This window comes from Pseudomonas sp. HMSC065H01, assembly GCF_001815235.1.
Classification (GTDB): Bacteria; Pseudomonadota; Gammaproteobacteria; order Pseudomonadales; family Pseudomonadaceae; genus Pseudomonas; species Pseudomonas aeruginosa.
In genome coordinates, this window is the sequence record NZ_KV819932.1 from 43,316 (window position 1) to 154,772 (window position 111,457).

The window sequence follows — 111,457 nt, forward strand, 5'->3', positions numbered from 1 at the left end:
GGACGGCCACGAACAACTGTATAAGTAGACAGTATTATTCCACAGGGCAAGTCGCTCGCCTACCCCCGACGGGAAGAATGTTCCGAACGGTTGCCCGCAGGCGCGGCTAGCCCGGGTTCTCGCCGTTGCTCATGCGCAGCAGGCCGGTCAGCGCGGTCGCCACCGTCTGCCGGCGCACGGCGTCGCGGTCGCCGTTGAACTGGCAGCGCTCACTGACCAGCCGCTCGCCGTCGGCCCAGGCCAGCCAGACCGTGCCTACCGGCTTTTCCGGCGAGCCGCCGTCGGGCCCGGCGACACCGCTCACCGCCACCGCGAAACGCGCCCCGCTGTGCCGCTGGGCGCCGCGCACCATGGCCTCGACCACTTCCCGGCTGACCGCGCCGACTGCCGGGAACAGCGACTCGGGCACCTCCAGCTGGAGGGTCTTCTGGCGGTTCGAGTAGGTCACGTAGCCAGCCTCGAACCAGCCCGAACTCCCCGGGATGCGGGTGATCGCCTCGGCGATGCCGCCACCGGTGCAGGATTCCGCCGTGCTGACCTGCTCGCCCAGGTAACGAAGGCTTTCGCCGAGGCGGGCGGCCAGTGCGGTCAGGTCGGACTCCATCAGGGTCATCACTGTTCTCCAGGGTAGAAACGGAAAGGGACTACCCTACACCATCGGCTTTTCCATTCAGAAGCAGCTTTCGGACAAGCGCAACCGCGCGAAGGCAGCGAATGCGCGAACATGCGTGTTCCATCACCGTCCAAGGAAAGGCACCCCATGAACATCGCGCCACTCAAGGTCTCTCTGCTCTCCCTCGCCCTGCTCCTCTCCCCCGTTGCCAGCCTCCCCGCCCATGCGGCCTGCACCGCCAACCTGGCCCTGCAACCCGCCAGCAGCCTGCCCGCGCTCGGGGGGCGCCTGGTCTACCACAGCTATATGGAGTACGGGGACGGCTCCTCGAACCTCTACCTGCACGATTTCAAGAGCAAGAGCACCCGCCAGCTCAACCAGCCCGGCTGGAACATCGAGGACCCGATGAATGCGCATTTCTCCCCGGACGGCCGCTACCTGACCTTCATGGGCCGCCAGAATGGCGCCTGGCACGTGTTCGCCTGGGCCATCGGCGGTACCCAGGCGCCGAGCAACCTGACCGCGGCCATCGGCGGTCGCAACGAGGATCCGAAGTTCTCCTTCGACGGCCGCCAGGTTGTGCTCAAGCACGAGGGCGACATCCGCCTCGCCACCCTGGTCTTCAATGGCGATGGCAGCGTCGGCGTGAGCGCCTGGAAAGCCGTGACCGGCGACGGCTGGAGCACCGAGGAGTCGATGCCGTTCCTCACGCCCTCAGGCAAGTACGTGGTCTACGCGACAGGAGCCGGCGACAGCCTGCGGGTGGTGCGCAGGAACCTGGAGAACGGCCAGGTCAGCCCCCTCGCCACCCCGGCCGCGGGGGGCCGCGACTATTACCCGGTGGTACGCGACTACACCGCCTACTTCCTCTCGCGTACCCAGCCGGCCGGCAACGACCAGTTGGCCATGGTCGTACCCAACAGCCCGCCCGGCACCCCGGCGATCCTGCCGCTCAACCACTGCCAGGGCGACAATTCCGATGCCGCGCCGGTGAACGAGGACTACCTGATCTTCTCCAGCACTTCGTTCGACCCGACCTACAGCCTGCTCCTCGGTGACATCGCCGCGGCGCGGGTCTGGCGTCTCGACCCGGCGCAGATCAACCTGCCCGACGGTCGGCAGAAGCTCGGCGCCAGCTATACCGCGGCACGCTGAAAGCAGCCCGCACAGGCGCGGACCTGAGGGTCCGCGCCGGTTCCGAACGGACCCGACACAGGCCGGTGAATCGGGTTAACATTGCCCTCTTTTGCACCGTCCAAAGCCCGCTTCCGAAGGCCCGTATGACCGACCTCTCTCAGCACACGCCAATGATGCAGCAGTACTTCAAACTGAAGCATCAGCACCCCGACCAATTGATGTTCTATCGCATGGGCGACTTCTACGAGCTGTTCTACGAGGACGCGAAGAAGGCCGCCAAGCTGCTCGACATCACCCTGACCGCGCGCGGCCAGTCCGGCGGCAAGGCGATCCCGATGGCAGGCATTCCCTTCCATTCCGCGGAGGGCTACCTGGCCAAGCTGGTCAAGCTCGGCGAGTCGGTGGCGATCTGCGAGCAGATCGGCGACCCGGCCACCAGCAAGGGGCCGGTGGAGCGCCAGGTGGTGCGGATCATCACCCCCGGCACGGTGAGCGACGAGGCGCTGCTCGACGAACGCCGCGACAACCTGCTGGCGGCGATCCTCGGCGACGAGCGCCTGTTCGGCCTCGCCGTGCTGGACATCACCAGCGGCCGCTTCAGCGTCCAGGAGATAAAAGGCTGGGAAACCCTGCTGGCCGAACTGGAGCGCCTCAACCCGGCCGAGCTGCTGATTCCCGACGACTGGCCACAGGGCCTGCCGTCGGAGAAGCGCCGCGGCGTACGTCGCCGCGCGCCATGGGACTTCGATCGCGACTCGGCGCACAAGAGCCTCTGCCAGCAATTCGGCACCCAGGACCTGAAAGGCTTCGGCTGCCAGAACCTGACCCTGGCCATCGGCGCCGCCGGCTGCCTGCTCGCCTACGCCAAGGAAACCCAGCGTACCGCCCTGCCGCACCTGCGCAGCCTGCGCCACGACCGCCTCGATGACACGGTGATCCTCGACGGTGCCAGCCGCCGCAACCTGGAGCTGGATATCAACCTCAGCGGTGGCCGCGAGAACACCCTGCAATCGGTGGTCGACCGCTGCCAGACCGCCATGGCCAGCCGCCTGATGAGCCGCTGGCTGAACCGTCCGCTGCGTGACCGCGCGGTACTGGAAGCCCGCCAGGAGTCCATCGCCTGCCTGCTGGAACGCTACCGCTTCGAGAACCTGCAACCGCAGCTCAAGGAAATCGGCGACCTCGAACGCATCCTCGCCCGCATCGGCCTGCGCAACGCCCGCCCTCGCGACCTGGCGCGCCTGCGCGACGCGCTGGCGGCGCTGCCGGACCTGCAGAACGCCATGACCGAACTGGAAGCGCCGCACCTGCAGGCGCTGGCCACCACCATCGGCACCTATCCCGAACTCGCCGAACTGCTGGCCAAGGCGATCATCGACAACCCGCCAGCGGTGATCCGCGACGGTGGCGTGATCAAGACCGGCTATGACGCCGAGCTGGACGAGCTGCAGGCGCTGAGCGAAAACGCCGGGCAATTCCTTATGGACCTGGAAGCGCGCGAGAAGGCCCGCACCGGCCTGCCCAACCTGAAGGTCGGCTACAACCGCATCCATGGCTACTTCATCGAGCTGCCACGGGTACAGGCCGAACAGGCTCCGGCCGACTACATCCGCCGGCAGACCCTGAAAGGCGCCGAGCGCTTCATCACGCCGGAACTGAAGGCCTTCGAGGACAAGGCGCTGTCGGCCCAGAGCCGCGCCCTGGCCCGCGAGAAGGCGCTCTACGAAGAGCTGCTGGAACGCCTGATCGGCCACCTCGCTCCGCTCCAGGACAGCGCCTCGGCGCTGGCGGAACTGGACGTGCTGGCGAATCTCGCCGAACGCGCGCTGAACCTCGACCTGAATCGCCCGCGGTTCGTCGAACACACCTGCCTGCACATCGAGCAAGGCCGCCATCCGGTGGTCGAGCAGGTGCTGGAGACACCGTTCGTGGCCAACGACCTGGCGCTGGATGCCGACACCCGGATGCTGGTGATCACCGGTCCGAACATGGGCGGTAAATCCACCTACATGCGGCAAACCGCGCTGATCGTGCTGCTTGCGCACATCGGCAGCTTCGTTCCGGCTGCACGCTGCGAGCTGTCCCTGGTGGACCGCATCTTCACCCGCATCGGCTCGTCCGACGACCTTGCCGGCGGCCGCTCGACCTTCATGGTGGAGATGAGCGAAACCGCCAACATCCTGCACAACGCCACCGACAAGAGCCTGGTGCTGATGGATGAGGTCGGCCGCGGCACCAGCACCTTCGACGGCCTGTCGCTGGCCTGGGCAGCGGCCGAGGACCTGGCCCGGACTCGCGCCTTCACCCTGTTCGCCACCCACTATTTCGAACTGACCGTACTGCCGGAAAGCCAGCCCGCGGTAGCCAACGTGCACCTGAACGCGACCGAGCACAATGAACGCATCGTGTTCCTGCACCATGTACTGCCGGGACCGGCGAGCCAGAGCTACGGCCTCGCGGTGGCCCAGTTGGCCGGCGTGCCGGCCCCGGTAATCCAGCGCGCCCGCGAACACCTCAAGCGCCTGGAAACCACCAGCCTGCCGCACGAGATGCCGAGCCAGCAGAGCGGCAAGCCCGCCTCGCCGATGCAGAGCGACCTGTTCGCCAGCCTGCCGCACCCGGTGATCGATGAATTGTCGAGGATCAATCCCGACGATATCAGCCCGCGGCAAGCTCTCGATCTGTTATATGCATGGAAGATGCGGGTCTGACGGACTACCGCACAAGCTGCTAGAATCGCGCGCGCTTAGCCGCCCGCCTGAGGAGAGAACTAGAAAATGACCTTCGTCGTCACCGACAACTGCATCAAGTGCAAATACACCGACTGCGTGGAAGTCTGCCCGGTAGACTGCTTCTACGAAGGACCCAACTTCCTGGTCATCCATCCGGACGAGTGCATCGACTGCGCCCTGTGCGAGCCCGAATGTCCGGCCCAGGCGATTTTCTCCGAAGACGAAGTGCCGGAGAACATGCAGGAATTCATCGAGCTGAACAGCGAGCTGGCGGAAGTCTGGCCGAACATCACCGAGAAGAAGGATGCCCTGCCCGACGCCGAGGAATGGGACGGCGTCGCCGGCAAGCTCCAGCATCTGGAGCGCTGATACGCCAAGGCCCGCAAACAGCGGGCCTTTTCTTTGGCGACGAGTAAAACGGCAGGCAAAAAAAAGGGGCGGGGTATTACCCCGCCCACTCTTCAGTCCCTCGTCATCATCCTGATGAATCGCCTCCCTGGCGACGTCCCTTCCCCGATCCTTCGGGGTTGCGTGTTCCCTGTACGCAGGAGTGATATTAGCGATTCCCAGTGATCCCGCAACCTGCCAGAAAACCCAGCGAAGCTTCTTCGGCAGCCATTTTAGAAAAATATATTCCTTTAATTTCAATAAGTTACTTAAATTCACCGAGCGTTTTTGGCAAACCTCCCGGGCATTTATCTACTTAGGCTCACACGCCGTGTAAGTTAATGCTTACAAGAGCAGACACAAAAAACCCGGCGAACGCCGGGTCTTCAGTGGGTCTAAGGTTTTCCGTCACTGGAACAGCGCGTCACTCGACAGGCCATTCTTCTCCAGGATCTCCCGCAGGCGCTTCAGCGCCTCGACCTGGATCTGACGAACCCGCTCGCGGGTCAGGCCGATTTCCTGGCCGACCTCTTCCAGCGTGCTGCTTTCGTGCCCGCGCAAGCCGAAGCGGCGAATCACCACCTCACGCTGCTTGTCGGTGAGTTCCGTCAGCCACTGGTCGATGCTTTCGCTGAGATCGTCATCCTGCAGCAGCTCGCACGGGTCGGTGGGGCGATCGTCGGTGAGCGTATCCAGCAGGGTCTTGTCCGAGTCCGGACCAAGAGAGACGTCTACCGAAGTCACCCGTTCGTTCAGGCCGAGCATGCGCTTGACCTCGGCGACCGGCTTCTCCAGCAGGTTGGCGATTTCTTCGGGGGAAGGTTCGTGGTCGAGCTTGTGGGTCAGTTCCCGCGCCGCACGCAGGTAGACGTTGAGCTCCTTGACCACATGGATCGGCAAGCGAATGGTCCGGGTCTGGTTCATGATGGCCCGTTCGATGGTCTGGCGGATCCACCAGGTGGCGTAGGTCGAGAACCGGAATCCGCGCTCCGGATCGAACTTCTCCACGGCGCGGATCAGGCCTAGGTTGCCTTCCTCGATCAGGTCGAGCAGGGACAGTCCGCGATTGACATAGCGCCGGGCGATCTTCACCACCAACCGCAGGTTGCTCTCGATCATCCGCTTCCGACCAGCGGGATCGCCCTTCTGCGCCAGACGAGCGAAGTGGACTTCCTCTTCGGGCGTCAACAGGGGCGAGAAACCGATTTCGTTGAGATACAGCTGCGTTGCGTCCAACGCGCGCGTGTAGTCGATGTGCTTGTGTTGTTTGGAAGAGAAGGAAGTGGTGGCTTTTGGAGTTGCCCGGGGAGAAGGCTGCTCGTCGGCAGACGACTCGTCCAGCATGATGCCGGGCTCCAGGAGGAGCACTTCATCATCGTGGTCAAACTCCGGCCCTTCTTTTTTGAGTGCCATGTCGTTATCCCTTGCATGAGTTCGACTCAAGCCCGGGCGATTCCTTTCCCGCTGGACACGCCCGGACCCGCTCACCTACATGATGTGGGCGGGCGAACTCCCGGTCAGCGACGTGGCAAATATTGCAGTGGATCGACAGGCTTACCCTGGCGGCGAATCTCGAAGTGCAGCTTCACCCGATCGGTTCCTGTGGAGCCCATCTCGGCAATCGATTGCCCTACCTTGACCTGTTGCCCTTCCCGCACCAGCAGCCTGCGGTTGTGACCGTAGGCACTCACGTAGGTCTCGTTGTGTTTGATGATGACCAACTCGCCGTAGCCCCGCAAACCACTACCGGCGTATACAACGGTCCCACCAGACGCAGCCAGGACAGGCTGGCCCAATTGACCGGCTATATCAATCCCTTTATTCAAACTTCCGTTTGAGGCAAAACGGCCGATCAGAGTACCGCTCGCAGGCCATGCCCACCCCCCCACCGCAGGCCCCGCGACGACGGGAGTCGCGCCGCTGCTGGGTGGGGTCGTGGTCGAGGCCGGAGCCGGTGCGGGCTTGGCAGGTACCGACGTACTAACTGCGGGTGGAACCGGGGTAGGCTTGGTCGCCACGGGCGCAGCGACGACCGGCGTGTTTTTCGCGACGGACGGTTGCGTCGATGCCCGCCCACCAAATTGGATAGCTTGACCGACCTGGATGGTATAGGGCGGCGCGATGCCATTGCGCGCGGCCAGGGCTTTCCAGTCCCAGCCGAAGCGGAAGGCAATGGAATACAGGGTGTCGCCGCGGCGCACGATGTACTGCCCGCTGGTGACCGGCGTACGCCGCGCAGCGGCAGGCGCGGAACCGTTGCGATCGACGACCTTGACCCCGCCGGGAGGCGACGACGAACAGGCGGCGAGAAGGGAACAGACGACGGCCCCGAGCAACAGGTGGCAGCCACCGTAGAGCCGAGTCCATTGCCGCAGGGTCGCTGCTAGCCTCAATCCTTCCCCCTTATCCATCTTCTTCGCTTTCGTTCAATCGGGCCAGCGACGCCGGCCGCCGGCTCAGGCGATCGGGCCGTTGAGCAGCGGGACGAAACGTACCGAGTCGAGTACCTGGCGGCTGAACCCGTCCTCGGTGCGGACGATCAGCATCAGTTGCTGGACCTCGCCGCCACCGACCGGGATCACCAGACGGCCCCCCGGGGCCAACTGGTCCAGCAACGACTGCGGGACTTCCGTGGCCGCCGCGGTGACGATGATTCCATTGTAGGGAGCCAACGCCGACCAGCCCTCCCAGCCATCGCCCCAACGAAAGACAACATTACGCAGGTTTAGCTCCGCAAGACGCTCCTTGGCCTTGTCCTGCAACGCCTGGATCCGCTCGACGGAGAAGACCCGCTCGACCAGTTGCGCCAGCACCGCGGTCTGGTAGCCGGACCCGGTACCGATCTCCATGACCTTGTCCAGCGGGCCGGCCGCCAGCAGCAACTCGGTCATCCGCGCCACCATGAATGGCTGGGAAATGGTCTGGTTGTGGCCGATCGGCAGGGCAGTGTCTTCGTAGGCGCGATGCGAGAGCGCCTCGTCGACGAACAGATGACGCGGCGTGCGGCGGATCACCTCGAGCACGTGGGCGTTGGACAGGCCTTCTTCGTACAGGCGCTGGATCAGGCGCTCTCGGGTACGCTGGGAGGTCATGCCGATACCCCGGCGATGCAGGTCTTCGGACATCACGTCAGTCCTCCCAGCCACTCGTCGAGGCCGCCGAAGGCTTCGTGGAAGGTACGGTCCAGCTGCAACGGAGTGATCGACACGTAGCCTTGCATGACCGCGTGGAAATCCGTCCCCGGCCCGCCATCCTCGGCATCGCCGGCCGCGGCGATCCAGTAGCCTTCCTTGCCGCGCGGATTGACCACCTTCACCGGTGCGGCGGCACGGGCGCGGTGCCCGAGGCGGGTCAGTTGGATACCACGTACGCGATCCAACGGCAGGTTCGGGATATTGACGTTGAGCACGGTACGCGGCGGCACGGCCAGGCGCTCGTGGGCGGAGACCAGCAGGCGGGCGAAGTGCATGGCGGTGGGCAGGTTGTCCGTCAACCGCGAGACCAGCGAGAAGGCGAAGGCCGGCCCCTTCAGGAAGCGCCCTTCGATGGCCGCCGCCACGGTACCGGAATAGAGGACGTCATCGCCGAGGTTGGCGCCCAGGTTGATACCCGAGACCACCATGTCCGGCAATTCCTCCAGCAAGCCGTTCAGGCCCAGGTGCACGCAGTCGGTCGGCGTGCCGTTGAGGCTGATGAATCCGTTGTCCAGGCGCTGCGGGTGCAGCGGGCGGTCCAGCGTCAGGGAACTGCTGGCGCCGCTCTTGTCCTGGTCGGGGGCGATCACTACGCAATCGGCATGATCCGCCAGCGCGTCGTAAAGCGCGGCGATACCGGGTGCGGTCACCCCGTCGTCGTTGGCAATCAGTATGCGCATGGGTTTTCCGTCTGCCCTGTCGGTACCAGGTCGAGGATTTCACGCACCACTACGGTGGCGAAACAACCGGCCGGCAGGACGAATTCCAGTTGCAGAACATCAGGTTCGGGATAATGCCACGCCAGCCCCTGGATGGGGAGCCGCAGGATGCGCCGTTCGTGCGCCATGCCCGCCTTCGCCAGCCAGCGGCAGAGCGCCGGCTCGCTCCCGGCCAGGGCCAGCTCGCGTTCGAGGACGCCGGCGCCGCTCGGCGGATCGCCCTCGCCCCAGAGCGGTCCGGTGGGGTGCAGGTCGAGGGCGGCCAGACGGGCATCGCGGCATTCTTCCTCGCCAGCGAGGAAAAAGCTGCGGCTGTCGGTGAAGGCCAGCAGGTCGCCGACCGCTGCCCGGTTCCAGCTACCCTCCGCGACCCGCTCGGCGAGCAGGCGATTGAACAGGTAGCTGCGCCCGGCGGAAAGGAAGCGCGAACGCAGGTTGCGGTTCGCCGGCAGCAGGTCCTGTTCCGCGCAACTGCGCGCGTCGACCAGGTTGCCGCCGCCGTGGCCGAAGCGTTGCAGGCCGAAATAATTGGGCACGCCGTCCGCGGCGATACGTTCCAAGCGCGCGTCGAGAAGGGCACGCTCCGCCCGCAGCCCGGTCAGACGCAGGGTGAAGCCGTTGGCGGCATGCGCGCCTCGCTGCAACTTGCGCGAATGACGGGTGCAGCGAAGAATCCGCAGGTCCGCGCCCTCGGCTGCACCCAGGTCGGGATCGGCCTTGCCCGGCAGGTGCAGGCTGAACCATTGCCGGGTCAGGGCCTGGCGGTCCTTCAACCCGGCGTAGCTGACGTTCTTCTGCTGCACGCCGGCGGCGCGGCCGAGGCGACGGGCCGCCTCCTCGGTGTTCAATCCGCGCTTTTCCACCCACAACCAGAGGTGCTCGCCTTCACCGCTGAGGGGAATTTCCAGCACCTCGTCGACCTGGAAGTCCTCGGCCACGGCCTTGAGCACCGCCTCGCCGCAGGCTGCCCCATGGGCGCGCGGCCCGAGCAGGTCGAGTTCGCCGAGAACGCTCATCGGGCCATCAGCAAAGCGACCGCATGTACAGCAATGCCCTCTTCGCGTCCGGTGAAACCTAGCCGCTCGGTAGTGGTGGCCTTGACGTTGACCTGGTCGACCGCGACGCCGAGGTCCTCGGCGATCAACCCGCGCATGGTCTCGATGTGCGGCGCCATCTTCGGCGCCTGGGCGACGATCGTGGCGTCGACGTTGCCGACCTTCCAGCCCTTCTCGGCGACGATGGCGACCACGTGTCGCAGCAGCGCGCGACTGTCGGCGCCCTTGAACCGCGGGTCGGTGTCCGGGAAGTGCTTGCCGATGTCGCCCAGCGCCGCCGCGCCGAGCAGCGCATCGGACAAGGCGTGCAGCAGCACGTCGCCGTCGGAGTGGGCGACCAGCCCATGTTTGTGGGGAATGCGCACGCCGCCGAGGGTGATGAAGTCGCCCTCGCCGAAGCGATGCACGTCGTAGCCATGGCCAATTCGCATGAAAAAACGCCCTGGTTGGAATCAGGGCGTGATTCTACCCCGGATCGGGACAGGCTTCAGGTATCGCGGATCAACCGTTGAGAACCCCGGCATGATGGCGCAGGTGATCCTCGATGAAACTGGCGATGAAGTAGTAGCTGTGGTCGTAACCTGGTTGCAGACGCAGCTCCAGCGGGTGGCCGGCCTTGTCCGCCGCATTGCGTAGCGCTTCCGGCTTGAGCTGGACGGCGAGGAAGTCGTCGCGCTCGCCCTGGTCGACCAGGATCGGCAAGCGTTCGGACGCACCCTCGAGCAACGCACAGGCATCCCACTCGCGCCAGGCCGCCGGGTCCTCGCCCAGGTAGCGGGAGAACGCCTTCTGGCCCCAGGGACAATCGCTCGGATGGCAGATCGGCGCGAAGGCCGACAGCGACAGGTAGCGCCCCGGGTTGCGCAGCGCGCAAACCAGCGCGCCATGCCCACCCATCGAGTGCCCGCTGATGCCGCGCCGCCGGGACACCGGGAAATGCGCCTCGATCAGCGCCGGCAACTCGTGCACCACGTAGTCGTGCATGCGGTAGTGCGCGGCCCAGGGCTCCTGCGTGGCGTTCAGGTAGAAGCCTGCGCCCAGGCCGAAGTCCCAGGCGCCGTCGGGATCGCCGGGGACACCGCTGCCGCGCGGGCTGGTATCCGGCGCCACCAGTACCAATCCCAGTTCGGCGGCGACCCGCTGGGCGCCGGCCTTCTGCATGAAGTTCTCGTCGGTACAGGTCAGCCCGGACAGCCAGTACAGGGCCGGCAGCGCCGCCTCCGGCTCGGCCTGGGGCGGCAGGTAGATGGCGAAGACCATCTCGCAGTTCAGGGTCCGGGAAAAATGACGGTAACGCTGGTGCCAGCCGCCGAAGGTCTTCTGGCTGCCGATCAGTTCGAGGGAATCCTTCACGTGACCTCCGTGAAACGGTCGTGGCGAACCGCAGGGCCCGCCGCGACGGCTTGTCAGTAATGAATGACGGTGCGGATGCTCTTGCCTTCGTGCATCAGCTCGAAGGCCTCGTTGATGTCCTCCAGCCCCATGGTGTGGGTGATGAAAGTATCCAGCGGGATCTCGCCCTTCTGCGCCTTCTCGACATAGCTCGGCAGCTCGCTGCGCCCGCGCACCCCGCCGAACGCCGAACCGCGCCAGACGCGGCCGGTGACCAGTTGGAACGGCCGGGTGCTGATTTCCTGGCCGGCACCGGCGACACCGATGATCACCGACTCGCCCCAGCCCTTGTGGCAGCATTCCAGCGCGGCGCGCATCAACTGCACGTTGCCGACGCACTCGAAGGAGTAGTCGACGCCGCCATCGGTCAGTTCGACGATGACGTCCTGGATCGGCTTGTCGTAGTCCTTCGGATTGATGAAGTCGGTGGCGCCCAGTTCCCTGGCGATATCGAACTTGCCCGGGTTGATGTCGACTGCGATGATGCGCGCGGCCTTGGCCATCTTCGCCCCGATGATCGCTGCCAGGCCGATGCCGCCCAGGCCGAAGATGGCAACGGTAGCGCCCTCTTCCACCTTGGCGGTATTCAGCACGGCGCCGATCCCGGTGGTGACGCCGCAGCCAAGCAGGCAGACCTTCTCCAGCGGGGCATCCTTGGGAATCTTCGCCAGGGAGATTTCCGGCAGCACGGTGTATTCGGAGAAGGTCGAGCAGCCCATGTAGTGGAAGACCGGCTCGCCCTTGTAGGAGAAACGGCTGGTGCCGTCGGGCATCAGGCCCTTGCCCTGGGTGGCGCGTACGGCCTGGCAGAGGTTGGTCTTGCCGGACAGGCAGAATTTGCACTTGCCGCACTCGGCGGTGTAGAGCGGGATGACATGGTCGCCCACCTGCAGGGAGGTCACGCCCTCGCCCACCGCTTCGACGATGCCGCCACCTTCGTGGCCCAGGATGCACGGGAACACCCCCTCGGAATCCTGGCCGGACAGGGTGTACGCGTCGGTATGGCAGACGCCGGTGGCGACGATGCGCACCAGTACCTCGCCCTTCTGCGGCGGCGCCACATCCACCTCGACGATTTCCAACGGCTTGTTGGGGGCGAAGGCGACGGCGGCACGGGACTTGATCATCTGGGAACTCCTGAACGATGGAAGCCGGCGGGCCGCTAAGCGACCCACTGAAACGGAAAGTGTAGAAAACCGCGTTTCAAGGAATAATCAGGCAATAATCAAAACATTATTGCCATACAGGGACAATCCAGATGAATCGCTGGGAAGGACTCGACGAATTCGTCGCTGTCGCCGAAACCGGGCAGTTCACCGCGGCAGCCGAACGCATGGGCGTTTCCTCGTCGCACATCAGCCGCCAGGTCGCCCGCCTGGAGGAGCGCCTGCAGACCCGCCTGCTCTACCGCAGCACCCGGCGAGTATCGCTGAGCGAAGCCGGACAGACCTTCCTGCAACATTGCCAGCGCCTGCAGGACGCCCGCGACGAAGCCCTGCGCGCGGTCAGCGACCTCTCCGCGGAGCCCAAGGGCCTGCTGCGCATGACCTGTGCGGTAGCCTACGGCGAACGTTTCATCGTGCCGCTGGTGAATGCCTTCATGGCCGACTATCCGCAACTGCGGGTCGACATCGAGCTGTCCAACCGCCAGTTGGACCTGCTCCACGAGGGCTTCGACCTGGCCATCCGCCTCGGCCGCCTGAGCGATTCGCGATTGGTCGCCACACGGTTGGCACCACGCGTCATGTACCTCTGCGCCACCCCGGAATACCTGCGCCGCCACGGCACTCCGCAGTCGCCGGCGGAACTCGGCCAGTTCAACTGCCTGATCGGCAGCAGCGACCTGTGGAGCTTCCTCGAGGACGGCCGGGAAACCCAGCACCGGGTCCAGGGCAACTGGCGCTGCAACAGCGGCCAGGCGGTGCTCGACGCCGCCCTGCGCGGCTTCGGCCTGTGCCAGCTGCCCGACTACTATGTGATCGAGCATCTGCGCAGCGGCCGCCTGGTCTCCCTGCTGGAAGGCCACCAGCCGCCGAATACCGCGGTATGGGCGCTGTACCCGCAGCAGCGGCACCTGTCGCCGAAAGTCAGGCAACTGGTGGACTATCTCAAGGAAGGCCTGGCGCAATCCCATCCGGGACTCGCCGGGGAGAAAAACCTGCGCTGAAGCAGTAAGGCGATTCACCGCTGCGATAGACTTGGCGGTTTCCCGTTCCACCCGCTATCGATTCAAGGAAGTCGCATGTCTGCCTTCAATGCGTTTCGCCAACGCTACCTGGTGAGGTTCTGGTCGCCGCTGCCGGCGCTGGTCGCCCTCGGCGTCGCCTCCGCCTACTACTTCGCGCTCACCGGCACCTTCTGGGCGGTGACCGGCGAATTCACCCGCTGGGGCGGCCACGTGCTGTCCTGGTTCGGCTACCAGCCACAGGACTGGAGCTACTTCAGGCTGATCGGCCTTCAAGGCACGCCGCTGGACCGGATCGACGGAGTGATGATCATCGGCATGTTCCTCGGCGCCCTGTGCTGCGCCCTCTGGGCCGGCAACGTCAGCCTGCGCTGGCCGACCAGCAAACGTCGCCTGCTGCAGGGCCTGGTCGGCGGTATCGTCGCCGGCTTCGGCGCGCGCCTGGCGATGGGCTGCAACCTGGCGGCGTTCTTCACCGGTATCCCGATGTTTTCCCTGCATGCCTGGGCCTTCATGTTCGCCACCGTCGGCGGCGCCTGGATCGGCGTGAAGATCAGCCTGCTGCCGTTCCTGCGCACACCGCTGAAAGTCGGCGCCACGGCCAGCGCCCTGCCCAGCGCCGAAAGCCTGGCCCGACGCGCACGCCTGCAGGCCCGCCTGGGCCTGGCGGTGCTGGCGCTCGCCGCGCTGTTCGCCGCCTGGCGCTTCGAGGTATCGCTGGTGCTGGGCATGGCCTGCCTGTTCGGCCTGCTGTTCGGCGGCCTGATCGAGCGCGCGCAGATCTGCTTCACCAGCGCCGCACGGGACCTCTGGACCACCGGCCGGACCCGCGCCGCCTTCGGCATCCTGCTCGGCATGGCGGCCGCCTGCATCGGTACCTTCGCCGCGATCCGCCTGGGCGTCGCGCCGAAGATCTTCTGGATGGGCCCGAATGCGATCATCGGCGGCATTCTCTTCGGCATCGGCATCGTCCTCGCCGGCGGTTGCGAGACCGGCTGGATGTACCGCTCGATGGAGGGCCAGGTGCACTTCTGGGTGGTCGGCATCGGCAACGTCATCGGCGGAACCCTGGTGGCGATCTTTTGGGACCAGTTGGGCACCCGCCTCGCCCTGCCCTATCCCAAGCTCGACCTGCTGGAAAGCTTCGGGCCCGGCAACGGCCTGCTATTGACCTTCGCCGGCCTGGCCCTGTGCCTGCTGCTGGTGCAACTGAACGCCTCCCGATTCACCCGACCGCGGAAACCGAACCATGAGCCAGACCGACAAACCGACCCTGTCGCTTGACCTGCGCGGCGAACATTGCCCGTACAACGCCATCGCCACCCTGGAAACCCTGGCGACCATGCAGCCGGGCGAACGCCTGGAAGTGGTCACCGACTGCTCGCAATCGGTTCACGGGATTCCCGAAGATACCCAGCGCCAGGGCTACAAATGCCTGGCGGTGGAGCAGCATGGCGCGCTGTTCCGCTTCCTCATAGAGGTGCCGCTGGAAAGCTGAACGAGCGAGCCTGCAACGACAAGAAAGCCGACCCGAGGGTCGGCTTTCTTGTGCCAGGGTTCAGTGCGGAAAACTGCGCTGCAGGCGCAGCAGGTCTTCCGGGGTGGTGATCTTCAGGTTGTCGGCGCGCCCTTCCACCAGCTTCGGCGCATAGCCGGCCCACTCCATCGCCGAAGCCTCGTCGGTGATCGCCACGCCGGCCACCAACGCATCGGCCAGCGCCCGGTGCAGGGCGCCGAGGCGGAACATCTGCGGCGTATAGGCCAGCCAGACCACCGAGCGGTCGATGGTTTCGCTGACCCGGCCGTCGCGGTCGGAGCGCTTGAGAGTGTCCCTCGCCGGCACCGCCAGCAGCCCGCCGACCGGATCTTCGGCGAGTTCTTCGAGCAGGCGGTCGAGGTCGCCGCGGGTCAGGTTCGGCCGCGCGGCGTCATGCACCAGCACCCAGTCGTCGGCCTGTGCCCCCAACTCCAGCAGGCGCAGCAAGCCGTTCAACACCGAGCCGGCGCGCTCGGCGCCCCCGGCGGCGCGCTGCACATACCGGCTGGCGGCGCAGTCCAGCCCGGGCCAGTAGGGATCGTCCTCGGCCAGGCAGACCACCAGGCCCCTGAGCATCGGGTGTTCGAGGAAACAATCGAGGGTGCGCTCGATCACGGTGCGACCGGCAAGATCGAGATATTGCTTCGGGCGGTCGGCGCGCATGCGCGAACCCACGCCGGCGGCGGGGATCACCGTCCAGAAGGCGGGAAGGTCGGAAGTCGTCATCGGGAGAAGGGTCGTCAGCTCACTTGGCGAGCTGGTAGAGGGTTTCGCCGTCCTTGACCATGCCGAGCTCGTGCCGCGCACGCTCCTCGACGGTCTCGGTGCCTTTCTTCAGCTCGGCGACTTCGGCTTCGAGAATCCGGTTGCGCTCCAGCAGGCGCTCGTTCTCGCCATGCTGGTCGGCGATCTGCTTCTGCAGGTCGCGCACCTGCGCCAGGCTGCCATCGCCGACCCACAGGCGATATTGCAGGCCCGCCAGCGCCAGGATCAGCACCACGAACAGCCAGTAGGGGCTACGTAACCTCAAGCCTCGAACTCCTTGAGAAGAAAAGGGGTGGCTCTTGCCACCCCTTCACCGTACCAGACTAGGCTCAGCCGCGGAATTCCGCGCGACCACGGTACGGCGCCTTGGCGCCCAGTTGCTCTTCGATGCGCAGCAACTGGTTGTACTTGGACACGCGGTCGGAGCGGCACAGCGAACCGGTCTTGATCTGACCGGCGGCGGTACCCACGGCCAGGTCGGCGATGGTCGAGTCCTCGGTTTCGCCGGAGCGGTGCGAGATCACCGCGGTATAGCCGGCGGCCTTGGCCATCTGGATGGCCTCCAGGGTCTCGGTGAGCGAACCGATCTGGTTGAACTTGATCAGGATCGAATTGCCGATGCCCTTCTCGATGCCTTCCTTGAGGATCTTGGTGTTGGTCACGAACAGGTCGTCGCCGACCAGTTGGACCTTGGCGCCGATCTTGTCGGTCAGGCCTTTCCAGCCGGCCCAGTCGGACTCGTCCATGCCGTCCTCGATGGAGATGATCGGGTAGCGCTGGGTCAGGCCGGCCAGGTAGTCGGCGAAACCGGCGGCGTCGAATACCTTGCCTTCGCCTTCCAGGTCGTACTTGCCGTCCTTGAAGAACTCGCTGGAGGCGCAGTCCAGGGCCAGGGTCACGTCGTCGCCCAGCTTGTAGCCGGCCTTCTCGACGGCCTCGGCGATGGCGGCCAGGGCGTCTTCGTTGGACGACAGGTTCGGCGCGAAGCCGCCTTCGTCACCGACGGCGGTGTTCAGGCCACGGGCCTTCAGCACGGCCTTGAGGTGATGGAAGATCTCGGCGCCCATGCGCAGCGCCTCGGCGAAGTTCTTCGCGCCGACCGGCTGGACCATGAATTCCTGGATATCGACGTTGTTGTCCGCATGCTCGCCGCCGTTGATGATGTTCATCATCGGCACCGGCATGGAGTACTGGCCGGGAGTGCCGTTGAGGTCGGCGATGTGCGCGTACAGCGGTACGCCCTTGGCCTGTGCGGCGGCCTTGGCGGCAGCCAGGGACACCGCGAGGATCGCGTTGGCGCCCAGCTTGGCCTTGTTCTCGGTGCCGTCCAGCTCGATCATCGCGTGGTCGAGGGCTTTCTGGTCGGCCGCGTCCTTGCCCAGCAGCAGGTCGCGGATCGGGCCGTTGATGTTGGCCACGGCTTTCAGCACGCCCTTGCCCAGGTAACGGCTCTTGTCGCCATCGCGCAGCTCGAGGGCCTCGCGGGAACCGGTGGAAGCACCGGAAGGCGCGCAGGCGCTGCCGACGATGCCGTTGTCCAGGATCACGTCCGCTTCAACGGTAGGGTTGCCGCGGGAGTCCAGGACCTCACGGCCCTTGATGTCGACGATCTTTGCCATTCTTGTTAACACTCCGAAGTGAATGAACGGGGCGGTCTGAGGAGACTAGGCAGTCTCGATTGCAGGAAAGCTCTTGATCAGCTCGTCCAGTTGCTTGAGCTGGGACAGGAAGGCTTCGAGTTTTTTCAGGCGCAGCGCGCACGGACCGTCGCACTTGGCGTGCTCGGGGTCCGGATGGGCCTCGAGGAACAGCCCGGCGAGCTTCTGGCTGAGCCCGGCCTTGGCCAGGTCGGTGACCTGGGCGCGCCGGCCGCCGGCGGAGTCCGCGCGACCGCCAGGCATCTGCAGGGCGTGGGTGACGTCGAAGAATACCGGGTACTCGAACTGCTTCATGATGCCGAAGCCGAGCATGTCGACCACCAGGTTGTTGTAACCGAAGGAGGAGCCGCGCTCGCAGAGGATCAGGCGGTCGTTACCGGCTTCCTCGCACTTGGTCAGGATGTGCTTCATCTCCTGGGGCGCGAGGAACTGGGCCTTCTTGATATTGATCACCGCGTTGGTCCTGGCCATCGCCACCACCAGGTCGGTCTGTCGCGAGAGGAAGGCCGGCAGCTGGATGATGTCGCAGACCTCGGCCACCGGCTGGGCCTGGAACGGCTCGTGGACATCGGTGATGACCGGTACCTTGAAGGTCTTCTTGATCTCTTCGAAGATCTTCATTCCCTCTTCCAGGCCCGGACCACGGAACGAGTGGATCGAGGAACGGTTGGCCTTGTCGAAGCTGGCCTTGAACACATAGGGGATACCGAGTTTCTCGGTAACCCGTACGTATTCTTCGCAGACCTGCATGGCCAGGTCGCGCGACTCCAGCACGTTCATGCCGCCGAACAGCACGAACGGCAGGTCGTTGCCGATCTGGATATCGCCGACGCGAACGATCTTCTGTGCCATGCTCAGGCCTTCCCGGAATATTTCAGCGCGGCGTTGACGAAACCGCTGAACAGCGGGTGGCCATCACGCGGTGTGGAGGTGAACTCCGGGTGGAACTGGCAGGCGACGAACCACGGATGCTCCGGGGCCTCGACCACTTCCACCAGGGCGCCGTCGCCGGAGCGGCCGGAAATCTTCAGGCCGGCCTGCTCCAGTTGCGGCAGCAGGTTGTTGTTCACTTCGTAGCGATGGCGATGGCGCTCGACGATCACGTCCTTGGCATAGCAGTCGTGCACCAGGGTGCCGGTCTGCAGCTGGCACTCCTGGGCGCCCAGGCGCATGGTGCCGCCCAGGTCGGAAGCTTCGGTGCGGATCTCGGTGGCGCCGGTCGCGTCCTGCCATTCGGTGATCAGGCCGACCACCGGATGGCCGCTGGACTTGTCGAACTCGGTGGAGTTGGCGTCGCTCCAGCCGAGCACGTTGCGGGCGTATTCGATGACCGCGACCTGCATGCCCAGGCAGATGCCCAGGTAGGGGATCTTGTTCTCGCGGGCGTACTGCACGGTGCTGATCTTGCCTTCCACGCCGCGCAGGCCGAAGCCGCCCGGGACCAGGATGGCGTCGACGCCTTCCAGCAGGCTGGTGCCCTGCTGCTCGATGTCTTCGGAGTCGATGTAGCGCAGGTTGACCTTGGTGCGGCTCTGGATGCCGGCGTGGGTCATCGCCTCGATCAGCGACTTGTACGCGTCCAGCAGTTCCATGTACTTGCCGACCATGGCGATGGTGACTTCACGCTCGGGGTTGAGCTTGGCATCGACCACCCGGTCCCATTCGGACAGGTCGGCCTGCCCGCACTCCAGGCCGAAGCGCTCGACGACGATGTCGTCCAGGCCCTGGGCATGCAGCACCGACGGGATGCGGTAGATGGTGTCGACGTCTTCCAGGGCGATCACCGCGCGCTCCTCGACGTTGGTGAAGAGCGCGATCTTGCGCCGCGAGGAGACGTCGATCGGGTGGTCGGAACGGCAGACCAGCACGTCCGGTTGCAGGCCGATGGAGCGCAGCTCCTTGACCGAGTGCTGGGTCGGCTTGGTCTTGGTCTCGCCGGCGGTGGCGATGTACGGGACAAGGGTCAGGTGCATCAGCATCGCGCGCTTGGCGCCGATCTCGACGCGCAGTTGGCGGATCGCCTCGAGGAACGGCTGCGACTCGATGTCGCCGACGGTGCCACCGATCTCCACCAGGGCGACGTCGGCATCGCCGGCGCCCTTGATGATGCGCCGCTTGATCTCGTCGGTGATGTGCGGGATCACCTGCACGGTGGCGCCCAGGTAGTCGCCGCGGCGTTCCTTGCGCAACACGTCCATGTAGACGCGGCCGGTGGTGAAGTTGTTGTTCTGGGTCATGGTGGTACGAACGAAGCGCTCGTAATGGCCCAGGTCCAGGTCGGTCTCGGCGCCGTCCTGGGTCACGAAGACCTCACCGTGCTGGAACGGGCTCATGGTGCCCGGGTCCACGTTGATGTAAGGGTCCAGCTTGAGCATCGTGATCTTCAGGCCACGCGCTTCCAAGATCGCAGCCAGAGAAGCCGAAGCGATGCCTTTCCCCAATGAAGAAACAACACCACCCGTGACGAAGATGTAGCGCGTCATGAAAAACCCTAGAAGTCAGCGTTTAGGCGGGATCAACCGCCGGGGATTCGGAGAAGGGAGGCCAGCTCCCGCCACGGACAAATCCGTGGGCAAAGCAAACTCCTGCTGATTCCGGAGGGAATCGGCGGGAGCAGTACAAGACGGGAGCGTAGTCTACTGGAAACGGCTTACTAGCTCAAACCCGGGTCGTTCGTCGGCGGGCTCCAGGACAGTCGCCAGCCCCCCTCGCGGGGACTGTCCAGGCCAGGAATGTTGGCCACCGCGAGCAGTTCGTCGGCTCGGAAGAGCAGCGGCAAACGACCGCGCAGGAAGCTCGGTACGCCCGCTTCGTTGAGCAATCGCTTGAGGTCGCGGCGACCGCGCCCGGCCAGGGCCAGCACCTCCCCACCCCGCCGGTAGTCGACGCGCAACGGCCCCGCCGGAACCTCGCCGAGCAACGCCAGCCGACCATTGCCGGGAAGAAGCAATGGATGAGCGGGACGCTCCCAGACGAACGGTCCCGCCGCCGCCCGCCAGTCCGCCGGCAACCACCAGATCCGCCCCGCGCCGCGACGCAGCTCGCCGCTCTCCAGGCGCCAGATCGGGTCGGCATCGTCGCCGGCATCGCGCAACGACTCCCAGCCGGCCCAGTGGTCACTGTCCGGCAACCGCGTCAGCTGTCCCAGCCAGGCCCGCAGCAGGTTGCGCTGGCGCGCAGCGCTGAGGCGGCGCAGAGGCTCCAGGGCGATCCGGGGCAGATCCAGCCAGTCCGGCCAATCCAGTTCCGAGGGTTGGCGGCAGGCCCGGAGGTCGATGGCGGCCAGTTCAGCCAGCAGGTCTTCGGCCTCGCGCAGATGCGCCGCGCAGCGCGCCATGCCGGCGACGGCCTGCGGCCAGTGGGAGGCGAGACGCGGCATGATCTCCCGGCGCAGGTAGTTGCGCGAGAAGCGCGGATCCTGGTTGGAAGGATCCTCCACCCAGTCCAGCCGGTGCGTCTGCGCATAGGCTTCCAGTTCGGCGCGGGAAACCCCGAGCAAGGGTCGGCACAGGCGGCCGCCGCCCAGCGGCCGGCTCGCCGGCATCGCCGCCAGGCCGCGCAGGCCCGCTCCACGCAACAGGCGGAACAGCAAGGTCTCGGCCTGGTCGTCGAGGTGCTGCGCGGTGAGCAGCACCTGTCCCTCGCCCAGGTTCGCCTGGAATGCGCGATAGCGGGCGTCGCGCGCCGCCTGCTCGATGCTGCCGCCAACGGCGACCTGCACCCGCTCGACCCGCAGCGGGATACCCAGCGATCGGCAGACCACCTGGCAGTGCGCCGGCCAACCGTCCGCCGCAGCCTGCAAGCCATGGTGGACATGCAGCGCCGACAGCGCCGGCAAGGCTTCGCTCCGGGCCAGTTGGGCGAGCAGATGCAGCAACACCGTGGAATCCAGCCCGCCGGAAAACGCCACGCACCAGCCCCCCGCTTCGCGCCAGGGCGCCAGGGCCTGTAACAGACGGGATTCGAGCGGCACCGCCGGCATGCTTGCGCTCCTCATGCGACAAGCCCGGCGAATGCCGGGCTTGTCGATCGTACCATTGCGCCGGATGGCTTACGGCGCGCCGTAGCTCATCAGGCGGTCGTAACGACGCTCCAGCAACTCACCCATTTCCAGGCCCTGGAGCATCTTCAGTTGCGTCAGCAGTTCGCCACGGATCGATTCGGCCATGCTCGCCGGATCGCGATGGGCGCCGCCCAGCGGTTCGTCGATGACCTTGTCGACGATGCCCAGGCCTTTCAGGCGCTCGGCGGTGATGCCCATGGCCTCGGCGGCTTCCGGCGCCTTCTCGGCGGTCTTCCAGAGGATGGAGGCGCAGCCTTCCGGCGAGATCACCGAATAGGTGGAGTATTGCAGCATGTTCAACTGGTCGCAGACACCGATGGCCAGCGCGCCGCCGGAACCGCCCTCGCCGATCACGGTGGCGATGATCGGCGTCTTCAGTCGCGCCATCACCCGCAGGTTCCAGGCGATCGCCTCGCTCTGGCCGCGTTCCTCGGCATCGATGCCCGGGTAGGCGCCGGGCGTGTCGATGAAGGTGAGGATCGGCATCTTGAAGCGTTCGGCCATTTCCATCAGGCGGCAGGCCTTGCGATAGCCTTCCGGACGCGGCATGCCGAAGTTGCGCCGGACCTTCTCACGGACTTCGCGGCCTTTCTGGTGGCCGATGACCATCACCGGGGAACCGTCGAGGCGGGCAACGCCACCGACGATCGCCGGGTCGTCGGCGAAATGCCGGTCGCCGTGCAGTTCCTCGAAATCGCTGAACAGGTAGCCGATGTAGTCGAGGGTATAGGGACGCTTGGGATGGCGCGCGAGCTGGGCGATCTGCCAACTGGACAGATTGCCGAAGATGTTTTCGGTGAGCGCCTTGCTCTTGTCCTGCAGACGCGAGATTTCGTCGCTGATGTTCAGCGCATTGTCGTTGCCCACCAGGCGCAGCTCTTCGATCTTGGCTTGCAGGTCGGCGATCGGCTGTTCGAAATCAAGAAAGTTCGGGTTCATAGGCTTCCGTCGTGCGCAGATTCTAGTGGGCCGTTTCCGTTTGGCGCCCTACCTTACGGGATCGGGCGCCAGGGGTCGAGCCGGGAGCAAGGGCGATCCGCGTTTTCCCGCCGCAGAGCGCGGAACAACGGCGTTATCGCCCATCGCGATTAACGATAATTGAGGAAGACGTTGTCGCGCCCGAACTGGTCACGCAATGCCTGGATCAGATCGTCCGCCGGATCCACCCGCCAGCTCTCGCCGAACTGCAGCAGGGCCTTGGCGTCGGCGCTGGTGTAGTCCAGGGTGATCGGGCAGGAACCGCGATGGCGGTTGAACAGCTCGCCCAGCCAGCGCAGGCGATCGCCCTTCAACAGGTCGGCGTGCAGCTTCATCCGCAGGCTCTCCGCCAGGCCGGTACGCGCCTCCTCCAGGCTCATCACGCGCTTGGCGCGCAGGCGCAGTCCGCCGGAGAAGTCGTCCTGGCTGACCTCGCCCTCGACCACCACCAGCGCGTCGGTCTGCAGCAGCGACTGGGCCGCGGCGAAGGCTTCGGAGAACAGCGAGGCCTCGATCCGTCCGGAGCGGTCGTCGAGGGTGACGAAGCCCATCTTGTCGCCCTTCTTGTTCTTCATCACCCGCAGGTTGACGATCAGCCCGGCCACCGTCTGGGTATCGCGCGCCGGCTTCAGCTCGACGATGCGCTGGCGGGCGAAGCGCCGCACCTCGCCTTCGTACTCGTCGATCGGATGGCCGGTCAGGTACAGGCCGAGGGTGTCCTTCTCGCCCTTCAGGCGTTCCTTGAGGGTCAGCTCCTTGACCTTGCGGTGGTTGGCGTAGACATCCGCCTCCGGCTCGGCGAAGACTCCGCCGAACAGGTCCATGTGCCCGCTGTCGTGGCTGCGCGCGGTCTGCTCGGCGGCCTGGATCGCTTCCTCCATCGCCGCCAGCAGCACGGCGCGGTTGAGGTCGACAGTAGCCTGGTAGGCCTTTAGCTCGTCGTGGTAGTGCGGCCCCAGGCGATCCAGCGCACCGGCGCGGATCAGCGCTTCCAGGGTGCGCTTGTTGATGCGTTTCAGGTCGACGCGGTCGCAGAAGTCGAACAGGGTGTTGAACGGCCCGCCTTCGGCGCGGCACTCGGTGATCGCCTCCACCGGCCCCTCGCCGACGCCCTTGATCGCGCCCAGGCCATAGACGATCCGGCCATCGTCGTCGACGGTGAAGCGGAACTCGGAGTTGTTCACGTCCGGCGCCACGATGCGCAGCTTCATGTGCCGGCATTCTTCGATCAGCGTCACCACCTTGTCGGTGTTCTGCATATCCGCGGTGAGTACCGCGGCCATGAACGGCGCCGGGAAGTGGGTCTTCAGCCAGGCGGTCTGGTAGGAGACCAGGCCGTAGGCTGCCGAGTGCGACTTGTTGAAGCCGTAGCCGGCGAATTTTTCCACCAGGTCGAAGATGTTGCCCGCGAGGTCGGCATCGATGCCGTTGTTCTTGCAACCCTCGATGAAACCGCCGCGCTGCTTGGCCATTTCCTCGGGCTTCTTCTTGCCCATCGCCCGGCGCAGCATGTCCGCGCCACCGAGGGTATAGCCGGCCATGACCTGGGCGATCTGCATCACCTGTTCCTGGTACAGGATGATGCCGTAGGTGGGCTTGAGCACCGGCTCCAGGCCGGCGTACTGGTAATCGGGGTGCGGATAGGACAGCTCGGCTCGACCGTGCTTGCGGTTGATGAAGTCGTCCACCATGCCCGACTGCAGAGGACCCGGGCGGAACAGCGCCACCAGTGCGATGAGGTCTTCCAGGCAGTCCGGCTTGAGCTTCTTGATCAGCTCCTTCATGCCGCGCGATTCGAGCTGGAACACCGCAGTGGTCTCGGCCTTCTGCAGCAGCGAATAGGTCGGCTTGTCGTCCAGCGGGATGAAGTCGATGTTCACCGGCTCCAGGCCCTTCTTGGCCTGCTCGCGGTTGATGATCTCCATCGCCCACTTGATGATGGTCAGGGTCCGCAGGCCGAGGAAGTCGAACTTCACCAGGCCGGCCGCCTCCACGTCGTCCTTGTCGAACTGGGTCACCAGGCCGCCGCCTTCCTCGTCGCAGGCGATCGGCGAGAAGTCGGTCAGCTTGGTCGGCGCGATCACCACGCCACCGGCGTGCTTGCCGGTACCGCGAGTGATGCCTTCCAGCTTGAGGGCCATCTCCCAGATCTCGGCGGCTTCCTCGTCGCTCTTGAGGAAGTCGCGGAGCATTTCTTCCTGCTCGTAGGCCTTATCCAGGGTCATGCCGACTTCGAACGGGATCATCTTCGACAGCCGGTCGGCGAGACCGTAGGACTTGCCCTGGACCCGCGCCACGTCGCGTACCACCGCCTTCGCCGCCATGGTGCCGAAGGTGATGATCTGGCTCACCGCGTTGCGCCCGTAGGCGTCGGCCACGTAGTCGATCACCCGGTCGCGGCCCTCCATGCAGAAGTCGACGTCGAAGTCGGGCATGGAGATCCGTTCCGGGTTGAGGAAACGTTCGAACAGCAGGTCATAGGCCAGCGGATCGAGGTCGGTGATCTTCAGCACGTAGGCCACCAGCGAGCCGGCGCCCGAGCCCCGCCCGGGGCCTACCGGTACGCCGTTGTTCTTCGCCCACTTGATGAAGTCCATCACGATGAGGAAGTAACCGGGGAAACCCATCTGGATGATGATATCGAGTTCGAAGTTCAGGCGATCGACATAGACCTGGCGCTTGGCCTCGTAGTCCGGGGTGTCCTTCGGCAACAGCACCTCCAGGCGCTCCTCGAGACCTTCGAAGGAGGCGTGCCGCAGGTAGTCGTCGATGCCCATGCCATTGGGCGTGGGGAAGTCCGGCAGGAAGTACTTGCCCAGCTGCACCTCGATGTTGCAGCGTTTGGCGATCTCGACGGTGTTTTCCAACGCTTCCGGCAGGTCGCTGAACAGCTCGGCCATTTCCGCCGGCGACTTCAGGTATTGCTGGTCCGAATAGGTACGCGGCCGCCGCGGATCGTCGAGGGTCCGCCCCTCGCCGATGCAGACGCGGGTCTCGTGGGCCTCGAAGTCTTCCTGCTTGATGAAGCGCACGTCGTTGGTCGCCACCAGCGGCGCGTTGCAGCGTGACGCCAAAGCCACCGCCGCGTGGAGGTGCTCCTCGTCGTTGACCCGGCTGGTACGTTGCACTTCCACGTAGAAGCGCTCGGGGAACACCTCCATCCACTCGCGCAACAGCGCCTCGGCCTTGGCTTCCTCGCCGTCGAGCAGCGCGTGGCCGATCTCGCCCTCCTTGGCCGCGGACAGCGCGATCAGGCCTTCCGCCGCCTCCTTGACCCAGTCGCGCTCGATGATGATCTCGCCGTTGCGCTGGCCTTCGCTCCAACCGCGGGAAATCAGCTCGGTGAGGTTGCGATAGCCCTTCGCGTTCATCGCCAGCAGGCTCAGGCGACTGAGCGGGCCATCTTCCTCGCGGCTGGCGAGCCAGATGTCGGCCCCGCAGATCGGCTTGATGCCGGCGCCCATGGCGGTCTTGTAGAACTTCACCAGCGAGCACATGTTGCTCTGGTCGGTGACCGCCACCGCCGGCATGCCCAGCCCTGCCACTGCCTTGGCCAGGGGCTTGACCCGGACCAGGCCGTCGACCAGGGAGAATTCGGTATGCAGACGCAGGTGAACGAAGGATACGGTCATGAAGGCCCCGGAGCAGAAATAACGCAAAAACGACAAGGCCCGGATTGTACCGGGCCCGGTGGCAAAGCTACAGGTTCAAGAGCGGACGATGCGCCTCGGCTGCGCCGAGAAGCCTCGCCCGCCCCGCGCTCAGGCGCGGCGGTCGTCCCAGATGCCCGGCTCGAGCTTCTGCTGGACTTCCGGGAACTGGCTGGCGTCGAAGGTCGGCAGCTTGCCGGCCTTGCGCTGGGCGTTGTAGTCCTTGGCCAGCTTGATCGCGAGGTTGGACAGCAGCAGGATGGCGATCAGGTTGGTGATCGCCATCAGGCCCATCGACACGTCGGCAAGGTTCCAGACGAACGGCAGCGAAGCCAGCGCGCCGAACATCACCATCGCCAGCACGATCAGACGGAAGATCAACAGGCCCGCCAGGTGGTTGTGCTCGAGGAATACCAGGCAGTTCTCGGCATAGAAGTAGTTGGCGACGATCGAGGTGAAGGCGAAGAACAGGATGATCACCGCCAGGAAATAGCGGCCCCAGTCGCCGACCTGGCTGGTCAGGGCATTCTGCACCAGCATGATGCCCTCGCCTTCCTGCGGTCCGGCCAGCAGGATGATGGCGGCGGAAGCGGTACAGATCAGCAGGGTATCGATGAACACGCCGGCCATCTGCACGTAGCCCTGGGACGCCGGGTGCGGCGGATAGGGCGTGGCCGAGGCGGCGGCGTTGGGCGCCGAGCCCATGCCTGCTTCGTTGGAGAACAGGCCGCGCTTGAAGCCGTTGAGGATCGCCGCGCCGATGCCGCCGGCGGCGGCCTCGTGCCAGCCGAAGGCACTCTTCACCACCATCGCCAGGACGCCCGGCAGTTCGCTGAGGTTGAACAGGATGATGCCCACCGCCAGCAGCAGGTAGGCCACCGCCATGAAGGGTACCGCCAGTTCGGAGAAGCGCGCGATGGAACGCAGGCCGCCGAAGATGATCAACGCGGTGAGGATCACCACGGCGATGCCGCTGATCCAGGTCGGCACGCCGAAGGCGCCCTGCATGGCACCGGTGATGGTATTGGCCTGCACCGAGTTGAAGACGAAACCGAAGGCGATGATCAGGAAGATCGAGAACAGGATGCCCATCCAGCGCGCGCCCAGGCCCTTCTCCATGTAGTAGGCCGGGCCGCCACGGAACTGGCCCTTGTCGTCGCGAATCTTGAACAACTGGGCCAGGGTCGCCTCGACGAAGCCGGTCGCCATCCCCACCAGGGCGATCGCCCACATCCAGAACACTGCGCCGGGACCGCCGAGCGTGATCGCTACCGCCACGCCGGCGACGTTGCCGGTACCGACCCGCGCCGCCAGAGAGGTGCAGAGCGCCTGGAACGAGGAGATTCCCGAGTCGTCCGACTGGCGGCTGCCCTTGAGCACGCTGAAGGTATGACCGAAGTGGCGGAACTGGATCAGCCCCAGGCGCACGGTGAAGTACAGGCCGCAACCGACCAGCAGCCAGATGAGGATCTTGCCCCAGATAAGGCCGTTGAGCAGGTCGACGACCTGAGTGGCGAATTCTTGCATGGATAACTCCCCTGTTCCGCTTGTGGCGGATTGTTGTCAGCCGACCTCCCGGGTAGAAGGCCGCGTGTTTCGGACACACACGGAATGACGTGCGAGCCGAAGGAAATTTCGCTGTGAATGGCACTTGGCAGGAAGGGGCAGGACTTTCCGCTATTGACGTCGCTCGCCGCTTGTCACCAGGCGACAGATACGGTCAGTCACGCGACATCCGTTCAATTATTGAACAGAGACGTCCAGCAATTCGCGAACCGGCGCAAACGAGCGTCGATGGATCGGCGTCGGGCCGAGGCGGGAAAGCGCCTCGAGATGGACCGCGGTCGGATATCCCTTGTGCCCGGCCATGCCATAGCCCGGATAGACCCGGTCCAGCTCGACCATTTCCCGGTCGCGACTGACCTTGGCCAGGATCGACGCCGCAGCGATCGCCGGCACCTGGCTGTCGCCCTTGACCACCGGCGCGCAGGGCACCGCCAGTTTCGGACAACGATTGCCGTCGATCAGGGCCAGCCGCGGAGTCACGCTGAGGCCTTCGACCGCGCGCTGCATGGCGAGCATGGTGGCATGCAGAATGTTCAGCCGGTCGATCTCCTCGACCTCGGCGCGGGCGATGCACCAGGCCAGGGCCTTCTCGCGGATCTCTTCGAACAGCGCCTCGCGGCGGGCTTCGCTGAGCTTCTTCGAGTCGTTCAGGCCGAGGATCGGGCGGCTCGGGTCGAGAATCACCGCGGCGGTGACCACCGGGCCGCACAACGGACCGCGACCGACCTCGTCGACGCCCGCGACCAGATCCTCCACCAGATTGAAATCCAGACCCAGTTGCATCAGCGGCGCTCCACCAGTTGCAGGACGGCTTCCGCCGCCTGTGCCGAGGCATCCTGGCGCAAGGCCCGATGGATGGCATCGAAGAATTCCACCTGCTGCGAGCCGTCGTCCAGCAGCGGCGAGAGGGTTGCGGCTAGCGCTTGCGGGGTGGCGGCGTCCTGGATCAGTTCCGGCACCAACAGGCGTCCGGCCAACAGGTTCGGCAGGGAGATGTACGGGCTTTTCACCAGGCGCTTGAGAATCCGGTACGTCAGCCCGGCGACCCGATAAGCCACCACCATGGGCCGCTTGTAGAGCAGCGCCTCGAGGGTCGCGGTACCGGAGGCGATCAGCACCGCATCGCAGGCGGCAAGCGCTTCATGGGACGCACCGTCGAGCAGCGTCAGCGGCAGAGGCTCGCGGCCCTGGAGCATCTGCTCGATCTGTTCGCGCCGTGCAGCGCTGGCGCAGGGCAGCACGAAACGCAAGCCCGGCCGTTCGACGAGCAGACGCTGGGCGGTGTCGAGGAACAAGGCGCCGAGCTTGCCGACCTCGCCGCCGCGACTGCCCGGCATCAGCGCCAGCACCTGTCCGTCCGCCGGCAATCCGAGCCGCGCGCGGGCCGCAGCGCGATCCGCCTGCAGGGGAATGGTGTTGGCCAGGGGGTGGCCGACGAAACGCACAGGCACCCCATGCTCTTCGTAGAAACGTGCTTCGAAGGGGAACAATGCCAGCATCAGGTCGCAGGCTTCGCGAATCTTCAGCACCCGCTTCTGCCGCCAGGCCCATACCGAAGGGCTGACGTAATGCACGGTGCGCAGGCCAGCCTGGCGCAGCTTGTGTTCGACGCCGAGGGTGAAGTCGGGAGCATCGATGCCGATCATCACATCCGGCCGGGCCTCGATGAGCGTGCGGATCAGCCGCTTGCGCCGTCGCAACAACTCCGGCAGCCTGCCCAGCACTTCGACCAGGCCCATCACCGACAGGCGCTCCATGGGGAAATAGCTGGACAGCCCTTCGGCCTCCATGCGCGGCCCACCGACGCCGATGAACTCGATATCCGGGTGCCGCGCCCGCAGCGCCTGCATCAGTCCGGACCCGAGGATGTCGCCGGAGGCCTCGCCGGCGACCAGGGCTACGCGTAATCCGTCAGCCATGGCTCAGCGGGTGATGCCGCGGGTTGCGCTCTGGATGGAATCACGGAACACCGCGACCTCGGGGAACTGGGCAGCGCTTTCGGCCAGCTCGGCCAGGGCTTCCTCGACGGTATGTCCCTGGCGATAGACCACCTTGTAGGCACGCCGCAGGGCATGGATGGCCTCGCTGCTGAAGCCGCGCCGACGCATGCCTTCGAAGTTCATGCTGCGGGCTTCGGCCGGGTTGCCGAAGACCGTCACGTAGGCCGGGACGTCCTTGCCGATGGCGCTGCCCATGCCGGAAAAGCTGTGCGCGCCGATCCGGCAGTACTGGTGCACCAGGGTGTAGCCGGACAGGATCGCCCAGTCGTCCACGTGGACATGCCCGGCCAGCGCCGTGTTGTTCACCAGGATGCAATGGTTGCCGATCACGCTGTCATGGCCGATGTGCGCATAGGCCATGATCAGGTTGTGGTCGCCAATGGTGGTTTCCGCGCGATCCTGGACGGTTCCGCGATGGATGGTCACGCCTTCGCGGATCACGTTGTGGTCACCGATCACCAGGCGCGTCGGCTCGCCCTTGTATTTCAGGTCGGGAGTATCCTCGCCGACGCTGGAAAACTGGTAGATGCGGTTGTGCTTGCCGATCTTCGTGGGGCCCTTGAGCACCACGTGCGGACCGATCACCGTCCCTTCACCGATCTCCACTTCCGCCCCGACGATGGACCACGGGCCCACCTGGACGTCAGCCGCCAGCCTGGCGCTCGGATCGATGATGGCGCGAGGATCGATCAAACTCATAGTTTGCGTTCCGCACAGATGATTTCAGCCGAGCATACCGGCTTGTCGTCGACGGTAGCGTGGCAGTCGAATTTCCAGATGCTGCGCTTCACGCTGATGAACTTGGCGTGCAGTTGCAGTTGGTCGCCCGGCAGGACCGGCTGGCGGAAGCGCAGCTTGTCCGAACCGACGAAGTAGTAAAGGGTGCCGTCGGCGGGCTTCACGTCGAGCATCTTGAAACCGAGGATACCGGCCGCCTGGGCCATCGCCTCGATGATCAGCACGCCCGGCATGATCGGGTGCTCGGGGAAATGTCCGTTGAAGAACGGCTCATTGATACTGACATTCTTGTAGGCGCGAATGCGCTTGCCCTCGATGTCCAGCTCTACCACCCGATCCACCAGCAGGAAAGGATAGCGATGAGGCAGGTATTCGCGAATCTCGTTGATGTCCATCATGTTAGGGGGAGCCTGTTCAGAAAAGGGTGACGCAAAAAACGTCAATTACGCATCAGATGAAGCGTCACCGCTTGAGGTCACGGCAGCCAGGCGTTTTTCCAGCTGCTGAAGTCGACGCGCCATGTCGTCCAGTTGACGAATGCGCGCGGCGCTTTTTTTCCATTCGGCCGCCGGTTGCATGGCGGTACCGGAGGAATACGATCCCGGCTCGGTGATCGAGCGGGTCACCATGGTCATGCCGGTCACGAAAACGTTGTCGCAGATCTCGATATGGCCGACCAGGCCAACGCCGCCGGCGAGCATGCAATGCCTGCCGATCTTGGCGCTGCCGGAAATGCCGACGCAAGCGGCCATGGCGGTATGATCGCCGATCTGCACGTTGTGCGCGATCATGATCTGGTTGTCCAGCTTCACACCGTTGCCGATCAGCGTATCGGACAGTGCTCCACGGTCGATGGTGGTGTTCGCGCCGATCTCGACGTCGTCACCGATGGTCACCCCGCCGATCTGGGCGATCTTCTGCCAGACGCCCTTCTCGTTGGCGAAACCGAAACCTTCGCCGCCGATCACCGCGCCCGACTGGATACTCACCCGCGCGCCGATGGTGACGTCGTGGTAGAGCGTGACCCGCGGCGCCAGCCAGCCGCCTTCGCCGATCACGCTACGGGCTCCGATCACGCAGTGCGCGCCGATGCTGACGCCAGCGCCGATGCGGGCGCCACTCTCGATCACCGCATAGGCGCCGACGCTGGCGCTCGGATCGACCTCGGCGTCCGCCGCGACGATGGCGGTAGGATGGATACCGGCGGCCGCCTTCGGTTTGCGATCGAACAGGTGCGACAGGCTGGCATAGGCCAGGTAGGGGTTGGCCACCACCAGCGCGGTACCGGCGAACCCGTCGGCGTCGGCAGCCGTCAGCAGGACGGCGCCGGCACGGCTTTCGGGCAGGTACTTGCGATACTGCGGGTTGGCCAGGAAGCTCAGCTGAGCCGGTCCGGCCTCCTGCAAGGTCGCCAGGCCCTGGATCGGCAGGTCCGCGTCGCCACGGACTTCCGCGCCGACATGCGCGGCCAGCTGGCCCAGGGTGTAGGACAAGGTACTCATCATCAACGCAGCTGGTTCATCCGCTCGATCACCTGGCGGGTGATGTCGTATTGCGGCTTGACGTCGACCACGGCGCCACGTTCGATGACCATGTCGTAACCACCTTTCTTGATGGTCTCCTCGACGGCCTGGTCCAGCTTCGGCTTGAGTTTCTTCAGCATGTCGCGGTCGGCGGCGGCCTTCGACTCGTTCAATTCCTTGGACTGGAACTGGAAGTCACGGGCCTTCTGCTTGAAGTCCAGCTCGGCCTTCTCGCGGTCGCCCTGGGACATCTTGCTGCCGTTGGAAACCAGCTTGTCCTGCAGCGCCTTGGCGTCGCGCTCGAGGTTCTTCAGCTTGTTCAGCTGGGGGCCGAACTTCTTCTCGGCATCCACGGCGTATTGCTTGGCGGCATCGGACTCGAGCAGCGCCATCTGGTAGTTGAGCACCGCGATCTTCATTTCAGCGAACGCCGAAGGAGCCGCCATGATGGCTGCGGTGATCAGGACGAACTGGGTGAACTTACGCACGATGCACTCCTGCACAAAGCATGGTTTCGTTACTCGGTACTACGTACAAATCAGAAGGTCTGGCCCAGGGAGAACTGGAAGACCTGGGTTTCCGCGTTGTCCGGCTTCTTGATCGGCGTCGCCAGGCTGAAGCTCAGCGGGCCCAGCGCGGTGATCCAGGTCAGGCCGACGCCCACGGAACTGGCGAGGTTGTCGGTCTTGATGCCGTCGCAGTTGGTGGTGGTCTTGGTCGGGCAGTCGGTATCGAAGGTGCTACCCACGTCCCAGAACAGCACGGTACGCAACTGGCGCTGGTCCTTGACGAACGGCAGCGGGAACAGCAGCTCGGCGCCGCCGGTGATCAGGATGTTACCACCGAAGGCTTCGGGATCCTGGTCCGGGTCGGTGTAGCGGCCTTTGCTGTCAGGGCCAACGATCTGGTTACCTTTGCCATCACGCGCAACTGATGGCGTGCTGCGCGGCCCCAGCGTGCTGTCCTTGAAGCCCCGCACCGAGTTGAAGCCGCCGGCGTAGTAGTTCTCGTAGAACGGCAGGCGCTCGGTGGATCCGTAGCCGTCGCCATAGCCCAGCTCGGTGTGGAAGCGCATGGTGTAGTTGTCGGTCAGCGGGGCGAAGACCTGGCCACGGTAGTCGATCTTGTAGAACGACAGGTCGCTGCCCGGCAGGGTGGTTTCCAGGGTCAGGCTCTGCGAGTGACCACGGGTGGCCAGTACGCCCTTGTTCAGGGTCGATTCGGACCAGCCGATGGAAGCCTTGAAGTTGGTGAAGTTGTCGCCTTCCTTGTCGAGGAAGTCGTAGATCTCGTCCACGGTGTAGCGGCCGGTGTCGATCTGGTCGCGCTGCACGCTCAGGCCATAGGTCAAGCGCGAGGTCTCGCTGATCGGGTAGCCGATGCTCATGCCGGCGCCCAGGCTGTTCACCGAGTAGCTGGCGACGTCGACGTCGAGTTCGTCGTAGTCGGTCTTCCGGTAGAAGGCATTGTAGCCGAGGCTGACGCCGTCGACGGTCCAGTAGGGGTCGACGAAGCCGAAGTTGTAGCGGGTTTGGTATTCGCTGCGGGTCAGGCCGATGCTGACCTTGTTGCCGGTACCCAGGAAGTTGTTCTGGCTGATCGAGCCACCGAGGATCAGGCCGGCGCTCTGGGCGAAGCCGACGCTGGCGGTGATCGAGCCGGACGGTTGCTCTTCGACGCTGTAGTTGACGTCGACCTGGTCGTCGGTGCCGGGAACCGCCGGGGTCTCGACGTTGACTTCCTTGAAGTAGCCGAGGCGCTCCAGACGGGCCTTGGACTGGTCGATCAGGTAGGTGGAGGCCCAACCGCCTTCCATCTGGCGCATTTCGCGGCGCAGCACTTCGTCTTCGGTCTTGGTGTTGCCGCGGAAGTTGATGCGGTTGACGTAGGCGCGCTTGCCCGGGTCGACGACGAAGGTCACCGAGACGGTCTTGTCGTCGTCATGGGCTTCCGGCACGCCGTTGACGTTGGCGAAGGTGTAGCCCTCGTTGCCCAGGCGACGGGTGATTAGGTCGGAGGTGGTGGTCATCACCTTGCGCGAGAACACCTGGCCCTTCTGTACCAGCAGCAGGCGCTTCACTTCCTCTTCCGGCACCTTCAGGTCGCCGGTCAGCTTCACGTCGCGGATGGTGTACTTCTCACCCTCGTTGATGTTGACGGTGATGTAGACGTGCTTCTTGTCCGGGGTGATGGATACCTGGGTGGAGGCGATATCCATGTTGATGTAGCCGCGGTCCAGGTAATAGGAGCGCAGGCGCTCGAGGTCGCCGGAGAGCTTTTCGCGGGCGTACTTGTCGTCGTTCTTGAAGAACGACAGCCAGTTGGTGGTCTTCAGTTCGAACAGGTCGGTCAGGTCTTCTTCGGAGAAGACGGTGTTGCCCACCACGTTGATGTGGGAAATCGCGGCGACCGTGCCTTCGTTGATGTTGATCTTCAGCGCGACGCGGTTGCGCGGCTGCGGGATCACTTCCGCGTTGATCTCGGCCGAGTAGCGGCCCTGGGCCACGTACTGGCGTTGCAGCTCGTTGCGCACGCCTTCGAGGGTGGCGCGCTGGAAGATCTCGCCCTCGGCCAGGCCGGACTGTTTCAGGCCCTTGAGCAGGTCTTCCTTGGAAATCGCCTTGTTGCCCTCGATCTCGATACTGGAGATCGACGGGCGCTCGACTACAGTGACTACCAGCACGTTGCCATCGCGGCCGAGCTGGATGTCCTGGAAGAAACCGGTCTTGAACAGGGAGCGGGTGGCCTGGACCAGGGCCTGGTCGTCGATGGTCTCGCCGACGTTCAGCGGCAGGGCGGCGAACACGCTACCGGCGGACACGCGCTGCAGGCCATTGACCCGGATATCGGAAACAGTGAAGGACTCGGCGTGAACCTCGGCGATCATCAGCGCTGACAGCAGCGCGGGTAGCAGAAAGCGTTTCATGGAGTCCTTTTTTTCCAACTGACAAATAGAGAATCTGCCGCAAAGGGCGGCAGATTCGAATTCAACATGACTACAGACGACTCAGATCGTTGACCAGAGCGAGCAACATCACGCCAACGACCAGACTGATGCCGATCTGCATCCCCCAAGCCTGTACCCGTTCGGATAATGGGCGCCCGCGCACCCACTCAACCAGATAGAACAGCAGATGCCCGCCATCGAGGACAGGGATCGGCAGCAGGTTGAGAACCCCCAAGCTAATGCTCAGATAGGCCAGGAAATTGAGAAAATCCCCCACGCCAGACTGGGCTGAAGCGCCCGCCACTTTAGCAATGGTTATCGGCCCGCTCAAGTTTTTTACCGAGAGCTCGCCGAGCAACATTTTCTTTATGGAGTCGAGCGTTAGCAGGCTCATGGTCCAGGTTCGGGAAAGCGCCTGACCCACCGCCTCCAGCGGTCCGTAGCTCACTTCGCGGAGCATTTCCGCCGGCCATTCGGTACCGGCGACCCCCGCCCCCATGTAGCCGCTCCGGGCCTTGCCCTCGCCGCGCACCGCCAGCTCCAGGGCAACATCCAGCACTTCGCCGTCGCGCAGCACCTTGAGCTGGACGCGCTGCCCGGGACGGGCACGGACGCTGTCCACCACCTGCTGCCAGTCGTCGACGGCGATGCCATCGATGCTCTGCAAGCGGTCGCCGAGCTTCAGTCCGGCGGCCTGCGCCGGCCCCTTGGGGTCGAGTTCGGCCAGCACCGGCGGCAAGGCCGGCCGCCAGGGCCGGATGCCCAGCGAGGCGATGGGATCGGGATTGTCCTCGCCCTTCAGCCAGCCATCCAGACGCACCTGGTGGGTGGAATCGACATTCGAGCCTTTTTCCTGCACCCGCACTTCCAGCGTACCGCTCTCGCCGAGACGGCGAACCAGCTGCAGGTTGACCCCGTTCCAGCCGGTGACGGGCTCGCCATCCACCGCCAGCAGCTCCTGCCCGGCCTCCAGGCCGGCCTGGGCGGCCAGGCTCTCCGGCGCCACGGAACCGATGACCGGGCGTACCTGCTGGCTACCGAGCAGGGCGACGACCCAGAAGAACAGAATCGCCAGTAGGAAATTGGCGATGGGACCAGCCGCGACGATGGCGATCCGCTGACGGACCGTCTTGCGATTGAAGGACTGTTCGAGCAGATGGGCCGGTACTTCCGCCTCGCGCTCGTCGAGCATCTTGACGTAGCCGCCCAGCGGAATGGCCGCCACCACGAACTCGGTGCCGTGCCGGTCGTGCCAGCGCACCAGCGGCGTGCCGAAGCCGACGGAGAAGCGCAGGACCTTCACCCCGCAGCGTCGCGCGACCCAGAAGTGGCCGAATTCGTGGAACGTCACCAGCACACCCAGGGCTACCAGGGTGCCGACGATCATGTAAAGCGCACTCATCTCCTACCTCCAGGCCGTCCGAAGACTAGCCGGCGTGCCGGGTCAACCATTGCCCGGCGACCGAACGCGCGCGGCGATCGGCAGCCAGGACCTGATCGAGCGATTCGACTGCGGTCACCGCCTCGCGGTTCAGCACGTCCTCGATGATAACCGCGATGTCGCTGAAGCGGATGTGCCGCTCGAGAAATGCGGCCACGGCCACCTCGTTCGCGGCATTCAGCATGGCCGGGGCGCTGCCGCCGGTTTCCGCGGCCTGGCTCGCCAGGCGCAGGCAGGGGAAGCGCTGCTCGTCGGGGCGCTGGAAATCCAGGCGACCGACGGCGAACATATCCAGCGGCGAAACGCCGGAATCGATTCGCTCCGGCCAGGCCATGGCATAGGAAATCGGCGTGCGCATGTCCGGATTGCCGAGCTGGGCGATCACCGAACCGTCGACGTAGTCCACCATCGAGTGGATCACGCTCTGCGGGTGGATCACCACCTCGACCTGGCTCGGCTGGGCGTCGAACAGCCAGCACGCCTCGATCAGTTCGAGCCCCTTGTTCATCATGCTGGCGGAGTCGACGGAAATCTTCCGCCCCATCGACCAGTTCGGGTGCGCACAAGCCTGCTCCGGCGTCACCGAAGCGAGTTGCTCCAGCGGCGTCTCGCGGAACGGGCCGCCGGAGGCGGTCAAGAGGATCCGGCGCACGCCGACCCGCTCCAGGCCATCGGCATAATTGCGCGGCAGCGACTGGAAGATCGCGTTGTGCTCGCTGTCGATCGGCAGGAGCACCGCGCCGCTGCGCTTGACCGCCTGCATGAACAGCGCGCCGGACATCACCAGCGCTTCCTTGTTGGCCAGCAGTACGCGCTTGCCGGCCTCGACGGCCGCCAGGGTCGACGGCAGCCCGGCGGCGCCGACGATGGCCGCCATTACCATGTCCACTTCGGGCGCGCTGGCCACTTCGCACAACGCCTGCTCGCCGAACAGCACCCGGGTGCGGATACCCGCCGCGGCGAGCGAGCCCTGCAAGGCGATCGCCGCGGCCTGCTCCGGCACCACCGCATAGACGGGGCGGTGCCTGAGGCACAGCGCCTCGAGTTCGGCCAGGCGGCTGAAGCCGGTCAGGGCGAAGGCTTCGTAACGATCGGGATGACGCTGGACGACGTCCAGGGTGCTCAGGCCGATCGAGCCGGTCGCGCCGAGCACGCTGATCCGCTGCGGTCGACTCATGGCGCACCCCAGCCGGCGGCCCAGAGCAGGGCCGCGAACACCGGGATGGCTGCCGTCAGGCTGTCGATGCGATCCAGCACGCCACCGTGGCCGGGCAGCAGGTTGCTGCTGTCCTTGATTCCGGACTGGCGCTTGAACATGCTTTCGGTGAGGTCGCCGACGATCGAGACGAACACCACCAGCGCCGCACCGAGCAGGGCCAGGAGCAGCGCGCCGAGGGACCAGCCGCGGTAGAGGCCGACCGCCAGGGTGATCGCCAGGCTGGCCGCCAGGCCGCCGTAAACGCCTTCCCAGCTCTTGCCGGGGCTGACCCGCGGCGCCAGCTTGCGCTTGCCGAAGGCCTTGCCGGAGAAGTAGGCGCCGATATCCGCGCCCCAGACCAGCACCATCACGGCGATGATCAGGCCATTGGCCAGCGGCCACTGCTTGAGCAGGACCAGCCCCTGCCAGGCCGGCAACAGGATCAGCAGGCCCATGCCCAGGCGGCGCCAGCGGCCGCCCCAGTAGCCGACGCTTTCCGGGTAGGTGAGCACCAGCACGGTGGCCAGCGTCCACCAGACCAGCGCCAGCAGCAGCACGGCTCCGGCAAGCTGCGGCAGATGGTAGAGAGCGACCATCAGCACGGCGACCGTCGCCGCGTAGGCAACGCGGCCGAACTGTTGTTCATAGCCGGCCAGGCGCGCCCATTCCCAGGCCCCCAGGCTCACCACCGCGCCGATGAACAGGGCGAAGAACGCCCCTTCGAGAAGGAAAAAACCACCCAGCGCGATGGGCAAAAGCACCAGCGCCGTGATGATCCGTTGTTTCAGCATGACGGACGGGCCTCGGCCTCGACTTGCTCGCTGGTCTTGCCGAAGCGGCGCTGGCGCTTGGAGAAATCCGCCAGGGCAGCCCGCATCGCCGCGTGCTTGAAGTCGGGCCAGAACAGGTCGGAGAAATACAGCTCGGCGTAGGCCAGCTGCCAGAGAAGGAAATTGCTGATGCGATGCTCGCCGCCGGTGCGGATGCACAGGTCGGGCAGCGGCTGGTCGCCGGTCACCAGGCAGCCCTGGAGCAGCTCGGCGGAGATATCGTCCGCCGCCAGGTGCCCGCCCTGGACCTCGCGCGCCAGGCGCTGTGCGGCCTGGACGATGTCCCACTGGCCGCCGTAGTTGGCGGCGACCTGGAGGAGGAAACGGGTATTGCCGGCAGTGGCGGCTTCCGCTTCGCGCATGGCCGCCTGCAACTCCGGATGGAAACGCGTGCGATCGCCGATGATGCGCAGGCGGATGCCGTTCTCGTCGAGCTTGCGCACCTCGCGGCGCAGGGCCACGAGAAACAGCTCCATCAGCGCGCTGACTTCGTCCGCCGGACGCTGCCAGTTCTCGCTGGAGAACGCGAACAGGGTGAGGACCTCGACCCCTGCCTCGGCGCAGACCTCGATCACCGCCCTGACGGCATCGACACCGGCCTTGTGGCCGGCGACGCCGGGCAGAAGACGCTTCTTCGCCCAGCGATTGTTACCGTCCATGATAATGGCCACGTGGCGTGGCACGCACACATCCTTCCGGGTCTTTTCCATGACGTCAGCCCGGCCTCAGACAGCCATGAGGTCCGCTTCTTTGGCTTCCAGTGCCTTCTCGATCTCACCGATGAACTTGTCGGTCAGCTTCTGCACGTCGTCGCCGGCGCGGCGCTCTTCGTCCTCGCTGATTTCCTTTTCCTTCTGCAGGTCCTTCAACTGGGCCAGCGCATCGCGACGGATGTTGCGCACGGAAACCCGCGCCTGCTCGGCCTCGGCACGCGCCTGCTTGGTGTAGCCCTTGCGGGTCTCCTCGGTCAGGGCCGGCATCGGTACGCGGATGGTGGTGCCGGCGGTGGCCGGGTTGAGCCCCAGGTCGGAGGTCATGATGGCCTTCTCGACCGCCTGGATCATGCTCTTGTCGAACACGGCCAGGGCCAGGGTACGGGAGTCTTCCACGGTGACGTTGGCGACCTGGCGCAGCGGCGTATCGGCCCCGTAATAGGAAACCATCACGCTATCCAGGATGCTCGGATGCGCGCGACCGGTACGAATCTTCGCGAAGGCATGGCCCAGCGCTTCCAGGGTCTTGCCCATGCGCTCCTGCGCTTCCTTCTTGATCTCGTTGATCATTCTCAACCCTCCTCGATCAGGGTGCCTTCGGCACCACCAACAACAATATTCAGCAATGCGCCCGGCTTGTTCATGTTGAACACCCGCAGCGGCATGTTCTGGTCACGGCACAGGCAGATGGCGGTCAGGTCCATCACGCCGAGCTTGCGGTCGAGCACTTCATCATAGGTCAGGCGCTCGAACTTCTCGGCATTCGGGTCCTTGAACGGGTCGGCAGTGTACACGCCATCGACCTTGGTAGCCTTAAGGACCACGTCGGCGTCGATCTCGATGGCGCGCAGGCAAGCCGCCGAGTCGGTGGTGAAGAACGGGTTGCCGGTACCGGCGGAGAAGATCACCACCTCGCCACCGCCGAGGTGGCGCATGGCCTTGCGGCGGTCGTAGTGGTCGGTCACACCGACCATGGAGATCGCCGACATCACCAGCGCGGGGATGTTCGAGCGCTCCAGCGCATCGCGCATCGCCAGGCCGTTCATCACGGTGGCCAGCATCCCCATGTGGTCGCCGGTCACCCGGTCCATGCCGGCCGCGGACAGGGCCGCGCCGCGGAACAGGTTGCCGCCGCCGATGACCAGGCCGACCTGCACGCCGATCCCGACCAACTGGCCGATTTCCAGCGCCATGCGGTCCAGCACCTTGGGATCGATGCCGAACTCCTCCGAGCCCATCAGGGCTTCGCCGCTCAACTTTAGAAGAATGCGTTTATAGCGAGGTTGACGAGCGCTCAGTTGCTGAGCCATGACCTTTTCTCCTGCGGCGATAAAAATACGTGACGGCCGGGCCGTCGTGGGCGGAGACGACTTTGCGCCTGCGTTGCGTGCGAGCCCGCCGAGCGGGCCGGCAACGCGGAAGCTGCCCCGAACGCTTCCCCATTTGACGAAGAGGCCGCACGCATCAGCGGGCAGCCTCTTCCGGGGCGACAGTCGAAACCGTCTTTGTTACTGCTTGGTGGCGGCTACTTGAGCGGCAACTTCGGCAGCGAAGTCCACTTCGGCCTTCTCGATGCCTTCGCCCACTTCGTAACGAACGAAGGAAACGATTTCGGCGCCGGCCTGCTTGGCCAGGTCGCCGACCTTCACTTCCGGGTTCTTCACGAAAGGCTGCTCGACCAGGCTCGCTTCGGCGAGGAACTTGCTGATGCGACCCTTGACCATGTTCTCGACGATGTTCTCCGGCTTGCCGGCGATCTTGTCGGCGTTCAGCGCCAGGAAGATTTCCTTCTCTTTCGCGATCGCTTCTTCGGAAACTTCCGAAGCGTTCAGGAACTGCGGGTTGCTGGCGGCGACATGCATGGCGATGTCCTTGGCCAGTTCCGGGTTGCCGCCTTTCAGGTTGACCACGACACCGATGCGGTGGCCGTGCAGGTAGGCGCCGACCACGTCGCCCTCGACGCGGGTCAGGCGGCGGATGTTGACGTTCTCGCCGGTCTTGGCGACCAGGGCCAGACGAGCTTCCTCACGTGCTTCGACCAGCGGAGCGGCGTCGGTCAGCTTCTCGTTGAAGGCCTTTTCCAGGCTCTCGGCGACGAAGCCCTTGAAGTCGTCCTGGAGGGCCAGGAAGTCGGTCTGGGAGTTGACTTCGATGATCACGGCGGCCTTGTTGTCGGCAGCGATCTTGACGGCGATCGAGCCTTCGGCGGCAATGTTGCCGGCCTTCTTGGCAGCCTTGATCGCACCGGCAGCGCGCATGTCGTCGATGGCCTTCTCGATGTCACCGCCAGCGGCGGTCAGCGCCTTCTTGCACTCCATCATGCCCAAGCCGGTACGCTCGCGCAGTTCTTTAACCATGGCTGCAGTAATTTCTGCCATTTCGAAATCCTCTTGAGTGGTAGCTCTCAAAAAACCTTTGTGCCCGGCCTGCCGGACAGAAACTCAAAGGTGGCAAAAAGGGGGCCTAGCCCCCTTCCTGCGCACCGTCGGACGTCTGAACGCCCCGGAATCAGCCTTCGGCGGATTCGGCCGGCGCTTCCTCGACGAACTCGTCGGCGCTGGTGGCAGCGCCCTGCTTGCCGCGGATTACCGCTTCGGCCATCGAGTTCAGGTAGAGTTGCACGGCGCGGATGGCATCATCGTTACCGGGAATTACATAGTCGACGCCTTCCGGGCTGCTGTTGGTATCGACAACGCCGATGACCGGGATGCCCAGCTTGTTGGCTTCGGTGATGGCGATGCGCTCGTGGTCGACGTCGATCACGAACAGAGCGTCCGGCAGGCCGCCCATGTCCTTGATGCCGCCCAGGCTGCGCTCGAGCTTCTCGAGGTCACGGCTGCGCATCAGGGCTTCTTTCTTGGTCAGCTTGTCGAAGGTGCCGTCCTGGGACTGGGTTTCCAGGTCGCGCAGGCGCTTGATCGACTGACGGATGGTCTTGTAGTTGGTGAGCATGCCGCCCAGCCAGCGATGGTCGACGTACGGCATGCCGCAACGAGCGGCTTCCTCGCGAACGATCTTGCCGGCGGAACGCTTGGTGCCGACGAACAGGATCTTGTTCTTGCCAGCGGCCAGGCGCTCAACGAAGGTCAGGGCCTCGTTGAACATCGGCAGGGTCTTTTCGAGGTTGATGATATGGATCTTGTTGCGCGCGCCGAAAATGAACTTGCCCATTTTCGGGTTCCAGTAACGGGTCTGGTGGCCGAAGTGCACACCGGCCTTCAGCATATCGCGCATGTTGACTTGGGACATGATAGTTCCTCGATAAGTCGGGTTAGGCCTCCACGCATCCCAATGACCAACCCTTGCGGGCACCCAGGCCATCGTGTCGATGCATGTGTGGGTTTGTGCTCCGGAAAAGGCCGCAGCCTCGGAGCGGGGCGCTTTATACCATAACCGTGGACGCAGTGAAACCCGCCGCGGATGGCCGGGCGGGAGTAGATCGGTCGGTCAGGTCTGCTAGAATCGCGTATTCCTTATTATTCATGCGTGCTTGCACGCCCGAAGAGAATTCGCATGACCGTCACCATCAAGACGCCCGACGATATCGAGAAGATGCGCATCGCCGGCCGCCTGGCCGCCGAAGTGCTGGAAATGATCGGCGAACACATCAAGCCCGGCGTGACCACCGAGGAGCTGGATCGCATCTGCCACGACTATATCGTCAACGAGCAGAAGGCGATTCCCGCCCCGCTGAACTACAAGGGCTTTCCCAAGTCGATCTGCACCTCGATCAACCATGTGGTCTGCCATGGCATCCCCAACGAGAAGCCGCTGAAGGAAGGCGACATCCTCAACGTCGACATCACCGTCATCAAGGACGGCTACCACGGCGACACCAGCAAGATGTTCCTGGTCGGCAAGACCCCGGAATGGGCCGACCGCCTCTGCCAGATCACCCAGGAATGCATGTACAAGGGCATTTCCGTGGTGCGTCCGGGCGCGCACCTGGGCGATATCGGCGAAATCATCCAGAAGCACGCGGAAAAGAACGGCTTCTCGGTGGTCCGCGAATACTGCGGCCATGGCATCGGCAAGGTGTTCCACGAGGAGCCGCAGGTCCTCCACTACGGTCGTGCGGGTACCGGCATCGAGCTGAAGGAAGGCATGATCTTCACCATCGAGCCGATGATCAACCAGGGCCGCCCGGAGACCCGCCTGCTCGGCGACGGCTGGACCGCGATCACCAAGGACCGCAAGCTGTCCGCGCAATGGGAGCACACCGTGCTGGTCACCGCCGATGGCTACGAGATCCTCACCCTGCGCAACGACGAAACCTTCCCGCGCACCTCGGCAGCCTGATCCGGCCCGGCTTTTGCTGCCAGCCGTGCGCCTCGACGCCCCGCCCCATTCCGGCGGGGCCGACGCCCCGATTCGGCGCAACGCGCGCACCAATACAGCGCAAAAACGCACCAAGACGGGGCGCTCGCGTATCGAACCCAACCGCTAGCAGATAAAGGAAGGCCGCATGCCGCAGGTGGATCCCGAATTGTTCGATCGCGGGCAGTTCCAGGCGGAACTGGCCTTGAAGTCCAGCCCGATCGCCGCCTTCAAGAAGGCCATCCGGCAATTCCGCGAAGTGCTCGACAACCGCTTCAACAGCGGCCGCAACATCCGCCGCCTGATCGAAGATCGCGCCTGGTGCGTCGACCAGATCCTGCAACAGGCCTGGCAGCGCTTCGACTGGGGAGACGACGCCGACATCGCCCTGGTCGCCGTGGGCGGCTACGGCCGCGGCGAACTCCACCCCTACTCCGACGTCGACCTGCTGATCCTCCTCGACAGCGAGGACCAGGAGAGCTTCCGCGAGCCGATCGAAGGCTTCCTCACCCTGCTCTGGGACATCGGCCTGGAAGTCGGCCAGAGCGTGCGCTCGGTGCAGCAGTGCGCGGAGGAAGCACGCGCCGACCTGACGGTGATCACCACCCTCATGGAATGCCGCACCATCTGCGGCCCTGACAGCCTGCGCCAGCGCATGCTGCGGGTTACCGGCAGCGCGCACATGTGGCCGAGCAAGGAGTTCTTCCTGGCCAAACGCCACGAACAGCAGCGCCGCCACGCCAAGTACAACGACACCGAGTACAACCTCGAGCCCAACGTCAAGGGCTCCCCCGGCGGCCTGCGCGACATCCAGACCATCCTCTGGATGGCCCGCCGCCAGTTCGGCAGCCTCAACCTGCACGCCCTGGTGCGCGAAGGCTTCCTGGTGGAAAGCGAGTGCAGCATGCTGGCTTCCAGCCAGGAGTTCCTCTGGCGGGTCCGCTATGCCCTGCACATGCTCGCCGGGCGCGCCGAGGATCGCCTGCTGTTCGATCACCAGCGCAGCATCGCCCGTCTGTTCGGCTACGAAGACAACGACGTCAAGCTGGCGGTCGAACGCTTCATGCAGAAGTACTACCGGGTGGTGATGGCGATCTCCGAGCTGAACGACCTGATCATCCAGCACTTCGAGGAAGTCATCCTGCCCTGCGAGCAGCCGGTGCAGATCCAACCGCTGAACAGTCGCTTCCAGTTGCGCGACGGCTACATCGAGGTGACGCACCCGAACGTCTTCAAGCGCACCCCGTTCGCCCTCCTGGAAATCTTCGTGCTGATGGCCCAGCACCCGGAAATCAAGGGCGTGCGCGCCGACACCATTCGCCTGCTGCGCGACAGCCGACACCTGATCGACGACGAGTTCCGCCACGACATCCGCAACACCAGCCTGTTCATCGAGCTGTTCAAGAGCAGCCAGGGTATCCACCGCAACCTGCGGCGGATGAACCGCTACGGCATCCTCGGCCGCTACCTGCCGGAGTTCGGCCATATCATCGGGCAGATGCAGCACGACCTGTTCCATATCTATACGGTGGACGCCCACACCCTCAACCTGATCAAGCACCTGCGCAAGCTGAATCGGCCGGAGATGGCCGAGAAATATCCGCTGGCGAGCAAGATCATCGATCGTCTGCCCAAGCCGGAACTGATCTACATCGCCGGTCTCTACCATGACATCGCCAAGGGCCGTGGCGGCGACCACTCGGAACTCGGCGCGGTGGACGCCGAGGCCTTCTGCCAGAGCCACCAGTTGCCGCTCTGGGACACCCAACTGGTGTCCTGGCTGGTGCAGAACCACCTGGTGATGTCGACCACCGCGCAACGCAAGGACCTCTCCGACCCGCAGGTGATCTTCGATTTCGCCCAACTGGTCGGCGACCAGACCCACCTCGACTACCTGTACGTGCTCACCGTGGCCGACATCAACGCCACCAACCCGACGCTCTGGAACTCCTGGCGCGCCAGCCTGCTCCGGCAGCTCTACACCGAGACCAAGCGCGCCCTGCGCCGCGGCCTGGAGAACCCGGTGGACCGCGAGGAGCAGATCCGCCAGACGCAGACCGCGGCCCTCGACCAACTGGTACGCAACGGCATCGACCAGGACGATGCCGAGCAGTTATGGAGCCAGCTCGGCGACGACTACTTCCTGCGCCACACCGCCGGCGACGTGGCCTGGCACACCGAGGCGATCCTCCAGCACCCGGACGACGGCACGCCGCTGGTGCTGATCAAGGAAACCACCCAGCGCGAGTTCGAGAGCGGTTCGCAGATCTTCATCTACGCCGCCGACCAGCACGATTTCTTCGCGGTCACCGTGGCCGCCATGGACCAGCTCAACCTGAGCATCCAGGACGCGCGGATCATCACCTCCACCAGCCAGTTCACCCTCGATACCTATATCGTGCTCGACGCCGACGGCGACTCCATCGGCAACAACCCGGAGCGCATCGCCGAGATCCGCGAGGGGCTTATCGACGCATTGAAGAACCCCGACGACTACCCGACCATCATCCAGCGCCGGGTGCCGCGCCAGCTCAAGCACTTCGCCTTCGCCCCGCAGGTGACCATCTCCACCGACGCGCTGCGCCAGGTCTCGGTGCTCGAAGTCATCGCCCCCGACCGCCCCGGCCTGCTGGCGCGGATCGGCGGCATCTTCCTGGATTTCGACCTGTCGGTGCAGAACGCCAAGATCGCCACCCTCGGCGAGCGCGTGGAGGACGTCTTCTACATCACCGATGCGCGCAACCAGCCACTCGCCGACCCCGACCTGTGCAAACGCCTGCAGGCCGCCCTGGTCGAGCAGCTGTCACAAGACAACGGACGGGACACCCTGCCTACCCGGATAAACTTCTGAGAAGCCTTGCCAACGCCATGAATACCGCACTCGACAACCTCCAACCCTACCCCTTCGAGAAGCTCCGCGCCCTGCTCGGCGGCGCCCGGCCGCCCGCGACGCTGAAGCCGATCGCACTGTCCATCGGCGAGCCCAAGCACCGCTCGCCGAGCTTCGTCGCCGAAACCCTGGCGGAGAACCTGGACCAACTCGCGGTCTACCCGACCACCCTCGGCCTGCCAGCCCTGCGCGAAGCCATCGCGCGCTGGTGCGAGCGGCGCTTCTCGGTGCCGGCCGGCTGGCTGGATGCGGCGCGCCACGTACTGCCGGTGAACGGTACCCGCGAGGCGCTGTTCGCCTTCACCCAGACCGTGGTCCGCCGCAGCGAGCCCGGCGAGGCGCCCGGCCTGGTGGTCAGCCCGAACCCGTTCTACCAGATCTACGAAGGCGCGGCGCTGCTCGCCGGAGCCGTGCCGCACTACCTGCCCTGCCGCGAGGAAAACGGCTTCAACCCCGACTTCGACGCGGTCGACGAGGCGACCTGGCAGCGCTGCCAGATTCTCTTCCTCTGCTCGCCAGGCAACCCCACCGGGGCCCTGGTACCGCTGGAGACCCTGAAGAAGCTGATCGCCCTGGCCGACCGCTACGACTTCGTGATCGCCGCCGACGAGTGCTACAGCGAACTCTACTTCGACGAAAACGCCCCGCCGCCCGGCCTGCTCAACGCTTGCGCCGAGCTGGGCCGCACGGACTTCAGCCGCTGCGTGGTGTTCCACAGCCTGTCCAAGCGCTCCAACCTGCCCGGCCTGCGCTCGGGCTTCGTCGCCGGCGACGCGGAGATCCTGAAGAAATTCCTCCTCTACCGCACCTACCACGGCTGCGCCATGCCGGTGCAGACCCAGTTGGCGAGCATCGCCGCCTGGAACGACGAGGTCCATGTGCGCGCCAACCGCAGCCTCTACCGCGAGAAATTCGACGCCGTGCTGGCGATCCTCGACGGCGTGCTCGACGTACAGCGCCCGGACGGCAGTTTCTACCTGTGGGCACGTACCCCGGTGGACGACACCGTATTCACCCGCGAACTGTTCGAGCAGCAGCACGTGACGGTGGTGCCGGGTTCCTACCTGTCGCGCGAGGTGGACGGCGAGAACCCCGGCGCCAACCGCGTGCGCATGGCCCTGGTGGCATCACTGGCCGAGTGCGTCGAAGCCGCCGAGCGCATCCGCGACTACCTGCGGGCGCGCTAAAGCCTGCGCGGAGAAACGAAAAGGGATCGCCGCGGCGATCCCTTTTCGTTCACACCCAGCGGGCGAAGCGATTGGTCAGCCAGCTTTCCTGCTGGTCCAGCTCGCGCAGGATGTCGCCCAGGGTCTCGTCGTCGATCTCGTTGTTACGCCGCTGCCGGTACAGTTCCAGGCGCTGCGCGCGCAACGCCTTCAGGCGCAAGGCCTTGTCGGCGATCTCCAGGGCTTGGGCCTGGTCGCGGGCCTCATCGGTGGTCGGTGCGGTATCCAGCGACTGGCGGTATTCGGCCATGATCTGCGCACGCGCCTCGGCGACCCGCGAAGTATTCGCCGCATCGTTGCCTTCCACCTGCGGCAGTTCCTCGCTCTCCAGGGCCCGGATCGCCGCCTCCGCGGTCTTGCGCCAGGCCTCGCGCCGCTCGCGCTCGTGGGCGCCATTGTTGCTCGCCGGCAGCCCGCGCAGCAGCAGCGGCAGGCCGATGGTCGCGCCGATCAGGGAAATCAGGATCACGCTGGTGGCGATGAAGATGATCAGGTCGCGCTGCGGGAAGGCGCTGCCATCCATCAGGCTCATCGGTACCGACAGCACCGCCGCCAGGGTCACCGCACCACGCACGCCGCTCAATGCACTGAGGGCGGAGAGACGGCGCAGGGAGATGCCGCTCAGCCCGGGCGGGCTTTTGCCGCGCCAGCGATCGATGCGCAGCGACAGCTTCCAGTAGCCATAGACCCAGCCGTAGCGGATCAGCATCAGCACGGCGGTGATCGCCGCCACGTAGGCCAGCAGCAGCGAGGAACGCCAGAGCAGGTCGCCGTGGTGGTTGGCCACCGACTTCATGATGTCCGGCAACTGCAGGCCGAGCAGCAGGAACACCACGCCGTTGAAGGCGAACTCCAGCATCGACCAGACGCTGCGGTTGAGCAGGCGCGTGGAAGTCTGCCGCGGCAGCAGGTCGACCCAGCTCTGCATCATGCCGGCCGCCACCGCCGAGAGAATCCCGGAGACGCCCAGGTGTTCCGCCACCATGTAGGAGGCGAACGGCAGCAACAGCATCAGTACCACGTGGGTCGCCGGGTCGTCCCAGCCACGGGAGATCATCCAGGCGCGGATGCGGCCCAGCGACCAGCTGAGGAACACCCCGATGGCCAGGCCGCCGACCGCGACCAGGAGGAAGTTGAGGCTGGCGTCCACCAGCGAGAACACGCCGGTCATCGCCGCGGCGATGGCGAACTTGAATGCCACCAGGCCAGAGGCATCGTTCATCAGCGCCTCGCCCTCCAGCAGGTGCATCAGGCGCTTGGGCAGCCGCCCCTGGGTGATCGCCGAGACCGCCAGGGCGTCCGTGGGCGACAGCACGGCGGCGAGGGCGAAGGAAGCCGCCAGGGGAATTTCCGGGATCAGCAGATGGATGAAATAGCCGGCGCCGACCACGGTGAAGAACACCAGGCCGAACGCCATCATCAGGATCGGCCAGCGCATCCGCCAGACTTCCCGCTTGGGAATACGCCAGCCATCGACGAACAGCAGCGGCGGAATGAACAGGAAGAGGAACAGCTCCGGGTCGAGGGCAATGTGCAGCCCGAGGGACGGCAAGGCCAGCAGGGCCCCGGCGGCGATCTGGATCAGCGGTAGCGGCAAGGGCAGCAACTGGGCAGCCAGGCGGGTGGCGCCGACGACCAGCAGCAGGGTCAGAACGGTGTACACGGTTTGCATGAGGGCGGGGATCTCCGGCTTCGTCCCTGGACGATGCGACTGCGCCGATTGCACCATCGCGATCGGTAGGCAGCTATCCGACATTCGCACAATCCGTACGGTCTTTCCTAGCCCCGCCGCTCTACCCCGCGCGTCCGCCCCCTCCGCGGCGACGACCGGGGCGCCCGGCCAAGGTTCCCGCACTAGTACATCCGAGCTATTTCATAGCGGTGCGAGACGCTCCTACACTCCCCTTCAGTCCAGGCCCGCCGTAGCGTCGGCCAGGACGACGCCCCGAAGGAGTACGGGGTGCAGCGCCCACTCAGACAAAGGAATGCCGCCATGACAAGCAAGGGACTTACTTCCGCACTGCTGCTCGCCTCGATGTTCGCCGCCACCTCCGGCTGCCTCCAGCAGAACGCACTGACCCAGGGCTACCGCACCACCCAGCCCGGGCAACCCGGCCAGGCCCAGGTCGCCTCCGCCAACACCCCTTGCACCCCCAGCGCCACCAATGACCTGATCGCTACCGGTCGCAGCCTGCTGGACATCACCACCAACCTGATCAAGACCCGCAACCAGATGAGCGACGGCGGCAGCATCCTGCGCGACGTCGACGACGTGCAGAAGGTCGGCAAGGGCCATGCCGTGCTGGACAGCGTCGAGAGCATGACCGGCGGTCCGCAGCAGCCCTGCGGCTAAGCGCACCACGACGATTCATCCCGGACAGCGAGCCCCCGCACGCTGTTCTCCCCCTGAGCCTCGCCTACCCGGCGGGGCTTTTTTTGTCCTGCGCCAAACAGCCGCCGCCCCGCATCAAGGAACTCGCCCATCACCCGGCCATGCAGACCAGGCCGCTTCGAGTCCCGTTCGTCACCTGTGCAAGGCGTCTGGAACGCGGCTATTGTCCGACGATCGAAGTGATGGCAATGTAGAATTACACCTTTGGATGTAGTCGTTTCGGGTAGGTCGCGAGATGGAACGAGCTTTTTCCCCTACCGCGGAATCGCGGAGCAGCGGCCCATGAGGCGCGCCGAGATGCTGTTGCTGAAGAGCCTGGCGGAAACACTGATGGCCGACCGGGACAACCGCCACGACGACTTGCAGGCGACCATGCGGCTGGCGCACCTGAGTTCGCCGGAGATGATCCTGTACATGGTCAACCGGGTGCTCGAGCTCGAAGAGAGCATCGAGCGGATCGCCGCGGTTCTCCAGAAACTCTCTGCGGACGAGCCGATGCCCCTAGAGGAAACGCCGCCCGAACCAGCCTTCGAACCGGCCCTGCAGTCCCGCGCCACCGAGACCGCGGAAACCTAGCGGCGGGCAGGCCGCTACACCAGCACCTGGCGAGTGCTGGCGATCAGCGCATGCACCTGTCGCTCCACCTGCTCCGCCACCGGCACTTCGGGCCCCCGCCCCTCCGGGCAGGGCAGGTTCGGCGTGGTGCCGAACAGCCGGCAGATCAGCGGACGTTCCTCATAGGCCTCGCAGCCGTTCGGTCCGAGATGGACGCAGTTCCACTCGGCCAGGGCGGCGTCGTGTTCGGCCTCGCTCTTCAGCGGCAGGCGGGCCATCTCTTCCGACGAGGCGGTAACCGGCCCGCAGCAATCGTGGCAGCCGGGCTTGCAGGCGAAGCCCGGTATCTGCAGGCGTAATTGGTCTATCTGGCGACCGATGCAACTCATGGGAAATCTCCTCGGCGGGGGAAGGATTGTACAGCGCGGACCGGAGCATTCCGAAAGTACCGGTAAGGATGCTCTCCAGCGAGCCGAATCGACCTGTTCAACCTGCGCTCTCTCCGTTCCCGGCCAGGGAAACAGCCCGGCTCCCTGTCCACCCGCCCGTCCACGGCTATCTGCCGTCACGCCGCTCCCGAGCGCGGTAGCCCCGAGACCGCACAGGGGCGGAACGACGTGGCATAATCCGGCGATCACCTTTCGGCGACCTATCGGCAGGGCCCGGGAAGACCCGGGCCTCGGGAGAAGCAATGACCTACGTTCTCTACGGCATCAAAGCCTGCGACACCATGAAGAAGGCTCGGACCTGGCTCGACGAGCACAAGGTCGCCTACGACTTCCACGACTACAAGGCCGTCGGCATCGACCGCGAACACCTGCGGCGCTGGTGCGCGGAGCACGGCTGGCAAACCGTCCTCAACCGCGCCGGCACCACCTTCCGCAAGCTCGACGAAGCGCAGAAGGCCGATCTCGACGAAGCCAAGGCGATCGAGCTGATGCTGGCCCAGCCGTCGATGATCAAGCGCCCGGTGCTGGAGCTGGGCGGCAGGACGCTGGTCGGCTTCAAGCCCGACGCCTACGCCGCCGCCCTGGCCTGAGCGGGAGGCCGCATGAGTGTCGCCTGGGCCCTGTTCGTACCCGCCTGCTTCGCCCTCAACCTGGCGCCGGGGCCGAACAACCTGCTGTCGCTGAACAACGCCGCCCGGCACGGTTTCGCCACCGCCTCGCTGGCCGGCGGCGGGCGCCTGCTGGCATTCGCCGGCATGCTCGCCCTGGCCGCCTCCGGGCTGGCGCTGGTGCTGCACACCTCGGCCTGGCTGTTCCTGGCGATCAAGGTGCTCGGCGCTGCCTACCTGTTGTGGCTTGCGGTGCAATTGTGGCGGACCGATGCGCAGCCACTGGTGAACGAAGCCAGCCCGGCGCGTCCCAGCCTCTGGCGCCTGGGGCGCCAGGAGTTCCTGGTGGCGGCGGGCAACCCGAAGGCGATCCTGATTTTCACCGCCTTCCTGCCGCAGTTCGTCGATCCCGGCCAACCGCTGGGCGCCCAGTTCGCCCAGCTCGGAGCGGCATTCCTGCTGCTCGAATGGCTGGCCATCGCTCTTTATTCCTATGCCGGGCTCCACCTCGGCCGGCTGCTCGCCGGCCAGCGGGCCCGGCGTCTGTTCAACCGCGGTTGCGCCGCGCTGCTCGGCAGCGCGGGACTGGGCCTGCTGCTCAGCCGCCGTCCGGCCTGACCGTTCCACTCCGTTTCGAGGAAACCCACATGTCGCAATCCCTGTTCAGCCTGGCCTTCGGCGTCGGCACCCAGAACCGCCAGGAAGCCTGGCTGGAAGTGTTCTACGCGCTGCCGCTGCTCAAGCCTTCGAGCGAAATCGTCGCCGCCGTCGCACCGATCCTTGGCTACGCAGCCGGCAACCAGGCGCTGACCTTCACTTCGCAGCAGGCCTACCAGTTGGCCGACGCCCTGAAGGGTATCGACGCCGCTCAGTCGGCCCTGCTCTCGCGCCTGGCGGAAAGCCAGAAGCCGCTGGTCGCCACCCTGTTGGCGGAAGACGCCGCGCCGTCCTCCACCCCGGAGGCCTACCTCAAGCTGCACCTGCTCTCCCACCGCCTGGTCAAGCCGCACGCTGTGAACCTGAGCGGCATCTTCCCGCTCCTGCCGAACGTGGCCTGGACCAACATCGGCGCGGTGGACCTGGCCGAACTGGCCGAACTGCAACTGGAAGCGCGACTGAAGGGCAAGCTGCTGGAAGTCTTCTCCGTCGACAAGTTCCCGAAGATGACCGACTACGTGGTCCCGGCCGGCGTACGCATCGCCGACACCGCCCGCGTGCGCCTGGGCGCCTACATCGGTGAAGGCACCACGGTGATGCACGAAGGTTTCGTCAACTTCAACGCCGGCACCGAAGGCCCGGGCATGATCGAAGGCCGCGTATCCGCCGGCGTGTTCGTCGGCAAGGGGTCGGACCTGGGCGGCGGCTGCTCGACCATGGGCACCCTTTCCGGTGGCGGCAACATCGTCATCAGCGTCGGCGAAGGCTGCCTGATCGGCGCCAACGCCGGCATCGGCATCCCGCTGGGCGATCGCAACATCGTCGAGGCCGGCCTGTACATCACCGCCGGCACCAAGGTCGCCCTGCTCGACGAGCAGAACGCCCTGGTGAAAGTGGTCAAGGCCCGCGACCTGGCCGGTCAGCCCGACCTGCTGTTCCGCCGCAACTCGCAGAACGGTGCGGTGGAGTGCAAGACCAACAAGACCGCCATCGAGCTGAACGAAGCGCTGCACGCGCACAACTGAGCCCAGCTCGCCTCCCCGCTCGCCCGACGGTGCTCGCCAGCGCCGCCGGGTGCGCTACCCTTTCCCCTGTAACCGTCCTCGCACAGTGTCCGCCATGTCCCTGCCGTCTCCCTGGCGCGCCGACTTTCCGGCCTTTTCCGCCTTCGCCGCGGAAGGCCTGACCTACCTCGACAGCGCCGCCACCGCCCAGAAGCCACAGGCCGTACTCGACGCCCTGAACGGCTACTACCTCGGCGGCGCCGCCAACGTCCACCGCGCCCAACATGTCCCCGGCGAGCGTGCCACCCGGGCCTTCGAGGCCGCGCGCAGCCGCGTCGCCCACTGGCTGCACGCCGGCAACCCGGCCGAGGTACTGTTCACCCGCGGCACCACAGAGGCGATCAACCTGGTGGCCTATGGCCTGGAGCGGCATTTCCGGCCTGGCGACGAACTGCTGGTCAGTGCCCTGGAACACCATGCCAACCTGCTTCCCTGGCAGCAGTTGGCCCTGCGCCGCGGCCTGGTCCTGCGCGTGTTGCCGCTGGACGAGCGCGGGGTGATCGACCTGGAGCAGGCCCGCCATATCATCGGCGAGCGTACCCGCCTGCTGGCGATCAGCCAGTTGTCCAACGTTCTCGGCACCTGGCAACCGGTGGTGGAGTTGATCCAGCTGGCCCGCGAGCGCGGTGCCTGGACCCTGGTCGACGGCGCCCAGGGCAGCGTCCACGGACGCCACGACCTGCCGGGCCTGGGCTGCGACTTCTACGCATTCTCCGGCCACAAGCTCTACGGCCCCGACGGCATCGGCGTGCTCTGGGGTCGCCCACAGGCCCTGGAGCAACTGGCGCACTGGCAGTTCGGCGGCGAGATGGTACGCCACACCGGCTTCCACGAAGCCAGCTTCCATGCCGCTCCGCTCGGCTTCGAGGCGGGCACCCCGGCGGTTTCCGCGGCGATCGGCCTAGGCGCGACCATCGACTGGCTGGCCACCCTGGACGAAGCCGAAGTCGCCGCCCACGAAGGCGCCCTCCACGCCCGCCTGCTCGCCGGCCTGCTGGCGCGCGACGGCGTCAGCCTGCTCGGCGAACCACAGGCGGCGCTGGCCAGCTTCTGCGTCGACGGCGTGCACGTCGCCGATCTCGCCCACCTGCTCGGCGAACAGGGCATCGCGGTGCGCGCCGGCCACCATTGCGCGATGCCGCTGCTGCAACGCCTCGAGGTACCCGGCGCCCTGCGTGTCTCGCTGGGCTTGTACAACGATGCCGACGACCTGGAGCGCTTCTTCCTGGCCCTCGACCGCTCACTGGAGTTGCTGCGATGAACCCGGTTCTCCCCGAACAGGCCCAGGAGGCACTGGACGCCTTCGGTCACACCGCCAGTTGGGAACAGCGTGCGCGTCTGCTGCTGCAATGGGGCGAGCGCCTGGCGCCGCTCGCGGAACACGAACGCCAGGAAGAGCATCGCGTGCACGGTTGCGAAAGCCTGGTCTGGCTGCTCGGCGAGCAGCGCGACGGCCACTGGCGCTTCCGTGCCGACAGCGACGCGCGCCTGATCCGCGGCCTGCTGGCGGTGCTGCTGGCACGGGTCGACGGCATCGAGACCCGCGAACTGGCGCGCCTGGACCTCAACGACTGGTTCACCTGCCTGGGTCTTTCCCGCCAACTGTCGCCCTCGCGCAGCAACGGCCTGAACGCCGTGCTGCAACGCATGCGCGAACTGGCCGGCCAGACCGCCGGCTGAGCCCGCTCAGCGCGCCAGCAGCTCCGGCAGGTGCCGGGCCAGGGCGCGGTAGCGATCCTCTTCGATCCGATAGGCCCAGTCAGGATGGGCGGCGACCTCGCCCTCGGCGAAGCCCTCGACGCTCTTCGGCAACAACCAGTATTGCTCGCCCTGGCGCCGAATCTCGCCATCCAGGCGCGCGCCGGAAAACGTCCGCAGGCTGAACGCCAGGAGCAATGGCGCCTGTCTGAATCCCACCTGCGCCAGCGGCGCTACATCGGCGAAACGCAGGTCGGCGAACAGCGTCGCCGCGCCGTTGGCCGCTGCCTCATAGGCCAGCTTGCGCCCTGTGGGCAATTGCCGAACCTGCAGGTTCGGCTGCCCGGCGTCGTCGCGATAGAGATCCAGGCGCTCGCCCTTCGGATAGCGCAGTTGCAGTTCGCGCACCCGGGCGAAGGGCAGCGTGGCGATCCGCCGGTCGAGCCACTCCAGCTCGTTGTTCGGCAACGGCAGGCGCTTGTCGATCAGCCAGGCCTGCGGGTCGCCCAGTCGTCGTACGAAGCTACCGCCATGCTGCGCATCCTTGCCCACCAGCAGCACCAGAGGCTCGCCGGACTGCCAATGCAGGCTCAGGCGTAGCGCCTGCCCCTCGCCACGCTCCGCCAGGCCAAGCAGCGCGTGGTTCTTCGGGTTGGCGCTCTTCGCCTCGACCTTGCGCGCCTCTGCCAACGCCTCGAGCAGCGCCGACAAGCGTAGCCGGTCGGCCGGATAGTCGGCCTTGGCCGGCAGGACCCACGCGCCCGCACGCCGCTCGACCCGGATATCCGGCGAACCGTCGGCAAACTGCATGTGCAGGCCACTCAGCGTCGCGCTGTCCAGTTCCGGCAGCCAGCGCTCTGCCGCCGGCAAGGCAGGTACCTCGGCTGCGCGCTCGCGCTGCAGCCAGGCGAAGGTTCCGGCCAGCGCCGCCACCAGCGCCAGCAGGACGATCAGCGTATTGCGCCGCATGCGTCAATGCCCTCCCCGGGCCATGCGCCGGCGCCGCCAGAGCCAGCCGAGCAGCACGCCGACCGTGAGCAACGAGGGAACCAGGGCGATATTGACCAGCTTCAGGGTGCGGCCCAGTGCGTCGATATCGGCGTTCAACTGGTACTGCACCTCGCGCAGCTCCTTGCGGATGCGCAGCTTCTCCTGCATGTACTGGCGCACCGTGGCCTGCTGATCGGGCGTCAGTTCGACGGCCTTCTCCGGGTCGGCACCCTGCTGGAGGGCGGCGAGTTGCTGCTCGGTATCGGCGAGGCGCTGCTTGAGCTGCTCCTCCTTCTGCCGGAAGCTCGTCTCGGCCTCGCGCTGCAGGCGCTCGACCACCACGAACGGCCGGCTGAACCGGCCGCGGGAGCGCACGCTGATCAGCGCGTCGGTGCCCGACAGGTTGTCCAGCGCGTTGACCACCAGTGCGCCGTTGTCGGCCCAGGGCTGCGGCACGCGCTGGCCGAAGAAGTCCTGCACCTGGACCCACATGCGATCGCTGAGCAGGTCGGTATCGGCCACGACGATGACATTGATGTTGCGCGCCTCCTTCAGGCCTTCCCGATGCCCCTCAATGCCCTCCGCGAAGGCACTCTTCGCCGGCCCCTGGATACGGGCGGCGAGAGTATGCCGTCGGCCGCTCGGGCGCAGCTCGCGCATCAGATCGCCGGGGTCGCGCAGCAGGCCGAAGCGCGAGGCGTCGAATGGCATCGCCTGGGTCGAGCTTTGCAGCAAAGGGGTGAAGCTGGTGCTCGCTCCGGGGAGCCTTTCGAGGATACCGGGCGTCGCCAGGGTCAGGCTTTCCAGGCCGGCAGTGGCGATGTCGTCCTGGTCCAGCGCCTCGCGCGGCAAGCTGAGCCAGGCCGGATGCCGGGCCGGACGCTGGTCCCGGCCAAGACTGATGGACATCGCATAGGCGCCGTCGCCGAGCACCTTGCCCGGCAGCAGCCGCAGCCCCCAGGCCTCGAACAGCGGCGCGAGGTCGGACGACTTGTCGCCATCCAGCGTAGCGGCGAAATCGCTGCCGCTGTCGGCCTCGCTGAAGGGGTCGACGAACGCCAGCAGCTTGCCCCCGCGCAGGACGAACTGGTCGATGGCGTATAGCGTCTGCTCGGGTAACTGCTTGGGATGCACCAGCAGCAGCACCGAGACCTCCGGCGGGATTTCCGTGGCATCGCTCTTGAGGCTGCGCAGGTCGAATTGCTGGCGGATTTCCTCCATGACCATCCACGGCGAGGTCGGCTGCCGGCTGGCCATGTCGAAGCCGCCATTGAGCGGCAGCGACGACATCAGGCCGACCACCGGCCGCTGCGGCTGGGCCAGGGTCTGCACCAGGCGACTGATGTCGTATTCGAGGAACTCCTCCTGATCGAGCGGGAAGAAGGGTATGACCTGGACTCCGTCCAGGGCGTTGCTGCCGGCCAGGCCGAAGTACAGGTTGTCGCCGCCCTGCTGCAGGGGAATTCCTTGCAGGCCGAACTCGGCGGCCTTGTCCTCGTTCTCGGAGAACGGCTCGGGATCGATCACCTGCAGGCGAATCCTGCCATTCGCCTCGCGCTCGTAGGCGCGCAGCAGTTCCTCGACGCGCCTGGCGTAGTTGCGCAGCGGCACCAGTTCCCGGGCACCGCTATCCGAATAGAAGAAGTACAGGTTGATCGGCTCGTCGAGGCCGGCCAGGATCCGCTTGGTGCCGGGGCTGATGGTGTAGAGCTTCTGCTCGGTCAGGTCGAGCCGCGCGCCGCTGAACAGCAGGCCGGAGACCATGTTGAAGGCCAGGAACGCCAGCGCGATCAGCAACAGCCCGGCGCCAGAGGACAACACGCGTTTCATCGACTCCCCCTCATTCGGCTTTCTTCAGCTCGACCGCCACCGCCGTGGCGGCCAGCCAGGCGACGATCAGGCTGACGAAATACAGCAGGTCGCGCAGGTCGATGACGCCCTTGCTGACGGCATCGAAGCGGGTCAGCAGGCTCAGCGAGGCCACCGCATCGAGCAACCACTGCGGCGCCCACTGGCTGAACGCATCGAGCACCAGCGGAACGCCGCTGAGCATGAACAGGAAGCAGGCGGCCACGGCGAGGATGAAAGCGATCACCTGGTTCTTCGCCAGGGCCGACATGCACGAACCGATGGCCAGGTAGCCGCCGGCCAGCAGCCAACTGCCCAGGTAGCCGGCGAGAATCGCACCGTTGTCCGGCTCGCCCAGGTAGTTCACCGTGAGCACCATGGGGAAGGTCAGCAGCAGCGCGATTCCGGCGAACGCCCAGGCGGCCAGGAACTTGCCGGCCACGGCTTCGAAGCGGGTCAGCGGCAGGGTCATCAGCAGCTCGATCGAGCCGGACTTGCGCTCCTCCGCCCAAAGGCGCATGGCCAGCGCGGGAACCAGGAACAGGTAGAGCCAGGGATGGAAGGCGAAGAAGGAGGCCAGGTCGGCCTGGTTGCGTTCGTAGAAGTTGCCCAGGTAGAAGGTGAACACACCCGCCAGGACCAGGAAGATCACGATGAACACATAGGCCAGCGGCGTGGCGAAATAACTCGCCAGCTCGCGCTTGAAGATCACCGGCAGTTGCTTCATGCCTCCGTCCCCCGGGTCAGGTTGCGGAATACCTCGTCGAGCCGGCCGCGCTCCACGTCCAGTTCGCGGATCCGACAGCCGCGCTCGGCGACCAGCCCGCTGACCTGGGGGAAGATCACCGCGCCCGGCTGCGCCAGGACGGTCAGGCTGCCTTCGGCGGGGTTCTCCTCGATGCCCGCCACGCCCGGCAGCACCGCCAGCGCCACGGCATCCAGGGGCTCGTCGCTGTAGAGCGTCACCGCCTGGTGGTAGCGCGAGCGGCTGGCCAGCTCCAGCGGCGTGCTGTCCGCCAGCAGCCGCCCGCCGCCGATCACCAGGGCGCGGCTGCACAGCGCCGAGACTTCCTCGAGGATATGGGTGGAGATGATCACGATGCGCTCCTGCGCGAGGCCGCGGATCAGTTCGCGGACCTGGTGCTTCTGGTTCGGATCGAGCCCGTCGGTGGGCTCGTCGAGCACCAGCGCCCGCGGTTCGTGGAGGATCGCCTGGGCCAGGCCGACACGCCGGCGGAAGCCCTTGGAGAGGGTTTCGATGGTCTGCCGGCGCACCTCGTCCAGTTCCAGCAGCCCCAGTGCCCGGGCGACCCGCTCGCGCTTGCCGGCACCACGGTAGCCACGGATCTCGGCGATGAAATCGAGGAAGCCCTGCACGGTCATTTCCGCGTAGCAGGGCGAACCTTCCGGGAGGTAGCCGATCAGCCGCTGCGCCTGCAGCGTGCGGTTGCGGATGTCGAAGCCGAAGATGCTCGCGGTGCCGGCGCTGGGCGCCAGGAAGCCGGTGAGCATCTTCATGGTGGTGGACTTGCCGGCGCCGTTCGGACCGAGGAAGCCCAGTACCTCCCCCGTCTCCACCTGGAAGGACAGGTCGTCCACCGCCACCCGCGAGCCGAAGCGTTTGCCGAGGTTTCTTGTTTCGATCATGGTCCCCTACCTGTTCCGGCGGCCGCCGCCATGTCCGGCCAGGGCCGCGAAAAACGCGCAGGGACTATAGCCGAAGCGCCCCGCCGCCTGGCAATACGGGGCATCGGGAGAACCTTGGCAAAACGTGACAGAACCCGAACGCCTGCCGAAGGTTCTACATTCGCAACCTGTTCGCCGCCGTTCGCCGTAGGACGCGTTGCGTTCTTTTGCGGCCCTCCGGGGATTGCGGCAAACTAGCCGCGCCCGTCACGCCGGGTCCCGATCAACTGCCAGTAGACACCGTATGCCCCGCTACCCTTTCCGCCGCTTTGGTTTTGGCGCCCTGCGCCGCCTGCTGTACCTCTGGGTACGCTCGGAAACCATCAACCAATCGGCCTTCACCCTGAAGATCGACCGCAGCAAGCCGGTGCTCTACGTGCTGCAACAGCCTTCGGTCAGCGATCTCGCGGTAGTGGATACCGAATGCCGCAAGGCCGGGCTGCCGCGTCCGGTGATGCCGGTAGCGGTAGGCGACGCCATCGAGCCGGCGGCGTTCTTCTACCTGACGCCCGAACCCGACTGGCTCGGCCGCCAGGATAAGCGCGGCGCCTCGCCGACCCTGGTGCGCATGCTCGCCGCGGTCGGCCAGAACGGTCTCGACGACGCGCAGATCATTCCGGTCAGCGTGTTCTGGGGACAATCGCCGGACAGCGAATCGAGCCCCTGGAAGCTGCTGTTCGCCGACAACTGGGCGGTCACCGGGCGCCTGCGCAAGCTGGCGCGTATCCTGATCCTCGGACGCAAGACCCGCGTGCAGTTCTCCGCGCCGATCCACCTGCGCGAGCTGGTGGAACAGGGCAAGGGCCACGAACGCACGCTGCGCATGGTCAACCGTATCCTCCGGGTGCACTTCCGCAACCTGAAGACCGCGGTGATCGGTCCCGACCTGTCGCACCGCCGCAACCTGGTCAAAGGCCTGCTGCGCGCGCCGCTGGTACGCCAGGCGATCAGCGAGGAATGCGAGAGCGAACGGATATCCCAGGAAAAGGCCGAAGGCATCGCACTGCGCTACGCCAATGAAATCGCCTCGGACTTCTCCTATCCGGTGATCCGCTTCCTCGAAGTCATCCTCAGTTGGTTCTGGAACAAGCTGTACGAAGGTGTCAAGGTCAACCACATCGAGCGGGTGCAGGACGTGGCCCAGGGCAACGAGATCGTCTACGTGCCCTGCCACCGCAGCCACATCGACTACCTGCTGCTCTCCTACCTGCTGTTCCGCAACGGCCTGACCCCGCCGCACATCGCCGCCGGGATCAACCTGAACATGCCGGTGATCGGCTCGATCCTGCGCCGCGGCGGGGCCTTCTTCATGCGCCGCAGCTTCAAGGGCAACCAGCTCTACACTGCGGTGTTCAACGAGTACCTGCACACCCTGTTCTCCCGCGGCTTCTCCACCGAGTACTTCGTCGAGGGCGGCCGTTCGCGCACCGGGCGCATGCTCCACCCACGCACCGGCATGCTCGCCATCACCCTGCGCAGCTTCCTCCGTGACTCGCGCCGGCCGATCGTCTTCGTGCCGGTCTACATCGGCTACGAGCGCGTGCTGGAAGGCCGCACCTACCTCGGCGAACTGCGCGGCGCGACCAAGAAGAAGGAGTCGATATTCGACCTGTTCAAGGTGGTCGGCGCCCTGAAGCAGCGTTTTGGCCAGGTCTGGGTGAACTTCGGCGAGCCGATCCATCTCGACCAGTTCCTCGACCGCCACCAGCCCGACTGGCAGGACCAGGACCTCGGCCCGGAATACCGCCCCGACTGGCTGCCGCAGACCACCAACCTGCTGGCCAAGGACGTCGCCCGCCACCTCAACGACGCGGCGGCGATCAACCCGGTCAACCTGGTCGCCCTGGCGCTGCTCTCCACCAGCCGCCAGGCCCTCGACGAAAGCGCCCTGGCGCGAATCCTCGACCTCTACCTGGCGTTGCTGCGCAAGGTGCCCTACTCGCCCAGCGCGACCCTGCCGGACGGCGACGGCCAGGCCCTGATCGAATACGTGAAGAGCATGAACCTGCTGGCCGAGCAGAAGGACGCGCTGGGCCGCATCCTCTATCTCGACGAACAGAACGCGGTGCTGGCGACCTACTACCGCAACAACGTCCTCCACGTCTTCGCCCTGCCGGCGCTGATCGCCAGCTTCTTCCAGAGCAACTCGCGGATCAGCCGCGAACAGTTGCTGCGCTTCGCCCGCGCGCTCTATCCCTACCTGCAGGCGGAACTGTTCATCCGCTGGAGCCTGGACGAACTCGACGCGGTGATCGACCAGTGGCTGGCGGCCCTGGTGGAACAGGACCTGCTGCGCCAGGAGAACGACACCTTCATCCGCCCGGCGCCAAGCTCGCGGCAATACGTGCTGCTGATCCTCCTCGCTCGTTCGGTAACCCAGACCCTGCAGCGCTTCTACATGGCCATCGCCCTGCTGCTCAACGCCGGGCAGAACGCCCTGACCGCCGAGGAACTGGAGAACCTCTGCACCGTGATGGCCCAACGCCTGTCGATCCTGCATGGCCTGAACGCCCCGGAGTTCTTCGACAAGAGCCTGTTCCGCCACTTCATCCAGACCCTTCTCGACCTGCGCGTGCTGCGCAAGGACGAGGCCGGCAAGCTGAGCTACCACGAACTGCTCGGCGAACTGGCCGAAGGCGCCGCCAAGCGCGTGCTGCCGGCGGAGATCCGTCTGTCGATCCGCCAGGTGGCGCTGGAGCGCCCCGCCGAGGAAGCCGCCGCCGAAAGCAACGACGCGGCCGCCAACTGAAGCCCGGCGCCCGCCCCGCGAGGGACGGGCGTCGCTCCGCTGAAATATCCTGCGACCTTTCCCTGTTCCGGCCCGGCAACCTATGCTGGTTTCCCGGGTCAGAGGCCCGCTCGTTTTTTTGTTCCGTCTGAAAGGAGGCTCCCATGAAAAAACTGCCATTGCTGCTCGCCGCCAGCATTCTCGCCGGCTGCGGTACCCAGCAATCGACTTCGAACGCCAGCTTCGATGGTGAGGTCTTCTACCGCGAGCGTATCGCCCTGCCGCCCTCGGCGCGCCTGAGCGTGAGCCTGGAAGACGTGTCCCTGGCCGACGCCCCCTCGGTGCAGTTGGCCAGCCAGACCCGCGAGATCACCAGCCAGGTGCCGCTGGCGTTCCACCTGGAGTACGACCCGAAGCAGGTCAAGCCGGGCCACAGCTATGCGGTGAGCGCGCGCATCGAGCTGAACGGCCAGTTGCTGTTCATCAACACCACCCGCCACTCGGTGAAACTCGACGGCAGCGACCCGCAGCCCTATCGCGTGCAGGTCGAATCGGCGCGCTGAAGCACACCGCGGCATGCCGCCGGTGCGAACCGGCGGTTCCCTCCAGTACACTCCACCTCCTATTCGCTACCGGTTGCCGATCCACCTCACGACGAGCGGCCGGATACCCCGTACGTTCCACATCAAGGACGCTGTCATGTTCCGACTCACTGCCCTCTGCGCCGGCCTGCTGCTCTCGGCCAACGCCCTCGCCCTGTCCCTCGCCGACCTGTCGCAGAACGACGCCTCCAGCGGCCTGAAGGACGCCCTGACCCAGGGCGCGCAGATCGCCGTCCGCCAGCTTGGCCAGCCGGGCGGCTTCAACAACAACCCGGACGTGCGCATCGAACTGCCCGGCAAGCTGGGCAAGGCGGCGAAGCTGATGAAGCAGTTCGGCATGGGCGCCCAGGTCGACCAGCTCGAGGCGAGCATGAACCGCGCCGCCGAGGCTGCCGTGCCGCAGGCCCAGGGCCTGCTGGTGGAGGCGGTGAAGAAGATGACCGTGGCCGACGCCAAGGGCATCCTCAAGGGCGGTGACGACGCCGCCACCGAATACCTGGACAAGTCCAGCCGCGAACAGCTGCGCGCGAAGTTCCTGCCGATCGTCAAGCAGGCCACCGACGAGGTCGGCCTGGTCAAGCAGTACAACGCCTTCGCCAGCCAGGCGGCGACCCTTGGGGTGGTCGATGCGAAGAGCGCCAACGTCGAGGGCTATGTCACCGAGCAGGCCCTCGACGGGCTCTTCGAGATGATCGCCAGGCAGGAGAAGAGCATCCGCCAGAACCCGGCGGCTGCCGCCACCGGCCTGGCCAAGAAGGTCTTCGGCGCGGCCAGGTGAGCCGACGGACGGGGCGCGATCGCCCCGTCCCCTTCTCCCGTCAGGCCCGCGCCTCGTCCTTCTTCACGCGGAACCAGGCGGCATAGAGCGCCGGCAGGAACAGCAGGGTGAGCACGGTGGCGACGATCAGCCCGCCCATGATCGCCACCGCCATCGGCCCGAAGAACACGCTGCGCGACAGCGGGATCATCGCCAGCACCGCCGCCAGCGCGGTCAGCACGATGGGCCGGAAACGCCGCACGGTAGCCTCGATGATGGCGTGCCAGCGATCCAGTCCATGGCTGATGTCCTGTTCGATCTGGTCCACCAGGATCACCGAGTTGCGCATGATCATGCCGGCCAGGGCGATGGTCCCGAGCATCGCCACGAAGCCGAACGGCTGGCGGAACAGCAGCAGGAACAGGGTCACGCCGATCAGGCCCAGCGGTGCGGTGAGGAATACCATCGCCATCCGCGAGAAGCTGCGCAACTGCACCATCAGCAGGCTCAACACCACCACGATGAACAGCGGCACGCCGGCGTTCACCGAACTCTGGCCCTTCGCCGCGTCCTCCACCGTGCCGCCCACCTCCAGCAGGTAGCCGTCCGGCAGCTCGGCGCGGATCGGTTCCAGGGTCGGGGCGATCTGCGCGACCAGGGTCGCCGGCAGCGAATCGTCGTAGATATCGGCGCGCACGGTGACCGTCGGCAGGCGGTTGCGGTGCCAGATGATGCCCTCTTCGAAGCCGTATTCGAGCGTAGCGATCTGCGACAGCGCCACGCTCCGGCCATTCTCGGTCGGCACCGCCAGGCTCGGCAGCAACGACAGGTCGCGACGCTCCTGCTCGGTGCCGCGCAGGAGGATCTCGATCAGCTCGTTGTCTTCGCGGAAGAAGCTCACGTGCGAGCCGGTCAGCGCGCTCTGCAGGAACTGCGACAGGCTGGCGGTGCTCACCCCCAGGGCACGGGCGCGCTCCTGGTCGATGCTCAGGTACACCACCTTGCTCGGCTCTTCCCAATCCAGGTGCACATTCACCACGTGCGGGTTCTCGCGCATCTTGTCGGCGACCTTGCGTGCCAGTTCGCGAACCTGCGGGATGTCCTCGCCGGAAACCCGGAACTGCACCGGATAGCCCACCGGCGGCCCGTTTTCCAGGCGACTGATGCGGCTGCGCAGGTGCGGGAAGTCCTCGTTCATCCGCTCGATCAGCCACTTGCGCAGCGCCTCGCGGCTCTCCAGGTCCTTGGCCAGCACCACCACCTGGGCGAAGCTGGCCGCCGGCAATTGCTGGTCCAGCGGCAGGTAGAAGCGGGGCGAGCCGGTGCCGACGTAGGCCACGTAGTTGTCGATGCCGTCATGGCCCTGCAGCATTTTTTCCAGGCGCTGGACTTCCTCGCCGGTAGAGCGCAGTGAGGCGCCCTCCGCCAGCTTGATGTCCAGCAGCAGCTCCAGGCGCGCCGAGGGCGGGAAGAACTGCTGCGGCACCAGGCGGAACAGCAGCAGCGCGCCGACGAAGGCGGCGAGGGTCAGGACGATCACCGTCTTGCGGTAGCGCACGCACCACTCCACCAGACGCCGGAAGCGCTGGTAGAAGGCCGTAGCATAGGGATCGTAGCCATCGGCGCTGCCGCCGTGCTTCTGCGCGTGCAACCTGGCCAGGTCCGGCAGCAGCTTGGCCCCCAGGTAGGGAACGAAGACCACCGCGGCGAACCAGGAGACCACCAGGGCGATGGTCACCACCTGGAACAGCGAGCGGGTGTATTCGCCGGTGCCGGACTGCGCGGTGGCGATCGGCAGGAAGCCGGCGGCGGTGATCAGGGTGCCGGTGAGCATCGGGAAGGCGGTACTGGTCCAGGCGAAGGCGGCCGCCTTGAGACGGTCGTAGCCCTGCTCCATCTTCACCGCCATCATCTCCACCGCGATGATCGCGTCGTCCACCAGCAATCCCAGCGCCAGCACCAGGGCGCCGAGGGAGATCTTGTGCAGGCCGATGCCGAAGTAATGCATGGCGGCGAAGGTCATCGCCAGCACCAGCGGGATCGACAGCGCCACCACCAGGCCGGTGCGCAGGCCGAGGGAGAAGAAGCTCACCAGCAGGACGATCACCAGCGCCTCGGCCAGCACCCGGATGAACTCGCCGACCCCGGTACGTACCGCCGCCGGCTGGTCGGACACCTTGCGCAGTTCCAGTCCGGCCGGCAGCGACTGCTGCAGGCGGGCGAACTCGGTTTCCAGGGCCTTGCCCAGCACCAGGATGTCGCCGCCCGGCTTCATCGCTACCGCCAGGCCGATGGCGTCCTCGCCCATGAAGCGCATGCGCGGCGCCGGCGGATCGTTGAAGCCGCGGCGAACCTCGGCCACGTCGCCGATGCGGAAGGTGCGGTCGCCGACGCGGATGGGGAAGTCGCGGATCTCCTCCACCGAATCGAAACGCCCGGAAACGCGCAACTGCACGCGGTCGCTGGCGGTCTCGAAGAACCCGGAGGAGGCCACCGCGTTCTGTTCCTCCAGCGCCTTCTGTACCGCCGCCAGGGGCAGGCCGAGGGTGGCCAGCTTGGTGTTGGACAGGTCGATCCAGATCTTCTCGTCCTGCAGGCCGATCAGCTCGACCTTGCCGACGTTCCTGATCCGCTGCAATTGCAGTTGCAGGCGGTCGGCATAGTCCTTCATCACCGCGTAGTCGAAGCCCTTGCCGGTGAGCGCATAGATGTTGCCGTAGGTGGTGCCGAACTCGTCGTTGAAGAACGGGCCCTGGATGCTTTGCGGCAAGGTGGCGCGAATGTCGCTGATCTTCTTGCGGATCTGGTACCAGAGTTCGGGGATCTCGCTGGAATGGATGTCCTCGCGGGCCATGAAGGTCACCTGCGAGACGCCGGGGCGGGAGAAGGACACGATGCGATCGTAGTCGCCGGTTTCCATCAGCTTCTTCTCGATACGCTCGGTGACCTGCCGGGCCACCTCTTCGGCGCTGGCGCCCGGCCAGTTGGTCTGCACCACCATGGCCTTGAAGGTGAACGGCGGGTCTTCGCTCTGCCCCAGCTTGCTGTAGGACAGCGCGCCGACCGCGCCAAGCAGGATCATCAGGTACAGGACGATCTGGCGATTCTGCAACGCCCAGGCGGAAAGGTTGAAGGACATGCGACTACTCCTTGGCCGCCAGTTTCACCGTGCGGTTGGCCCGGTCGATCGGACGCACCTGCTGCCCTTCGCGAAGCACCTGGACCCCGGTGGCCACCACCCAGTCGCCAGCCTTCAGGCCTTCGAGCACCGGCACCCGGTCCTCGGCATAGGGACCGGTGCGCACCGCCTGCCGGCGCAGGGTCGAGCTGCCCGGCTCGACCACCCAGACGAACGCCTGGCCGGCCTCTGCGGTCAGCGCCGACAAGGGAACCGATAACGGCACCGCCTCGGCGGCGGCGACGTAGACCCGCGCGCTCTGGCCCAGTTCGGCCGGAGTCGCGCGGTCGTCGAAGGCCACCCGGGCGGCGAAGGTACGCGATTGCGGATCGGCCGCGGGCGAGAGCTCGCGGATATGCCCGGCGAAGCGTCTGTCGCGTTGCGACCAGAGTTCGACCGACACCGGCTGGCCGATGCGGAAACGTTCGAAGCTGTGTTCCGGCAGGCCGATCAGCACCTCGCGTTCGCCGTCGGCGGCCAGGCTGAAGACCGTCTGTCCGGCCGCCACCACCTGGCCCACCTCGACGCGCCGGCTGGCGATCACGCCATCCTGGGGCGAGCGCAGCACGGCGTAGCCGGCCTGGTTGTCGGCGACGTTGAATTCGGCGCGGATCTGCTTCAGCCGCGCCTCGCCGGCGCGGTAGCTGTTCTGGATGTTCTCGAACTGGGAATGGCTGACCAGGTTGCGGTCGAGCAAGGTGCGGTAGCGCCGGTACTCGGCGCGCACGGTCTGCAAGTTGGCCTCGGCGGCACTGACCTGGGCCCGCGCCGCCTCCAGTTGCAGGCGCACGTCCTGGGGATCGAGTTCGGCCAGGGGCTGGTCCTTCTTTACCCGCTCGCCGACTTCCACCAGCCGGCGGATGACCTTGCCGCCGATGCGGAAGGCCAGCTCCGGCTCGTGGCGGGCGCGGATCTCGCCGGGAAAGGCCTGGCTCACCTCCCCCGCCGGCTGGGGCTGGACGACGATCGCCGGACGCGCCGCGGCTGGCGGCGGCGTGCCGTTGCCGCAGGCGGCGAGGAACAGGGAGGAAAACAGGGACAGGGCGACGAGCGGGATATGGCGGTACATGTGACACCTTCCGCAAACTGCGTTCGAGTTCTTATACTGGGCGGTATAGTAAAAATACAGAACCCATCAGTCCAGTATTTCAATTGTATAAGCGCATGTCAGAATCCACCTCCTCCGTCGGTCCCGGCCGGCCCAAGGACCCGGCCAAACGGGAAGCCATTCTCGAGGCGGCCAAGCGCCTGTTCCTCTGCAACGGCTACGACGGCAGCAGCATGGAAGCCATCGCCTCGGAAGCCGGCGTTTCCAAGCTCACCGTCTACAGCCACTTCACCGACAAGGAAACCCTGTTCAGCGAAGCGGTGAAGGCCAAGTGCGCCGAGCAGCTTCCCGCCCTGTACTTCCAGCTGGCCGAAGGCGCGCCACTGGAAAAGGTCCTGCTGAATATCGCCCGCGGCTTCCACCGGCTGATCAACAGCCACGAGGCGATCGCCCTGACCCGCCTGATGGCCGCGCAGGCCGGGCAGAACCCCAAGCTTTCCGAGCTGTTCTTCGAGGCCGGGCCGAAGCAGGTGATCGACGAGATGGAACGCCTCCTCGAGCAGGCCCGCCGCAGCGGCAAGCTGGCGTTCCCGGACGCGCGCCACGCCGCCGAACACTTCTTCATGCTGGTCAAGGGCTGCGCCAATTACCGTCTGTTGATCGGCTGCGCCGAACCGCTGGACGAGGCCGAAGGCGAGCGGCACGTGGAAGAAGTGGTGGCGCTGTTCCTGCGCGCCTTCGCCGCGGGCGGCTGAGGCAGCTCAGGCGCGACGGCGGAAACGCACCCGCGCTCGCTGCGGACGCAGGGAAAACCAGCCGCGCGGCGCCAGGTCGCCGTCGTGCATGATGTCCCAGTGCTCGACCCAGTAGGCCAGCGCCGCCGCCAGATCGATCATCGCCATCGCGGTGCCGGGGCAGGCGCGGTCGCCGAGGCCGAAGGGGAAGTAGGCGCCGCGCGGCCAGCGCGCCGGTTCGAGGAAGCGCTCGGGACGGAACTCCAGCGGCGCCTCGAACCAACGGGGATCGCGCTGGGTGATCCAGCTCGAGACCATGGTCACGTCGCCGCGCTTCAGCCGCTGGCCGAACACCTCGATGTCCGCCGTCACCTGCCGCGGCGCCAGGCCGTAGGCCGGCGGGTACAGGCGCAGGCACTCCTGCAGGACCGCCCTGAGCAGCGCGCAATCGCGCAGGTCGGCGACCGAGCGGATCGCCGTCCAATTCACTCGCGCCAGCTCGGCGCGTAGCCGCGCGAGCAACTCGGGACGCTGGGCCAGCAGCAACAGGCTCCAGGTCAGGGTCACGCCGGTGGACTGGTGGGACGCCATGAGCAGGGTGCAGAGTTCATCGCGCAGGTCCGCCAGCGGCCGCGGCGAGCGCTCCGCCACCTCGCCCACCGCCTCGCGCAACTGGCCCAGCGCCCAGCGCTTGCGCGGGCACAGTTTGCTCGGGAACCAGTGGCCCAGCGGCAGGCCGGTGCTCATTTCCAGCAATGCCACCCGTGACAGCAGGCGCACCGCCTTGGCGATCCGATAGGCCGACGGTTGCAGGTCGACGTCGAACAGCGCGTGACCGCTGAGGGTGACGCTGAACGCAGCCATTTCCAGGTCGAGGTCGTATTCGCGCCCCTCCTCCACCCGCTCGCCCCACTCCGCGGCCAGGCGGCGAACCTCGCTGGCCGGCGGCGGCGCCAGGTGCGGCCGTACTTCTTTGCGCCGGGCCTGGGCGGGGGCGCCCTCGCGCATCATGAAGCTGCGCCCGTTCCACTGTTTCAGCATGCACAGCGCCGGCTGCCAGCGTTGCAGGTCATCGCGGCGATCGACCATCAATTCCTGCACCGCCTGCGGATGGAACAGGCACCAGAGGCGCTGCGGGCCCATGCGGGCAACCGCGAGGTCCGGCTGCGCGACGTGCATCTTCTGCAACCAGGCCAGCGGATCGCGCTGCATCTCCAGCCAGTGGCGGACACCGGCACGCCCGTCGTTGGCCCAGGGCAGGTGCGCCAGGCGCCGGCGAATCGGACAATCGATGGTCTGCTGCATGCTCGCCGCCTCCCTGCGGTGTCGACACTCAGCCCTTGCCCAGGGCCTTCTTCGGATAGATGTCGTAGCGGCTGGACTTGCCTTCCAGGCTATAGCCGGGCTTGGGCCCTTCGATGATCGGCGCCTTGCGCGGGCGCTTCACCACCACCCGGTGGCTGGCCAGGGCCAGGGCCGCCTGCAACAGCGCCGGGGCGTCGAGATCGTCGCCCACCAGCGGCCGGAACAGACGCATTTCCTTCTTCACCAATGCGCTCTTGTCGCGATGGGGAAACATCGGGTCGAGGTAGATCACCTGCGGCGCCTCGCCATCCCAGACGCGCATCAGGTCCGCCGAGTTGCCGCCGAGCAGACGCATCCGCGCGGCGATCGGCGCCACGTCGGGATCGCGCCGGGCGCGCTCCAGGCCATCCTCGAGCAGGGCGGCGATCAGCGGCTGGCGCTCGACCAGGGTCACCTCGCAGCCCAGGCTGGCGAGGACGAACCCATCCCGGCCCAAGCCGGCCGTGGCGTCCAGGACCCGCGGACGGATGCCTGGCTGGACGCCGACCGCCTTGGCGATCATCTGTCCGCTGCCGCCGCCGAACTTGCGCCGGTGGGCGCTGGCGCCCTCGACGAAATCGACCCGCACCGGACCGGGGGAGTCCGCCCCCAGTTGCAAGACCTGCAAGCCCTGCTCGCCGACCTGCACGGCGAACTCCGCCTCGTCGTCCGCCGCCAGCGGCAGGCCGAGCCGCTCCGCCCAGCGCCGCGCAGCCTCGGCGCAACCGGCGGACAGGGCTTGGACATGCAGGCGAGGAGCGGCGGAATCGGTCATGGTCGGGCAATCGTCGGGGAAAGCGCGGATTTTGCCAGAGTTGGCCCGCGCGCGCTCACCGGCAGACCTGCCATAGGCCCATGTCGAGGTGGAAGTGATCCCGGTGGGCGGCGTTGTAGTCGGGCCCCAGCACCGCATTGAAACTGGCGCAGGCGCCGTCCCGCACGCGGCGCAGGAAGCGCCCGTCGGCGCTCTCGCCGGCCCAGTCCGTGGCCAGGCGGATCCGCCTCCCGTCGGCCAGGCGGAAGCCGCTGATGTCCAGGGCATTGGCCGAGGCATGCTGGCTGCGCCGACCGTCCTCGCGGTTGTAGACGTTGCGGCAGGCGAAGCTGCCGACATGCTCGACCCGCGCCAGCGGCTGGCCATAGATGTCCAGGGCTGCCGGTTGCAGCACGTGCCGCTCGAACAACGCATAGCTCACCGCCAGCGGGCAACTGGCGAGAAAGCTGCTGCTCAACTCCAGCGCCGCCCCACGCACGCGCAGGCTGTTGCTCAACGGGCAGGTAGCCGATGGCGGGTCGTCGGCTACCCGCTGGTAGCGCAGTTGCGAGGAGGCCAGGGCGGCGTCGCAGAGGCTCCGGTCGTCGGCCAGCCGCCATAGCTTGTAGCGGGTCAGCAGGTTCGGCGGTTCGCGCACGTCCAGCGGCAGCCAGGGATTCCAGCGCGCCGGCAGATCGAGCCACTGGTAGCGCAGGGCGCCGACGGCCCCCGCCAGCAGCAGTAATGGCAGCAACCAGGCCAGGCGGCGCACGGGTTCAGCGGAACAGGTCGTTGATGCGGTCGAAAGGCATCGCCGCACGGGTCGCTTCCAGGTCGCGCCGCGCCAGCGCCTGCGCCGCCTGATGGAAAGCGCCGAAGGCGACCCGGGCAAGATTCGAGCCCAGGCTCACGCGCTTGACGCCGAGGGCTTCCAGCTCGTCCAGCGACAGCTCCAGGCGCGGCGAACCGACCAGCACGTTGATCGGCTTCGGCGCCACCGCTTCGAGCACCGCGACGATCTGTTCGCGGCGGTTCAAACCGGGCGCGTAGAGCACATCGGCGCCGGCATCGGCGTAGGCGCGCAGACGCCGCAGGGTGTCGTCGAGATCCTCCCGACCATGCAGGAAGTTCTCCGCGCGGGCGCAGAGGGTGAACGGAAATGGCAACGCACGGGCAGCCTCGACCGCGGCAGCGACCCGCTCCAGCGCGGCGGAGAACTCATAGATGGGCTGTCCGGCGCGCCCGCTGGCATCCTCGATGGAACCACCGACCAGACCGGCCTCGGCGGCCAGGCGGATGGTCGTGGCGCAGTCTTGCGGAGCATCGCCGTAGCCGTTTTCCAGGTCGGCGGCGACCGGCAGATCGGTGGCGGCGACGATCGCCCGGGCGTTTTCCAGCGCCTCGGTCCGGCTCACCGCGCCTTCCGCGTCGCGCCGGCCCAGGGAGAACGCCAGGCCTGCGCTGGTGGTGGCAAGGGCATCGAAGCCGAGGCTGGCGAGCATCTTCGCCGAACCGGCATCCCAGGGATTGGGCAGGACCAGCATGCCGGGCCCCTGGTGCAGGTCGCGGAAACGTTCGGCGCGTTGGCGTTGGCTGGTCATGGCGGCGGGCTCCGTGGCGGGGAAAGGACTCCCTAGCCTAGGCGCAGGCCGGCGGAGCGTCGAGCGCCGCGCTCAGAGCAGGCCCAGTTGCTCCACTTCCGGGGCCGGGATCGGCTCGGGTAGCGCCGGCAAGCCTGGCAGGCGCTGGCCCAGCAGCGCATGGAAACGCTGGGCCTGCTGGGCCGCCAGGTGATTGTCGGGGGTATGCAGGAATACGTATGGAGTCAGGCCGGCCTCGATCCAGTCGGCCACCTTGTCGACCCAGGGCAAAAGGAACACCTCGTTGGCCGGCAGGTCGGGACCGCCGATGAAACGCACCTGTGGCGTATCGCTGAAGGCCGCCGGACGGATCGGCAGGCGCGGCTTCTTCGACTGGGCGTGGAGCACCGCCGGATCGTCCGAACGGCAACTGAACAGCGCCCGCGAATCCAGGCAGATGCGCTCCACGCCACGCTCGCGCAGGTGGCGGTTGAGCAGGCGCTCGTCCTCGCCTTTGTCGAAGAACGCCGGGTGGCGTACTTCCACGGCAATCCGTCGCGGACTCAGCTCATCGAGGAAATACAGCAGTTCGCCCAGGCGCTGCGGGGTGAACGCCGCCGACAGTTGCAGCCACAGCGGGCTGACCCTTTCGCCAAGCGGCGCCAGCAGTTCGAGGAAGTCGCCGGCGGCCTCGAGCCGTTCGCGCAGGTCGCCTTCGTGACTGATATCGCGGGGAAACTTGGCACAGAAGCGGAACCCCGCCGGCATCGTCTCGGCCCAGCGCCGCACGGTTTCCGCCGAAGGCCGGGCATAGAAGGTGGTATTGCCCTCGACCGCGTTGAAGATGCCGCCGTAGTGTCCGAGGTAGTCGGCGGAACGCAATTCGCGCGGATAGAAGCTGCCGCGCCAGGCCGCCTCGTTCCAGGATGGACAACCGAGGAAATAAGGAAGGGAAACCACGGGAGCGCAGGGAACCGCTCAGGCGTAGAGGTCGAGGCCGAGGACATCCTCGGCGCCGGCGTCGATGTTGAGGCTGGCGGTGGAGTTGTAGCTGGCCAGGGCCATCGCCGCATGGCTGCTTACCGGGCGCTGGAACGCCAGCAGGTCGCGGGCGCTGACCGGCAGGCTGTCGCCGCCCGCCGAACTGGCCTGGACCTTGCGCGCCTGCGGCGCCTGCTCGAAGCCCTGGCTGCCGGAAACCGGCGCCGGCTGCTCGCGCCGCGCCTCGACCTCGCGCTGCATGTCGCGATACGGCGTGACCGCGGAGCCCGGTCGGGCGCTGCGCTCCAGCGGCAACGAAGAGGAAGAAAGTCCGTCGATACGCATGATCAAAACCCGGGGAAGTCTCCACACTCTAGCCAGCCCCGAAAGGCTTGGCAATTACCGCTGCGCGGCATTTTCAGGGCGCTTTTTTCGGCGTCGCCACGTTGTCGCGCAGGTACACCGGCAGCGCCTGTTCCGCCTCCACGCCTTCGCCGCGCGCCCAGGCGAAGCCGGCCAGGCTGAGCAAGTCCTCGGCATGCGGCAGCAGGCTCGCGTCCAGCGCGGCCGGGCGCTGCGGCATGCGCTCGACGTAGCCCCAGCCGGTGCCGGCGCCGAACCAGTCCGCGGCAGCGGCGTCCCACGGTACGGCGACCCGCTCGGGCGGCAGTACCGCTTCGCTGCCGGCCAGGCGCATCTCGCCCTGTTGCAACTGGTAGCAACCCCAGTAGACCTCGTCCATCCGCGCGTCGATGGCCGCGGCGACCCGCTCCGCACCCTGCTCGCGGTAGGCCCGCTGGGCCAGGATCGCCAGGTCGGAGACCGCCAGTACCGGGCGCTGCAGGGCGAAGGCCAGGCCCTGGACCACGCCGATGGCGATGCGCACGCCGGTGAAGGCGCCCGGACCGCGCCCGAAGGCGATGGCGTCCACCGCGGACAGGGCGACGCCGGCCTCGTCGAGCAGGTCGCGGACCATCGGCAGCAGGCGCTGGGCGTGCAGGCGCGGGATCACCTCGTAGTGACTGAGCGCCCGCCCCTCGTGGAGCAGGGCGACGGAGCAGGCTTCGGTGGAGGTATCCAGGGCCAACAGAGTGGACATCGACGGTTCCGCGTGGTGAAAAAGACGCCGATTGTACCAGCCTTCGCCGCCCCGGAAACGCCGACGGCCCGCAAGCGGGCCGTCGGTGCTACAGCGCTGCGGATCAGCTCAGGGCCGAAAGCACTTTCGCGGTGATCTGCTCGACCGAGCCGACGCCGGCGATGCTGTGGTATTTCGGGGTGCCTTCGGCGGCCGACAGCTTCTGGTAGAAGTCGACCAGCGGCTTGGTCTGCGAATGATAGACCGACAGGCGGTGACGCACGGTCTCTTCCTTGTCGTCCTCGCGCTGGATCAGCTCTTCGCCGGTAACGTCGTCCTTGCCGGCGACCTTCGGCGGGTTGTGCTCGGTGTGGTACACGCGGCCGGAGGCCGGATGCACGCGACGACCGGCGATACGCGACACGATCTCCTCGTCGTCGACGGCGATCTCGACCACGTGGTCGATGGTCACACCGGCGTCCTTCAGCGCTTCGGCCTGCGGGATGGTCCGCGGGAAGCCGTCGAACAGGAAGCCCTTGGCGCAATCGGCCTCGGTGATGCGTTCCTTGATCAGGGCGATGATGATGTCGTCGGATACCAGGCCGCCGCTGTCCATCACGCCTTTCACCTGCTGGCCGAGCGGGCTGCCGGCCTTGACTGCGGCGCGCAGCATGTCGCCAGTGGAGATCTGCGGAATGCCGAACTTCTCGGTGATGAACCGTGCCTGGGTGCCTTTGCCGGCACCGGGTGCCCCGAGCAGAATCACACGCATCGATATGCTCCTTAGAATTGGTAAGCGAAAGTCTGGATCCGCCTCGTGGGGCCAATCTCGTATTTGCAGGAAACGGCACTGTATGGCGCCGAAAAGGCTGTCCAAGATACACAGCGCCCCCCCACCGCACAAGACACCGAAAGTTGCCCCCCGCCTTCCCTCATCCGGTGTTGCGCAGTCCGGCGGCGACCCCCGCGACCGTCACCAGCAGCGCCTGCTCCAGGCCGCCGCAGGCGTCGCCCCGGCAGCGCCGCGAACGGGCCAGAAGCTCAGCCTGGAGCAGGTGCAGCGGGTCTAGATAGCTGTTGCGCACGCTGATCGACTCGCGGGTCTCGCTGGCGTGGGCGAGCAGCAGCGACTGCCCGGTCAGTCCCAGCACCACGCGCACCGCCTGCGACAATAGGTCGCGTAAACGACGCCCCAGCGGACGCAGCTCGAGCGGCACTAGACGTTCGTCGTAGAGCCGCGCGATATCCGCGTCGGCCTTGGCCAGGACCATTTCCAGCATGTCGATGCGGGTGGTGAAGAACGGCCATCGCTCGCGCATCTGCCCGAGCAGCGCGCCCTCGCCACGCTCGATGGCGTTCAGCAAGGCGGTCTCCCAGCCAAGCCATGCCGGCAGCATCAGGCGCGTCTGGGTCCAGGCGAAGATCCAGGGAATCGCCCGCAGGCTCTCCACCCCGCCTTCGCGGCGCTTGGCCGGGCGGCTGCCCAGCGGCAGGCGACCCAGTTCCTGCTCGGGCGTGGCCAGGCGGAAATACTCGACGAACTGCGGATCGTCGCGCACCACCCTGCGGTAGGCCAGCAGCGCGTCCTTCGCCAGGCGGTCCATCTGCGCGCGCCAGGCCGGCTCCGGAGCCGGCGGCGGCATCAGGGTCGCTTCCAGCACCGCGGCGAGGTAGAGATTGAGGTTCTGTTCGGCGATGTCCGGCAGACCGAACTTGAAGCGGATCATCTCGCCCTGTTCGGTGACCCGGAAGCGCCCGGCCACCGAACCCGGCGGCTGCGACAGGATCGCCGCGTGGGCCGGCCCGCCGCCGCGACCGACGGTACCGCCGCGGCCGTGGAAGAGCAGCAACTCGACCTCGTGCTGGCGGCAGATCTCCACCAGTTTCTCCTGCGCCCGGTACTGCGCCCAGGCCGCCGTGAGGGTACCGGCGTCCTTGGCCGAATCGGAGTAGCCGATCATCACTTCCTGCACCCCGGACAGCCGCGAACGGTAGCCCGGCAGCGTCAGCAGGCGCTCCATGCAGGGGCCGGCGTTGTCCAGGTCGTCGAGGGTCTCGAACAGCGGCACCACGCGCATCGGCCAGTCGACGCCGCTTTCCTTTAGCAGCAGTTGCACCGCCAGCACGTCGGACGGCTGGCCGGCCATCGAGATCACGTAGGACCCCAGCGACGCCGGTGGTGCGGCGGCGATCGCCCGGCAGGTGGCGAGCACCTCGGCGGTATCCGCCGAAGGCTGGTAGTGCGCCGGCAGCAGGGGGCGGCGGCTGTTCAGTTCCTCGAGAAGGAATTCCAGGCGGGTCTTCTCGTCCCACTCGTCGTAGCTGCCCAGCTCCAGGTACTCGGTGATCTCGCTCAGCGCGGCGGCATGGCGGGCCGAGTCCTGGCGCACGTCCAGGCGTACCAGGAACAGGCCGAAGGTGGCGGCGCGGCGCAGGCAGTCGAGCAACGCGCCATCGGCGATCACGCCCATGCCGCAGGCGTGCAGCGACTCGTGGCACAGTTGCAGCGGCTCGACCAGGTCGCGGTTGTGCTCCAGGACGCCCTCCGCGGCCGGCACCTCGCCGGCCAGGGCCTGGTGGGTCCAGTTGCGGGTCACGCGCAGGCGCTCGCGCAATTGCTTGAGCAGGGCGCGATAGGGCTCGGCGCTATCGCCGACCCGCGCCAGCAGCTGCGGCGAGGCCTGCTGCATGGACAGCTCGGCGGCCAGTCGGTCGATATCGCGCAGGTACAGGTCGGCGGCCATCCAGCGCGCCAGCAGCAGGACCTCGCGGGTCACGCTGGCGGTGACGTTGGGATTGCCGTCGCGGTCGCCCCCCATCCAGGACGCGAAGCGCAGCGGCGCGGCGGTCAACGGCAGGCGTTCGCCGGTGCTGCGCAGGAGTACCTCGTCGACGTGCCGAAGGACGTTCGGCAAGGCCTGCCAGAGAGAATGTTCGATCACCGCGAAGCCCCATTTCGCCTCGTCCACCGGGGTCGGCCGGACCTTGCGGATCTCGTCGGTATGCCAGGCCTCGGCCACCAGCCGCTGCAGGCGCTGCTGGATGCGACTGCGCTCCTCCGGCAGCAGGTCGGCATGGTCCTTGGCCGCCAGCTGCGCGGTGATCGCATCGTATTTCTGGATCAGCGTGCGCCGCGCCACCTCGGTGGGATGGGCGGTCAGCACCAGTTCGATCTCCAGCCCGGCGAGCTGGCGAGCCAGTTGCCCGGGGGCATGCCCGGCGTCCTTGAGACGCCCCAGCAGCTCTTCCAGCACCAGGTTCTCGAAGGGTTCCGGCTCGTTCGGCCGGCGCCGGCGGATACGGTGGTATTGCTCGGCGATATTGGCCAGGTTGAGGAACTGGTTGAAGGCCCGCGCCACCGGCAGCAGTTCGTCTTCCTCGAGCCCGTCGAGGGTGGCGGTGAGCTGCTGGGCGCCCTCCGCGGAACCGCGGCGGGCAGCCTTGGCGCCCTTGCGGATCAGCTCGATCTTGTCGAGGAACCGCGGGCCGTACTGCTCGCGGATGGTGTCGCCGAGCAATTCGCCCAGTTGGTGGACGTCCTCGCGCAGGCGCGCATCGATTTCCGGCATGACCTGTCTCCACTGCGGGTGGGAAACCAGCTTGGCTCAGGCGCCCCCGCGCTTACAAGCCCGCAGGGTGCCAGTACGGCGCCGCCGGGCCGGAAGCGAGGCTGCCGGCGCCGATCGGGTCTAGTCTGAAGGAAGTGCCCGCACCGAGGCACGGCCCCACGAGGGCCCCCCAGCACGCCCGCCACGACCGGGCTGAAGAGGTCAGCATGAAGATCCGTGAGCTTGTCCGCCATTGGGAACACACCGCCAAGGGCCGCATGGCCCGCAACCACTACAGCATCCCGCTGGACGTCGAAAGCGCCGCGCGCCTCGCCGCGCTGCACGAGATGTATCCGCGGCGCAGCGTCGAGGAACTACTGGGCGAGCTGGTCGGCGCCGCCCTGGAAGAACTGGAGGCGAGCTTTCCCTACGTGAAGGGGAGTCAGGTGGTGGCCACCGACGAACAGGGCGATCCGCTGTATGAGGATGTCGGCCCTACCCCACGCTTCCTGTCGCTCTCGCGCAAGTACCTGCACGAACTGGTCGCGCAACAGGACACCTCCAGTCACTGAGCGCGGCTTCAGCCATGCCGGCGGTGCACGCCGGGGACGTGCATGTGCCCGGCCTCGGCGCATTCCTCGGCGATTGGCGACAGCGGCGCGGGCTGCTCCAGTTCGCGGAGGATGCCGCAGGCCTGGCTGTTGCCGGCGACCGTACAGCGTGAGCCGAGATCCCGCAGTTGCTCGCGCAATGCCTGGAGTTCGGCGATGCGCACCTCGACGTGATGCAGGTGCTCGTCGATCAACCGGTTGGCGGTGCCGCAATCCGCCTCGGGACGGTCGCGCAACGCCAGCAGGGTACGGATTTCCTCCTGGGTCATGTCCAGCGAGCGGCAGTGACGGATGAACGACAGGCGCTCGACATGCGCCAGGGTGTATTGCCGATAGTTGCCTTCGCTACGCGCGGGCTCGGGCAACAGGCCTTCGCGCTCGTAGTAGCGGATGGTCTCTACCGGGCAACCGGTTCTCTTCGCCAGCTCACCGATCTTCATGCCAACCCTCCTCCAATCGCCGACGCGGCTACCCGAATTGGCAGTACCGCTTGACTCTGTAGTTGCTACAGGGTGTGCAATCGCACCCAACACGTCAAACGGGAATTGTTTCCATGAGCCACGAACACGCCGACACTTGCTGTCACGGTCACGGACATGATCATGGGCACCGCCACGCGCCTCGCCCGGCGGTGGCCGCCATCGGAACCCTGGCCGGCAACGCCGAGTTGCGCTGGAGCGACCTGCGCATCGAAGCGATGGACTGCCCGACCGAGGAGCGCCTGATCCGCGACGCCCTCGGTCGCCAGCCGGCAGTGGAGTCGCTGGAATTCAACCTGATGCAGCGCCTGCTGCGCGTCCAGCATCGCTTCGACAGCGTCGAGCCGCTGCAGAAGCTGATCGCCGGCCTCGGCATGCAAGCGGTGCCGCTGGATGCCGGCGAAAATACCGACGGCCCCTCGCAAGCGCCGGCGAAACCCTGGTGGCCGCTGGCCCTGGCCGGCGCGATGGCGCTGGCCTCGGAGATCGTCGAATGGTTCGGCCTGGCGCCGGACTGGGTGGTCGCCGGCCTCGCCCTGCTGGCCATCCTCGGCGCCGGCCTGCCGACCTACCGCAAGGGCTGGATCGCACTGAAGAACCGCAACCTGAACATCAACGCCCTGATGAGCATCGCCGTGACCGGCGCCGTGCTCATCGGCCAGTGGCCGGAAGCGGCGATGGTCAGCGTGCTGTTCGCCATCGCCGAGTTGATCGAGGCGAAGTCCCTGGATCGCGCGCGCAACGCCATCCGCGGCCTGCTGCAACTGGCTCCGGAACAGGCCACCGTGCTGGTCGGCGGCGAATGGAAGGAGCTGCCGGCCAAGCAAGTGGAACTGGAAGCCACCGTGCGCGTGAAGCCCGGCGAACGCATCGCCCTCGACGGCGAGGTGACCAGCGGCCGCTCCAGCGTCAACCAGGCGCCGATCACCGGCGAAAGCCTGCCAGTGGAGAAGGAGGTCGGCGAGCCGGTGTTCGCCGGCAGCATCAACGGCGAGGGCGCGCTGGAGTACCGCGTCACCCGCCGCGCCGACGACAGCACCCTGGCCCGGATCATCCACGCCGTGGAGGAAGCCCAGGGTTCCCGCGCACCGACCCAGCGTTTCGTCGACAGTTTCGCCCGCGTCTACACCCCGGTGGTATTCCTCATCGCCCTCGCCACCGCGGTGCTGCCGCCGCTGCTGTTCGGCGGCGCCTGGCTGGACTGGATCTACCGCGCCCTGGTGCTGCTGGTGATCGCCTGTCCCTGCGCGCTGGTGATCTCCACCCCGGTGACCATCGTCAGCGGCCTTTCCGCCGCGGCGCGCCTGGGCATCCTGATCAAGGGCGGGGTGTTCCTCGAACTCGGGCGCAAGCTGTCCTGGGTCGCCCTCGACAAGACCGGCACCATCACCCATGGCAAACCGCAACAGACCGACTACCTGCCGATCGCGGAGGCTGACGGGACGGATGCGCGCCTGCTCGCCGCCAGCCTGGCCGCGCGTTCCGACCACCCGGTATCGCGCGCCGTGGCCAACGCAGCGGAAGAGGACGGCCTTGCCCTGGGCGTGGTCGAGGACCTCGCTGCCTTGCCGGGACGAGGCGTCAGCGGACGCATCGACGGCGTCCTCTACCACCTCGGCAACCATCGCCTGGTGGAGGAACTGGGCCTCTGCTCGCCGGCCCTGGAAGAGCGCCTGGACGCCCTGGAGCGCCAGGGCAAGACGGTCATCGCGCTGTGTGATCCGCAGCGCGTGCGGGCCCTCTTCGCCGTCGCCGACGGGGTCAAGGACAGCAGCCGCGAGGCGATCCGCGAGCTGCACGCGCTGGACGTGAAGACCCTGATGCTCACCGGCGACAACCCGCACACCGCAGCCGCCATCGCTGCCCAGGTAGGCATCGACGCAGCTCGCGGCAACCTCCTGCCGGAGGACAAGCTGCGTGAAGTGGAAGCGCGCCAGGCCGACGGCTCGCGGGTCGGCATGGTCGGCGACGGGATCAACGACGCGCCGGCCCTGGCCCGCGCCGACATCGGCTTCGCCATGGGCGCGGCGGGCACCGACACGGCCATCGAGACCGCCGGCGTCGCGCTGATGGACGACGACCTGCGCAAGTTGCCGCAATTCGTCCGGCTGTCGCGCACCACCCACGCGATCCTGGTCCAGAACATCACCCTGGCCCTGGGCATCAAGGCGGTGTTCCTCGCCCTTACCCTGGCAGGCGAAGGCACCCTATGGATGGCGGTATTCGCCGACATGGGCGCCAGCCTGCTGGTGGTGTTCAACGGTCTGCGACTGTTGCGCAAGCGTTTCTAAAAGGCCCCACTGGCCTCCTCCAGCCCCACTCAGGTGGGGCTTTTTTCTGCCCGAGTGTTCCGTCCTGGAGCGCTGCGGCAGTTGTGCGTTTCGTGGACTAGAGCCCTGTAGGACGGGCTTTAGTGAGCAGAGGTGGCGTTCTGCGACCACGCCGGAAGCCGACTGTTCAGTCAGAAAATTTCAGATTTTTTTTTGAACCCCTGAACCAGCGGGGGAGTCACTAAAAGTACATGGCCAATCGCCAAGCCCCTGAAACAGAGGCCTGGCAGAGGCTTGCTCAGTGAGCAGGAAGAAAAGACCGGAGGGCCGGAAACGCGCCCACGGTAATGGCCAGAGATGAAAGCCAAGGAATCAGCATCCCTGTCAGAGGAAATTTCCCATGGAGCAAAAAGCGATGAGCAAGCAACACACCGGTTCCCTGCGTGGCCTCAAGCTGGCCCTGCTGGCCGTAGGCAGCAGCCTGGTCCTGGCCGGCTGCGCCGGCAACCCGCCGACCGAGCAGTTCGCCGTGACCGAATCCGCGGTGAATAACGCGGTGAGCGCCGGCGGCCCGGAATATGCCCCGGTCGAGATGAAGTCCGCTCAGGACAAGCTGAGCCAGGCGCGCATCGCCATGAACGACAAGGAATACGACCAGGCCAAGCGCCTGGCGCAGCAGGCCGAGTGGGACGCCCGGGTCGCCGAGCGCAAGACCCAGGCCGCCAAGGCGCAGAAAGCCGTGAAGGATGCCCAGCAGGGCGTCATGGAACTGCGTGAGGAAGGCATGCGCGATACGCAGCACTAAGCCGGATTCCGCCCTTCTTTCGTCGATTCGTGATTAAGGATGACCCCTATGCGTAAGTACATTGCCCTCCCCGCCGTATCCCTGCTGGCCCTGGCGCTGGCCGCCTGCTCCACGCCGCCGAACGCCAACCTGGAACAGGCCCGCAGCAACTTCTCCGCGCTGCAGTCGCAGCCCGACGCGACCAAGGTCGCGGCCCTGGAAACCAAGGACGCCGGCGACTGGCTGGCCAAGGCCGACAAGGCCTACCAGGATGGCGAAGACCAGCGCGACGTGGACCAACTGGCCTACCTGACCAACCAGCGCATCGAACTGGCCAAGCAGACCATCGTCCTGCGCAATGCCGAGGCGCAGTTGCAGAACGCCTCCGCCCAGCGCGCCCAGGCCCGCCTCGACGCGCGCACCGCGCAACTGGACAAGCTGCGTAGCCAACTGAATGCCAAGCAGACCTCGCGCGGCACCATGGTGACCTTCGGCGACGTTCTGTTCGATCTCGACAAGTCCGACCTGAAGCCCGGCGCCATGCGCAACATCCAGCAACTGGCCGAGTTCCTCCAGCAGAACCCGGAGCGCCAGGTGATCGTAGAGGGCTACACCGATAGCACCGGTTCCGCCAACTACAACCAGCGCCTGTCCGAGCGTCGTGCCGACTCGGTGCGCATGGCCCTGCTCAGCCGCGGCATCAGCCCGGAACGCGTAGCCACCCGTGGCTACGGCAAGGAATATCCGGTGGCCAGCAACGGCACCAGCTCCGGCCGTGCCATGAACCGTCGGGTGGAAGTCACCATTTCCAACGACGCCAAGCCGGTCGCGCCACGCTCCTCCGTCAGCGGCTGATAAGCCCTACGGAAGCCCAAAAGCCCCGCCATCCGGCGGGGCTTTTTCATGGGCGGGGCTTGAGCTTTCCAGGTATCAGCGGGCCACAGGCCGCTCGCCGAGCAAGCGCTGGTAGCGCTCGGCCATCGAGCTATCGAAGGCAACCAGGACGATTTCCTCCAGGCTGCTGTGCGCCGGGCGTTGCCGGCAGACCTCTTCGACGGCAATGGCCGCGGCCTGCTCCAAGGGATAGCCGTAGATGCCGCAGCTGATGGCGGGGAACGCGACGCTGGCCGCCCCGGCCTGCTCGGCCAGCGCCAGGCTGCGCCGGTAGCAGCTGGCCAGCAGCTCCGCTTCGCCGTTGTCGCCGCCGCGCCAGACCGGGCCGACGGTGTGGATCACGTGGGCCGCCGACAGACGGAACCCACGGGTGATCTTCGCCTCGCCGGTCTTGCAACCGTGCAGCAGGCGGCAGGCCGCCACCAGTTCGGCACCGGCGGCGCGGTGGATGGCGCCGTCGACACCGCCCCCACCGAGCAGCGAGGAGTTCGCCGCGTTGACGATGGCATCCACCGCAAGACGGGTGATGTCTCCCTGCCAGACGCGGACCTCGGTCATTTCACTTCCTGCGGGACTTCCTGTCCGGCGCAGCGCACGGCGTGCTTCCTGTTGTCCACCAGCACGCCGGAAAGGCCCTTCTGCTCGGTGTCGAACAGCACCAGGACGCCATCGATGCACTGCGCGACCTGCTTGGCCGGCTCCAGGGACAGCTTCACATCTTCGCCGGGCAGGCTCTTCAGCATGGTGAAGTCGGCCAGCAACAGGGCGTCCTGCGGCTTGGCGAAATGCAGGTAGCCGTAGTACCAGAGCACGCCGACGGTGACGAAGATGGTACCGATGCCGGTCAGGATGCAGGGGAGTACGTTACGGTCGCTCATGGATTGCCTTCGGGTTTCGCGGATTCGCGGTTCGGGATTTCGGCCAGCCGGCGCAGGCCGGTGAAGCCATGGGGATCGTCGAGGAAGCGCAGCATCACTTCCTGCCAGGTCGCTTCGGCGAAGGTCTGCACGTGGCCGCCTCGGGTCAGTTGCAGGACCTTCGGCGGCCGCGCCTGGCGGTACAGGGCGATGCCGTTCTCGAGGGGCACAATGGTATCGTCGATGCTGTGAAAGAACAGCATGGGTGCGCCAGAAAGCCGCGCCACCGAATGGATGGCGCTGTCGTCGTCGGGCACCAGCCAGGACAGCGGCACCTGCAGTGGCCAGGTCAGCCAGGAACCGTCCAGCATGTGCCGGGCGATGCCGCGGTAGCTCGCCGGTACCCCGTCGAACACCAGCGCCTTGAACTGGCCCTGGCGCTGCGGATGCTCGGCCAGGTAGTGGATCGCCAGCGCGCCGCCGAGACTCTGCCCCAGCAGCACGCGCTCGGTGCCCTTCACCTCCGGCGCCTGGTCGAGCCAGGCGAACGCCGCGTCGATGTCGCGGTAGACCTCCGGCAGTCCCGGCTGGCCCTCCGACTGGCCGTAGCCGCGATAGTCGAGCATCAGCACCTGGTAGCCCTCGGCGGGCAGCCACCACGTGCCGCCGAGGTGCCAGGACAGGTTGCCGCCGTTGCCGTGCAGGTAGAGCACGGTGCCTTTCACCGGCACGCCTTTCTTCGCCGGCAGCCACCAGGCGCGCAGGCGCACGCCGTCGGCGGTGGTCAGGGTGACGTCGCGGTACTCCAGCCCGGCGCGCGCCGGAGTGATCTGCACCACCGGCTCGGGATAGAACAGCAGCGAACTGCAGCCACCGAGGAACAGCGCGCCGAGTACCAGCAGCGGGATCAGCAGGCGCTTCATCCGTTGTTGGTCCTTACCTCTTCGCGGGCGCGAAAGGTGGCGTCGTAGATGCGCCCAGCCAGGCGCGAGAACGGCAGGCTCTGCAGCCAGACGGTGCCGCTGCCCTTGAGGGTGGTCAGCAGCAATCCTTCGCCGCCGAACAGCATGCTCTTCAGGCCGCCGGCCAGTTGCACGTCGTAGTCGATGCCGTCGGTGAAGGCCACCAGGCAACCGGTGTCGACCCGCAGCGTCTCGCCATTCAACTGGCGGCGGATCAGCGTGCCGCCGGCGTGGACGAAGACCAGGCCATCGCCCTCGAGCTTCTGCAGGATGAAGCCCTCGCCGCCGAAGAAACCGGCGCCCAGGCGCTTGGTGAAGGCGATGCCGACCCGGGTGCCATAGGCTGCGCAGAGGAACGAGTCCTTCTGGCAGAACAGGCGCCCGCCGACATCGTCCAGGTCCACCGCCACCACGCTGCCCGGATAGGGCGCGGCAAAGGCCACGTGCTGCTTGCCCTGGCCTTCGTTGGTGAAGTGGGTCATGAACACCGACTCGCCACCGAGCTTGCGCTTGCCGGCGCTCCACAGCTTGCCCAGCAGGCTGCCGTCGGAGCCGTCGCCCATCCGCGCGGTGAAGCGGATGTCGCCGGTCATGTAGTTCATCGCCCCGGCCTCGGCGATCACGGTTTCCCCGGGGTCGAGTTCGATCTCCACGGTCTGCATGGATTCGCCGAGGATGCGGTAGTCGAGTTCGTGGCTGGCCATCGCCGTTCTCCTTGCTTGCCGGCCGACCGCCCGCGCGCACCGGGAAAGACCGGCACGGCGGGGAACGGTCAGAGGATGTTCGCGTAGTCCGCTTCGATGCGGTCCAGGCTGAGGTGGTTGAGGAAGTTCGAGAAGCACATCCAGGCCGACAGCGCGTTGAGGTCGCGGAACTGCGGCGGCAGGTACTTCGGCGGCGCCACCAGGCCCTCGTCCACCAGCTGGCGCAGGGTGCGCATGTCTTCCAGGGTGGTCTTGCCGCAGAACAGCAGGGGGATCTGTTCGAGCTTGCCCTTGCGCACGGCGAGCTGGATGTAGTTGTAGATGAGGATGAAGCCCTTCAGGTAGGACAGGTCCTTGGTGAACGGCAGGCCATCCGGGGTCGAGCCGCGGAAGACCCGGCTGGCGTTCTGGTAGCTGTCCTCCAGGCTGTAGCCCTGCTCGCGGTAGAAGTGGAACACGTCGAGGAAATCGGCGCCCTCCTCGGCCATGTGGATCGCCCGGGTGCGATTGGTCAGCTTGCGCAGGCGGGTCGGGTAGGAGGCGAAGGCGATCACCTCCATCAGGATCGCCAGGCCTTCCTGGGTCACGGTGGAGGACGGCGGTCCCTTGGCGAGGAAGGTGCAGATCGGCTGGCTCAGGCCGTTCAGGGTGGTGCCGACGTGCACCAGGCCCTCGTGGACCTCCAGCGCGCGCACGTCGCGCTCGTTGAACAGGGCGTCGGCGCGTACCTTGATGTAGTCGGCGCCGGCCGCCGCGTCGGCGACGATGCCGTCGGACTCGAACACGCGGATGGTGCCCTCCTCCTCGCCGAACACGGTGTTCAGCCGCGCCTGGAGGATCGGTACGACCTCCTTGGCGGTCAGGGTCTTGGGTTCGTCCTTGAGATCGCCGCGGTCGGCGATGTTGTTCAGGTAGTCGGAGAGCATCAGGCCGAGGTCGGCCAGGGTCGGATCGCCGGCATGGAAGGCGTCCGAGGCCGAGCCGTAGAGTTCCTGGGAGATCAGCCCGAGGTCCGGGGTGCCGCGCGCCTCGAGCATGCGAATGACCATCCGGTATTCCTTGCACATCCGCCGCATGATCTGCCCGACCGGGTTGAACTGGCCCAACTGGCGGGTGATGTCGCGCTCGATGTTCTGGAATTCCTGCTTCTTGGCGCTGGCGTCGAAGGCCAGCGGGCGGCTGTCGTAGTAGCCGCGATCGACCTTCGGCGCATGCTTGCCGCGGCCCTTGAGGAAGTCCTGGCGGATCCCGTCGTCCCATTTGATCGCATCCAGCACGCGGATCGGCGTCTGCGCCTCGACGATGCGATCGGACAGGGAGCGGATGATCTTCTGGTAGTCGTTCTGCGCCTTGCGCTGGCTCATCGGCAATCTCATTGGGTGACCCGCTGGAAGCGGGCGGCCTCGACGAACACGTCGGAATTGGCGGGATCGTTCAGGTAGGCGAAGACCTTCGCCAACGGGCTGCGCACCAGCGCGCCCTTGCCCTGATCGCTGTCGACGGTCTCGCCGTCGAGCTGGCCGGCGCCGAGGTCCTCGACGATGCGCTCGACGTCGAGGTTGTAGATCACCAGCTCGTCACCGTCGGTGATCTCGAAGCCGGCGATGATGAAGTTGCCGCCCAGGCTCTTCGGCAGGCCGGCCGACAGGTACCAGCGCTTGCCCTGGTGGGAGACGGTGAAGCCGTAGTCTTCCAGGCTCTCGGTATTGTCCTTGCTGTCCACGTAGCTGAGCGCACGGTAGACATTGCTGCCGGAACGGGTGATCTCCAGGAATTGTTCTTCCTTCCACTCGTTCTCGCGGCTCCAGGTCCCGAGCAGATGGCTCGGCGCCGCCTCGCGCGGCGGTATCGGCTCCTTGAAGGTGACCAGGCAACCGCCCAACAGCAGGAAACTCAGGACCACCAGGCAACGCCAGGCTTTCATCACACGCTCCTTAGGAACCCTCCGCAACCTGCGACCGGCTGGCCGAGGGAAGGTTCGGGTATGAAAAACCCCGCCATGGCGGGGTTGACGCTCAGGTCACAGGCCCATGACCAGATTCAGGTACCGTCTGAGTATGGCGCGCATTTCGTCCACGGCCAGTTGCTCGACCCCGTCCACGAGGCCCTGATATTCCATCTGCAGAATAATCGACGTCAACACCTTGGCGTCCTGCTCGGGCTGCCCGGAACCGAGCACCTGGAAGAAATGCACGGCGCCGAGGGAGAGAATCCGCTGGTGGGCATCGGCCAGTTCGCGCAGGCGCGGGTTGAGCAACGCCTCCTGGCGGAAGGCCTGTTCGGCCAGCAGGTGCTCGCGGCGCTCGGTGAGCTGGACCTGGACATACTGCACGGCCAGCTCGACGATCCGTTCCACCAGCGAGCCACGGGCGCCGGGGTCGTCGGCCAGCACCGCGGCCATCTCCTGGAGGTCGCCCTCCACGCTGCTCCAGAACGCCGACAGCGCCTCTGCGTTGCGCTCGACGAAGAGGGCGAAGGTGTCGGTGATGAGATCGTCGATGTCCTTGAAGTAGTAGGTGGTGGCCGACAACGGCACCTGGGCCTCGGCGGCCACCGCGCGGTGGCGCACGGCCCGTACGCCGTCGCGGACGATCAGGCGCATGGCGGCATCGAGAATCGCCTGGCGCCGCTGCTCGCTGCCCTGGCGGCTGGCCTTGCGGCCCTGGTAACGAACGCTTTCGGCTACCGCGCTGGCGGCCTGCGCGGCGCTGTCTCTGGGAGCTACTCGGGACACGGTGTTTCCTCCGCTCGCGGACGATGGGGCATTGTTCGGACTTTTTCGCGTGGAATCAATCGGCCGCTATCGGGGAAGCTCCGATCCCACCCGCACCTTCCGTGGTCAGCCGGCGGATCGGCGGTTATCGGCCCCTGGCCCGGCGGCCGGGACACCGCGCGGCCATGAAAAAACCGCCCGAAGGCGGCTTTTCCATGGACTGTTGCGGCGCTCAGGCCTGCGGGCGCATGTGCGGGAACAGGATCACGTCGCGGATCGACGGCGAGTTGGTCAGCAGCATCACCAGGCGGTCGATGCCGATGCCTTCGCCGGCGGTCGGCGGCATGCCGTATTCCAGGGCATTGATGAAGTCGGCGTCGTAGTGCATCGCCTCGTCGTCGCCGGCGTCCTTCTCCTTGACCTGCAACATGAAGCGCTCGGCCTGGTCCTCGGCGTCGTTCAGCTCGGAATAGGCATTGGCGATCTCGCGGCCGCCGATGAACAGCTCGAAGCGGTCGGTGACGCTCGGGTCTTCGTCGTTGCGGCGGGCCAGCGGCGAAACCTCGAAGGGGTAGCGGGTGATGAAGTGCGGCTGCTCCAGCTTGTGCTCCACCAGTTCCTCGAAAATCATCACCTGCAGCTTGCCCAGGCCTTCGTGGCCGAGGACCTTGGCGCCGGCCTTCTTGGCGATGGCCCGCGCCTTCTCGACGTCGTTGAGGTCGGCGGCGGTGATCTCCGGGTTGTACTTGAGGATCGAATCGAACACCGACAGGCGCACGAACGGCTCGCCGAAGTGGAAGACCTTGTCGCCGTAGGGCACGTCGGTGGTACCGAGTACCGCCTGAGCCAGTTCGCGGAACAGTTCCTCGGTCAGGTCCATGTTGTCTTCGTAGTCGGCGTAGGCCTGGTAGAACTCGAGCATGGTGAACTCGGGGTTGTGCCGGGTCGAGACGCCTTCGTTACGGAAGTTGCGGTTGATCTCGAAGACCTTCTCGAAACCGCCGACCACCAGGCGCTTGAGGTACAGCTCCGGGGCGATGCGCAGGAACATGGCCATGTCCAGCGCGTTGTGATGGGTCTCGAACGGCTTGGCCGCGGCGCCGCCGGGGATGGTCTGCAGCATCGGGGTCTCCACTTCGAGGAAACCGCGCTCGCTGAGGAAACGGCGGATGTGGGCGATGACCTGGGAACGCACGCGGAAGGTGTGGCGGGTTTCCTCGTTGACCATCAGGTCGACGTAGCGCTGGCGGTAGCGCTGCTCGGTGTCGGTCAGGCCATGGTGCTTGTCCGGCAGCGGACGCAGCGACTTGGTCAGCAGGCGCACGCTGGTCATGTCGACGTACAGGTCGCCCTTGCCCGAGCGGGCCAGCACGCCTTCGGCGCCGATGATGTCGCCCAGGTCCCAGGTCTTGATCTCGGCCAGGGTTTCTTCCGGCAGGGTCTTGCGGTTGACGTAGACCTGCAGGCGCTCGCTGCTGTCCTGGAGGACGATGAAGGAACCGCGGTTGAGCATGATCCGACCGGCCACCTTGACCGGGATCGCTGCGGCTTCCAGCTCTTCCTTGGTCTTGTCGGCGTACTGTTTCTGCAGGTCCGCGAAGTAGGCGTCGCGGCGGAAGTCGTTGGGGAAGGCGATGGCCCGGGCTTCGCGCACGGCGGCAAGTTTTTCCTTGCGCTGGGCGATCAGCTTGTTTTCTTCCTGTTGCAGTTCGTGCTGGTCGAGTTGTTGGTCGCTCATGGTCTTGGTGGTTCCTGGTTAGGCTCTCTTGCCTGTGGAAACGGATTGCGCAACAGGGGCGAAAAGCGTAGCGAACGCCGGCCAGGCAAGGCGGGAAATGGCGAGGACACGGAGTTCACGATCGTAAAAAACGAGCAGTCCGAACCATTTTCCAACGCGGCCTGGCCAGGCGCAGCAGCTTTACAGCCCCTGTTTGAGGCTGGCTTCGAGGTATTCGTCTAGATCGCCGTCGAGCACCTTGTCGCAGTCGCTGCGCTCGATACCGGTACGCAGGTCCTTGATCCGCGACTGGTCGAGCACGTAGGAGCGGATCTGGTGGCCCCAGCCGATGTCGGACTTGGAGTCCTCCAGGGCCTGGGACGCGGCGGTACGCTTCTGCATTTCCAGCTCGTACAACTTGGCCCGCAGCATCTTCATCGCGGTGTCCTTGTTGGCGTGCTGGGAGCGTTCGTTCTGGCACGCCACCACGGTATTGGTCGGCACGTGGGTGATCCGCACCGCCGAATCGGTGGTGTTCACGTGCTGACCGCCCGCGCCGGAGGAGCGGTAGGTATCGATGCGCAGGTCGGCCGGGTTGATCTCGATCTCGATGTTGTCGTCGATTTCCGGCGATACGAACACCGCGGTGAACGAGGTGTGGCGACGGTTGCCGGAGTCGAACGGACTCTTGCGCACCAGGCGGTGCACGCCGATCTCGGTGCGCAGCCAGCCGAAGGCGTACTCGCCCTTGATGTGCACGGTGGCGCCCTTGATGCCGGCGACCTCGCCCTCGGACAGCTCGATGATAGTGGCGTCGAAGCCGTGCTTGTCGGCCCAGCGCAGGTACATGCGCAGCAGCATGTTGGCCCAGTCCTGGGCCTCGGTGCCGCCGGAGCCGGCCTGGATGTCCAGGTAGGCGTTGTTCGGGTCCATCTCGCCGCTGAACATGCGGCGGAACTCCAGCTTCTCGAGGATCTCGCGCAGACGCTCGACTTCGTTGGCAACGTCGTCGACGGCGCCCTCGTCGTCTTCCTCGACCGCCATGTCCAGCAGGTCGCGGGAGTCGGCCAGGCCGCTGGTCAGGTCGTCCAGGGTTTCCACCACCTGCGCCAGCTGGGCGCGCTCGCGGCCGAGGTTCTGGGCGTATTCGGGGTTGTTCCAGACGTTGGGGTCTTCGAGCTCGCGGTTTACTTCGACCAGGCGATCATGCTTCTGATCGTAGTCAAAGATACCCCCGAATGGTCTGGGTGCGCTCGGAGAGGTCCTTGATGCTGTTGAGGATCGGGTTGATTTCCATGGCTGGCGCTCACTCGCGGGAAAACGTCGAAAAGCTGCGAAGTATACTGCACTTGCGCCCCACAGGCAGTACGCCGGCCTCTATTTAATGCCGGCCGGCGACGCATGGCCGCCGCGCGCCGCTCAGCCCGCCGGGGCCGGCGGCACCGGCTGTTCCATCAGGCCGACCTGGTTGCGGCCATTGTTCTTGGCCTGGTAGAGCGCCTGGTCGGCCATCTCGATGAGAACCCGGAAGGTTTGCCCGCCGCCGCCCGGCACCAGGGTGCTGACGCCGATGCTGACGGTCAGGTGCGAGCCCGGGCGTGGCTGGTCGTGGCTGATCTGCAGGCTCTCCACCGTGCGCCGGACCTTCTCCGCCAGCAACCGTGCGCCGCCCGGCGAGGTGCCCGGGAGGACCATGGCGAACTCCTCGCCGCCGTACCGAGCCGCCAGGTCCGAGGAGCGACTGCAGCCCTCGCGGATGGCCCCGGCGACCTGGCGCAGGGCCTCGTCGCCGGCGACGTGGCCGAAGGTGTCGTTGTAGCTCTTGAAATAGTCCACGTCGATCATCAGCAGCGACAGTTGCGACTGCTCGCGCAGCGAGCGGCGCCACTCCATCTCCAGGTATTCGTCGAAGTGACGACGGTTGGAGAGCCCGGTCAGGCCGTCGGAGTTCATCAGCCGCTGCAGCACCAGGTTGGTCTCCAGCAACTGCTGCTGGCTCTCGCGCAGCGCCCGATAGGCCTCGTCGCGTTGCTGCAGGGCGATGTACGAACGCGAGTGGTAGCGGATCCGCGCCACCAGCTCGATGGCGTCCGGCAGCTTGACCAGGTAGTCGTTGGCGCCGGCGGCGAACGCCGCGCTCTTCACCGTCGGCTCTTCCTTGGTCGACAGGACGATGATCGGGATGTCGCGGGTCGCCGGGTTGCCGCGGTAGGCGGCGAGCAGCGTGAGGCCGTCGACGCCGGGCATCACCAGGTCCTGGAGGATCACCGTCGGCTTGATCTGGTTGGCCACCGCCACCGCCTGCTGCGGATCGGAACAGAAGTGGAAGTCGATGCCCGCCTCGCTCGCCAGCGAGCGACGCACAGCCTCTCCGATCATGGCCTGATCATCGACAAGCAGTACCATGACCGCGCCGTCCAGAGGGGCGCCCAGGTCGGTCTTGCTCTCATGAGGGTTGTGCATGTTTCTCTCCGGGACCGGGGCCCCTCGTATCAAATTGAATGCTGTTCCACGCACCGCCACGGCGGGCGCCGGCGCCTACCCTGGCGCCTGGCCGGACTCGCGCCCGGCTAATCGAATACCTCCGCCAGGCGCGGGGCGATCTTTTCCAGGGAAAGGATCTGCACCGCGGCATCGATCGCCGCCGCGGCCTTCGGCATCCCGTAGACCGCGCAACTGGCCTGGTCCTGGGCGATGGTGAGGAAGCCGCGCTCGCGCATCTGCTTGAGGCCCTGGGCGCCGTCGCGGCCCATGCCGGTCAGCAGCACGCCCACGGCGTCGCCACGCCAGTAGTTCGCCACGCTCTCGAAAAACACGTCGATGGACGGCCGGTAGACGAAAGAACGCGGTTCGGCGGTGTACACCAGCGAACCGTTGCGCAGCAGGCGGATGTGATTGTTGGTCCCCGCCAGCAGGATCTGCCCCGGTATCGGCGGCTCGCCATCGCGCGCCAGGCGCACCGGCAGCTTCGATTCGCTGGCCAGCCATTCGGCCATGCCGGCGGCGAATACCTCGTCGACATGCTGCACCAGCACCACTGCGGCATTGAAACTGGCCGGCAGTTGCTTGAGCAACACCGCGAGCGACGCCGGACCGCCAGCCGAAGCGCCGATCGCCACCAGACGCTGGCGCGCCCCGCCGGCCTTCGGCGGCACCACCTGGACCTTGCCACGGTTATCGCGCTGGCCGATCAGCCAGCCGACGTTCTGAATCTTGCGCAACAACGGCGCCGCCGCCGTTTGCGGGTTGCCGATGCCCAGCGCCGGCGTGTTCACCGCATCGAGCGCGCCATATCCCATCGCTTCGAAAACCCGGTGCACATTCTGCTCGATATCGACGGTAACAATCACGATCGCGCAAGGACTTTCCGCCATGATCCGACGAGTTGCCTCGACACCGTCCATCACCGGCATGAGCAGGTCCATCAGCACCACGTCGGGCGTATCGGCGGCGCACTGGGTCACCGCCTCGGCACCGTTGCTGGCGACCCAGACGATCTGGTGCTGCGGCTCGAAGGCCAGCGCGCGGCGCAGCGCCTCGACGGCCAACGGCATGTCATTGACGATTCCGATCCTCAACCCTGTGCTTCTCCGATCAGGACGACGACGGCATCCAGCAAGGCCTCATCGTGGAAACTGGCCTTCGCCAGATAATAGTCGGCGCCGGCGTCGAGACCGCGCCGACGGTCCTCCTCACGATCCTTGTAGGACACCACCATCACCGGCAGCGACTGCAGGCGGCTGTCGCGACGCACCAGGGTGACCAGTTCGATACCGTCCATGCGCGGCATGTCGATATCGGTGATGAGCAGGTCGAAATGCTCCGAGCGCAGGGCGTTCCAGCCGTCCATGCCATCCACCGCCACTGCCACGTCGTAGCCGCGGCCGAGCAGGAGCTTGCGTTCCAGCTCACGCACCGTGAGCGAGTCGTCGACCACCAGGATGCGCTTGCGTTGCGCCCCGCCGGCCTGCCGCCGGCTGCGATCGATGCGCTCCAGGCGGCCGCTGCTGAGCAGCTTGCCGACCGAATGCAGGAGGTCCTCGACGTCCAGGATCAGCACCGGCGAACCGTCGTCCAGCAAGGCGCCGGCGGAAACGTCGCGCACCTTGCCCAGGCGCGGATCGAGAGGCATCACCACCAGGGTACGCTCGCCGACGAAACGCTCCACGGCGACGCCGTAGACCGCATCGCGGTCGCGCACCACCACTACCGGGATGGCCCCTTCGGTGCGGCTGCTCTCGGGCCGCTGCAGCAGTTGCGCAGCCGAGACCAGGCCGACATGGCGACCCTCGTACCAGAAGTGCTGGCGACCTTCGAGCTGGACGATCTCCTCCGCTTCCAGCTCGCACATGCGCTCGATGTGCGCCAGCGGGAAGGCGTAGGCCTCCTCGCCGATCTCCACCACCAGGCTGCGCACCACGGACAGGGTCAGCGGCACCTCGACGTGAAACAGCGCTCCCTGCCCCTGGCGTTGCTCCATGCGCACGCCGCCGCGCAACTGGCGGACCATGTGCTGCACGGCATCCAGTCCGACGCCGCGACCGGACACCTCGGTGACCTGCTCGCGCATGCTGAAGCCGGGCAGGAAGAGAAACGCCAGGAGTTCCTCCTCGCTCAGTTGCGCCACGGTCTCGGCGGTGGCGAACTGGCGATTGAGCACGGTCTCGCGCAGGCGCTGCAGATCGATGCCGCCGCCGTCGTCGCTCAGTTCCAGGACCAGCATGCCGGCGTGGTGGCGGGCGCGGATGGTGATCCTGCCCTCGGCCGGCTTGCCGGCGGCGAGGCGGGTTTCCGGCGCCTCGATACCGTGATCGACGGCATTGCGTAGCAGGTGGGTGAGCGGCGCTTCGAGTTTTTCCAGGACATCCCGGTCGACCTGGGTGCTTTCGCCCTCGACCAGCAGGCGCACCTGCTTGCCCAGCGAGCGGCCCAGGTCGCGAACCATCCGCGCCTGGCCGCTAAGGACGTCGGCGAATGGCCGCATCCGCGAGGCCAGCGCCGCGTCGTAGAGCACCTGGGCACGCTGGCCGCCCTGCCAGGCGAACTCGTCGAGATCGGCGATGTGCTGCACCAGCATCTGCTGGCATTCGCCAATCAGTTGCCGCGCCTCGCCGAGCATGGCCTGGGCCTGCGGGTCGAGGGCGGTTTCCTGGACCGTCTCGCGTACCACGTCGAGCGCGCGGCTGGCGCTGGACTGCAGGCGACGCAGGCGTTGCAGGGAATCGGCCAGCGGCTTGATGCGCTGGAACTCCACCAGCGACTTGCTGGAGATATCCAGCAGCCGGTCCAGGCGTTCGGCGGTGACCCGCAGGACCCGGCTGCGGCGCTCCTCGGCCTGTTCGCCGCCCGCCTGCCCGGCGGGCTCCTCGTCGTTGTCGTCGCTGGCGGCCGCTGACGCCGCTGGCGGCGCCTCGGGGACCGCTTCCGGCAGACCGGGAGTCGTCGCCGGCAGCTCCGCGCGGGCCAGCGGCAGGCCGCTGCGCACCAGGCCTTCGAGGCGCAGCACCAGGCCGTCGATCTCTTCCCGCCCGGCGCCTTCGGCCCAGCCTGCGTCGCCGGCTGGCGGGGTGCCGATACGCAGCAACAGGTCGCAGCCCTGGAGCAACGCATCGATATGTTCCGATTGCAGGAGCAGGCGTCCGTCCTGCGCCTCCACCAGGCAATCCTCCATGACGTGCGCCACGCGCACGCCGGCGTCCAGCCCGACGATACGCGCCGCGCCTTTCAGCGAGTGCGCGGCGCGCATGCAGGCTTCCAGTTGGTCGGCCTGGGTCGGGCTGCGCTCCAGCGCCATCAGGCCGGCGTTGAGCACCTGGGTCTGGGCCTCCGCCTCGAGCCGGAACAGCTCGAGCAGCGACGCGTCTCTCATCTGGTCCGGGGTCATGCCAGGCTCCGCGCTACGGCTTGCAGGAGAGGGCCTTCGTCGAGCAGGGTGATGCTCCGCTCGCGCCATTGCAGCACGCCGGCCACGTGCCGGCGCGAGGCCTGGCCGTCGGCGTGGTTGGGCGGCAGTATCCGCGCCAGCGGAATCGCATGGATGCCGTCGACTTCCTCCACCGGCGCCACCACCGGACCGCCGGCGGCGGAAATGATCAGCATGCGCGGAACCACCCGGCGCTCGCTGACCGGCGCGGCGCCGGGTTCGAGATCCAGCAGTTCGCCGAGGGAAAGGCAGGCGACCAGCGCGCCGCGCACGTTGGTCACCCCTTGCAGGGCGCGCGAGCGCTGGTGCGGCAGGGAATGGATAGGATTCATCGGCGCCACTTCCACCAGGCTGCCGGTGGCCAGGCCGAACCACTCTTCGCCCAGGCGGAACACCAGGATCGAACGCGTCTCGCCGAGGTCGCTCTGTTCGCGCTGGCTGTCCATCGTTTCGGCGCTGTCGAGCTGGTCCTGGCGCAGGGCGATGCGGTCCAGCAAGTAGGTCGCCGCGGCAGCGTAAACCTCGCAGTTGCGGCAATGGACATGCTCGGCCAGGCGTTCGCAGGACTTGTCGCCATGCACGCCGATGCGGTTCCAGCAGTCATCCACCTGTTGGGTATCGAGCAAGGTCAGGCTCGCCTCAACCATCTTTGTTCACTCCACGGGCCGCACGTTGCTGCAGGCGCCGGGCGCCGGCATGGTCGCCGCGAGCGGCGAGCAGCGCCGCCAGGTGCGCCAGCGCCTCGGCGTGCTGCGGCTCCAGGTACAGGGCCTTGCGGTAGAAATCCTGGGCTTCCTGCTCCTGCCCGGCGACATCGCTGAGCAGCCCGAGCCAGTAGAAGACCGTGGCCGACGGCCCACGCGCGGCCAGTTGGCGCTCGCAGGCGGCGCGCGCCTCGCGGTGCTGGCCGGCATCCGCCAGGCGGGCGATTTCGTCGAACTCGCCGACGGGACTGGCGAGGGGCTGGCCGCTGGCTGGTGGAACCAGGCTGGACAGCCGCTGGCGCGGTTTCGCCGGTGGCGGCGGCGAAGGCCGAATACTCGCACGCTCCACGGCGGCGGCAACCACCGGGCGCGCTCCGTCGCTCACCGCCTTGGGCCGCGCGCCGCGGGGCGCCTCGCTGGTCCGGCGGAACACGAAAGACAGCGGCACGCCGATCGGCTGCATGCCATGCTGGCTGAGCAGGCTCGCCTCGGCTGGTCCGATGAACATCGCGCCGTCCGGCCGCAACAGGCGCTTGAGCACCTCGACCACCTCGCTCTGGGTCGGGCGGTCGAAATAGATCAGCAGGTTGCGACAGAACACGAAATCGTAGGGTGCCTCGCCCGCCAGTAGCCCGGGATCGAGCAAATTGCCGCAGCGGAAGCGCACCTTGCGGCGAACCTGCTCGGCCAACTGGTAGCCCTCGGCAACCTCGCTGAAATGGCGGTCGCGAAACCCCAGTTCGTCGCCGCGGAAGGAATTCCTGCCGTACACCCCGAGGCTGGCGCGCTCGATCACCCGAGCGCTGACGTCGAGGGCGTCGACCTCGAACAGGTACTCGGAGAGCCCGGCATCGAGCAAGGCCATGACGATGGAATACGGCTCCTCGCCGGTGGAACAGGGCAGGCTGAGGATCCTTAGCGCGCGTCCGCCGCCCAGGCTCGGCAGGCGCTCGAAGGCCAGCCTGGCGAGGGTGGTGAACGACTCCGGGTAGCGGAAGAACCAGGTCTCCGGCACCACCACCGCTTCGATCAGCGCCTGCACCTCGCCCGGCGAGCCGTTCAGGCGCATCCAGTATTCGTCCTCGTCGTGCAGCGCGAGGCCGCTCATGCGCTGGCGTACCGCGCGCTCGATCACCGCGCTGCCCACCGAGCTGGCATCCAGGCCGATCCTGCTCTTGAGCAGGCGTTCGAAGCGATCGTTCATGCCGTCCCCTCGCCGCACTCCGGCGGGAACAGCAGGGCGCGCACTTCGTCGGGCAGCAATGCCTCGACCCGCACCCATTGCACCAGTCCCCGTGGTCCTTCATAGACCGGACCGAGATAGCGGGCCTCGCCGTTGTCCAGGCCATAGTCGCGGAACGCCGACGGTTCGCAACGCAGGGTATCGGTGGCCTGTTCGAGGATCAGTCCGAGCCAGACCGGCTCCCGGTCCTGGCGGGCGCGGTATTCGACCAGCACGATGCGCGTGCTGGTGCGGGCCAGCGCCGCGCGGCCGAAGGCCATTGCGCAGAGGTCGAGCACCGGGACCAGGACGCCGCGATGGGAGAACACCCCGGCGACCCATTCCGGCGCCTCCGGAATGCGCTTCAGGCGCAGCAGCGGCAGCACTTCGACCACTTCGCGGGCATCCAGGGCATAGCGGTCGCCTTCCATGCGGAACAGCAGGAACAGCTTGCTGGTGCGTCGATGATCGCCGGTGGAGCGGGACACGGTCACAGCCTCAGACTTTGAAGCGGGATACGCCGTTGCGCAGCCCGTTCGCCACCAGGTTCAGCTCATCGATGGCGAAGCTGGCCTGGCGCAGCGACTCCACGGTCTGCCCGGTGGCCTCGCCCAGTTGCACCAGCGCCTGGTTGATCTGCTCGGCACCGGTAGCCTGGGCCTGCATACCCTCGTTGACCATCTGCACCCGCGGCGCCAGCGCCTGCACCTGCTGGATGATCTGCGACAGTTGCTCGCCGACCTGGCCGACCTCGGCGATACCGCGGCGGACCTCCTCGGAGAACTTGTCCATGCCCATCACCCCGGCCGATACCGCCGACTGGATCTCGCGCACCATCTGCTCGATGTCGTAGGTGGCGACCGCGGTCTGGTCCGCCAGCCGGCGCACCTCGGTGGCCACCACGGCGAACCCGCGGCCGTACTCGCCGGCTTTCTCCGCCTCGATGGCGGCGTTCAGCGAGAGCAGGTTGGTCTGGTCGGCGACCTTGACGATGGTGGTGACCACCTGGTTGATGTTGCCGGCCTTCTCGTTGAGGATCGCCAGCTTGGCGTTGACCAGGTCGGCCGCGCCCATCACGTGGTGCATGGTTTCCTCCATGCGCGCCAGGCCCAACTGGCCGGAACCGGCCAGGGTCGACGTCTGCTCGGCGGCGCCGGAGACTTCGCTCATTGTCCGCACCAGGTCGCGCGAGGTGGCGGCGATCTCGCGAGAAGTGGCGCCGATCTCCGTGGTGGTCGCGGCGGTTTCGGTGGCGGTGGCCTGCTGCTGCTTGGAGGTCGCGGCGATCTCGGTGACCGAGGTGGTGACCTGCACCGAAGAACGCTGGGCCTGCGACACCAGGCCCTTGAGCTCTTCGGCCATGCCGTTGAAACCGGTCTCGATGGCGCCGAATTCGTCACGCCGGCCGAGGTTCAGGCGTGCGGTGAGGTCGCCACCGGCCATCAGGTCGAGGCTGCGGACGATCTTCTGGATCGGCTGGGTGATCGCCCGCAACAGCAGGAACCCGCAGATGCCGGCTACCACCACCGCCAGCAGCAGGGTCACCAGCATGCTCAGTTCGGCATCGTCCACCGCGTTTACGATGTTGTCCGAGGCGCGGTCGGCGATGTCCTTGTTCAGCTCGATCATCTCGTTGAGGTACTTGCGGCCCTCGCGCCAGTGCTCGGTCAACGGGCCGGCGACGAGCTTGCCGGCTTCCTCGAAGCGCTTCTCGCGGTAAAGCTCGAGCACCTTGTCGTGCTGCTCCAGGTAGTCCTTGCGCACGGCCTGGAAACCGGCGAGCAACTCGTGGTCGCGGGCCTCGTCGGGGTTCATGGTCTTCTGGTAGGAGGCGATCTGCTGGTCCAGGCGCTCCTCGCTGGCGAGGATACTGTCGGCCTCGGCCTTGCTCAGCTCGTGGTCGTCGGTGATGCCGAACAGTTCCTGGGTCTGCAAGTAGTTGTCGGTCCACGAACTGCGTACCAGCGTGATGAAGTACATCCCCGGCATGGCGTCGTCCTGGACACGGTAGGCGCCCTTTTCCACCGTCAACATCTTCACGTACGCAGTAGCGGCCATCAGCAGCATGATCGCGATGATCACGGCGAAACTTGCCAGGATTCGCTGGCGAACAGTCCAGTTCTTCACATTTTTCCCCAAGACTCGAGTCCGGATTCGTTCCTGCCGCCACAACGGCCCGTCAATCGCGCGGACTGTATAGGCCGTCCCCGGCACCGGCAAGCAGCGCCATAGGGTTTTCCCGCTATTGTAGGCGCTGGAAAGGCGTTTTTTGACGCCAGAAGTGTGGCAGAAAGAGAAAGAAAGAAAACTGGCAAGCCAGACTTTTCTGAGAAGACAGGCTCATCACGGAGGGAATGTGCGCCCCGTCCCCATGCCGGGAACGGGGCGCGATTTCACCGGTGGATGTCGGTATGGCGGGTTTCGCGGAGGAACAGCAAGGCGCAGACCAGGCTACCGCCGGTGATCAGCACCGGATACCAGAGGCCGTAGAAGATGTCGCCGGTGTACACCACCAGGGCGAACGAGACCGTGGGCAGGAAGCCGCCGAACCAGCCGTTGCCGATGTGGTACGGCAGGGACAGCGAGGAATAGCGGATGCGGGTCGGGAACAGTTCGACCATCAGCGCCGCCAGCGGGCCATAGCAGAGGGTGGAGATCAGTACCAGGGCGAAGATGATGGCGATCACCATCGGCTTGTTCACCTGGCTGCCGTCGGCCTGCTGCGGATAGCCTGCCGTCTTCACCGCGGCCGCCATCGCTTCGGCGTCGAAGCCGGCGATCTCGGTCTCGCCGATCCGCACCCTGACGTCGCTGCCGGCGGGCGCCGCCACCGTCGAGTAGGGCAGGCCGGCCTTGACCAGGAAGGTCTTGACCTTGTCGCAGGGGCTGTCGAAGGTCGCCTTGCCTACCGGGTCGAACTGGAAAGTGCAGGTCGCCGGGTCGGCCACCACGCTGATCGGCGACTGCCGGCTGGCCTGGTCGATGGCCGGGTTGGCGTAGTGGGTCAGGCCCTTGAACAGCGGGAAGTAGAACAGCGTGGCGAGCAACAGGCCGGCCAGCAGCACCGGCTTGCGGCCGATGCGGTCGGACAGCCAGCCGGCGACGATGAAGAACGGCGCGCCAAGCACCAGGGCGACGATCAGCAGACCGTTGGCGGTGCCGCCATCGACCTTGAGCACCTGGGTAAGGAAGAACAGCACGTAGAACTGCGCCGTGTAGAAGGTCACCGCCTGGCCGGCATTGATGCTGAACAGCGCGGTCAGCACCACCTTCAGGTTGCCCCACTGGGTGAAGGACTCGCGCAGCGGCGCCTTGCTGACCTTGCCCTCGGCCTTCATCTTGAGGAACGCTGGCGACTCGCGCATGGACAGGCGGATCCAGGTGGAGATGCCCAGCAGGACGATGGACAGCAGGAATGGCAGGCGCCAGCCCCAGGTCTCGAACTCGTCGCCGGTCAACTGGCGACAGGCCAGGATCACCAGCAGCGAGAGCAACAGGCCGAGGGTCGCGGTGGACTGGATCCAACTGGTGTAGCTACCGCGCTTGTTCGCCGGGGCGTGCTCGGCGACATAGATCGCCGCGCCGCCGTACTCGCCGCCCAGGGCCAGGCCCTGGAGCATGCGCAAGGTGACCAGGATGATCGGCGCGGCGACCCCGATCGAGGCATAGGTGGGCAGCAGGCCGACAGCGAAGGTCGACAACCCCATCAACAGGATGGTCACCAGGAAGGTGTACTTGCGCCCGATCATGTCGCCCAGGCGGCCGAACACCAGCGCGCCGAAGGGCCGCACCAGGAAGCCGGCGGCGAAGGCCATCAGGGCGAAGATGAAGGCCGTGGTGTCGTTGACGCCGGCGAAGAACTGCTTGCTGATCACCGCCGCCAGGGCGCCGTAGAGGAAGAAGTCGTACCACTCGAAGACCGTGCCCAGCGAGGAGGCGAAGATCACCTTGCGCTCCTCCTGGGGCGTGGTCGCAGGCACTGTGTAGGAAGGGGTCGTTGCGTACTCGGTCATTGCGGCTCTCCCGCCCCTTGTGGGGGCTCTTATTGTTGTCTGCCATTTCCGTTTTCAGCGTCGACCGCTGCGGCGCCGGGCGCCACGCGATACGGGGTGTAGCGATCCTCAGGCCTCCACCGCCTCCTTGCCGCCGGCCGCCATGGCGCTTTCGACGACCTGCGGCGCGGCCTCGCGGCGGCGCTCGGCGAGAATCATCTGCGCCGCCTTCTCGGCGATCACCAGCACCGGCGAACAGGTGTTGCCGGAGGTCAGGCTGGGCATGATCGAGGCATCGGCGATGCGCAGGCCGGGGATTCCGTGCACCCTCAATTGCGCATCCACCACCGCTTGCGGCCCCTGGCCCATGCGGCAGGTGCCGGCAGGGTGGAAGATGGTGGTGCCGATCTCCGCCGCAGCGCGCTGCAGATCCTCTTCGCTGCGGTATTCCGGGCCGGGCTTGTATTCCTGCGGACGGAAGGCGGCCAGCGCCGGTGCGGCGGCGATGCGGCGGGTCAGGCGTATGGCGTCGGCGGCGACCTTCAGGTCGCGCGGATCGCTCAGGTAGTTGGGCTGGATCGACGGCGCCTCGCCCGGGTCGAGCGAGCGGATGCGCACCGTTCCCCGGCTGTGCGGACGCAGGTCGCAGACCGACGCGGTGAACGCAGGGAAGGCATGCAGCGGCTCGCCGAAGCGATCCAGCGAGAGCGGCTGGACGTGGTATTCGAGGTTGGCCGAGGGCTGCTGCGGATCGGAGCGGGCGAAGGCGCCCAGTTGGCTCGGCGCCATCGACAACGGCCCGCTGCGGCTCGCCAGGTAGCGCAGACCCATGCCCAGCTTGCCCCATAGGCTGCCGGCGATCTGGTTGAGGGTGGGAACGCCGTCGACCTTGTAGATCATGCGCAGCTGCAGGTGATCCTGGAGATTGCCACCGACCCCGGGCAACTCGTGGACGACCCCGGCGCCGAGCCGCTCCAGCAGGTCCCGCGGGCCGATCCCGGAGCGTTGCAGCAGGCACGGCGAACCGATCGCGCCGGCGCTCAGGACGATCTCGCGGCGCGCCTCGAAGCGCTGCTCGCGGCCCTGCCAACGGACCGACAGGGCCCTGGCGCGGCCGTCCTCGAGGAGCACTCGCTGGACTTCGGCATGGGTCAGAACCGTCAGGTTGGCGCGCTGGGCGATGCCGCGCAGGAAGCCTTTCGAGGCATTCCAGCGCACCCCGCCGCGCTGGTTGACCTGGAAGTAGCCGCAGCCTTCGTTGTCGCCACCGTTGAAATCCTCGACGCTGGCGATGCCGGTCTGCGCCGCCGCCTGCTGGAAGGCATCGAGCAGCTTCCAGGAGAGCCGCTGGCGTTCTACCCGCCATTCGCCGCCGGCGCCGTGCATTTCGCTGGTCCCGGCGAAATGGTCCTCCATCCTGCGGAACAGCGGCAGCAGCTCTCTCCAGCTCCAGCCCGGATTGCCTTCGGCCACCCACTGGTCGTAGTCGCGGGCCTGGCCACGCATGTAGATCATGCCATTGATCGAGGAGCATCCTCCGAGCACCTTGCCGCGCGGGTACTTCAGGGAACGACCGTTGAGCCCGGGGACCTCGTCGGTGTCGAAGCACCAGTCGGTACGCGGGTTGCCGATGCAGTAGAGGTAGCCGACGGGAATGTGGATCCAGGGATAGTTGTCCGGGCCGCCGGCTTCCAGCAGCAGGACACGGTTGGCAGGGTCGGCGGAAAGCCGGTTGGCCAGCAGGCAGCCGGCAGGTCCGGCGCCAACGATGAGGTAGTCGTAGGTATCCAGTACCTCGGGCATGGCGAGCCTCGTCTTGTCATTCTTGTGATGGGCCGTCGGACCTGCGGATGACCGGCAAGTCTCGAACGGCTTGAGGCTAGTCGTTCATTCGCGATAAAAAAACAAACGTTTCGGGGCAGCTATTGTTCGTTTTCTAACAGCCCCCCTCGGCCCGGCAGAAGGCGCTCCCCATGTTCGACTGGAATGACCTGCGTTTCTTCCTCGAGTTGCAGCGCAGCGGTCGCCTGCTGACCGCCGCCAAGCGTCTCGGCACCACTCACGCCACGGTGGCCCGGCACATCGAGAACATCGAGCGCGACCTCGGCACCCAACTGTTCGCCCAGCACACCGGCGGCTACCAGTTGACTCCGGCCGGCCAGGCGCTGCTCAAGCACGCCGAGGCGATGGAGAACACCGCGCTGCTCGCCCAGGAAGAAATGAGCCAGAGCATCTCGCCGCTGGGGCAGATCCGCATCGGCGTCACCGAAGGCCTCGGCAGCGTCTTCCTCGCTCCGCGCCTGGCGCAATTGATGCGCCACTACCCGGGCCTGGAGGTCGAGCTGGTCTCGGTGCCGCGCTTCGTCAGCATCACCAACCGCGAAGCGGACATCGCCATCTCCCTCGACCGGCCGAGCGCCGACCTGGTGATCACCCGCCTGCTGACCCGCTATCGCCTGGCGTTGTTCGCCAGCCCCGCCTACCTGGAACAGGCGCCGCCGCTGCGCGACCGCGACGACCTCGGCAGGCACCAGTGGATCGGCTACGTCGACGACCTGCTGTTCAGCCAGGAACTGATGTTCCACCACAGTTTCTGCCGCCACCCGCAGGTCGTGTTCCGCAGCACCAGCGTGGTCGCCCAGCAGCAGGCGGCACAGGCCGGCATCGGCCTGGCGATCCTGCCGCACTTCATGGGTAGCCGCGATCCGTTGCTGGTACCGGTGCTGCCCGAGGAAAGCATCCAGCGCGAGTACTGGATGAGCACTCGGCGGGAGTTGCACCGCTCGGTGCGCCTGCGGGTGGTCTGGGACTTCCTGCTGGAGCTGTGCCAGCGCGAGCGAGAGGTTCTGCTCGGCCCTTCGGCAACGCCGCCGCCCTGATGGCGGCGGTTATCCGCGGAACGACACTCCGCCGTCTCAGGCCAGGCGTTGCAGCGCCTGTCTGGCCTGGTTCTCCAGCTCCAGCTTGAACGAGGGCTCCAGGCGCAGCTGCCGCGCCAGCTCCTCGAGGTAGGAGCGCTCCATGAAGCTTTCCTCGTCGACCATCAGCAGGCTGGCCAGGTACATCTCCGCGGCGATCTCCGGGGTGCTCGCGGCACGGGCGATCTCGGCCGGGTCCAGCGGCTTGTTCAGCTCGCGCTCCAGCCAGCCCTGCACCTCGCGGTCACTGGTCAGCTTGGCCACCTCGCCTTCGATCATCTGCCGTTCGCGCTCGTCGATGTGGCCGTCGGCCTTGGCCGCACCGACGATGGCCTGGAGGATCGCGTGGCTATGCACTTCGGCCTGGGCTTCCGGCAGGCGGTCGACGGTCTGCGGCTGCGCCTGCGGCGCGGCGCCGTTCTGTTGCTGCTGCCAGTTGTTGTAGGCCTTGTAGGCGATCACCCCGAGCGCGGCGAGGCCGCCGTAGGTGATCGCCTTGCCGCCGAACTTGCGCGCCTTCTTGTTTCCCAGCAGCAGGCCGATGGCGCCGGCCGCCAGGGCTCCGCCGCCGGCGCCGGAAAGCAGGCTGCCGAGCTGTCCGCCGCCGCTGGCGCCGGGCTTGCCGCCGGACTTGTTCTGCAACATTTCCTGCCCGGACTTGAGCAATTGGTCGAGCAAACCACGGGTATTCATGAGGAACCTCCAGGACGTTCGGTAACAACCGGATTCGACCGACTCTAGCCCTTCGCGTCCGCGCTGCCCGCCGGGAGTTTGCTTCGAGATATTGCCGGCCTCCCCGGACACCGTGGCAAAGCGCGACACATGTCACATTTCTCCAGATAGAGGCCTAGTGCCAGCAGAAAGCCCTTCGACGCGCCGGCATGGCCCTCTAAACTCCGCGCCCGCCCGCGACTGCGGGTCGGCGTCCAACGCCAGCCGCTCCGCGCGCATTCGCAACAGCAAACTGTGAACATGGCTCCCCCGAGCCACCCACTGCCTCGCAAAGGACTTCCCATGACCATCTCCCGCCGCGACTTCCTGAACGGCGTAGCCCTGACCATCGCCGCAGGCCTGACCCCCGCCGAGATCCTCCGCGCCGCCCCCGGCGGCCGCTACTATCCGCCCGCGCTCACCGGCCTGCGCGGTAGCCATCCGGGCGCCTTCGAAGTCGCACACCAGATGGGCTGGGAGAAGAAGACCTTCGATGTCGACCACCTGCCGATCGAAGAGGAATACGACCTGGTGGTGGTCGGCGGCGGCATCAGCGGCCTCGCCGCCGCCTGGTTCTATCGCGAACGGCACCCCGCGGCGCGCATCCTCGTCATCGAGAACCACGACGACTTCGGCGGCCATGCCAAGCGCAACGAATTCCAGGCCGGCGGGCGCACCATCCTCGGCTACGGCGGCAGCGAGTCGCTGCAATCGCCGAACGCCCTCTACAGCGAAGACGCCAAACACCTGCTGAAACGCCTGGGCGTCGAGCTCAAGCGCTTCGAGACAGCCTTCGACACCGACTTCTACCCCGGCCTGGGCCTGTCCCGCGCGGTGTTCTTCGACAAGGCCAGCTTCGGCGTGGACAAGCTGGTCAGCGGCGACCCAACGCCGATGGTTGCCGACGAGGTCCCCCGCGATCGTCTCAATGCCCGCTCCTGGCGCGCCTTCATCGGCGATTTCCCGCTGAGCCGCGAAGACCGGGAGGCGCTCATCGCGCTGTACGAATCACCTCGCGACTATCTTGCCGGCAAGAGCGTGGAAGAAAAGGAAACCTACCTGGCGAAGACCAGCTACCGCGACTACCTGCTCAAGAACGTCGGGCTCTCGGAAACCTCGGTGAAGTACTTCCAGGGCCGCAGCAACGACTTCTCTGCCCTCGGCGCCGACGCCCTGCCGGCGGCCGACGCATACGCCGCCGGCTTCCCCGGCTTCGACGCCCTCGGCCTGCCGCAACCCAGCGAGGAGGCCCAGGCGGAAATGGACGAGCCGTACATCTACCATTTCCCCGACGGCAACGCCTCGCTGGCTCGGCTCATGGTGCGCGACCTGATCCCCGCGGTGGCGCCGGGCCGAGGCATGGAGGACATCGTCATGGCCCGCTTCGACTACTCGAAGCTGGACCTCGCCGGGCACCCGGTGCGCCTGCGCCTGAACAGCACCGCCGTCAGCGTGCGCAACCGCGCCGGCGGCGTCGATGTCGGCTACAGCCGCGCCGGCCGCCTGCACCGGGTACGCGGCAAGCACTGCGTGATGGCCTGCTACAACATGATGGTGCCGTACCTGCTGCGCGACCTCTCCGAGGAGCAGGCCCACGCGCTGAGCCAGAACGTCAAGTTCCCGCTGGTGTACACCAAGGTATTGCTGCGCAACTGGCAGGCCTGGAAGACCCTCGGCATCCACGAGATCTACGCGCCGACCCTGCCCTACTCGCGGATCAAGCTGGACTTCCCGGTCGACCTCGGCAGCTACCGGCATCCACGCGACCCGCGGCAGCCGATCGGCGTGCACATGGTCTACGTGCCGACCACCCCGAACGCCGGCATGGACGCCCGCACCCAGGCTCGCGTAGGCCGCAGCAAGCTCTACGCGATGAGCTTCGAGCAACTGGAAAAGGACATCCGCGACCAGCTCCAGGCCATGCTCGGCCCGGCGGGCTTCGACCACCGCCGCGACATCACCGGCATCACCGTGAACCGCTGGTCGCACGGCTACTCCTACTTCATGAATACCCTCTACGACGACGAGGCGGAAAGCGAAGCGCTGATGGAACTGGCGCGAAGCAAGGTCGGCAATGTCGCCATCGCCAACTCGGATGCGGCCTGGGATGCCTACGCCCATGCCGCCATCGACCAGGCGGTGCGGGCAGTCCGCGAACTGGGTTGAAGGACGGCGACGGCAGCGGAACCCGCGCTGCCGTCGCGCCCTTCCGATGTCCAGCAAGACTGACAGAAATGTACTGACAGCGATTTCAACCCCTACTCCACGAAAGCCGTTCAAAGACCCTATGTTTCTCGGCCTCCCCTCGAAATAACCTAGGGAAAACACATAGGAAATTTCCTACTAGCATTCAGAAAAGTCCTGATTAAACCGACAGACACCATCGCTAGAATTCGAGCCCGTCCGGAGCTGCCTCCTGGCGGATTATCCGCATGCCGGCGTTGCCGGTAGCCGCTGCGGAAACCTCCACCTCGATCGGGTTCGATTTCATGAAAACACGCGTCATCCTCGTCGACGACCACGCCCTCACCCTGATCGGCATGCGCTATCTGCTGAGTGCGTACGACGACCTGCGGATCGTCGCCCAGGCCCAGGACGCCGATGGCTTGCTGGCGCAGCTCGAAGCGCACCCCTGCGACCTGCTGATCACCGACCTGATGATGCCCGGCAGCCAGCAGGCCGACGGCTTGCGCCTGGTGCAGAAGGTCCGGCGGCGCTATCCGGACCTGCCGATCATCGTCGTCACCATGCTCGGCAACCCGGCACTCGTTTCATCCCTGCTCAAGCTGGGCATTCACGGCCTGGTGAGCAAACGCGGCATGCTCGACGATCTGCCCAAGGCGATCCGCCACGCCGGCCGTCGACCATTCATCTCGCGCTCCATCGCACACCTGCTGGAAGTGGGCGAAGCCGAGCACGGCAAGCCGCTGGCCAGCCTCGAACAACTCACCCCGCGCGAAGTGGAAGTGCTGCGCCTGTACGGCAGCGGCCTGGCGGTCGGGGAAATCGCCATCCGACTGTGCCGCAGCAAGCAGACCATCAGCGCGCAAAAGAGCAGCGCCATGCGCAAGCTTGGCCTGGACAGCAATGCCGGACTCTTTATCTACATCCGGGAAAACGGCCTGGCCTGAGCAGCGCGGCCGCGATATGTCCGCCCCGCCAGCCCGCTTCGCAAGGTCCGCGCAGCCGCTAGAATGTCCCGCAGCGCCGGGCGTCTTCCGTGCCCGCCTCCGCCAAAGGACTCTTTTCACATGGACCGTAACCGCCGCCTCTCCGCCCGACTCTGCCTCCTGCTGCTGGGACTCGCCAGCCAGGCCGAAGCCCGCGAACCGCAGCCCTGCGCGTCGCGACTGCTTGACGCCGTAGCCAGGCAGGTCGGCCACGATGGCTGGATAGCCCCTTCGTACGAATCTTCCGGTCCGTTCCTCGCCGTGGCCTGCAAGCCCTGGCCGGACGACCCCGCGCAGACGGTGATCGCCATGGCCTACCTGGATCCGGGCGACACCGCCGTGGAAGGCGAACGCCACCCGCATCTGCTATTGGCCAAGGCCGACAGCCGCAGCGGCAGGCTGCTCGAACGCTACGACAGCGACTTCGAAGAAGACGCCTCCGTCGCCGTCGGCAGCGACAGCCTCTGGCTGGACACCGCGCGCTATCGCCTGAGCCCGACGGTGCGCGCCTTCGGCGTGGTATTCCATAGCGTGGCGCGTGGCGCCAGTTGTCCGGAAGCCGGCTTCGACAACCTGCTGACCCTGGTGGTGCCGGCCGGCGAAGGCAAGCTGCGGCCGGTGCTCAATACCTACCTGGACCAGTGGAGGACGCTGAAAGGCTCGGTCTGCTCCGCCGAGCCCGGGTTCGAACAGGAAGTCTCGCACCTGACCCTGGAACTCGGCCGCGGACGCTCCAACGGCTTTGCCGACCTGGTCATCACCTCGCGGGTCAGCGACGGCGAAACGGAGAACGGCAAACCCTTGCGCACGGTGAAGCGCACGCTGCGCTATGACGGCGAGCGCTACCCGTTCGAGGAGTATTCGGACTTCTGGCACCGCCAGTGAGGGGAGACCGTGGCCAGCAGCCACGGCGAAACAGCGGAACCGCGCGCCCGCCGCAAGGGACGGACGCGCCCGGGGAACTCAGCTCTCGCTGGTTTCCTCGCTCTCTTCGACGGGCGCCGGCTCCTGCTCCGGCTCGCCTTCGTCGTCCTGCTCGTCGTCCGACTGGCAATACGGGGTCGGGTCCTGCGGCCAGATCGCCTTGCCATTGCCGTCGAGCAACTGTTCGGCGCCGCAATCGGTGGTGGCCACGGTGAAGCGCGGCTTGCCGTTCAGGTCGTACAGTGCGCGCAAGGTTTCCGTCGCCTCGTCGCCAGTGCCGCTGACTTCGTAGCCCAGGATGTAACCCTGCTGCGGATTCACCTCCAGCTTCTGCCAGAGCGCTGGAACCAGCGTGCGTCCCTGGCGATCGAGCAACACGGTGTGGGCAGCGTTGTCCATACCGTCGAGACCTTCCAGGAAACGACCGTCATACGCAGACTGGATGCTGATCAGTTCGTCCGGCTCCAGCAGCATCTTGCCGCTGCGGTCCATCAGGCCCACCACCGGCACCTGGCTTTCCGAACCCATGAAGCTGACGGTCTTCTGCGGCCCGCCCTTCTTCGCCACGACGAACAGGTCGTTGCCCAGCGCGCCGATCTGCGCATAACCCGGCTTCACCCACTCGCTGCCTTCGTCGAGGTTGAAGATGCCGAAGTCGGCGCTGAACAGGCCGGTGCTCACGCCGACGGCAGCCAGGCCGGGCACGTCGACGGTGTAGCCAAGCGCGGTGAGGCCGGCGCTGTCGGCCGAATCGTACTGCGGCTGCACCTTCCAGGCGCCGCTGCGATCGATCAGGCCGTACTTGCCCGACGAGCCATCTTCCATGCGCTGCTGGGCCAGCCCACCCTGCTTGCCGAAGGCGCCGCAACCGGCGAACTGGGCGGCGATCGCCACCTTGCCCTGGTAGTCGAGGTAGCCACAGGGGCTGTCGTACTTCTCGCGGAACGCGACCAGGCCGTTGGCCGGGGTGCCCAGGTAATCGTAGCTCTTGCCGTCACCGACCACGTCGCCCTTGGCATCCACCAGTTGGGAGCCCTTGCCGATGACGCTGGCGCTCATCACGCCGTCGTGGAGGTCGCCCAGGCTCTCGTAGGCCACGGCCTTCTGTTCGCCGGTAGCGAGGTTGATGATCCACTTCTCCTCGCCACGCTCGGCGCTGATCAAGCCGCCGTGTTCGGCGACGCTGCCGTTGACCAGGGTGGTATCGTAGAGCGCCTCGGTGAGCTGCTTGCCCTTGGCATCGAGGATGCCGCGCTTGCCATCGATCTCGTAGATGATGAATTCGTTGGCACTGTTGGGGTAGATGTCGTCGAAACGCGGCGCCTGGACTTCCTTGCCCTGGCCGTCGACCACGCCGTACTTGCCATCGCGGACGAAGCCATAGAGGTTGGGGGTGAGCAGCGACAGGGCTTCGCCGATATCGTCGCGCAACACCTTGCCGTCCTTCGCCTGGATCAGGTTCCAGCGCTCCTCGCGCGCCGCCATCAGGGTGCCCTGGTAGGCGCTGGCGACGATATTGTCGTAGTCGTTGTCGAACGACACGAGCAGCTTGGCGTCCTGGTCGATCACCGCGCACTGGCCGTTGAGGCATAGCGGGATGCTCAGTGCAGCCATGCTCGGTGCGGCCGGTTGCGGCGCGACCGCCGCAGGCTTCGGCGCATCGTCGCCCTGGTTGCAGGCGCTGAGGAGCAAGGTTGAAACGGAGACGGCGAGGGTGTTGCGGCCGATACGCGACAGTCTTTGCATGCGGATATGTTCTCGTATGATCCCTGAGATATGTGTCCAGCCGCGATGCGCGCGACATCGCGGAACGCGGTAGCCTTCCCGACGGAAAGGCGCGGGCATGATGCCCGTGCCGCGGACCGCCTGGCAATGCCCTGATCCGGCGGCTCGGCGACAGGCGGCGCGCTTGCTGGCAGAATCGCGGCTTTCCGCAAACCGCGCAGGTACCGCCCCATGAACGACCGACTGCAGATCGAAGACCTCCTCCTGGGCGACGGCAAGGAGGTAGTGAAGGGTGCGCTGATCACCACCCAGTACAAGGGCACCCTGGAAGACGGCACGCTGTTCGACTCCTCCTACGAGCGCGGCCGGCCATTCCAGTGCGTGATCGGCACCGGACGAGTGATCAAGGGTTGGGACCAGGGCCTGATGGGCATGAAGGTCGGT

At 66.4% G+C, this 111,457-nt stretch carries 100 protein-coding genes (1 of these 100 only partly in view); 29 read left to right on the forward strand and 71 right to left on the reverse strand.

All coding sequences use genetic code 11. From position 1 onward, the window contains the following. Positions 1–106: 106 nt before the first annotated feature. Positions 107–613, reverse strand: coding sequence for a CinA family protein (locus HMPREF3014_RS27625; RefSeq protein ID WP_003092262.1), 507 nt, complete (start codon positions 611–613; stop codon positions 107–109). Positions 614–760: 147 nt separating this feature from the next. Here HMPREF3014_RS27625 and HMPREF3014_RS27630 point away from each other — a divergent pair, with 147 nt between their 5' ends. The 3 genes from HMPREF3014_RS27630 (at position 761) to fdxA (ending at position 4,851) form a co-directional block, all read left to right on the forward strand. Further along, positions 761–1,768, forward strand: coding sequence for a TolB family protein (locus HMPREF3014_RS27630; RefSeq protein ID WP_012613731.1), 1,008 nt, complete (start codon positions 761–763; stop codon positions 1,766–1,768). Between the two features lie 125 nt (positions 1,769–1,893). After that, the gene (mutS, locus tag HMPREF3014_RS27635) at positions 1,894–4,461 is read left to right on the forward strand and encodes a DNA mismatch repair protein MutS (RefSeq protein ID WP_012613730.1); all 2,568 of its coding nucleotides are present in this window, start codon (positions 1,894–1,896) and stop codon (positions 4,459–4,461) included. 66 nt (positions 4,462–4,527) lie between these two features. Then, positions 4,528–4,851 (forward strand): ferredoxin FdxA, encoded by a 324-nt coding sequence (gene fdxA / locus HMPREF3014_RS27640; RefSeq protein WP_003092272.1) that lies wholly within the window; start codon positions 4,528–4,530, stop codon positions 4,849–4,851. Between the two features lie 426 nt (positions 4,852–5,277). On the opposite strand, the gene rpoS is transcribed toward fdxA, so the two are convergent. The 8 genes from rpoS to HMPREF3014_RS27680 all read right to left on the reverse strand — a co-directional run bounded on the left by rpoS (position 5,278) and on the right by HMPREF3014_RS27680 (position 12,356). Then, positions 5,278–6,282, reverse strand: coding sequence for an RNA polymerase sigma factor RpoS (rpoS, locus tag HMPREF3014_RS27645; protein WP_003113871.1), 1,005 nt, complete (start codon positions 6,280–6,282; stop codon positions 5,278–5,280). A gap of 104 nt (positions 6,283–6,386) precedes the next feature. Next, complete coding sequence (locus HMPREF3014_RS27650) at positions 6,387–7,280, reverse strand: peptidoglycan DD-metalloendopeptidase family protein (RefSeq protein WP_003115226.1); 894 nt, start codon at positions 7,278–7,280, stop codon at positions 6,387–6,389. A gap of 45 nt (positions 7,281–7,325) precedes the next feature. Next, on the reverse strand, positions 7,326–7,961 hold the full coding sequence (locus tag HMPREF3014_RS27655; RefSeq protein WP_003098558.1) for a protein-L-isoaspartate(D-aspartate) O-methyltransferase: 636 nt from the start codon (positions 7,959–7,961) through the stop codon (positions 7,326–7,328). A 32-nt stretch (positions 7,962–7,993) separates the two neighbouring features. Next, entirely contained in the window at positions 7,994–8,743 is a 750-nt protein-coding gene (surE, locus tag HMPREF3014_RS27660; protein ID WP_003092341.1) for a 5'/3'-nucleotidase SurE, read from the reverse strand. After that, on the reverse strand, positions 8,731–9,798 hold the full coding sequence (gene truD / locus HMPREF3014_RS27665; protein ID WP_023087103.1) for a tRNA pseudouridine(13) synthase TruD: 1,068 nt from the start codon (positions 9,796–9,798) through the stop codon (positions 8,731–8,733). The genes surE and truD overlap by 13 nt, the downstream gene beginning before the upstream one ends. After that, positions 9,795–10,268 (reverse strand): 2-C-methyl-D-erythritol 2,4-cyclodiphosphate synthase, encoded by a 474-nt coding sequence (gene ispF / locus HMPREF3014_RS27670; protein ID WP_003098560.1) that lies wholly within the window; start codon positions 10,266–10,268, stop codon positions 9,795–9,797. The genes truD and ispF overlap by 4 nt, the downstream gene beginning before the upstream one ends. Positions 10,269–10,338: 70 nt before the next feature. After that, positions 10,339–11,190 (reverse strand): S-formylglutathione hydrolase, encoded by an 852-nt coding sequence (gene fghA / locus HMPREF3014_RS27675; protein WP_003113869.1) that lies wholly within the window; start codon positions 11,188–11,190, stop codon positions 10,339–10,341. 53 nt (positions 11,191–11,243) lie between these two features. Further along, complete coding sequence (locus HMPREF3014_RS27680; RefSeq protein WP_003092351.1) at positions 11,244–12,356, reverse strand: S-(hydroxymethyl)glutathione dehydrogenase/class III alcohol dehydrogenase; 1,113 nt, start codon at positions 12,354–12,356, stop codon at positions 11,244–11,246. A gap of 131 nt (positions 12,357–12,487) precedes the next feature. On the opposite strand from HMPREF3014_RS27680, the gene gfnR reads away from it, so the two are divergent. The 3 genes from gfnR to yedF all read left to right on the forward strand — a co-directional run bounded on the left by gfnR (position 12,488) and on the right by yedF (position 14,912). After that, a complete protein-coding gene (gene gfnR, locus HMPREF3014_RS27685) occupies positions 12,488–13,396 on the forward strand; it encodes a glutathione-dependent formaldehyde neutralization regulator (protein WP_003098564.1) in 909 nt (302 codons plus the stop codon). A gap of 75 nt (positions 13,397–13,471) precedes the next feature. After that, positions 13,472–14,698, forward strand: coding sequence for a selenium metabolism membrane protein YedE/FdhT (yedE, locus tag HMPREF3014_RS27690; protein ID WP_023087102.1), 1,227 nt, complete (start codon positions 13,472–13,474; stop codon positions 14,696–14,698). Continuing rightward, a complete protein-coding gene (gene yedF / locus HMPREF3014_RS27695) occupies positions 14,664–14,912 on the forward strand; it encodes a sulfurtransferase-like selenium metabolism protein YedF (protein WP_003092358.1) in 249 nt (82 codons plus the stop codon). Before yedE ends, yedF begins: the two co-directional genes overlap by 35 nt. A gap of 60 nt (positions 14,913–14,972) precedes the next feature. On the opposite strand, the gene ispD is transcribed toward yedF, so the two are convergent. The 24 genes from ispD to rpsB form a co-directional block, all read right to left on the reverse strand. Next, positions 14,973–15,677: a 2-C-methyl-D-erythritol 4-phosphate cytidylyltransferase gene (ispD, locus tag HMPREF3014_RS27700; protein ID WP_023087101.1), complete on the reverse strand. Its 705-nt coding sequence runs from the start codon at positions 15,675–15,677 to the stop codon at positions 14,973–14,975. 19 nt (positions 15,678–15,696) lie between these two features. Next, the gene (ftsB, locus tag HMPREF3014_RS27705) at positions 15,697–15,981 is read right to left on the reverse strand and encodes a cell division protein FtsB (RefSeq protein WP_003098569.1); all 285 of its coding nucleotides are present in this window, start codon (positions 15,979–15,981) and stop codon (positions 15,697–15,699) included. 64 nt (positions 15,982–16,045) lie between these two features. After that, positions 16,046–17,335, reverse strand: coding sequence for a phosphopyruvate hydratase (gene eno / locus HMPREF3014_RS27710; protein WP_003092364.1), 1,290 nt, complete (start codon positions 17,333–17,335; stop codon positions 16,046–16,048). Between the two features lie 45 nt (positions 17,336–17,380). Further along, positions 17,381–18,226, reverse strand: a complete 846-nt coding sequence (kdsA, locus tag HMPREF3014_RS27715) for a 3-deoxy-8-phosphooctulonate synthase (RefSeq protein ID WP_023087100.1) — start codon at positions 18,224–18,226, stop codon at positions 17,381–17,383. Between the two features lie 2 nt (positions 18,227–18,228). Further along, on the reverse strand, positions 18,229–19,857 hold the full coding sequence (locus HMPREF3014_RS27720; protein WP_003092366.1) for a CTP synthase: 1,629 nt from the start codon (positions 19,855–19,857) through the stop codon (positions 18,229–18,231). A gap of 170 nt (positions 19,858–20,027) precedes the next feature. After that, positions 20,028–21,356 (reverse strand): tRNA lysidine(34) synthetase TilS, encoded by a 1,329-nt coding sequence (tilS, locus tag HMPREF3014_RS27725; RefSeq protein ID WP_003122145.1) that lies wholly within the window; start codon positions 21,354–21,356, stop codon positions 20,028–20,030. Positions 21,357–21,425: 69 nt separating this feature from the next. Beyond that, positions 21,426–22,376 carry an acetyl-CoA carboxylase carboxyl transferase subunit alpha gene (gene accA / locus HMPREF3014_RS27730; protein ID WP_003098575.1) on the reverse strand — a complete coding sequence of 317 codons (951 nt, stop codon included), beginning with the start codon at positions 22,374–22,376 and terminating at the stop codon, positions 21,426–21,428. Positions 22,377–22,525: 149 nt separating this feature from the next. After that, positions 22,526–26,047 carry a DNA polymerase III subunit alpha gene (gene dnaE / locus HMPREF3014_RS27735; RefSeq protein ID WP_003098578.1) on the reverse strand — a complete coding sequence of 1,174 codons (3,522 nt, stop codon included), beginning with the start codon at positions 26,045–26,047 and terminating at the stop codon, positions 22,526–22,528. A 129-nt stretch (positions 26,048–26,176) separates the two neighbouring features. After that, the gene (locus tag HMPREF3014_RS27740) at positions 26,177–27,592 is read right to left on the reverse strand and encodes an alanine/glycine:cation symporter family protein (protein ID WP_003092370.1); all 1,416 of its coding nucleotides are present in this window, start codon (positions 27,590–27,592) and stop codon (positions 26,177–26,179) included. A 216-nt stretch (positions 27,593–27,808) separates the two neighbouring features. Further along, the gene (gene rnhB, locus HMPREF3014_RS27745; protein WP_003098580.1) at positions 27,809–28,414 is read right to left on the reverse strand and encodes a ribonuclease HII; all 606 of its coding nucleotides are present in this window, start codon (positions 28,412–28,414) and stop codon (positions 27,809–27,811) included. Further along, positions 28,414–29,550, reverse strand: a complete 1,137-nt coding sequence (gene lpxB / locus HMPREF3014_RS27750; RefSeq protein WP_003113865.1) for a lipid-A-disaccharide synthase — start codon at positions 29,548–29,550, stop codon at positions 28,414–28,416. Before lpxB ends, rnhB begins: the two co-directional genes overlap by 1 nt. A gap of 3 nt (positions 29,551–29,553) precedes the next feature. Then, positions 29,554–30,330, reverse strand: a complete 777-nt coding sequence (gene lpxA / locus HMPREF3014_RS27755) for an acyl-ACP--UDP-N-acetylglucosamine O-acyltransferase (protein ID WP_003092373.1) — start codon at positions 30,328–30,330, stop codon at positions 29,554–29,556. Further along, positions 30,327–30,767 carry a 3-hydroxyacyl-ACP dehydratase FabZ gene (gene fabZ / locus HMPREF3014_RS27760; RefSeq protein WP_003092375.1) on the reverse strand — a complete coding sequence of 147 codons (441 nt, stop codon included), beginning with the start codon at positions 30,765–30,767 and terminating at the stop codon, positions 30,327–30,329. The genes lpxA and fabZ overlap by 4 nt, the downstream gene beginning before the upstream one ends. Before the next feature lie 45 nt (positions 30,768–30,812). Beyond that, positions 30,813–31,874, reverse strand: coding sequence for a UDP-3-O-(3-hydroxymyristoyl)glucosamine N-acyltransferase (gene lpxD, locus HMPREF3014_RS27765; protein WP_003098585.1), 1,062 nt, complete (start codon positions 31,872–31,874; stop codon positions 30,813–30,815). Next, positions 31,874–32,380, reverse strand: a complete 507-nt coding sequence (locus HMPREF3014_RS27770; protein ID WP_003098586.1) for an OmpH/Skp family outer membrane protein — start codon at positions 32,378–32,380, stop codon at positions 31,874–31,876. The genes lpxD and HMPREF3014_RS27770 overlap by 1 nt, the downstream gene beginning before the upstream one ends. Before the next feature lie 50 nt (positions 32,381–32,430). Beyond that, positions 32,431–34,818, reverse strand: a complete 2,388-nt coding sequence (gene bamA / locus HMPREF3014_RS27775) for an outer membrane protein assembly factor BamA (protein ID WP_003122144.1) — start codon at positions 34,816–34,818, stop codon at positions 32,431–32,433. Positions 34,819–34,888: 70 nt separating this feature from the next. After that, positions 34,889–36,241, reverse strand: a complete 1,353-nt coding sequence (gene rseP / locus HMPREF3014_RS27780; protein WP_003098594.1) for a sigma E protease regulator RseP — start codon at positions 36,239–36,241, stop codon at positions 34,889–34,891. Positions 36,242–36,266: 25 nt separating this feature from the next. Further along, positions 36,267–37,457: a 1-deoxy-D-xylulose-5-phosphate reductoisomerase gene (gene ispC, locus HMPREF3014_RS27785; RefSeq protein ID WP_003113864.1), complete on the reverse strand. Its 1,191-nt coding sequence runs from the start codon at positions 37,455–37,457 to the stop codon at positions 36,267–36,269. Continuing rightward, positions 37,454–38,269 (reverse strand): phosphatidate cytidylyltransferase, encoded by an 816-nt coding sequence (gene cdsA / locus HMPREF3014_RS27790; protein WP_003092388.1) that lies wholly within the window; start codon positions 38,267–38,269, stop codon positions 37,454–37,456. Before cdsA ends, ispC begins: the two co-directional genes overlap by 4 nt. After that, on the reverse strand, positions 38,263–39,018 hold the full coding sequence (gene uppS / locus HMPREF3014_RS27795; protein ID WP_003113863.1) for a polyprenyl diphosphate synthase: 756 nt from the start codon (positions 39,016–39,018) through the stop codon (positions 38,263–38,265). Before uppS ends, cdsA begins: the two co-directional genes overlap by 7 nt. A 15-nt stretch (positions 39,019–39,033) precedes the next feature. Then, a complete protein-coding gene (frr, locus tag HMPREF3014_RS27800) occupies positions 39,034–39,591 on the reverse strand; it encodes a ribosome recycling factor (RefSeq protein ID WP_003092390.1) in 558 nt (185 codons plus the stop codon). A 2-nt stretch (positions 39,592–39,593) separates the two neighbouring features. Beyond that, the gene (gene pyrH, locus HMPREF3014_RS27805; protein ID WP_003092391.1) at positions 39,594–40,331 is read right to left on the reverse strand and encodes a UMP kinase; all 738 of its coding nucleotides are present in this window, start codon (positions 40,329–40,331) and stop codon (positions 39,594–39,596) included. 198 nt (positions 40,332–40,529) lie between these two features. After that, positions 40,530–41,399 carry a translation elongation factor Ts gene (gene tsf, locus HMPREF3014_RS27810; RefSeq protein WP_012613724.1) on the reverse strand — a complete coding sequence of 290 codons (870 nt, stop codon included), beginning with the start codon at positions 41,397–41,399 and terminating at the stop codon, positions 40,530–40,532. A 130-nt stretch (positions 41,400–41,529) separates the two neighbouring features. Then, complete coding sequence (rpsB, locus tag HMPREF3014_RS27815; RefSeq protein ID WP_003092394.1) at positions 41,530–42,270, reverse strand: 30S ribosomal protein S2; 741 nt, start codon at positions 42,268–42,270, stop codon at positions 41,530–41,532. A gap of 264 nt (positions 42,271–42,534) precedes the next feature. On the opposite strand from rpsB, the gene map reads away from it, so the two are divergent. The 3 genes from map (at position 42,535) to dapC (ending at position 47,415) form a co-directional block, all read left to right on the forward strand. Continuing rightward, a complete protein-coding gene (map, locus tag HMPREF3014_RS27820) occupies positions 42,535–43,320 on the forward strand; it encodes a type I methionyl aminopeptidase (RefSeq protein WP_003092395.1) in 786 nt (261 codons plus the stop codon). A 166-nt stretch (positions 43,321–43,486) separates the two neighbouring features. Continuing rightward, entirely contained in the window at positions 43,487–46,189 is a 2,703-nt protein-coding gene (locus HMPREF3014_RS27825; protein WP_023087099.1) for a [protein-PII] uridylyltransferase, read from the forward strand. Between the two features lie 17 nt (positions 46,190–46,206). Continuing rightward, positions 46,207–47,415, forward strand: coding sequence for a succinyldiaminopimelate transaminase (dapC, locus tag HMPREF3014_RS27830; protein ID WP_016263171.1), 1,209 nt, complete (start codon positions 46,207–46,209; stop codon positions 47,413–47,415). A 49-nt stretch (positions 47,416–47,464) separates the two neighbouring features. Here dapC and HMPREF3014_RS27835 read toward each other — a convergent pair whose 3' ends face one another. Beyond that, entirely contained in the window at positions 47,465–49,210 is a 1,746-nt protein-coding gene (locus HMPREF3014_RS27835; RefSeq protein WP_003109341.1) for a Na+/H+ antiporter, read from the reverse strand. A gap of 237 nt (positions 49,211–49,447) precedes the next feature. On the opposite strand from HMPREF3014_RS27835, the gene HMPREF3014_RS27840 reads away from it, so the two are divergent. Beyond that, positions 49,448–49,807, forward strand: a complete 360-nt coding sequence (locus HMPREF3014_RS27840) for a hypothetical protein (protein ID WP_016263170.1) — start codon at positions 49,448–49,450, stop codon at positions 49,805–49,807. A 321-nt stretch (positions 49,808–50,128) separates the two neighbouring features. Next, positions 50,129–50,422: a hypothetical protein gene (locus HMPREF3014_RS27845; RefSeq protein ID WP_003098613.1), complete on the forward strand. Its 294-nt coding sequence runs from the start codon at positions 50,129–50,131 to the stop codon at positions 50,420–50,422. Positions 50,423–50,436: 14 nt separating this feature from the next. Here the strand turns inward: HMPREF3014_RS27845 and HMPREF3014_RS27850 are convergent, their stop codons facing one another. Beyond that, entirely contained in the window at positions 50,437–50,790 is a 354-nt protein-coding gene (locus HMPREF3014_RS27850) for a YkgJ family cysteine cluster protein (RefSeq protein ID WP_003092421.1), read from the reverse strand. Positions 50,791–51,092: 302 nt separating this feature from the next. On the opposite strand from HMPREF3014_RS27850, the gene HMPREF3014_RS27855 reads away from it, so the two are divergent. The 5 genes from HMPREF3014_RS27855 (at position 51,093) to HMPREF3014_RS27875 (ending at position 54,859) form a co-directional block, all read left to right on the forward strand. Next, on the forward strand, positions 51,093–51,440 hold the full coding sequence (locus HMPREF3014_RS27855; RefSeq protein ID WP_003098619.1) for an ArsC family reductase: 348 nt from the start codon (positions 51,093–51,095) through the stop codon (positions 51,438–51,440). A gap of 12 nt (positions 51,441–51,452) precedes the next feature. Then, complete coding sequence (locus HMPREF3014_RS27860) at positions 51,453–52,076, forward strand: LysE family translocator (protein WP_003119342.1); 624 nt, start codon at positions 51,453–51,455, stop codon at positions 52,074–52,076. 29 nt (positions 52,077–52,105) lie between these two features. Continuing rightward, a complete protein-coding gene (dapD, locus tag HMPREF3014_RS27865; RefSeq protein ID WP_003092431.1) occupies positions 52,106–53,140 on the forward strand; it encodes a 2,3,4,5-tetrahydropyridine-2,6-dicarboxylate N-succinyltransferase in 1,035 nt (344 codons plus the stop codon). Between the two features lie 94 nt (positions 53,141–53,234). After that, positions 53,235–54,440 (forward strand): cysteine desulfurase, encoded by a 1,206-nt coding sequence (locus tag HMPREF3014_RS27870; RefSeq protein ID WP_003098634.1) that lies wholly within the window; start codon positions 53,235–53,237, stop codon positions 54,438–54,440. After that, on the forward strand, positions 54,437–54,859 hold the full coding sequence (locus HMPREF3014_RS27875; RefSeq protein ID WP_003092439.1) for a SufE family protein: 423 nt from the start codon (positions 54,437–54,439) through the stop codon (positions 54,857–54,859). Before HMPREF3014_RS27870 ends, HMPREF3014_RS27875 begins: the two co-directional genes overlap by 4 nt. 6 nt (positions 54,860–54,865) lie before the next feature. Here the strand turns inward: HMPREF3014_RS27875 and HMPREF3014_RS27880 are convergent, their stop codons facing one another. Genes HMPREF3014_RS27880 through HMPREF3014_RS27895 form a run of 4 tightly spaced genes read right to left on the reverse strand, consistent with a single transcriptional unit; the run spans position 54,866 to position 59,362 of the window. Beyond that, positions 54,866–55,846 carry a DUF4340 domain-containing protein gene (locus HMPREF3014_RS27880; RefSeq protein WP_003092443.1) on the reverse strand — a complete coding sequence of 327 codons (981 nt, stop codon included), beginning with the start codon at positions 55,844–55,846 and terminating at the stop codon, positions 54,866–54,868. A gap of 3 nt (positions 55,847–55,849) precedes the next feature. Then, a complete protein-coding gene (locus HMPREF3014_RS27885; RefSeq protein WP_023087098.1) occupies positions 55,850–57,697 on the reverse strand; it encodes a GldG family protein in 1,848 nt (615 codons plus the stop codon). A gap of 10 nt (positions 57,698–57,707) precedes the next feature. Beyond that, on the reverse strand, positions 57,708–58,442 hold the full coding sequence (locus HMPREF3014_RS27890; RefSeq protein WP_023087097.1) for an ABC transporter permease: 735 nt from the start codon (positions 58,440–58,442) through the stop codon (positions 57,708–57,710). Then, positions 58,439–59,362, reverse strand: a complete 924-nt coding sequence (locus HMPREF3014_RS27895) for an ABC transporter ATP-binding protein (RefSeq protein ID WP_034016738.1) — start codon at positions 59,360–59,362, stop codon at positions 58,439–58,441. Before HMPREF3014_RS27895 ends, HMPREF3014_RS27890 begins: the two co-directional genes overlap by 4 nt. 283 nt (positions 59,363–59,645) lie before the next feature. Between HMPREF3014_RS27895 and plsB the strand changes: the two genes are divergently transcribed. The 3 genes from plsB (at position 59,646) to HMPREF3014_RS27910 (ending at position 63,509) form a co-directional block, all read left to right on the forward strand. Beyond that, a complete protein-coding gene (gene plsB / locus HMPREF3014_RS27900) occupies positions 59,646–62,150 on the forward strand; it encodes a glycerol-3-phosphate 1-O-acyltransferase PlsB (protein ID WP_003113856.1) in 2,505 nt (834 codons plus the stop codon). A 143-nt stretch (positions 62,151–62,293) separates the two neighbouring features. Next, positions 62,294–62,692, forward strand: coding sequence for a YbaY family lipoprotein (locus HMPREF3014_RS27905; RefSeq protein ID WP_003098642.1), 399 nt, complete (start codon positions 62,294–62,296; stop codon positions 62,690–62,692). 136 nt (positions 62,693–62,828) lie between these two features. Then, positions 62,829–63,509: a DUF4197 domain-containing protein gene (locus tag HMPREF3014_RS27910; RefSeq protein ID WP_003098644.1), complete on the forward strand. Its 681-nt coding sequence runs from the start codon at positions 62,829–62,831 to the stop codon at positions 63,507–63,509. Between the two features lie 40 nt (positions 63,510–63,549). Here the strand turns inward: HMPREF3014_RS27910 and mexK are convergent, their stop codons facing one another. Both mexK and mexJ read right to left on the reverse strand, forming a co-directional pair. Beyond that, on the reverse strand, positions 63,550–66,627 hold the full coding sequence (gene mexK / locus HMPREF3014_RS27915) for a multidrug efflux RND transporter permease subunit MexK (RefSeq protein WP_003117477.1): 3,078 nt from the start codon (positions 66,625–66,627) through the stop codon (positions 63,550–63,552). 4 nt (positions 66,628–66,631) lie between these two features. After that, positions 66,632–67,735 (reverse strand): multidrug efflux RND transporter periplasmic adaptor subunit MexJ, encoded by a 1,104-nt coding sequence (gene mexJ / locus HMPREF3014_RS27920; RefSeq protein WP_003113855.1) that lies wholly within the window; start codon positions 67,733–67,735, stop codon positions 66,632–66,634. A gap of 95 nt (positions 67,736–67,830) precedes the next feature. Between mexJ and mexL the strand changes: the two genes are divergently transcribed. Beyond that, on the forward strand, positions 67,831–68,469 hold the full coding sequence (gene mexL, locus HMPREF3014_RS27925) for an efflux system transcriptional repressor MexL (protein ID WP_003092468.1): 639 nt from the start codon (positions 67,831–67,833) through the stop codon (positions 68,467–68,469). A 6-nt stretch (positions 68,470–68,475) separates the two neighbouring features. Here the strand turns inward: mexL and HMPREF3014_RS27930 are convergent, their stop codons facing one another. From HMPREF3014_RS27930 to ppc, 9 genes are all read right to left on the reverse strand, one after another. After that, on the reverse strand, positions 68,476–69,753 hold the full coding sequence (locus HMPREF3014_RS27930; protein WP_003117476.1) for a cytochrome P450: 1,278 nt from the start codon (positions 69,751–69,753) through the stop codon (positions 68,476–68,478). Between the two features lie 28 nt (positions 69,754–69,781). Then, positions 69,782–70,567 (reverse strand): class I SAM-dependent methyltransferase, encoded by a 786-nt coding sequence (locus HMPREF3014_RS27935; RefSeq protein WP_023087096.1) that lies wholly within the window; start codon positions 70,565–70,567, stop codon positions 69,782–69,784. 55 nt (positions 70,568–70,622) lie between these two features. Continuing rightward, a complete protein-coding gene (locus tag HMPREF3014_RS27940) occupies positions 70,623–71,318 on the reverse strand; it encodes an extensin-like domain-containing protein (RefSeq protein WP_023087095.1) in 696 nt (231 codons plus the stop codon). 4 nt (positions 71,319–71,322) lie between these two features. Beyond that, on the reverse strand, positions 71,323–72,147 hold the full coding sequence (locus HMPREF3014_RS27945) for an isocitrate lyase/PEP mutase family protein (RefSeq protein ID WP_003098657.1): 825 nt from the start codon (positions 72,145–72,147) through the stop codon (positions 71,323–71,325). 72 nt (positions 72,148–72,219) lie between these two features. After that, positions 72,220–73,086 (reverse strand): DUF72 domain-containing protein, encoded by an 867-nt coding sequence (locus tag HMPREF3014_RS27950; protein WP_003098658.1) that lies wholly within the window; start codon positions 73,084–73,086, stop codon positions 72,220–72,222. A gap of 18 nt (positions 73,087–73,104) precedes the next feature. Continuing rightward, positions 73,105–73,452, reverse strand: coding sequence for a hypothetical protein (locus HMPREF3014_RS27955; RefSeq protein WP_003453667.1), 348 nt, complete (start codon positions 73,450–73,452; stop codon positions 73,105–73,107). 73 nt (positions 73,453–73,525) lie between these two features. Next, positions 73,526–74,206: a tRNA (adenosine(37)-N6)-threonylcarbamoyltransferase complex dimerization subunit type 1 TsaB gene (gene tsaB / locus HMPREF3014_RS27960; RefSeq protein WP_003092483.1), complete on the reverse strand. Its 681-nt coding sequence runs from the start codon at positions 74,204–74,206 to the stop codon at positions 73,526–73,528. Positions 74,207–74,309: 103 nt separating this feature from the next. After that, a complete protein-coding gene (gene adk, locus HMPREF3014_RS27965; RefSeq protein ID WP_003092485.1) occupies positions 74,310–74,957 on the reverse strand; it encodes an adenylate kinase in 648 nt (215 codons plus the stop codon). Positions 74,958–75,117: 160 nt separating this feature from the next. Then, entirely contained in the window at positions 75,118–77,754 is a 2,637-nt protein-coding gene (gene ppc, locus HMPREF3014_RS27970; RefSeq protein WP_003103713.1) for a phosphoenolpyruvate carboxylase, read from the reverse strand. Between the two features lie 206 nt (positions 77,755–77,960). Between ppc and HMPREF3014_RS27975 the strand changes: the two genes are divergently transcribed. Beyond that, positions 77,961–78,305, forward strand: a complete 345-nt coding sequence (locus HMPREF3014_RS27975; protein ID WP_003092488.1) for a hypothetical protein — start codon at positions 77,961–77,963, stop codon at positions 78,303–78,305. Between the two features lie 8 nt (positions 78,306–78,313). Here the strand turns inward: HMPREF3014_RS27975 and cadR are convergent, their stop codons facing one another. Further along, a complete protein-coding gene (gene cadR / locus HMPREF3014_RS27980; RefSeq protein WP_003103716.1) occupies positions 78,314–78,784 on the reverse strand; it encodes a Cd(II)/Pb(II)-responsive transcriptional regulator in 471 nt (156 codons plus the stop codon). 113 nt (positions 78,785–78,897) lie between these two features. Between cadR and HMPREF3014_RS27985 the strand changes: the two genes are divergently transcribed. The 3 genes from HMPREF3014_RS27985 to HMPREF3014_RS27995 all read left to right on the forward strand — a co-directional run bounded on the left by HMPREF3014_RS27985 (position 78,898) and on the right by HMPREF3014_RS27995 (position 82,732). After that, entirely contained in the window at positions 78,898–81,114 is a 2,217-nt protein-coding gene (locus tag HMPREF3014_RS27985) for a heavy metal translocating P-type ATPase (RefSeq protein WP_003117471.1), read from the forward strand. 379 nt (positions 81,115–81,493) lie between these two features. Further along, entirely contained in the window at positions 81,494–81,898 is a 405-nt protein-coding gene (locus HMPREF3014_RS27990) for a DUF4398 domain-containing protein (RefSeq protein WP_003092495.1), read from the forward strand. 48 nt (positions 81,899–81,946) lie between these two features. Continuing rightward, positions 81,947–82,732: a lipotoxin F family OmpA-related lipoprotein LptF gene (locus HMPREF3014_RS27995; RefSeq protein ID WP_003092499.1), complete on the forward strand. Its 786-nt coding sequence runs from the start codon at positions 81,947–81,949 to the stop codon at positions 82,730–82,732. A gap of 75 nt (positions 82,733–82,807) precedes the next feature. Here the strand turns inward: HMPREF3014_RS27995 and HMPREF3014_RS28000 are convergent, their stop codons facing one another. The 18 genes from HMPREF3014_RS28000 to HMPREF3014_RS28085 all read right to left on the reverse strand — a co-directional run bounded on the left by HMPREF3014_RS28000 (position 82,808) and on the right by HMPREF3014_RS28085 (position 103,368). After that, complete coding sequence (locus HMPREF3014_RS28000) at positions 82,808–83,329, reverse strand: O-acetyl-ADP-ribose deacetylase (protein ID WP_003163253.1); 522 nt, start codon at positions 83,327–83,329, stop codon at positions 82,808–82,810. Further along, the gene (locus HMPREF3014_RS28005; protein ID WP_003092509.1) at positions 83,326–83,649 is read right to left on the reverse strand and encodes a PA3694 family proteiin; all 324 of its coding nucleotides are present in this window, start codon (positions 83,647–83,649) and stop codon (positions 83,326–83,328) included. Before HMPREF3014_RS28005 ends, HMPREF3014_RS28000 begins: the two co-directional genes overlap by 4 nt. Further along, on the reverse strand, positions 83,646–84,551 hold the full coding sequence (locus tag HMPREF3014_RS28010) for an alpha/beta hydrolase (protein ID WP_003103721.1): 906 nt from the start codon (positions 84,549–84,551) through the stop codon (positions 83,646–83,648). The genes HMPREF3014_RS28005 and HMPREF3014_RS28010 overlap by 4 nt, the downstream gene beginning before the upstream one ends. Continuing rightward, positions 84,548–85,294 carry a TIGR00266 family protein gene (locus HMPREF3014_RS28015; RefSeq protein ID WP_003113847.1) on the reverse strand — a complete coding sequence of 249 codons (747 nt, stop codon included), beginning with the start codon at positions 85,292–85,294 and terminating at the stop codon, positions 84,548–84,550. Before HMPREF3014_RS28015 ends, HMPREF3014_RS28010 begins: the two co-directional genes overlap by 4 nt. 68 nt (positions 85,295–85,362) lie before the next feature. Beyond that, the gene (locus HMPREF3014_RS28020) at positions 85,363–86,658 is read right to left on the reverse strand and encodes a flavohemoglobin expression-modulating QEGLA motif protein (RefSeq protein WP_003092515.1); all 1,296 of its coding nucleotides are present in this window, start codon (positions 86,656–86,658) and stop codon (positions 85,363–85,365) included. Between the two features lie 8 nt (positions 86,659–86,666). Continuing rightward, on the reverse strand, positions 86,667–87,218 hold the full coding sequence (locus tag HMPREF3014_RS28025) for a hypothetical protein (RefSeq protein ID WP_003103725.1): 552 nt from the start codon (positions 87,216–87,218) through the stop codon (positions 86,667–86,669). Between the two features lie 96 nt (positions 87,219–87,314). Continuing rightward, positions 87,315–88,028 (reverse strand): TetR/AcrR family transcriptional regulator, encoded by a 714-nt coding sequence (locus HMPREF3014_RS28030; protein ID WP_003092520.1) that lies wholly within the window; start codon positions 88,026–88,028, stop codon positions 87,315–87,317. A 211-nt stretch (positions 88,029–88,239) separates the two neighbouring features. After that, positions 88,240–89,745, reverse strand: a complete 1,506-nt coding sequence (lysS, locus tag HMPREF3014_RS28035) for a lysine--tRNA ligase (RefSeq protein WP_003103728.1) — start codon at positions 89,743–89,745, stop codon at positions 88,240–88,242. 180 nt (positions 89,746–89,925) lie between these two features. Next, positions 89,926–91,021 (reverse strand): peptide chain release factor 2 gene (prfB, locus tag HMPREF3014_RS28040; protein WP_010895661.1). Its coding sequence is split into 2 segments (ribosomal slippage): positions 89,926–90,948 and positions 90,950–91,021, totalling 1,095 coding nucleotides; the frame shifts between segments, so codons are not numbered across the junction. Between the two features lie 122 nt (positions 91,022–91,143). Further along, the gene (gene wspR, locus HMPREF3014_RS28045) at positions 91,144–92,187 is read right to left on the reverse strand and encodes a Wsp signal transduction system regulator diguanylate cyclase WspR (RefSeq protein WP_003103734.1); all 1,044 of its coding nucleotides are present in this window, start codon (positions 92,185–92,187) and stop codon (positions 91,144–91,146) included. A 107-nt stretch (positions 92,188–92,294) separates the two neighbouring features. Next, positions 92,295–93,302 (reverse strand): Wsp signal transduction system protein-glutamate methylesterase WspF, encoded by a 1,008-nt coding sequence (wspF, locus tag HMPREF3014_RS28050; RefSeq protein ID WP_003092534.1) that lies wholly within the window; start codon positions 93,300–93,302, stop codon positions 92,295–92,297. Continuing rightward, complete coding sequence (gene wspE, locus HMPREF3014_RS28055; protein WP_003103736.1) at positions 93,299–95,608, reverse strand: Wsp signal transduction system sensor histidine kinase WspE; 2,310 nt, start codon at positions 95,606–95,608, stop codon at positions 93,299–93,301. Before wspE ends, wspF begins: the two co-directional genes overlap by 4 nt. Next, a complete protein-coding gene (locus tag HMPREF3014_RS28060) occupies positions 95,605–96,294 on the reverse strand; it encodes a chemotaxis protein CheW (RefSeq protein ID WP_003103738.1) in 690 nt (229 codons plus the stop codon). The genes wspE and HMPREF3014_RS28060 overlap by 4 nt, the downstream gene beginning before the upstream one ends. Beyond that, positions 96,287–97,555 (reverse strand): CheR family methyltransferase, encoded by a 1,269-nt coding sequence (locus HMPREF3014_RS28065; RefSeq protein WP_003113845.1) that lies wholly within the window; start codon positions 97,553–97,555, stop codon positions 96,287–96,289. The genes HMPREF3014_RS28060 and HMPREF3014_RS28065 overlap by 8 nt, the downstream gene beginning before the upstream one ends. Beyond that, entirely contained in the window at positions 97,552–98,067 is a 516-nt protein-coding gene (locus tag HMPREF3014_RS28070) for a chemotaxis protein CheW (protein WP_028681257.1), read from the reverse strand. The genes HMPREF3014_RS28065 and HMPREF3014_RS28070 overlap by 4 nt, the downstream gene beginning before the upstream one ends. A 4-nt stretch (positions 98,068–98,071) precedes the next feature. Then, entirely contained in the window at positions 98,072–99,700 is a 1,629-nt protein-coding gene (gene wspA, locus HMPREF3014_RS28075) for a Wsp signal transduction system chemoreceptor WspA (RefSeq protein WP_003113844.1), read from the reverse strand. A 266-nt stretch (positions 99,701–99,966) separates the two neighbouring features. Further along, the gene (locus HMPREF3014_RS28080) at positions 99,967–101,586 is read right to left on the reverse strand and encodes an MFS transporter (RefSeq protein ID WP_003106293.1); all 1,620 of its coding nucleotides are present in this window, start codon (positions 101,584–101,586) and stop codon (positions 99,967–99,969) included. 108 nt (positions 101,587–101,694) lie between these two features. Continuing rightward, positions 101,695–103,368 (reverse strand): GMC family oxidoreductase, encoded by a 1,674-nt coding sequence (locus HMPREF3014_RS28085; RefSeq protein WP_003159433.1) that lies wholly within the window; start codon positions 103,366–103,368, stop codon positions 101,695–101,697. Positions 103,369–103,538: 170 nt separating this feature from the next. On the opposite strand from HMPREF3014_RS28085, the gene HMPREF3014_RS28090 reads away from it, so the two are divergent. Further along, on the forward strand, positions 103,539–104,444 hold the full coding sequence (locus HMPREF3014_RS28090; RefSeq protein WP_003092552.1) for a LysR family transcriptional regulator: 906 nt from the start codon (positions 103,539–103,541) through the stop codon (positions 104,442–104,444). A 36-nt stretch (positions 104,445–104,480) separates the two neighbouring features. On the opposite strand, the gene HMPREF3014_RS28095 is transcribed toward HMPREF3014_RS28090, so the two are convergent. Continuing rightward, on the reverse strand, positions 104,481–105,176 hold the full coding sequence (locus HMPREF3014_RS28095; protein ID WP_003106298.1) for a tellurite resistance TerB family protein: 696 nt from the start codon (positions 105,174–105,176) through the stop codon (positions 104,481–104,483). Positions 105,177–105,497: 321 nt separating this feature from the next. Here HMPREF3014_RS28095 and HMPREF3014_RS28100 point away from each other — a divergent pair, with 321 nt between their 5' ends. The 3 genes from HMPREF3014_RS28100 (at position 105,498) to HMPREF3014_RS28110 (ending at position 109,249) form a co-directional block, all read left to right on the forward strand. Then, positions 105,498–107,360 (forward strand): flavin monoamine oxidase family protein, encoded by a 1,863-nt coding sequence (locus HMPREF3014_RS28100; RefSeq protein WP_003113842.1) that lies wholly within the window; start codon positions 105,498–105,500, stop codon positions 107,358–107,360. A 323-nt stretch (positions 107,361–107,683) separates the two neighbouring features. After that, positions 107,684–108,325 (forward strand): two-component system response regulator TtsR, encoded by a 642-nt coding sequence (locus HMPREF3014_RS28105; protein ID WP_003092560.1) that lies wholly within the window; start codon positions 107,684–107,686, stop codon positions 108,323–108,325. A 120-nt stretch (positions 108,326–108,445) separates the two neighbouring features. Then, positions 108,446–109,249, forward strand: coding sequence for a PA3715 family protein (locus HMPREF3014_RS28110; RefSeq protein WP_003113840.1), 804 nt, complete (start codon positions 108,446–108,448; stop codon positions 109,247–109,249). A gap of 78 nt (positions 109,250–109,327) precedes the next feature. On the opposite strand, the gene HMPREF3014_RS28115 is transcribed toward HMPREF3014_RS28110, so the two are convergent. Then, positions 109,328–111,034, reverse strand: coding sequence for a WG repeat-containing protein (locus HMPREF3014_RS28115; RefSeq protein WP_023087092.1), 1,707 nt, complete (start codon positions 111,032–111,034; stop codon positions 109,328–109,330). A gap of 210 nt (positions 111,035–111,244) precedes the next feature. Here HMPREF3014_RS28115 and HMPREF3014_RS28120 point away from each other — a divergent pair, with 210 nt between their 5' ends. Continuing rightward, positions 111,245–111,457: the 5' portion of an FKBP-type peptidyl-prolyl cis-trans isomerase gene (locus tag HMPREF3014_RS28120; RefSeq protein ID WP_003092567.1), read on the forward strand. 129 nt of this gene lie beyond the right edge of the window; only the first 213 of its 342 coding nucleotides appear in the window; its start codon is at positions 111,245–111,247; its stop codon lies off the right edge, out of view.

Excerpts from the sequence above, each read along its gene's own strand:
- HMPREF3014_RS27625 (WP_003092262.1), bottom strand. The coding sequence starts at position 613 with ATGACCCTGATGGAGTCCGACCTGACCGCACTGGCCGCCCGCCTCGGC.
- HMPREF3014_RS27630 (WP_012613731.1), top strand. The coding sequence starts at position 761 with ATGAACATCGCGCCACTCAAGGTCTCTCTGCTCTCCCTCGCCCTGCTC.
- mutS (WP_012613730.1), top strand. The coding sequence starts at position 1,894 with ATGACCGACCTCTCTCAGCACACGCCAATGATGCAGCAGTACTTCAAA.
- fdxA (WP_003092272.1), top strand. The coding sequence starts at position 4,528 with ATGACCTTCGTCGTCACCGACAACTGCATCAAGTGCAAATACACCGAC.
- rpoS (WP_003113871.1), bottom strand. The coding sequence starts at position 6,282 with ATGGCACTCAAAAAAGAAGGGCCGGAGTTTGACCACGATGATGAAGTG.
- HMPREF3014_RS27650 (WP_003115226.1), bottom strand. The coding sequence starts at position 7,280 with ATGGATAAGGGGGAAGGATTGAGGCTAGCAGCGACCCTGCGGCAATGG.
- HMPREF3014_RS27655 (WP_003098558.1), bottom strand. The coding sequence starts at position 7,961 with ATGACCTCCCAGCGTACCCGAGAGCGCCTGATCCAGCGCCTGTACGAA.
- surE (WP_003092341.1), bottom strand. The coding sequence starts at position 8,743 with ATGCGCATACTGATTGCCAACGACGACGGGGTGACCGCACCCGGTATC.
- truD (WP_023087103.1), bottom strand. The coding sequence starts at position 9,798 with ATGAGCGTTCTCGGCGAACTCGACCTGCTCGGGCCGCGCGCCCATGGG.
- ispF (WP_003098560.1), bottom strand. The coding sequence starts at position 10,268 with ATGCGAATTGGCCATGGCTACGACGTGCATCGCTTCGGCGAGGGCGAC.
- HMPREF3014_RS27680 (WP_003092351.1), bottom strand. The coding sequence starts at position 12,356 with ATGATCAAGTCCCGTGCCGCCGTCGCCTTCGCCCCCAACAAGCCGTTG.
- gfnR (WP_003098564.1), top strand. The coding sequence starts at position 12,488 with ATGAATCGCTGGGAAGGACTCGACGAATTCGTCGCTGTCGCCGAAACC.
- yedE (WP_023087102.1), top strand. The coding sequence starts at position 13,472 with ATGTCTGCCTTCAATGCGTTTCGCCAACGCTACCTGGTGAGGTTCTGG.
- yedF (WP_003092358.1), top strand. The coding sequence starts at position 14,664 with ATGAGCCAGACCGACAAACCGACCCTGTCGCTTGACCTGCGCGGCGAA.
- ispD (WP_023087101.1), bottom strand. The coding sequence starts at position 15,677 with ATGACGACTTCCGACCTTCCCGCCTTCTGGACGGTGATCCCCGCCGCC.
- eno (WP_003092364.1), bottom strand. The coding sequence starts at position 17,335 with ATGGCAAAGATCGTCGACATCAAGGGCCGTGAGGTCCTGGACTCCCGC.
- kdsA (WP_023087100.1), bottom strand. The coding sequence starts at position 18,226 with ATGGCACAGAAGATCGTTCGCGTCGGCGATATCCAGATCGGCAACGAC.
- HMPREF3014_RS27720 (WP_003092366.1), bottom strand. The coding sequence starts at position 19,857 with ATGACGCGCTACATCTTCGTCACGGGTGGTGTTGTTTCTTCATTGGGG.
- tilS (WP_003122145.1), bottom strand. The coding sequence starts at position 21,356 with ATGCCGGCGGTGCCGCTCGAATCCCGTCTGTTACAGGCCCTGGCGCCC.
- accA (WP_003098575.1), bottom strand. The coding sequence starts at position 22,376 with ATGAACCCGAACTTTCTTGATTTCGAACAGCCGATCGCCGACCTGCAA.
- dnaE (WP_003098578.1), bottom strand. The coding sequence starts at position 26,047 with ATGACCGTATCCTTCGTTCACCTGCGTCTGCATACCGAATTCTCCCTG.
- HMPREF3014_RS27740 (WP_003092370.1), bottom strand. The coding sequence starts at position 27,592 with ATGCAAGAATTCGCCACTCAGGTCGTCGACCTGCTCAACGGCCTTATC.
- rnhB (WP_003098580.1), bottom strand. The coding sequence starts at position 28,414 with ATGCAACTGGGTCTGGATTTCAATCTGGTGGAGGATCTGGTCGCGGGC.
- lpxB (WP_003113865.1), bottom strand. The coding sequence starts at position 29,550 with ATGGCTGACGGATTACGCGTAGCCCTGGTCGCCGGCGAGGCCTCCGGC.
- lpxA (WP_003092373.1), bottom strand. The coding sequence starts at position 30,330 with ATGAGTTTGATCGATCCTCGCGCCATCATCGATCCGAGCGCCAGGCTG.
- fabZ (WP_003092375.1), bottom strand. The coding sequence starts at position 30,767 with ATGATGGACATCAACGAGATTCGCGAATACCTGCCTCATCGCTATCCT.
- lpxD (WP_003098585.1), bottom strand. The coding sequence starts at position 31,874 with ATGATGAGTACCTTGTCCTACACCCTGGGCCAGCTGGCCGCGCATGTC.
- bamA (WP_003122144.1), bottom strand. The coding sequence starts at position 34,818 with ATGAAACGCTTTCTGCTACCCGCGCTGCTGTCAGCGCTGATGATCGCC.
- rseP (WP_003098594.1), bottom strand. The coding sequence starts at position 36,241 with ATGAGTGCGCTTTACATGATCGTCGGCACCCTGGTAGCCCTGGGTGTG.
- ispC (WP_003113864.1), bottom strand. The coding sequence starts at position 37,457 with ATGAGTCGACCGCAGCGGATCAGCGTGCTCGGCGCGACCGGCTCGATC.
- cdsA (WP_003092388.1), bottom strand. The coding sequence starts at position 38,269 with ATGCTGAAACAACGGATCATCACGGCGCTGGTGCTTTTGCCCATCGCG.
- uppS (WP_003113863.1), bottom strand. The coding sequence starts at position 39,018 with ATGGAAAAGACCCGGAAGGATGTGTGCGTGCCACGCCACGTGGCCATT.
- frr (WP_003092390.1), bottom strand. The coding sequence starts at position 39,591 with ATGATCAACGAGATCAAGAAGGAAGCGCAGGAGCGCATGGGCAAGACC.
- pyrH (WP_003092391.1), bottom strand. The coding sequence starts at position 40,331 with ATGGCTCAGCAACTGAGCGCTCGTCAACCTCGCTATAAACGCATTCTT.
- tsf (WP_012613724.1), bottom strand. The coding sequence starts at position 41,399 with ATGGCAGAAATTACTGCAGCCATGGTTAAAGAACTGCGCGAGCGTACC.
- rpsB (WP_003092394.1), bottom strand. The coding sequence starts at position 42,270 with ATGTCCCAAGTCAACATGCGCGATATGCTGAAGGCCGGTGTGCACTTC.
- map (WP_003092395.1), top strand. The coding sequence starts at position 42,535 with ATGACCGTCACCATCAAGACGCCCGACGATATCGAGAAGATGCGCATC.
- HMPREF3014_RS27825 (WP_023087099.1), top strand. The coding sequence starts at position 43,487 with ATGCCGCAGGTGGATCCCGAATTGTTCGATCGCGGGCAGTTCCAGGCG.
- dapC (WP_016263171.1), top strand. The coding sequence starts at position 46,207 with ATGAATACCGCACTCGACAACCTCCAACCCTACCCCTTCGAGAAGCTC.
- HMPREF3014_RS27835 (WP_003109341.1), bottom strand. The coding sequence starts at position 49,210 with ATGTCGGATAGCTGCCTACCGATCGCGATGGTGCAATCGGCGCAGTCG.
- HMPREF3014_RS27840 (WP_016263170.1), top strand. The coding sequence starts at position 49,448 with ATGACAAGCAAGGGACTTACTTCCGCACTGCTGCTCGCCTCGATGTTC.
- HMPREF3014_RS27845 (WP_003098613.1), top strand. The coding sequence starts at position 50,129 with ATGAGGCGCGCCGAGATGCTGTTGCTGAAGAGCCTGGCGGAAACACTG.
- HMPREF3014_RS27850 (WP_003092421.1), bottom strand. The coding sequence starts at position 50,790 with ATGAGTTGCATCGGTCGCCAGATAGACCAATTACGCCTGCAGATACCG.
- HMPREF3014_RS27855 (WP_003098619.1), top strand. The coding sequence starts at position 51,093 with ATGACCTACGTTCTCTACGGCATCAAAGCCTGCGACACCATGAAGAAG.
- HMPREF3014_RS27860 (WP_003119342.1), top strand. The coding sequence starts at position 51,453 with ATGAGTGTCGCCTGGGCCCTGTTCGTACCCGCCTGCTTCGCCCTCAAC.
- dapD (WP_003092431.1), top strand. The coding sequence starts at position 52,106 with ATGTCGCAATCCCTGTTCAGCCTGGCCTTCGGCGTCGGCACCCAGAAC.
- HMPREF3014_RS27870 (WP_003098634.1), top strand. The coding sequence starts at position 53,235 with ATGTCCCTGCCGTCTCCCTGGCGCGCCGACTTTCCGGCCTTTTCCGCC.
- HMPREF3014_RS27875 (WP_003092439.1), top strand. The coding sequence starts at position 54,437 with ATGAACCCGGTTCTCCCCGAACAGGCCCAGGAGGCACTGGACGCCTTC.
- HMPREF3014_RS27880 (WP_003092443.1), bottom strand. The coding sequence starts at position 55,846 with ATGCGGCGCAATACGCTGATCGTCCTGCTGGCGCTGGTGGCGGCGCTG.
- HMPREF3014_RS27885 (WP_023087098.1), bottom strand. The coding sequence starts at position 57,697 with ATGAAACGCGTGTTGTCCTCTGGCGCCGGGCTGTTGCTGATCGCGCTG.
- HMPREF3014_RS27890 (WP_023087097.1), bottom strand. The coding sequence starts at position 58,442 with ATGAAGCAACTGCCGGTGATCTTCAAGCGCGAGCTGGCGAGTTATTTC.
- HMPREF3014_RS27895 (WP_034016738.1), bottom strand. The coding sequence starts at position 59,362 with ATGATCGAAACAAGAAACCTCGGCAAACGCTTCGGCTCGCGGGTGGCG.
- plsB (WP_003113856.1), top strand. The coding sequence starts at position 59,646 with ATGCCCCGCTACCCTTTCCGCCGCTTTGGTTTTGGCGCCCTGCGCCGC.
- HMPREF3014_RS27905 (WP_003098642.1), top strand. The coding sequence starts at position 62,294 with ATGAAAAAACTGCCATTGCTGCTCGCCGCCAGCATTCTCGCCGGCTGC.
- HMPREF3014_RS27910 (WP_003098644.1), top strand. The coding sequence starts at position 62,829 with ATGTTCCGACTCACTGCCCTCTGCGCCGGCCTGCTGCTCTCGGCCAAC.
- mexK (WP_003117477.1), bottom strand. The coding sequence starts at position 66,627 with ATGTCCTTCAACCTTTCCGCCTGGGCGTTGCAGAATCGCCAGATCGTC.
- mexJ (WP_003113855.1), bottom strand. The coding sequence starts at position 67,735 with ATGTACCGCCATATCCCGCTCGTCGCCCTGTCCCTGTTTTCCTCCCTG.
- mexL (WP_003092468.1), top strand. The coding sequence starts at position 67,831 with ATGTCAGAATCCACCTCCTCCGTCGGTCCCGGCCGGCCCAAGGACCCG.
- HMPREF3014_RS27930 (WP_003117476.1), bottom strand. The coding sequence starts at position 69,753 with ATGCAGCAGACCATCGATTGTCCGATTCGCCGGCGCCTGGCGCACCTG.
- HMPREF3014_RS27935 (WP_023087096.1), bottom strand. The coding sequence starts at position 70,567 with ATGACCGATTCCGCCGCTCCTCGCCTGCATGTCCAAGCCCTGTCCGCC.
- HMPREF3014_RS27945 (WP_003098657.1), bottom strand. The coding sequence starts at position 72,147 with ATGACCAGCCAACGCCAACGCGCCGAACGTTTCCGCGACCTGCACCAG.
- HMPREF3014_RS27955 (WP_003453667.1), bottom strand. The coding sequence starts at position 73,452 with ATGCGTATCGACGGACTTTCTTCCTCTTCGTTGCCGCTGGAGCGCAGC.
- tsaB (WP_003092483.1), bottom strand. The coding sequence starts at position 74,206 with ATGTCCACTCTGTTGGCCCTGGATACCTCCACCGAAGCCTGCTCCGTC.
- adk (WP_003092485.1), bottom strand. The coding sequence starts at position 74,957 with ATGCGTGTGATTCTGCTCGGGGCACCCGGTGCCGGCAAAGGCACCCAG.
- ppc (WP_003103713.1), bottom strand. The coding sequence starts at position 77,754 with ATGCCGGAAATCGATGCGCGCCTGCGCGAGGACGTCCACCAACTGGGC.
- HMPREF3014_RS27975 (WP_003092488.1), top strand. The coding sequence starts at position 77,961 with ATGAAGATCCGTGAGCTTGTCCGCCATTGGGAACACACCGCCAAGGGC.
- cadR (WP_003103716.1), bottom strand. The coding sequence starts at position 78,784 with ATGAAGATCGGTGAGCTGGCGAAGAGAACCGGTTGCCCGGTAGAGACC.
- HMPREF3014_RS27985 (WP_003117471.1), top strand. The coding sequence starts at position 78,898 with ATGAGCCACGAACACGCCGACACTTGCTGTCACGGTCACGGACATGAT.
- HMPREF3014_RS27990 (WP_003092495.1), top strand. The coding sequence starts at position 81,494 with ATGGAGCAAAAAGCGATGAGCAAGCAACACACCGGTTCCCTGCGTGGC.
- HMPREF3014_RS27995 (WP_003092499.1), top strand. The coding sequence starts at position 81,947 with ATGCGTAAGTACATTGCCCTCCCCGCCGTATCCCTGCTGGCCCTGGCG.
- HMPREF3014_RS28000 (WP_003163253.1), bottom strand. The coding sequence starts at position 83,329 with ATGACCGAGGTCCGCGTCTGGCAGGGAGACATCACCCGTCTTGCGGTG.
- HMPREF3014_RS28005 (WP_003092509.1), bottom strand. The coding sequence starts at position 83,649 with ATGAGCGACCGTAACGTACTCCCCTGCATCCTGACCGGCATCGGTACC.
- HMPREF3014_RS28010 (WP_003103721.1), bottom strand. The coding sequence starts at position 84,551 with ATGAAGCGCCTGCTGATCCCGCTGCTGGTACTCGGCGCGCTGTTCCTC.
- HMPREF3014_RS28015 (WP_003113847.1), bottom strand. The coding sequence starts at position 85,294 with ATGGCCAGCCACGAACTCGACTACCGCATCCTCGGCGAATCCATGCAG.
- HMPREF3014_RS28020 (WP_003092515.1), bottom strand. The coding sequence starts at position 86,658 with ATGAGCCAGCGCAAGGCGCAGAACGACTACCAGAAGATCATCCGCTCC.
- HMPREF3014_RS28025 (WP_003103725.1), bottom strand. The coding sequence starts at position 87,218 with ATGAAAGCCTGGCGTTGCCTGGTGGTCCTGAGTTTCCTGCTGTTGGGC.
- lysS (WP_003103728.1), bottom strand. The coding sequence starts at position 89,745 with ATGAGCGACCAACAACTCGACCAGCACGAACTGCAACAGGAAGAAAAC.
- wspR (WP_003103734.1), bottom strand. The coding sequence starts at position 92,187 with ATGCACAACCCTCATGAGAGCAAGACCGACCTGGGCGCCCCTCTGGAC.
- wspE (WP_003103736.1), bottom strand. The coding sequence starts at position 95,608 with ATGACCCCGGACCAGATGAGAGACGCGTCGCTGCTCGAGCTGTTCCGG.
- HMPREF3014_RS28060 (WP_003103738.1), bottom strand. The coding sequence starts at position 96,294 with ATGGTTGAGGCGAGCCTGACCTTGCTCGATACCCAACAGGTGGATGAC.
- HMPREF3014_RS28065 (WP_003113845.1), bottom strand. The coding sequence starts at position 97,555 with ATGAACGATCGCTTCGAACGCCTGCTCAAGAGCAGGATCGGCCTGGAT.
- HMPREF3014_RS28080 (WP_003106293.1), bottom strand. The coding sequence starts at position 101,586 with ATGACCGAGTACGCAACGACCCCTTCCTACACAGTGCCTGCGACCACG.
- HMPREF3014_RS28085 (WP_003159433.1), bottom strand. The coding sequence starts at position 103,368 with ATGCCCGAGGTACTGGATACCTACGACTACCTCATCGTTGGCGCCGGA.
- HMPREF3014_RS28090 (WP_003092552.1), top strand. The coding sequence starts at position 103,539 with ATGTTCGACTGGAATGACCTGCGTTTCTTCCTCGAGTTGCAGCGCAGC.
- HMPREF3014_RS28095 (WP_003106298.1), bottom strand. The coding sequence starts at position 105,176 with ATGAATACCCGTGGTTTGCTCGACCAATTGCTCAAGTCCGGGCAGGAA.
- HMPREF3014_RS28100 (WP_003113842.1), top strand. The coding sequence starts at position 105,498 with ATGACCATCTCCCGCCGCGACTTCCTGAACGGCGTAGCCCTGACCATC.
- HMPREF3014_RS28105 (WP_003092560.1), top strand. The coding sequence starts at position 107,684 with ATGAAAACACGCGTCATCCTCGTCGACGACCACGCCCTCACCCTGATC.
- HMPREF3014_RS28110 (WP_003113840.1), top strand. The coding sequence starts at position 108,446 with ATGGACCGTAACCGCCGCCTCTCCGCCCGACTCTGCCTCCTGCTGCTG.
- HMPREF3014_RS28115 (WP_023087092.1), bottom strand. The coding sequence starts at position 111,034 with ATGCAAAGACTGTCGCGTATCGGCCGCAACACCCTCGCCGTCTCCGTT.